The sequence below is a fragment of the Microbacterium sp. Be9 genome, assembly GCF_011754135.1.
GTDB lineage: Bacteria > Actinomycetota > Actinomycetes > Actinomycetales > Microbacteriaceae > Microbacterium > Microbacterium maritypicum_A.
This window is the reverse complement of sequence record NZ_WNWT01000006.1, coordinates 1,067,850-1,178,332: the sequence shown is the minus strand read 5'-3', so window position 1 is coordinate 1,178,332 and position 110,483 is coordinate 1,067,850. Positions and strand designations below refer to the sequence as shown.

At 68.0% G+C, this 110,483-nt stretch carries 116 protein-coding genes, 6 tRNA genes and 1 pseudogene (2 of these 123 cut by a window edge); 58 read left to right on the top strand and 65 right to left on the bottom strand.

Features of this window, described 5'->3' with window-relative positions:
* Window positions 1-990, top strand: partial view of an aspartate aminotransferase family protein gene (locus GLO27_RS16725; RefSeq protein ID WP_167255783.1) — the 3' portion only. 399 nt of this gene lie to the left of the window's left edge; only the last 990 of its 1,389 coding nucleotides appear in the window; its start codon lies off the left edge, out of view; the stop codon is at window positions 988-990.
* Between the two features lie 163 nt (window positions 991-1,153).
* On the opposite strand, the gene GLO27_RS16720 is transcribed toward GLO27_RS16725, so the two are convergent.
* From GLO27_RS16720 to GLO27_RS16665, 12 genes are all read right to left on the bottom strand, one after another.
* Window positions 1,154-1,387: a hypothetical protein gene (locus tag GLO27_RS16720; RefSeq protein WP_021199966.1), complete on the bottom strand. Its 234-nt coding sequence runs from the start codon at window positions 1,385-1,387 to the stop codon at window positions 1,154-1,156.
* 20 nt (window positions 1,388-1,407) lie between these two features.
* A complete protein-coding gene (locus GLO27_RS16715; protein WP_167255781.1) occupies window positions 1,408-2,094 on the bottom strand; it encodes a hypothetical protein in 687 nt (228 codons plus the stop codon).
* A 532-nt stretch (window positions 2,095-2,626) separates the two neighbouring features.
* Window positions 2,627-4,291, bottom strand: coding sequence for an amidohydrolase (locus tag GLO27_RS16710; protein ID WP_167255779.1), 1,665 nt, complete (start codon window positions 4,289-4,291; stop codon window positions 2,627-2,629).
* A 2-nt stretch (window positions 4,292-4,293) separates the two neighbouring features.
* Window positions 4,294-5,169 carry an ABC transporter permease gene (locus GLO27_RS16705; protein WP_021199969.1) on the bottom strand — a complete coding sequence of 292 codons (876 nt, stop codon included), beginning with the start codon at window positions 5,167-5,169 and terminating at the stop codon, window positions 4,294-4,296.
* On the bottom strand, window positions 5,166-6,050 hold the full coding sequence (locus GLO27_RS16700) for an ABC transporter permease (protein ID WP_167255777.1): 885 nt from the start codon (window positions 6,048-6,050) through the stop codon (window positions 5,166-5,168). The genes GLO27_RS16705 and GLO27_RS16700 overlap by 4 nt, the downstream gene beginning before the upstream one ends.
* Window positions 6,043-7,221, bottom strand: a complete 1,179-nt coding sequence (locus GLO27_RS16695; protein WP_021199971.1) for a spermidine/putrescine ABC transporter substrate-binding protein — start codon at window positions 7,219-7,221, stop codon at window positions 6,043-6,045. The genes GLO27_RS16700 and GLO27_RS16695 overlap by 8 nt, the downstream gene beginning before the upstream one ends.
* Window positions 7,218-8,378 (bottom strand): ABC transporter ATP-binding protein, encoded by a 1,161-nt coding sequence (locus GLO27_RS16690; RefSeq protein ID WP_021199972.1) that lies wholly within the window; start codon window positions 8,376-8,378, stop codon window positions 7,218-7,220. The genes GLO27_RS16695 and GLO27_RS16690 overlap by 4 nt, the downstream gene beginning before the upstream one ends.
* Window positions 8,379-8,515: 137 nt before the next feature.
* Window positions 8,516-9,244, bottom strand: a complete 729-nt coding sequence (locus tag GLO27_RS16685; RefSeq protein WP_167255775.1) for a GntR family transcriptional regulator — start codon at window positions 9,242-9,244, stop codon at window positions 8,516-8,518.
* 33 nt (window positions 9,245-9,277) lie between these two features.
* Complete coding sequence (locus tag GLO27_RS16680) at window positions 9,278-10,057, bottom strand: 3-oxoacyl-ACP reductase (RefSeq protein ID WP_021199974.1); 780 nt, start codon at window positions 10,055-10,057, stop codon at window positions 9,278-9,280.
* Between the two features lie 39 nt (window positions 10,058-10,096).
* Entirely contained in the window at window positions 10,097-11,458 is a 1,362-nt protein-coding gene (locus GLO27_RS16675; RefSeq protein ID WP_021199975.1) for an aldehyde dehydrogenase family protein, read from the bottom strand.
* Window positions 11,455-12,207: a gamma-glutamyl-gamma-aminobutyrate hydrolase family protein gene (locus tag GLO27_RS16670; protein ID WP_167255773.1), complete on the bottom strand. Its 753-nt coding sequence runs from the start codon at window positions 12,205-12,207 to the stop codon at window positions 11,455-11,457. The genes GLO27_RS16675 and GLO27_RS16670 overlap by 4 nt, the downstream gene beginning before the upstream one ends.
* Entirely contained in the window at window positions 12,188-13,543 is a 1,356-nt protein-coding gene (locus GLO27_RS16665) for a glutamine synthetase family protein (RefSeq protein WP_167255771.1), read from the bottom strand. Before GLO27_RS16665 ends, GLO27_RS16670 begins: the two co-directional genes overlap by 20 nt.
* 156 nt (window positions 13,544-13,699) lie before the next feature.
* On the opposite strand from GLO27_RS16665, the gene GLO27_RS16660 reads away from it, so the two are divergent.
* Window positions 13,700-15,250: an amino acid permease gene (locus tag GLO27_RS16660; RefSeq protein WP_021199978.1), complete on the top strand. Its 1,551-nt coding sequence runs from the start codon at window positions 13,700-13,702 to the stop codon at window positions 15,248-15,250.
* A 63-nt stretch (window positions 15,251-15,313) separates the two neighbouring features.
* Here GLO27_RS16660 and GLO27_RS16655 read toward each other — a convergent pair whose 3' ends face one another.
* Window positions 15,314-15,586, bottom strand: a complete 273-nt coding sequence (locus GLO27_RS16655; protein WP_021199979.1) for a metal-sensitive transcriptional regulator — start codon at window positions 15,584-15,586, stop codon at window positions 15,314-15,316.
* A gap of 105 nt (window positions 15,587-15,691) precedes the next feature.
* Between GLO27_RS16655 and GLO27_RS16650 the strand changes: the two genes are divergently transcribed.
* Entirely contained in the window at window positions 15,692-16,969 is a 1,278-nt protein-coding gene (locus tag GLO27_RS16650; RefSeq protein ID WP_029267154.1) for a DUF445 domain-containing protein, read from the top strand.
* A 2-nt stretch (window positions 16,970-16,971) separates the two neighbouring features.
* Window positions 16,972-17,904 (top strand): agmatinase family protein, encoded by a 933-nt coding sequence (locus GLO27_RS16645; RefSeq protein WP_167255769.1) that lies wholly within the window; start codon window positions 16,972-16,974, stop codon window positions 17,902-17,904.
* A 45-nt stretch (window positions 17,905-17,949) separates the two neighbouring features.
* Here the strand turns inward: GLO27_RS16645 and GLO27_RS16640 are convergent, their stop codons facing one another.
* The 7 genes from GLO27_RS16640 to galU form a co-directional block, all read right to left on the bottom strand.
* Window positions 17,950-19,347 (bottom strand): HupE/UreJ family protein, encoded by a 1,398-nt coding sequence (locus tag GLO27_RS16640; RefSeq protein ID WP_243844847.1) that lies wholly within the window; start codon window positions 19,345-19,347, stop codon window positions 17,950-17,952.
* On the bottom strand, window positions 19,344-22,463 hold the full coding sequence (locus tag GLO27_RS16635) for a LamG-like jellyroll fold domain-containing protein (RefSeq protein WP_208323809.1): 3,120 nt from the start codon (window positions 22,461-22,463) through the stop codon (window positions 19,344-19,346). Before GLO27_RS16635 ends, GLO27_RS16640 begins: the two co-directional genes overlap by 4 nt.
* A gap of 159 nt (window positions 22,464-22,622) precedes the next feature.
* Window positions 22,623-23,336 carry a GntR family transcriptional regulator gene (locus tag GLO27_RS16630; RefSeq protein WP_208323808.1) on the bottom strand — a complete coding sequence of 238 codons (714 nt, stop codon included), beginning with the start codon at window positions 23,334-23,336 and terminating at the stop codon, window positions 22,623-22,625.
* Between the two features lie 142 nt (window positions 23,337-23,478).
* Window positions 23,479-23,551: transfer RNA gene (locus GLO27_RS16625), tRNA-Ala, on the bottom strand.
* A gap of 52 nt (window positions 23,552-23,603) precedes the next feature.
* Window positions 23,604-24,449: a hypothetical protein gene (locus tag GLO27_RS16620; RefSeq protein ID WP_167255763.1), complete on the bottom strand. Its 846-nt coding sequence runs from the start codon at window positions 24,447-24,449 to the stop codon at window positions 23,604-23,606.
* 92 nt (window positions 24,450-24,541) lie between these two features.
* Window positions 24,542-25,153 carry a GNAT family protein gene (locus GLO27_RS16615; protein ID WP_021199986.1) on the bottom strand — a complete coding sequence of 204 codons (612 nt, stop codon included), beginning with the start codon at window positions 25,151-25,153 and terminating at the stop codon, window positions 24,542-24,544.
* A 43-nt stretch (window positions 25,154-25,196) separates the two neighbouring features.
* Window positions 25,197-26,084, bottom strand: coding sequence for a UTP--glucose-1-phosphate uridylyltransferase GalU (gene galU, locus GLO27_RS16610; RefSeq protein WP_021199987.1), 888 nt, complete (start codon window positions 26,082-26,084; stop codon window positions 25,197-25,199).
* A 41-nt stretch (window positions 26,085-26,125) separates the two neighbouring features.
* Here galU and GLO27_RS16605 point away from each other — a divergent pair, with 41 nt between their 5' ends.
* Genes GLO27_RS16605 through mscL form a run of 3 tightly spaced genes read left to right on the top strand, consistent with a single transcriptional unit; the run spans window position 26,126 to window position 27,456 of the window.
* The gene (locus tag GLO27_RS16605; protein WP_167255761.1) at window positions 26,126-26,722 is read left to right on the top strand and encodes a 5-formyltetrahydrofolate cyclo-ligase; all 597 of its coding nucleotides are present in this window, start codon (window positions 26,126-26,128) and stop codon (window positions 26,720-26,722) included.
* Between the two features lie 14 nt (window positions 26,723-26,736).
* On the top strand, window positions 26,737-27,009 hold the full coding sequence (locus GLO27_RS16600) for an FmdB family zinc ribbon protein (protein ID WP_021199989.1): 273 nt from the start codon (window positions 26,737-26,739) through the stop codon (window positions 27,007-27,009).
* 24 nt (window positions 27,010-27,033) lie between these two features.
* Window positions 27,034-27,456 (top strand): large conductance mechanosensitive channel protein MscL, encoded by a 423-nt coding sequence (gene mscL, locus GLO27_RS16595; protein WP_021199990.1) that lies wholly within the window; start codon window positions 27,034-27,036, stop codon window positions 27,454-27,456.
* Between the two features lie 136 nt (window positions 27,457-27,592).
* Here the strand turns inward: mscL and GLO27_RS16590 are convergent, their stop codons facing one another.
* Window positions 27,593-27,796 carry a hypothetical protein gene (locus tag GLO27_RS16590; protein ID WP_021199991.1) on the bottom strand — a complete coding sequence of 68 codons (204 nt, stop codon included), beginning with the start codon at window positions 27,794-27,796 and terminating at the stop codon, window positions 27,593-27,595.
* Window positions 27,789-31,457, bottom strand: coding sequence for an ATP-binding protein (locus GLO27_RS16585; protein WP_021199992.1), 3,669 nt, complete (start codon window positions 31,455-31,457; stop codon window positions 27,789-27,791). The genes GLO27_RS16590 and GLO27_RS16585 overlap by 8 nt, the downstream gene beginning before the upstream one ends.
* A gap of 239 nt (window positions 31,458-31,696) precedes the next feature.
* Between GLO27_RS16585 and GLO27_RS16580 the strand changes: the two genes are divergently transcribed.
* The 3 genes from GLO27_RS16580 to GLO27_RS16570 all read left to right on the top strand — a co-directional run bounded on the left by GLO27_RS16580 (window position 31,697) and on the right by GLO27_RS16570 (window position 33,677).
* Window positions 31,697-32,209 (top strand): methylated-DNA--[protein]-cysteine S-methyltransferase, encoded by a 513-nt coding sequence (locus GLO27_RS16580; protein ID WP_021199993.1) that lies wholly within the window; start codon window positions 31,697-31,699, stop codon window positions 32,207-32,209.
* A gap of 168 nt (window positions 32,210-32,377) precedes the next feature.
* On the top strand, window positions 32,378-33,235 hold the full coding sequence (locus GLO27_RS16575; protein WP_167255759.1) for a LuxR C-terminal-related transcriptional regulator: 858 nt from the start codon (window positions 32,378-32,380) through the stop codon (window positions 33,233-33,235).
* Between the two features lie 97 nt (window positions 33,236-33,332).
* Entirely contained in the window at window positions 33,333-33,677 is a 345-nt protein-coding gene (locus GLO27_RS16570) for an Lsr2 family protein (RefSeq protein WP_029267189.1), read from the top strand.
* 45 nt (window positions 33,678-33,722) lie between these two features.
* Here the strand turns inward: GLO27_RS16570 and GLO27_RS16565 are convergent, their stop codons facing one another.
* The gene (locus GLO27_RS16565; RefSeq protein WP_081860086.1) at window positions 33,723-34,370 is read right to left on the bottom strand and encodes a MarR family transcriptional regulator; all 648 of its coding nucleotides are present in this window, start codon (window positions 34,368-34,370) and stop codon (window positions 33,723-33,725) included.
* A gap of 88 nt (window positions 34,371-34,458) precedes the next feature.
* Here GLO27_RS16565 and idi point away from each other — a divergent pair, with 88 nt between their 5' ends.
* The 9 genes and pseudogenes from idi (at window position 34,459) to GLO27_RS16520 (ending at window position 42,471) form a co-directional block, all read left to right on the top strand.
* Entirely contained in the window at window positions 34,459-34,980 is a 522-nt protein-coding gene (gene idi, locus GLO27_RS16560; protein WP_029258655.1) for an isopentenyl-diphosphate Delta-isomerase, read from the top strand.
* Between the two features lie 3 nt (window positions 34,981-34,983).
* On the top strand, window positions 34,984-36,063 hold the full coding sequence (locus tag GLO27_RS16555; protein WP_029258656.1) for a polyprenyl synthetase family protein: 1,080 nt from the start codon (window positions 34,984-34,986) through the stop codon (window positions 36,061-36,063).
* Entirely contained in the window at window positions 36,060-36,968 is a 909-nt protein-coding gene (locus GLO27_RS16550) for a squalene/phytoene synthase family protein (protein ID WP_167255757.1), read from the top strand. Before GLO27_RS16555 ends, GLO27_RS16550 begins: the two co-directional genes overlap by 4 nt.
* Window positions 36,914-38,566, top strand: a pseudogene (crtI, locus tag GLO27_RS16545) (phytoene desaturase family protein); the annotation flags it as partial. The gene GLO27_RS16550 and the pseudogene crtI, both read left to right, overlap by 55 nt.
* A complete protein-coding gene (locus GLO27_RS16540) occupies window positions 38,566-38,913 on the top strand; it encodes a lycopene cyclase domain-containing protein (RefSeq protein ID WP_029258659.1) in 348 nt (115 codons plus the stop codon). The pseudogene crtI and the gene GLO27_RS16540, both read left to right, overlap by 1 nt.
* A complete protein-coding gene (locus tag GLO27_RS16535) occupies window positions 38,910-39,254 on the top strand; it encodes a lycopene cyclase domain-containing protein (protein WP_021200002.1) in 345 nt (114 codons plus the stop codon). Before GLO27_RS16540 ends, GLO27_RS16535 begins: the two co-directional genes overlap by 4 nt.
* Entirely contained in the window at window positions 39,251-40,144 is an 894-nt protein-coding gene (locus GLO27_RS16530) for a prenyltransferase (RefSeq protein ID WP_021200003.1), read from the top strand. Before GLO27_RS16535 ends, GLO27_RS16530 begins: the two co-directional genes overlap by 4 nt.
* A 27-nt stretch (window positions 40,145-40,171) precedes the next feature.
* Complete coding sequence (locus GLO27_RS16525; protein WP_167255755.1) at window positions 40,172-42,358, top strand: MMPL family transporter; 2,187 nt, start codon at window positions 40,172-40,174, stop codon at window positions 42,356-42,358.
* 40 nt (window positions 42,359-42,398) lie between these two features.
* A tRNA-Arg gene (locus GLO27_RS16520) sits at window positions 42,399-42,471 on the top strand.
* Window positions 42,472-42,517: 46 nt separating this feature from the next.
* Here GLO27_RS16520 and GLO27_RS16515 read toward each other — a convergent pair.
* The 3 genes from GLO27_RS16515 to GLO27_RS16505 form a co-directional block, all read right to left on the bottom strand.
* Window positions 42,518-43,015 carry an HNH endonuclease gene (locus GLO27_RS16515; protein WP_029258662.1) on the bottom strand — a complete coding sequence of 166 codons (498 nt, stop codon included), beginning with the start codon at window positions 43,013-43,015 and terminating at the stop codon, window positions 42,518-42,520.
* A 309-nt stretch (window positions 43,016-43,324) separates the two neighbouring features.
* Entirely contained in the window at window positions 43,325-44,071 is a 747-nt protein-coding gene (locus GLO27_RS16510) for a M23 family metallopeptidase (RefSeq protein ID WP_036271506.1), read from the bottom strand.
* Between the two features lie 361 nt (window positions 44,072-44,432).
* Window positions 44,433-45,134, bottom strand: coding sequence for a metal-dependent transcriptional regulator (locus GLO27_RS16505; RefSeq protein WP_021200007.1), 702 nt, complete (start codon window positions 45,132-45,134; stop codon window positions 44,433-44,435).
* Between the two features lie 100 nt (window positions 45,135-45,234).
* On the opposite strand from GLO27_RS16505, the gene serC reads away from it, so the two are divergent.
* The gene (gene serC / locus GLO27_RS16500; protein ID WP_029258663.1) at window positions 45,235-46,347 is read left to right on the top strand and encodes a phosphoserine transaminase; all 1,113 of its coding nucleotides are present in this window, start codon (window positions 45,235-45,237) and stop codon (window positions 46,345-46,347) included.
* 10 nt (window positions 46,348-46,357) lie between these two features.
* Here the strand turns inward: serC and GLO27_RS16495 are convergent, their stop codons facing one another.
* Complete coding sequence (locus GLO27_RS16495; RefSeq protein ID WP_167255753.1) at window positions 46,358-46,972, bottom strand: DUF3027 domain-containing protein; 615 nt, start codon at window positions 46,970-46,972, stop codon at window positions 46,358-46,360.
* Window positions 46,956-47,336, bottom strand: a complete 381-nt coding sequence (locus tag GLO27_RS16490; RefSeq protein WP_021200010.1) for a cold shock domain-containing protein — start codon at window positions 47,334-47,336, stop codon at window positions 46,956-46,958. Before GLO27_RS16490 ends, GLO27_RS16495 begins: the two co-directional genes overlap by 17 nt.
* A 117-nt stretch (window positions 47,337-47,453) precedes the next feature.
* Between GLO27_RS16490 and GLO27_RS16485 the strand changes: the two genes are divergently transcribed.
* Genes GLO27_RS16485 through GLO27_RS16475 form a run of 3 tightly spaced genes read left to right on the top strand, consistent with a single transcriptional unit; the run spans window position 47,454 to window position 51,126 of the window.
* Window positions 47,454-47,729, top strand: coding sequence for a hypothetical protein (locus GLO27_RS16485; RefSeq protein WP_021200011.1), 276 nt, complete (start codon window positions 47,454-47,456; stop codon window positions 47,727-47,729).
* A gap of 10 nt (window positions 47,730-47,739) precedes the next feature.
* On the top strand, window positions 47,740-49,449 hold the full coding sequence (locus GLO27_RS16480) for a helicase-associated domain-containing protein (protein WP_167255751.1): 1,710 nt from the start codon (window positions 47,740-47,742) through the stop codon (window positions 49,447-49,449).
* Window positions 49,450-49,485: 36 nt separating this feature from the next.
* Window positions 49,486-51,126: a DNA repair helicase XPB gene (locus GLO27_RS16475; protein ID WP_021199048.1), complete on the top strand. Its 1,641-nt coding sequence runs from the start codon at window positions 49,486-49,488 to the stop codon at window positions 51,124-51,126.
* 10 nt (window positions 51,127-51,136) lie between these two features.
* Here the strand turns inward: GLO27_RS16475 and GLO27_RS16470 are convergent, their stop codons facing one another.
* Window positions 51,137-52,204: a type II CAAX endopeptidase family protein gene (locus GLO27_RS16470; protein ID WP_167255749.1), complete on the bottom strand. Its 1,068-nt coding sequence runs from the start codon at window positions 52,202-52,204 to the stop codon at window positions 51,137-51,139.
* 175 nt (window positions 52,205-52,379) lie between these two features.
* Here GLO27_RS16470 and GLO27_RS16465 point away from each other — a divergent pair, with 175 nt between their 5' ends.
* The 3 genes from GLO27_RS16465 (at window position 52,380) to GLO27_RS16455 (ending at window position 55,257) form a co-directional block, all read left to right on the top strand.
* Window positions 52,380-53,072 (top strand): response regulator transcription factor, encoded by a 693-nt coding sequence (locus GLO27_RS16465; protein WP_021199050.1) that lies wholly within the window; start codon window positions 52,380-52,382, stop codon window positions 53,070-53,072.
* A 61-nt stretch (window positions 53,073-53,133) separates the two neighbouring features.
* A complete protein-coding gene (locus GLO27_RS16460; RefSeq protein WP_021199051.1) occupies window positions 53,134-54,828 on the top strand; it encodes an ATP-binding protein in 1,695 nt (564 codons plus the stop codon).
* 141 nt (window positions 54,829-54,969) lie between these two features.
* On the top strand, window positions 54,970-55,257 hold the full coding sequence (locus GLO27_RS16455) for a WXG100 family type VII secretion target (protein ID WP_021199052.1): 288 nt from the start codon (window positions 54,970-54,972) through the stop codon (window positions 55,255-55,257).
* Between the two features lie 66 nt (window positions 55,258-55,323).
* Here GLO27_RS16455 and groL read toward each other — a convergent pair whose 3' ends face one another.
* The 4 genes from groL to GLO27_RS16435 all read right to left on the bottom strand — a co-directional run bounded on the left by groL (window position 55,324) and on the right by GLO27_RS16435 (window position 58,987).
* Entirely contained in the window at window positions 55,324-56,943 is a 1,620-nt protein-coding gene (groL, locus tag GLO27_RS16450) for a chaperonin GroEL (protein WP_021199053.1), read from the bottom strand.
* Between the two features lie 124 nt (window positions 56,944-57,067).
* Window positions 57,068-57,646: a LytR C-terminal domain-containing protein gene (locus GLO27_RS16445; RefSeq protein WP_021199054.1), complete on the bottom strand. Its 579-nt coding sequence runs from the start codon at window positions 57,644-57,646 to the stop codon at window positions 57,068-57,070.
* Window positions 57,647-57,727: 81 nt separating this feature from the next.
* Window positions 57,728-57,985, bottom strand: a complete 258-nt coding sequence (locus GLO27_RS16440; protein ID WP_021199055.1) for a DUF3263 domain-containing protein — start codon at window positions 57,983-57,985, stop codon at window positions 57,728-57,730.
* 9 nt (window positions 57,986-57,994) lie between these two features.
* A complete protein-coding gene (locus GLO27_RS16435) occupies window positions 57,995-58,987 on the bottom strand; it encodes a DUF2332 domain-containing protein (protein ID WP_021199056.1) in 993 nt (330 codons plus the stop codon).
* Window positions 58,988-59,058: 71 nt separating this feature from the next.
* Here GLO27_RS16435 and msrB point away from each other — a divergent pair, with 71 nt between their 5' ends.
* Complete coding sequence (gene msrB / locus GLO27_RS16430) at window positions 59,059-59,463, top strand: peptide-methionine (R)-S-oxide reductase MsrB (protein ID WP_021199057.1); 405 nt, start codon at window positions 59,059-59,061, stop codon at window positions 59,461-59,463.
* Complete coding sequence (locus GLO27_RS16425; RefSeq protein ID WP_021199058.1) at window positions 59,460-60,107, top strand: nitroreductase family protein; 648 nt, start codon at window positions 59,460-59,462, stop codon at window positions 60,105-60,107. Before msrB ends, GLO27_RS16425 begins: the two co-directional genes overlap by 4 nt.
* Before the next feature lie 4 nt (window positions 60,108-60,111).
* Here the strand turns inward: GLO27_RS16425 and GLO27_RS16420 are convergent, their stop codons facing one another.
* Complete coding sequence (locus GLO27_RS16420) at window positions 60,112-61,023, bottom strand: DMT family transporter (RefSeq protein WP_031206933.1); 912 nt, start codon at window positions 61,021-61,023, stop codon at window positions 60,112-60,114.
* Window positions 61,024-61,125: 102 nt separating this feature from the next.
* On the opposite strand from GLO27_RS16420, the gene GLO27_RS16415 reads away from it, so the two are divergent.
* The 5 genes from GLO27_RS16415 (at window position 61,126) to GLO27_RS16395 (ending at window position 65,524) form a co-directional block, all read left to right on the top strand.
* On the top strand, window positions 61,126-61,752 hold the full coding sequence (locus tag GLO27_RS16415) for an SOS response-associated peptidase family protein (RefSeq protein ID WP_021199060.1): 627 nt from the start codon (window positions 61,126-61,128) through the stop codon (window positions 61,750-61,752).
* 93 nt (window positions 61,753-61,845) lie between these two features.
* Window positions 61,846-62,757: an ABC transporter ATP-binding protein gene (locus GLO27_RS16410; RefSeq protein ID WP_021199061.1), complete on the top strand. Its 912-nt coding sequence runs from the start codon at window positions 61,846-61,848 to the stop codon at window positions 62,755-62,757.
* The gene (locus GLO27_RS16405; protein WP_021199062.1) at window positions 62,754-63,569 is read left to right on the top strand and encodes an ABC transporter permease; all 816 of its coding nucleotides are present in this window, start codon (window positions 62,754-62,756) and stop codon (window positions 63,567-63,569) included. Before GLO27_RS16410 ends, GLO27_RS16405 begins: the two co-directional genes overlap by 4 nt.
* Before the next feature lie 9 nt (window positions 63,570-63,578).
* The gene (locus tag GLO27_RS16400) at window positions 63,579-64,853 is read left to right on the top strand and encodes a histidine kinase (RefSeq protein ID WP_021199063.1); all 1,275 of its coding nucleotides are present in this window, start codon (window positions 63,579-63,581) and stop codon (window positions 64,851-64,853) included.
* On the top strand, window positions 64,850-65,524 hold the full coding sequence (locus GLO27_RS16395) for a response regulator transcription factor (protein ID WP_021199064.1): 675 nt from the start codon (window positions 64,850-64,852) through the stop codon (window positions 65,522-65,524). The genes GLO27_RS16400 and GLO27_RS16395 overlap by 4 nt, the downstream gene beginning before the upstream one ends.
* 10 nt (window positions 65,525-65,534) lie before the next feature.
* Here GLO27_RS16395 and GLO27_RS16390 read toward each other — a convergent pair whose 3' ends face one another.
* Both GLO27_RS16390 and ppk2 read right to left on the bottom strand, forming a co-directional pair.
* Window positions 65,535-66,488 carry an aldo/keto reductase gene (locus tag GLO27_RS16390; RefSeq protein WP_021199065.1) on the bottom strand — a complete coding sequence of 318 codons (954 nt, stop codon included), beginning with the start codon at window positions 66,486-66,488 and terminating at the stop codon, window positions 65,535-65,537.
* On the bottom strand, window positions 66,466-67,344 hold the full coding sequence (gene ppk2, locus GLO27_RS16385; protein WP_167255747.1) for a polyphosphate kinase 2: 879 nt from the start codon (window positions 67,342-67,344) through the stop codon (window positions 66,466-66,468). Before ppk2 ends, GLO27_RS16390 begins: the two co-directional genes overlap by 23 nt.
* Window positions 67,345-67,582: 238 nt before the next feature.
* On the opposite strand from ppk2, the gene GLO27_RS16380 reads away from it, so the two are divergent.
* On the top strand, window positions 67,583-67,921 hold the full coding sequence (locus GLO27_RS16380) for a hypothetical protein (RefSeq protein WP_029267214.1): 339 nt from the start codon (window positions 67,583-67,585) through the stop codon (window positions 67,919-67,921).
* Between the two features lie 31 nt (window positions 67,922-67,952).
* Here GLO27_RS16380 and GLO27_RS16375 read toward each other — a convergent pair whose 3' ends face one another.
* Window positions 67,953-68,231 (bottom strand): hypothetical protein, encoded by a 279-nt coding sequence (locus GLO27_RS16375; RefSeq protein ID WP_021199068.1) that lies wholly within the window; start codon window positions 68,229-68,231, stop codon window positions 67,953-67,955.
* A gap of 116 nt (window positions 68,232-68,347) precedes the next feature.
* On the opposite strand from GLO27_RS16375, the gene GLO27_RS16370 reads away from it, so the two are divergent.
* The 4 genes from GLO27_RS16370 (at window position 68,348) to GLO27_RS19900 (ending at window position 70,788) form a co-directional block, all read left to right on the top strand.
* Window positions 68,348-68,986, top strand: coding sequence for a hypothetical protein (locus GLO27_RS16370; RefSeq protein ID WP_167255745.1), 639 nt, complete (start codon window positions 68,348-68,350; stop codon window positions 68,984-68,986).
* A 106-nt stretch (window positions 68,987-69,092) separates the two neighbouring features.
* Window positions 69,093-69,251 carry a hypothetical protein gene (locus tag GLO27_RS16365; protein WP_167255743.1) on the top strand — a complete coding sequence of 53 codons (159 nt, stop codon included), beginning with the start codon at window positions 69,093-69,095 and terminating at the stop codon, window positions 69,249-69,251.
* Between the two features lie 138 nt (window positions 69,252-69,389).
* Window positions 69,390-70,259 (top strand): M15 family metallopeptidase, encoded by an 870-nt coding sequence (locus tag GLO27_RS16360; protein ID WP_167255741.1) that lies wholly within the window; start codon window positions 69,390-69,392, stop codon window positions 70,257-70,259.
* 256 nt (window positions 70,260-70,515) lie between these two features.
* Window positions 70,516-70,788: a DUF2510 domain-containing protein gene (locus GLO27_RS19900; protein ID WP_243844846.1), complete on the top strand. Its 273-nt coding sequence runs from the start codon at window positions 70,516-70,518 to the stop codon at window positions 70,786-70,788.
* Between the two features lie 54 nt (window positions 70,789-70,842).
* Here the strand turns inward: GLO27_RS19900 and GLO27_RS16350 are convergent.
* Window positions 70,843-70,921: transfer RNA gene (locus tag GLO27_RS16350), tRNA-OTHER, on the bottom strand.
* Between the two features lie 144 nt (window positions 70,922-71,065).
* On the opposite strand from GLO27_RS16350, the gene GLO27_RS16345 reads away from it, so the two are divergent.
* The 3 genes from GLO27_RS16345 (at window position 71,066) to GLO27_RS16335 (ending at window position 72,620) form a co-directional block, all read left to right on the top strand.
* Window positions 71,066-71,395 carry a hypothetical protein gene (locus GLO27_RS16345; RefSeq protein WP_243844845.1) on the top strand — a complete coding sequence of 110 codons (330 nt, stop codon included), beginning with the start codon at window positions 71,066-71,068 and terminating at the stop codon, window positions 71,393-71,395.
* 158 nt (window positions 71,396-71,553) lie between these two features.
* Entirely contained in the window at window positions 71,554-71,679 is a 126-nt protein-coding gene (locus GLO27_RS20135; protein WP_279588005.1) for a hypothetical protein, read from the top strand.
* Window positions 71,680-71,807: 128 nt separating this feature from the next.
* Window positions 71,808-72,620 carry a M15 family metallopeptidase gene (locus tag GLO27_RS16335; protein ID WP_152525867.1) on the top strand — a complete coding sequence of 271 codons (813 nt, stop codon included), beginning with the start codon at window positions 71,808-71,810 and terminating at the stop codon, window positions 72,618-72,620.
* 58 nt (window positions 72,621-72,678) lie between these two features.
* Here GLO27_RS16335 and GLO27_RS16330 read toward each other — a convergent pair whose 3' ends face one another.
* Window positions 72,679-73,041 (bottom strand): hypothetical protein, encoded by a 363-nt coding sequence (locus tag GLO27_RS16330; protein WP_167255739.1) that lies wholly within the window; start codon window positions 73,039-73,041, stop codon window positions 72,679-72,681.
* Here GLO27_RS16330 and GLO27_RS16325 point away from each other — a divergent pair.
* Entirely contained in the window at window positions 73,036-73,515 is a 480-nt protein-coding gene (locus GLO27_RS16325) for a tyrosine-type recombinase/integrase (RefSeq protein ID WP_167255736.1), read from the top strand. The genes GLO27_RS16330 and GLO27_RS16325 overlap by 6 nt on opposite strands.
* 81 nt (window positions 73,516-73,596) lie before the next feature.
* Here GLO27_RS16325 and GLO27_RS16320 read toward each other — a convergent pair.
* Window positions 73,597-73,669: transfer RNA gene (locus GLO27_RS16320), tRNA-Thr, on the bottom strand.
* Between the two features lie 45 nt (window positions 73,670-73,714).
* On the bottom strand, window positions 73,715-74,659 hold the full coding sequence (locus GLO27_RS16315; RefSeq protein ID WP_167255734.1) for a thioredoxin domain-containing protein: 945 nt from the start codon (window positions 74,657-74,659) through the stop codon (window positions 73,715-73,717).
* A gap of 229 nt (window positions 74,660-74,888) precedes the next feature.
* Here GLO27_RS16315 and ugpC point away from each other — a divergent pair, with 229 nt between their 5' ends.
* On the top strand, window positions 74,889-75,992 hold the full coding sequence (ugpC, locus tag GLO27_RS16310) for a sn-glycerol-3-phosphate ABC transporter ATP-binding protein UgpC (protein WP_021199080.1): 1,104 nt from the start codon (window positions 74,889-74,891) through the stop codon (window positions 75,990-75,992).
* A gap of 83 nt (window positions 75,993-76,075) precedes the next feature.
* Window positions 76,076-77,380 (top strand): DUF4032 domain-containing protein, encoded by a 1,305-nt coding sequence (locus GLO27_RS16305; RefSeq protein WP_029258683.1) that lies wholly within the window; start codon window positions 76,076-76,078, stop codon window positions 77,378-77,380.
* Between the two features lie 177 nt (window positions 77,381-77,557).
* Here GLO27_RS16305 and GLO27_RS16300 read toward each other — a convergent pair whose 3' ends face one another.
* The 5 genes from GLO27_RS16300 to GLO27_RS16280 form a co-directional block, all read right to left on the bottom strand.
* A complete protein-coding gene (locus GLO27_RS16300; RefSeq protein WP_021199086.1) occupies window positions 77,558-78,199 on the bottom strand; it encodes an NAD(P)H-binding protein in 642 nt (213 codons plus the stop codon).
* Between the two features lie 21 nt (window positions 78,200-78,220).
* Window positions 78,221-79,234: a 23S rRNA (guanosine(2251)-2'-O)-methyltransferase RlmB gene (gene rlmB, locus GLO27_RS16295; protein ID WP_021199087.1), complete on the bottom strand. Its 1,014-nt coding sequence runs from the start codon at window positions 79,232-79,234 to the stop codon at window positions 78,221-78,223.
* Entirely contained in the window at window positions 79,227-80,627 is a 1,401-nt protein-coding gene (gene cysS / locus GLO27_RS16290) for a cysteine--tRNA ligase (protein WP_021199088.1), read from the bottom strand. The genes rlmB and cysS overlap by 8 nt, the downstream gene beginning before the upstream one ends.
* A gap of 103 nt (window positions 80,628-80,730) precedes the next feature.
* Entirely contained in the window at window positions 80,731-81,927 is a 1,197-nt protein-coding gene (locus tag GLO27_RS16285) for a bifunctional 2-C-methyl-D-erythritol 4-phosphate cytidylyltransferase/2-C-methyl-D-erythritol 2,4-cyclodiphosphate synthase (protein ID WP_021199089.1), read from the bottom strand.
* A 69-nt stretch (window positions 81,928-81,996) separates the two neighbouring features.
* Window positions 81,997-82,479 carry a CarD family transcriptional regulator gene (locus GLO27_RS16280; RefSeq protein ID WP_017201416.1) on the bottom strand — a complete coding sequence of 161 codons (483 nt, stop codon included), beginning with the start codon at window positions 82,477-82,479 and terminating at the stop codon, window positions 81,997-81,999.
* A 137-nt stretch (window positions 82,480-82,616) separates the two neighbouring features.
* On the opposite strand from GLO27_RS16280, the gene GLO27_RS16275 reads away from it, so the two are divergent.
* Complete coding sequence (locus GLO27_RS16275) at window positions 82,617-83,150, top strand: hypothetical protein (RefSeq protein WP_021199090.1); 534 nt, start codon at window positions 82,617-82,619, stop codon at window positions 83,148-83,150.
* A gap of 70 nt (window positions 83,151-83,220) precedes the next feature.
* On the opposite strand, the gene GLO27_RS16270 is transcribed toward GLO27_RS16275, so the two are convergent.
* Complete coding sequence (locus tag GLO27_RS16270; RefSeq protein WP_021199091.1) at window positions 83,221-83,904, bottom strand: response regulator transcription factor; 684 nt, start codon at window positions 83,902-83,904, stop codon at window positions 83,221-83,223.
* The gene (locus GLO27_RS16265; protein ID WP_167255732.1) at window positions 83,901-85,124 is read right to left on the bottom strand and encodes an ATP-binding protein; all 1,224 of its coding nucleotides are present in this window, start codon (window positions 85,122-85,124) and stop codon (window positions 83,901-83,903) included. The genes GLO27_RS16270 and GLO27_RS16265 overlap by 4 nt, the downstream gene beginning before the upstream one ends.
* 216 nt (window positions 85,125-85,340) lie before the next feature.
* Here GLO27_RS16265 and phoU point away from each other — a divergent pair, with 216 nt between their 5' ends.
* The gene (gene phoU / locus GLO27_RS16260; protein ID WP_021199093.1) at window positions 85,341-86,051 is read left to right on the top strand and encodes a phosphate signaling complex protein PhoU; all 711 of its coding nucleotides are present in this window, start codon (window positions 85,341-85,343) and stop codon (window positions 86,049-86,051) included.
* Between the two features lie 72 nt (window positions 86,052-86,123).
* Here phoU and GLO27_RS16255 read toward each other — a convergent pair whose 3' ends face one another.
* Entirely contained in the window at window positions 86,124-86,873 is a 750-nt protein-coding gene (locus tag GLO27_RS16255; RefSeq protein ID WP_021199094.1) for a phosphoglyceromutase, read from the bottom strand.
* Between the two features lie 59 nt (window positions 86,874-86,932).
* Between GLO27_RS16255 and GLO27_RS16250 the strand changes: the two genes are divergently transcribed.
* Window positions 86,933-87,760: a class I SAM-dependent methyltransferase gene (locus tag GLO27_RS16250; RefSeq protein WP_167255730.1), complete on the top strand. Its 828-nt coding sequence runs from the start codon at window positions 86,933-86,935 to the stop codon at window positions 87,758-87,760.
* A gap of 2 nt (window positions 87,761-87,762) precedes the next feature.
* Here the strand turns inward: GLO27_RS16250 and GLO27_RS16245 are convergent, their stop codons facing one another.
* The 3 genes from GLO27_RS16245 to GLO27_RS16235 form a co-directional block, all read right to left on the bottom strand.
* Window positions 87,763-88,899, bottom strand: coding sequence for a folate-binding protein YgfZ (locus GLO27_RS16245; protein WP_167255728.1), 1,137 nt, complete (start codon window positions 88,897-88,899; stop codon window positions 87,763-87,765).
* A gap of 1 nt (window position 88,900) precedes the next feature.
* Window positions 88,901-89,503: an FABP family protein gene (locus tag GLO27_RS16240; RefSeq protein WP_167255726.1), complete on the bottom strand. Its 603-nt coding sequence runs from the start codon at window positions 89,501-89,503 to the stop codon at window positions 88,901-88,903.
* A 150-nt stretch (window positions 89,504-89,653) separates the two neighbouring features.
* A complete protein-coding gene (locus GLO27_RS16235) occupies window positions 89,654-89,944 on the bottom strand; it encodes a hypothetical protein (protein ID WP_167255724.1) in 291 nt (96 codons plus the stop codon).
* A gap of 71 nt (window positions 89,945-90,015) precedes the next feature.
* Between GLO27_RS16235 and GLO27_RS16230 the strand changes: the two genes are divergently transcribed.
* From GLO27_RS16230 to pstB, 7 genes are all read left to right on the top strand, one after another.
* Complete coding sequence (locus GLO27_RS16230) at window positions 90,016-90,699, top strand: response regulator transcription factor (RefSeq protein WP_021199099.1); 684 nt, start codon at window positions 90,016-90,018, stop codon at window positions 90,697-90,699.
* Window positions 90,700-90,750: 51 nt separating this feature from the next.
* Entirely contained in the window at window positions 90,751-92,916 is a 2,166-nt protein-coding gene (locus tag GLO27_RS16225; RefSeq protein WP_029258690.1) for an RNA degradosome polyphosphate kinase, read from the top strand.
* Complete coding sequence (locus GLO27_RS16220) at window positions 92,913-93,902, top strand: NUDIX hydrolase (protein WP_021199101.1); 990 nt, start codon at window positions 92,913-92,915, stop codon at window positions 93,900-93,902. The genes GLO27_RS16225 and GLO27_RS16220 overlap by 4 nt, the downstream gene beginning before the upstream one ends.
* A 150-nt stretch (window positions 93,903-94,052) precedes the next feature.
* Window positions 94,053-95,159, top strand: coding sequence for a phosphate ABC transporter substrate-binding protein PstS (gene pstS, locus GLO27_RS16215; RefSeq protein WP_021199102.1), 1,107 nt, complete (start codon window positions 94,053-94,055; stop codon window positions 95,157-95,159).
* A gap of 92 nt (window positions 95,160-95,251) precedes the next feature.
* On the top strand, window positions 95,252-96,202 hold the full coding sequence (gene pstC / locus GLO27_RS16210; RefSeq protein WP_021199103.1) for a phosphate ABC transporter permease subunit PstC: 951 nt from the start codon (window positions 95,252-95,254) through the stop codon (window positions 96,200-96,202).
* A 1-nt stretch (window position 96,203) separates the two neighbouring features.
* Complete coding sequence (gene pstA, locus GLO27_RS16205; protein WP_029267231.1) at window positions 96,204-97,307, top strand: phosphate ABC transporter permease PstA; 1,104 nt, start codon at window positions 96,204-96,206, stop codon at window positions 97,305-97,307.
* Window positions 97,308-97,335: 28 nt separating this feature from the next.
* The gene (pstB, locus tag GLO27_RS16200; RefSeq protein ID WP_017828973.1) at window positions 97,336-98,115 is read left to right on the top strand and encodes a phosphate ABC transporter ATP-binding protein PstB; all 780 of its coding nucleotides are present in this window, start codon (window positions 97,336-97,338) and stop codon (window positions 98,113-98,115) included.
* 276 nt (window positions 98,116-98,391) lie between these two features.
* Here pstB and GLO27_RS16195 read toward each other — a convergent pair whose 3' ends face one another.
* From GLO27_RS16195 to sigK, 4 genes are all read right to left on the bottom strand, one after another.
* The gene (locus GLO27_RS16195; protein WP_021199105.1) at window positions 98,392-99,276 is read right to left on the bottom strand and encodes an aminodeoxychorismate lyase; all 885 of its coding nucleotides are present in this window, start codon (window positions 99,274-99,276) and stop codon (window positions 98,392-98,394) included.
* A gap of 197 nt (window positions 99,277-99,473) precedes the next feature.
* On the bottom strand, window positions 99,474-100,103 hold the full coding sequence (locus GLO27_RS16190) for a DNA-directed RNA polymerase subunit beta (RefSeq protein WP_167255722.1): 630 nt from the start codon (window positions 100,101-100,103) through the stop codon (window positions 99,474-99,476).
* A 29-nt stretch (window positions 100,104-100,132) separates the two neighbouring features.
* Window positions 100,133-100,924 (bottom strand): anti-sigma factor, encoded by a 792-nt coding sequence (locus GLO27_RS16185; protein WP_167255719.1) that lies wholly within the window; start codon window positions 100,922-100,924, stop codon window positions 100,133-100,135.
* On the bottom strand, window positions 100,921-101,520 hold the full coding sequence (sigK, locus tag GLO27_RS16180) for an ECF RNA polymerase sigma factor SigK (protein WP_029258697.1): 600 nt from the start codon (window positions 101,518-101,520) through the stop codon (window positions 100,921-100,923). The genes GLO27_RS16185 and sigK overlap by 4 nt, the downstream gene beginning before the upstream one ends.
* 196 nt (window positions 101,521-101,716) lie before the next feature.
* Between sigK and GLO27_RS16175 the strand changes: the two genes are divergently transcribed.
* Together GLO27_RS16175 and GLO27_RS16170 are read left to right on the top strand one after the other, a co-directional pair.
* Window positions 101,717-102,376, top strand: coding sequence for a fasciclin domain-containing protein (locus GLO27_RS16175; RefSeq protein WP_021199109.1), 660 nt, complete (start codon window positions 101,717-101,719; stop codon window positions 102,374-102,376).
* Window positions 102,377-102,513: 137 nt separating this feature from the next.
* A tRNA-Lys gene (locus GLO27_RS16170) sits at window positions 102,514-102,586 on the top strand.
* A gap of 25 nt (window positions 102,587-102,611) precedes the next feature.
* On the opposite strand, the gene GLO27_RS16165 is transcribed toward GLO27_RS16170, so the two are convergent.
* Window positions 102,612-103,067, bottom strand: a complete 456-nt coding sequence (locus GLO27_RS16165) for a hypothetical protein (protein WP_029267248.1) — start codon at window positions 103,065-103,067, stop codon at window positions 102,612-102,614.
* A gap of 170 nt (window positions 103,068-103,237) precedes the next feature.
* Here GLO27_RS16165 and GLO27_RS16160 point away from each other — a divergent pair, with 170 nt between their 5' ends.
* Window positions 103,238-103,783, top strand: a complete 546-nt coding sequence (locus GLO27_RS16160; protein WP_167255717.1) for a type 1 glutamine amidotransferase domain-containing protein — start codon at window positions 103,238-103,240, stop codon at window positions 103,781-103,783.
* 15 nt (window positions 103,784-103,798) lie between these two features.
* Here GLO27_RS16160 and GLO27_RS16155 read toward each other — a convergent pair whose 3' ends face one another.
* Complete coding sequence (locus GLO27_RS16155; RefSeq protein WP_029258700.1) at window positions 103,799-104,314, bottom strand: CGNR zinc finger domain-containing protein; 516 nt, start codon at window positions 104,312-104,314, stop codon at window positions 103,799-103,801.
* Window positions 104,315-104,339: 25 nt separating this feature from the next.
* Between GLO27_RS16155 and GLO27_RS16150 the strand changes: the two genes are divergently transcribed.
* Window positions 104,340-104,564, top strand: a complete 225-nt coding sequence (locus GLO27_RS16150; protein WP_167255715.1) for a hypothetical protein — start codon at window positions 104,340-104,342, stop codon at window positions 104,562-104,564.
* Here GLO27_RS16150 and GLO27_RS16145 read toward each other — a convergent pair.
* The 7 genes from GLO27_RS16145 to topA all read right to left on the bottom strand — a co-directional run.
* Window positions 104,545-105,078 carry a DUF1697 domain-containing protein gene (locus GLO27_RS16145; RefSeq protein ID WP_167255713.1) on the bottom strand — a complete coding sequence of 178 codons (534 nt, stop codon included), beginning with the start codon at window positions 105,076-105,078 and terminating at the stop codon, window positions 104,545-104,547. The two genes, GLO27_RS16150 and GLO27_RS16145, sit on opposite strands and share 20 nt — an antisense overlap.
* The gene (locus tag GLO27_RS16140; RefSeq protein WP_167255711.1) at window positions 105,075-105,656 is read right to left on the bottom strand and encodes an isochorismatase family protein; all 582 of its coding nucleotides are present in this window, start codon (window positions 105,654-105,656) and stop codon (window positions 105,075-105,077) included. The genes GLO27_RS16145 and GLO27_RS16140 overlap by 4 nt, the downstream gene beginning before the upstream one ends.
* Window positions 105,657-105,723: 67 nt before the next feature.
* Window positions 105,724-105,796, bottom strand: a tRNA-Thr gene (locus tag GLO27_RS16135).
* Window positions 105,797-105,866: 70 nt separating this feature from the next.
* A complete protein-coding gene (locus tag GLO27_RS16130; protein WP_136024973.1) occupies window positions 105,867-107,420 on the bottom strand; it encodes an alpha/beta hydrolase in 1,554 nt (517 codons plus the stop codon).
* Complete coding sequence (locus tag GLO27_RS16125; RefSeq protein ID WP_136024972.1) at window positions 107,417-108,574, bottom strand: DNA polymerase III subunit delta'; 1,158 nt, start codon at window positions 108,572-108,574, stop codon at window positions 107,417-107,419. The genes GLO27_RS16130 and GLO27_RS16125 overlap by 4 nt, the downstream gene beginning before the upstream one ends.
* A 71-nt stretch (window positions 108,575-108,645) precedes the next feature.
* Complete coding sequence (tmk, locus tag GLO27_RS16120) at window positions 108,646-109,275, bottom strand: dTMP kinase (protein ID WP_167255710.1); 630 nt, start codon at window positions 109,273-109,275, stop codon at window positions 108,646-108,648.
* Window positions 109,272-110,483 carry the end of a type I DNA topoisomerase gene (gene topA, locus GLO27_RS16115; RefSeq protein ID WP_167255708.1) on the bottom strand. The gene runs 1,662 nt beyond the window's last position, so the window shows 1,212 of its 2,874 coding nt (coding positions 1,663-2,874); the start codon falls outside the window, past its right edge — the gene reads right to left on this strand; the stop codon is at window positions 109,272-109,274. The genes tmk and topA overlap by 4 nt, the downstream gene beginning before the upstream one ends.

The window sequence follows — 110,483 nt, the reverse complement described above, 5'->3', positions numbered from 1 at the left end:
TATGCGGTGCGCATGGCCCGCCAGTTCACCGGCCGTCGCAAGGTGCTGTCGATGTACCGCAGCTACCACGGCTCCACATCGACCGCGATCTCGCTCACCGGCGACCCGCGGCGTTGGGCGAACGACACCGTCGACTCCGGCGCCGTGCGCTTCTTCGGACCGTACCTGTACCGCTCGCCGTTCCACGCCGAGACCCCGGAGCAGGAGTCCGAACGAGCACTCGCGCATCTCGAGCAGACGATCCAGCTCGAGGGACCGCAGACGATCGCGGCGATCATCATCGAGACGGTCGTCGGCACCAACGGCGTGCTGGTGCCGCCGCCCGGATATCTGCAGGGCGTGCGCGCGCTGTGCGACCGCTACGGCATCGTCTACATCGCCGACGAGGTCATGGTGGGATTCGGGCGACTGGGCGAATGGTTCGGCATCGACGCGTTCGACGCCAGCCCCGACCTGATCACCTTCGCGAAGGGCGTGAACTCGGGCTACGTGCCCCTCGGCGGCGTGGTGATCTCCGACCGCATCGCCAGCGCCTTCGACACGATGCCCTTCGCCGGCGGGCTGACCTACTCGGGGCACCCGTTGGCCTGTGCGGCGGGCGTCGCGACGTTCGAGGTGTTCCGTCGCGACGGCATCCTCGAGCGCGTGCGCGACCTCGGCGAACGCGTGGTCGGTCCGACCGTGCGCTCCTGGGCCGAGAAGCACCCGAGCGTCGGGGATGTGCGCGGTCTCGGACTGTTCTGGGCGGTCGAGCTGGTCCGTGACCAGGCGACGCGCGAGCCCCTCGTGCCGTTCAACGCCTCCGGCGCGGATGCCGCTCCGATGGGCGCCTTCGCCGCTGCCGCCAAGAAGGCCGGTGTCTGGCCGTTCACGCATTTCAACCGCATGCACGTGGCCCCGCCGCTGGTGATCAGCGAAGAAGACCTGGTGCGCGGACTCACCGTGCTCGACGAAGCGCTCTCCGTGGCCGACGAGGCCGCCGCAGGCTGACGCGAGAACACGGGTTTTCAGATGACGACCTTCGACCCTCGTACTACGAGCCCGACTACAGCCCTCGCTACGACCCACGCGAACCTCAACGAGGGCACTAGCCGCTAGTCCGGAACAGCGGAGGGGTGAGCGCAGCCGCTCTCACCCCTTCTCGTTCGTCACTTCATGTTTGTTGACGCCTCAGAGCCGCGATAAGGGCTCTGGAGAATCTTCTTTCTACAAGATAGAGCGCCGTCATCATGAGCAGCAAGATCGCTGCAGCGATCGCGCTCAGCATTGGAGGGTCATTCCAGAAAACGATAGCTGCGACCAGCGCGAGGACAGGCGCCACCCAGCTGATGATGAGAAGACTGCGCTTCCGTTTCGCCATAGGGCCAAGTTCATTGAGAGAGACCATGGTTGAAGCTCCTTATCTCCTTACGGTCCTGTACACCAGATGTGACCCGCCCAGGTCCAGTACACCCAGATGCCCTTACCGGCCTGGTTGCAAAGCCCCAGCCCCACGTTGTAGAGAGCTACCGGGCCAACAAATCCTGGAATCAGTGCGTACAGGATGGACGCAGTTTGACTGATCGAGACCTTGTTCGCGGGGATCCACGTTTTCCCTCCCCACCAATAGGTCGGATCGGCGACGACCGGATAGGCCACATCGCGGGCAGTGTGTTCAACGACCTGCACGAGCTGAGTGCCATCAACTTCGTATCGAGTCGGAACTGCAGCGCCGTTCGCATCGACCGCCCATGGCACATTCGTTGTGAGCACCGTGATGCCATCTCGATCCGCAACCACCGCTGATCCGTCCTCGACCAACATCACCGAACCGCCGACAGGAACGTCGATTCCGTAGGCGAAGCGCTCGGGAGCTTTCGATGAAGCGATCGTGGTGAGCATCTGCACACCATCTGAAAATGGCACGACCGTGTTAGCCACACCGTTATCCGAGGGGTATGCGACAGCCCCCGATTCCAATGAGACGCCCGCTTCACCCCCTTCCGCAGCAGGAAGGCTGATGCCCACCGCAGCATCCCCGACGGCGAGCTTCACTCCCTCGGACGCATCCCGCGGCACGGTAACCGTGCTTCCTCCGACATCGAGCACCGCCACCGCATCATCTGTACGCGAAGACGCCGCCGCATCCTCAACCAAACCTGCCCTCACTCCGGCAAGAGCCCGCTCAACGTCTGCCACCGAAACCGTGTCAACATCCTCGGACGCATATGCCGGACCCACCCACGTACAGATCAGAGCCACGGAGGCCACCACCGCCCCAGCCGAAACCTTTGTTCGATATCTCACTGTGTTTCTCCGATCACTCGACCCGCCGCGCGCACAAGCATCCCGCACTCCAGCAGAACCTGTCTGTCCACCATTCGGGGGACGGACCAGCGAAACCCGCACCACATCGCGAAGAGCGACCGATATACGATTAGGCGGCAAACTCCACTCTCACGTCGATGTGTTCGACTGGTGGCTTCCCGAGGTCTACGCCGGCCCCACCTTTCGCACGCAGATCGTTGTGCGTCCGGCGGCCGCCGAGGAGATCGCAACGCACCAGGTCTGGGGGGCGGTTAGCGACCGAGGGGCCCTGAGCTACTCCCCCCGATTCCCCTCGGCGTAATTGTCGGTGTGGTGTCATTCAGTCGCCCACGGAGTCGAACACCCGCTCTCCCCCGACCCAGGTGCCGCGCACCTCGGTCAGGCCGATCTCCTCCGCGGGATGCTCGAACGGATCCCGGTCGAGCAGGGCGAGGTCGGCCCGCATCCCCACCGCGATCGTCCCGGTGTCGTCGAGGTGGTTCACCCGCGCCGATCCCGCCGTGTAGGCGACGAGGGCCGTGGCGAGGTCGATCGCCTGCTCCGGGAGGAACGGTTCGTAGTCGCCCTCCCACTCGGTCGGCGCGGAACGGCGGTTGACGGCCACGTGGATCGCCGCCATCGGGTTCGGCGTGCTCACCGACCAGTCGCTGCCCGCCGCGAGCGCGGCGCCGGAACGCAACAGGTCGCCGAACGGGTACTGCCACGCGCTGCGCTGCGCCCCGAGGAACGGGATGGTGAGGTCGACCATCTGCGGCTCGAGCGTCGCCCACAGCATCTGCATGTTGGCGGTGACGTCGAGGGCCCGGAACCGTGGGATGTCGTCAGGGTGCACGACCTGGATGTGGGAGATGTGGTGCCGGTTGCCGCGCGGACCGTTCTGCACGAGCGCGGCCTCGACCGCATCGAGGCACTCGCGCACGGCGCGGTCGCCGATCGCGTGGAAGTGCAGCGTGAAGCCGAGGGCGTCGAGCCGGGTCGCGGCTTCTTTGAGCAGCTCCGGTTCGACGAAGGAGATCCCCGAATCCTCGCGCGGGTGCCCGTGGCCGTCGCAGTACGGTTCCAGCATCGCGGCGGTGAAGTTCTCGGCGACGCCGTCCTGCATGATCTTCACGCTGCGCGCCCGGAAGCGGCCGACCGTGCTCTCGTCCCGACGGCGCACGATGTCGTCGATCTGCTCCAGGCCCCGTGATCGATCCCACCACAGGGAGCCGACGACGCGACCGGTGAGCATCCCGGATGCGGCGGCGGTCCGATAGGCCGGGAGCGGATCGCCCGCATCGCCGTACTCGGTGCCGACGATCGCATCCTGCCAGGCCGTCACCCCGTAGGAGTGCAGGTGGCGCTGCCCCTGCAGGAGCGCCTCGACGAGCCGCTCGGGCGCCTCGGTCGGCAGGAGCCGGTTGACCAGGCCCATCGCGCCCTCGTGCAGCGTGCCGCTGGGGGCACCGGTCGCATCGCGCTCGATCCGCCCGTCCGCGGGGTCGGCCGTCTCGCGGGTGATGCCGGCGAGCGCGAGCGCACGGGAGTTGACCCAGGCACCGTGTCCGTCACGGTTCGGCAGGAACGCCGGGCGATCGGGCACGACGGAGTCGAGGTCCTCTGCCGTCGGTGTGCCTCCGGGGAACGCCGACATCTGCCATCCGCCCCCGAGGATCCACTCGTCGTCCGGGTGCGCGGCCGCATACCGGGCGATCCGGTCGAGGTACTCCTCGCGGGTGGCCAGAGCGGACAGATCGCAGCGGAGCATGTCCAACCCGCCCCACACCGGGTGCACGTGCGCGTCCTGGAAACCGGGCACCAGCAGTCCGCCGGCGAGGTCGATCACCTCGGTCTCCGGCCCGATCAGCGCCGCGACGTCGTGCCCCACCGCGCTGATGAACCCGTCCGTCACGGCGACCGCGTGCGCCGTGGTGCGCGCGGCATCGGCGAGGAACACCCGCCCTCCGCGCACGCCACCCGTGAAGACCAGATCTGCGTATCCCACCCTCAACCCCCTGCCATCGTGCGGGCGATCTCGGTCGCCGAGTCCCCCGCCCTCTTCAGAACCACGGCCACCAGCGCGAGCGCCAACAGCGTGAGCACGAGCATGATCGTCGACACCGCGGCGATCTCCGGACGCAAGCCGCTGCGCAGCGCGCTGAGCACGTAGACGGGCCACGGCGTCGTTCCCGACACCTGCACGAACGCCGACACGACCGTGTTGTCGAGGCTCAGCGTGAACGAGAGCAGGAACCCGGCGAGCACGGCCGGCATCGCGAGCGGCAGCGTGATCTTGAGGAACGTGCGCACGGGCGGCGCGTAGAGGTCGGCCGATGCCTCCTCCAGGCGGGCGTCGAGCCCGACCAGCCGCGCCCGCACGATGTACGACACGATGGCGATCGAGAACAGCGACTGCCCCACCACGAGTCTCATCGTGCCGTCGTTGAAGATGCCTATCCCGGCATCCTGCCCGAGGAACACCAGCCACGGCAGCAGCGCGACCGCGTCGACGATCTCGGGCGTGACCGACACGAGCAGCAGAAGCCCGAGGAACCACCACACCCACCTGCCGGGATTGCGTGCCATCGCGATGCCCGCCAGCGTGCCCAGCGCGGTGGCGAGCAGAGCCGCGAGCAGACCGGTGCGCACCGACACGAGCACGGCATCGCGGATCGCGGGCTTGTTCACGATCGCGAGGAACGAGTCGAAGCCGAAGTGGTCCCAGGACACCAGCAGGCGCCCGACGTTGAACGAGTACGCGATGATCACGAGAATCGGCAGGAACAGGAACAGGAACACCAGCGCCGCCCAGATCGGCAGCACGAAGCGTCCTGCGCCGCGGCGCACGCGCGGTGCCGTCATGGCGGTCTTCGTATCGGTCATGATCCCTCCCCCAGGACGAGTCGGTTGCGTTGTCTGAGCGGCAGGGTCAGGAGCCAGAGGAGTCCGGCCGCGACCGCGATCGAGAGCATGATGACGATGATCAGCAGCACGGCCATCGCCGAGCCCAATGCCCAGTTCTGCGCGGTCTGGAACTGGCTCGCCACCACCTGCCCGATCATGTTGCCCTTCGCTCCGCCCAGCACGGTGGCGGTGATGTAGTCGCCCATCAGCGGGATGTACACCAGGAGCACGCCGGCGATGATGCCGGGTCGGGCCAGCGGCACCGTCACCCGCAGGAAGGTCGTGATGCTGTTCGCGCCCAGGTCCTTGCTCGCCTCGCGCAGCGGTCCCGACACCCGGTCGAAGGCGACGAACAGCGGCAGGATCATCAGCGGCAGGTAGTTGTAGACGACGCCGAGGAGCACGGCGCCGCGCGAGTACAGCAGGTCGAGCGGACCGGGGATGACCCCGACCCCCTGCAGCAGCTGCGAGAGCCAGCCCTCGGGCGCGAGGATCACCTGCCAGCCGATGGTACGCACCAGGAAGTTGGTCCAGAACGGCACCATCACCAGCGCGAGAAGCAACCCCCGCTTCGAGGGCGGTGCCTTCACCGCGATCCAGTACGCGACCGGCCCGCCGATCACGAGGCACAGGGCCGTGCCCAGGATGCCGATCCACAGCGTGTTCAGGAACGTGCTGAAGAAGGTCGGCGAGAGCGCCTCGAGGTAGCGGTCGAACGAGAGGTGGTCGAGCGCATGCGTGGCGAAGATGCTCGGCTTGTATCCGAAGCTGAACACGATCACCATGAAGATCGGGGCGACGAAGAAGACGAGCAACCACACCCAGGCCGGGATGGCGAGACCGAACTTGAGCTTAGGCACCGGCAGCCGCCTTCATCGAGTTCCAGATCGAGACGACGCGGTCCTGTGCGTCCGTCAGCTTGCCCTCGTGCATCGTGGCCACCTGCTCCTCGTCGAAGAACACCATGTCGAGCCGTTCCAGCCCCGCGGCCTCCGCCTCCTCCCGGATCCCCGAGATGCCGGTGTCGTAGCCGATGTAGTCGACCTGTGCGAGCTGCACGTCGGGCTGCAGCACGAAGTCGATGAACGCGTGTGCCGCCTCCGGGTGCGGGGCACCGGCGGCGATCGCCCAGTTGTCCATCCACAGCTCGGTCGCGGGGCTCCCCAGCACCCACTGCCACCGATCGGGGTCGTCGGACTCGAAGATGCCGAGCCTCGCGTCGCCGTTGTAGGACTGCAGCAGCGCGTGCGAGGCCTGCGGGATCGACGAACCTCCCGGGTACGAGTCGAACGCCGAGATGTGCGGCGCGAGGTCCTTCACCAGGAACTTCTCGACGGCGTCGAGGTCGTCCGGGTCCGTGGTGGTCCAGTCGATACCGTTCGCCCAGAAGTAGATGCCGAGCAGCGGCGCCGGATCGTCGAGCACCGAGGTCGAACCGGAGGCCTCGTTCTGTGCGGCGTCGATGAAGTCGTTCCAGGTCGTGAGCTCTCGGGAGATCACCCTCTTGTCGTACACGAAACCGGTCGTCCCCCATGCCTTGCACACGGAGTACTCGTTGCCCGGATCCCACGAGCGCCCGCGGAACTCCGGCGCCACGTGCTTCATGTTCGGCAACAGGTCGAGGTTGAACTTCTGCAGGAGGCCGTTCTCGGCCATCGGTCCGACGAAGACGCCGGTCGGCACCACGATGTCGTAGCCCGAGGTGCCCCGCGCCGCGACGAGCTTGGCGATCAGCTCTTCGTTCGAGTTGAAGGCGTCGAGCACGATGCGCGGGCCGCTCTCGGCTGTGAACTGCTCGAGCACTTCCGGCGCGTCGTAGTCGCCCCAGCTGTAGATCGAGAGCTTGTCCTCGAGCGGTCCCCCCTTGGCGTGCACGGCCGCGGCGTTCTGGCCCGGTGCGCACGCGCTGAGCACGACCGCGCCGCCCGCCATGATGGCGGTGGCGAGGAAGCCGCGCCTGGTCAGCTCGGTGCGGATCACCCGCGCGGCGCTCCGGTGCGCGAGCACCCGCACCGGAGGCGTACCGGTCACCGGCCGCCGTCCTTGGGCAGGGTGATCACGTGCGTCGCCGTCGTGGGGATGCCGTCCGCGGCGAACAGCCGTGCATCCGCGGGATTCCAGACGCAACGGACCTCGTCGTCGACTCCGACCTCCGGCGCGGTGGGCGCCGGCATGCGCGAGAGGAACGTGGCATCCTCGCCGATGCGCACAGCGACCTGCAGTGTCTCGCCGAGATGCGAGACCCCGAGCACACGACCGCGGACCCCTGCACCCTCGCCCTGTTCCAGGCGGACGTACTCGGGCCGGATCGCAGCGACCGCCGGCTGACCGGCGGCGACCCGCTCGCCACCCCAGCGACCGGCGATCACGCCGATCGCCGTGTCGACGGCCTCACCGTCGGCACGCACCGTGCCATGCACGAAGTTCTGCTGCCCGATGAACGAGGCGACGTAGGCCGACGCGGGCTCCGCATAGATGGCCGCGGGCGCATCGAGCTGCTCGATCCGTCCCGCGCGCATCACCGCGATCCGATCGCTCATCGACAGCGCCTCGGCCTGATCGTGCGTGACGAACACGAAAGTCGTACCGAGGCGGGCCTGCAGAAGCTTGAGCTCGAGCTGCATCTCCTCGCGCAGCTGACGGTCCAGCGCCGCGAGCGGCTCATCCAGCAGGAGCACGCTCGGCCGGTTGATGAGCGCCCGCGACAGCGCGATCCGCTGCTGCTGGCCGCCGGAGAGCTGCGTCGGCTTGCGATCGGCGAACGCCCGCAGCTGCACCATGTCGAGCGCTTCACTCACCCGCTCCCGCTGCTCGGCTTTGGGAACGCGCCGTTGCTGCAGACCGTAGGCGACGTTCTCGGCGACCGTGAGGTGCGGGAACAGGGCGTAGGCCTGGAAGACGGTGTTGACCTCGCGCCGATAGGGCGGCAGGTTCAGGACACTGCGGCCGGAGATGAGGATGTCCCCGGCATCCGGATACTCGAAGCCCGCGATCATACGCAGCGTGGTCGTCTTCCCACAGCCCGACGGACCGAGGAGCGAGAGGAACTCGCCCGGTTGCACGTCGAGACTCAGGTCGTCGACCGCGATGGCGGTGCCGTACCGCTTGGTCACGCCATCGATGCGGACCGCACCGGTGACGGTGGGTGCGTCGAGTGTCGCCGTCGACGTTCGGGTGGTGTCGGGCATGGAGCCTCCCCATTGAGATTCGCTTGCCGCGAGTCTGACACAGGAAAGTCGCCAGGTATAGCGAAATCGGAAGTCTCTTGATCGATTCGCAACGATATCCGTTGCGAATCGTCGAAGTCGCGACCGATTAGCGCTGATCAGATGAGGAAGCCGCGCAACAACGCCTCGGATCCGGCGAGGTGATCGCGCATTGCGGCCTCGGCCGCATCCGGGCGTCCGGCGAGGATCGCCGAGACGATGCCCTCGTGCTGCGCGCCCGAGTGCTGGATATTGCGCGGCATCAGCGGGAAGGTGTCGAGCCAGGCGTTCACATCCGCCCTGTTCTCGGCGACCAGAGCGACGAGCGAGGGGATGCCCGCGGCCTCGGCGATCGACAGGTGCAGCAAAGTGTCCAGGCGCCGGTATTCATCCGGCCCGGCCGGCAGAGCCGCCTCGTGCCGCGCCCAGAGGTCGGCGCGCGTCGCGGCGTCGAGCGAGCGGCTCGCCGCGGCACGCACGGCACCGGTCTCGAGCACCAGGCGCAGCCCGAGCACATCGTCGATCTCCTCCGCGGTCACGGTGCCCGACACGGTCGGGTGCGGCAGCGGATCGGCGACGAACGTCCCTCCGTACCGGCCGCGCCGTGGGAGCAGGTAGCCGGTGTCCGCGAGTTCGCGGATCGCCTCGCGCACGGTGTCGCGACTGACCCCGAACGATGACGCGAGCTCGCGCTCGGGCGGCAGCGATTCCCCCGGAGCGACGACGCCGAGACGGATCGTCTGCACGAGCCGGGCGACCGTGTCCTCCAGGGCGTTGCCGCGCCGCAACGGCCGGTAGACCGCTCTGCGCACCTCGACGAGGTCGCCGTCGTGGGGGTGCTCGCTCATGCCTTCACCCTGTCACAGCGAGGTGAGGGGCGCTCACAGCGGGGTGACGTAGGCGTTCGTGATCCCGCCGTCGACGACGAAGGCGCTCGCCGTGATGAACGACGAGTCGTCCGAGGCGAGGAAGGCGACCGCCGCTGCGAGTTCCGTCGGCTCGGCGAAGCGTCCCATCGGCACATGCACGAGGCGCCGCTGCGCCCGCTCCGGATCCTTCGCGAACAGCTCCTGCAGCAGCGGGGTGTTCACCGGTCCGGGGCACAGCGCGTTCACCCGCACTCCTTGGCGCGCGAACTGCACCCCCAGCTCGCGGGACATCGCCAGCACGCCGCCCTTCGACGCGGTGTAGCTGATCTGCGAGGTCGCCGAACCGAGCAGCGCGACGAAGGAGGCGGTGTTGATGATCGACCCGCGTCCCGCCGGCACCATGTGCCGCAGCGCGGCGCGGCTGCACAGGTACACGCTCTTGAGGTTCACGTCCTGCACCCGATCCCACGCCGGGAGCTCGGTCGTCTCGATCGAATCGTCGTCCGCCGGTGAGATGCCCGCGTTGTTGAAGGCGATGTCGATACGTCCGAACTCCTCGGCGACGCCGTCGAACAGCGCATTTACCAGGTCTTCGTCGGCGACGTCGACCCGGCGGAACACCCCACCCACCTCGGCAGCCGCCGTCTCGCCCGTGGCCGGATCGACGTCGGCGATCACGACGAACGCACCCTCCGCTGCGAAGCGCTGCGCGGTGGCGAACCCGATTCCGCTCGCGCCACCGGTGATGATGGCGACGCGGTCCTTCAGTCGCTGGGTCAGATCGATGCTCATGTGGGTTCTCCGTTCCGGATGGGGTGGGTTGCGCGACGATCAGGATTCATCGGTCGCGAAGAAGACGTTCTTGGTCTCGGTGAAGTGCTCCGCGGCGTCCGGCCCGAGCTCGCGCCCCAGCCCCGACGCCTTCATGCCGCCGAAGGGCGTGGAGTACCGCACCGAGGAGTGAGAGTTCACCGACAGCACGCCGCTGCGCACACCACGCGCGACACGCACCCCGCGCCCGAGGCTCTCGGTCCACACCGAGCCGGCGAGACCATAGGCCGTGTCGTTCGCCAGGCGGATCGCGTCGGCCTCGTCTTCGAAGGGCATCACCGCGAGGACGGGACCGAACACCTCCTGCTGGGCGATGCGGTCGGCGGGAGCCGCGAGCACGACGGCCGGCGCGAACCAGAAGCCGTCTCCCTCGGGCGCGCTCCCGCGGAACGCGATGTCGGCGCCGTCGAGGAACGAGGCGACGGTGTCGCGGTGCCCCGCCGAGATGAGCGGCCCCATGTCGGTGTCCTCACGCGCGGGGTCGCCCACGCGCCACGCGGTCACGGCCGGTTCGAGCAGCTCGAGGAAGCGGTCGTACACCGAGCGCTGCACCAGGAGCCGACTGCGTGCGCAGCAGTCCTGGCCGGCGTTGTCGAACACCGAGCCCGGGACTCCCGCCGCCGCGCGTTCGAGGTCGGCATCGGCGAAGACGATGTTCGCGCTCTTGCCGCCGAGCTCGAGCGTCACGGGCTTGAGCGCCCTGGCGCATCCGGCGGCGACCTCGATCCCGACCTCGGTCGAGCCCGTGAAGACCACCTTGCGCACATCCGGATGCTCGACCAGGCGCTGACCGACGACGGAGCCCGAGCCCGTGACGACCTGGAACAGCCCCTCGGGGAGCCCCGCCTCGAGCGCGAGCTCGCCCAGGCGGATCGCGGTGAGCGGTGTGAGCTCGGCCGGCTTCAGCACCACGGCATTGCCCGCGGCGAGCGCCGGCGCGAACGCCCAGGACGCGATCGTCATGGGGAAGTTCCACGGCACGATGACGCCGATCACGCCGTAGGGGTCGTGGAAGGTGACGTCGAGGCCACCGGCCACCGGGATCTGACGCCCGGACAGCCGCTCCGGGTCGGCGGAGTAGTAGTTGAGCACCTGGGCCACGTGGCCGGCTTCCCACCGGGCCGAGCCGATCGGATGCCCCGAGTTGAGCACCTCCAGCTGTGCCAGCTCCTCGACCGCGCCCTCGACCGCACGGGCGAACGACCGGAGGACATCGGCTCGCGCGACCGGGGCGAGCGCCGCCCATCGGCGCTGAGCAGCGACGGCGCGGGCGATCGCGGCATCGGTCTCGGCGGCATCGGCACGGGCGACGTCGCGGATCGCTTTCCCGGTCGACGGGTTGATGACTGTGAACGCGCTCATCGGGCGCCCTCCTTCCGCCGCGCGGCGAGCGCACGAGCCTGTGAGACGAGATCGGCGAAGAGGCGCCGGTCGTCGGCGTTCTCCTCCGGATGCCATTGGATGCCGACGATGTGGCCGGCCGAGGTATCGACGAACGCCTGCACGAGTCCGTCGTCGGAGTGCGCAGCCGCGACCAGCCCTTCCCCGAGGCGATCGATGCCCTGGTGGTGGTAGCTGTGCACGCGCACGTCGCCCGCACCGAGCACCTCGGCGAGCGCGGTGTCGTCCGAGACCTCGATGTCGTTCTCGGCGAAGATGCCACCGCCGAGGCGGTACCGCTCGGTGCCGAGCGATTCGGGCAGATGCTGCTGGAGTGTGCCTCCCCGTGCCACGTTGACGAGCTGCAGCCCTCGGCAGATCGCGAGCACCGGGATGCGTCGTCGCTCGGCCGCACGGAACAGCGCCAGCTCCCACGCGTCGCGGTCGACGCGTGCGGGATCGGTAAGCGGATGCCGCTCCTCGCCGTAGAGCTCGGGGGCGACATCCGCACCTCCGGAGAGGATCAGGCCGTCCATGCCGGCGATGGCGGCCTCCGCCGACGCCGGGTCCTGCGGCGGCAGCAGCAGCGCGATGCCGCCGGCATCCGTCACCCCGGTCAGATACTGCTCGGGCAGGAACGCCGCCCGCACATCCCACACCCCCTGCTGCGCCCGCTCGAGATAGGTCGTGACACCGATCAGCGGTGCCGGGTCAGAGCCGCTCGAAACCACGGATGCGCTCCCAGTCGGTGACGGCGGCGTCGTAGGCCTCGACCTCGATGCGCGCCTGGTTCAGGTAGTGGTCCACGACGTCGTCGCCGAACGCCGCGCGGGCGATGGATGATTCGCTGAACAGCTGCGCCGCCTCCCGGAGGGTGGTGGGTAGGTGCTCGACGCCGGCTTCGTAGGCGTTGCCTGTGAAGCGCTCGGGCAACGGCAGCTCGTTCTCGATGCCGTACAGGCCCCCGGCGATGATCGCCGAGATGCCGAGGTAGGGGTTCACGTCGCCGCCCGGCACCCGGTTCTCGACCCGGAGGCCGGAGCCGGAGCCGATCACGCGCAGCGCGCAGGTGCGATTGTCGATGCCCCAGGCGACGCCGGTCGGGGCGAAGCTGCCCTTCGCGAACCGCTTGTACGAGTTGATGTTGGGCGCGTAGAGCAGCGTGAATTCGCGCAGGGTCGCGAGGATGCCGGCGATCCAGTGCTCCATGATCGGGCTGAACCCATGCTCGGCGTCCCCCGCCATGACCGGGGTGCCGTCGGCGGCACGTAGGGAGAGATGGATGTGGCAGCTGTTGCCCTCGCGCTCGTTGAACTTGGCCATGAAGGTGAGTGCCTGTCCGTGCTGCTCCGCGATCTCCTTCGCGCCGTTCTTGTAGAGCGCATGCTGGTCGGCGGTCTCGCGCACCTCGGCGTAGCGGAACGCGATCTCCTGCTGCCCCAGGTTGCACTCCCCCTTCACGCCCTCGCAGTACAGTCCCGCGCCGTCCATGCTGTTGCGGATGTCGCGCAGCAGGGGTTCGAGGCGCGTGGAGGCGAGCAGGTTGTAGTCGACGTTGTAATCGGTCGACGGTGTGAGCCCCTCGTACTTGCGGGCCCAGGCTTCGCGATAGGTGTCGTCGAAGACGATGAACTCGAGCTCGGTGCCCGAGAACGCTGTCCAGCCCCGCTCGGCGAGACGGTCGCGCTGCCGATCGAGGATGGCTCTCGGTGAGGGCCCCACCGGTTCACCGTTCCCCCACACCAGATCGGCGATCACGAGCGCGGTTCCATCGAGCCACGGGATGCGGCGGAGGGTCGCGACGTCGGGCCGCAGCACCATGTCGCCGTACCCGCGATCCCATCCCGACATCGCGTAGCCGTCGACCGTGTTCATGTCGACATCGACCGACAGCAGGTAGTCGCAGGCTTCGGCGCCGTGATGCAGGATGTCCTCCTGGAACAGCCTCGCGGAGACCCGTTTGCCGACCAGCCGTCCCTGCGCATCGGCGAAGGCGACGATCACCGTGTCGATCTCGCCGGCGGCGATGCCGGCATCCAGCTGCTCGATGCTCAGGTTTCCCGACATCTTCTCGCTCCCGTCGTCGTGGTGAAGCGATCGGCCGACCGGCTTCGCCCTCAGAGTAGATCACCTCGGCGTCTAAAGGTAGACGAAACCACCATTGACTGCCACAATCATCCGCAAGGTGCACCCGGCGCCTGTGTGCATGCGAACGGAGAGCGGATGTCTGAGCAGAGCAGTGAGTCCCGCAAGGTCGCTGGGGCGACCTATACACGTGCCGGAAGCGAGTACTTCGAGAAACGGACGCTGAAGAGATCCGCCGGCGTCTGGGGACTGTGGGGGCTCGCGGTCGCAGCCGTCATCTCCGGCGACTTCTCCGGATGGAACTTCGGTATCGACTTCGCGGGCTTCGGCGGGATGCTGATCGCCTTCGTGATCCTCGTCCTCATGTACTACGGCATGATCTTCGCGATCGGCGAGATGGCCGCGATGATGCCGCACACCGGCGGCGCCTACTCGTTCGCCCGTTCCGCGATGGGCCCGTGGGGCGGCCTGGTGACCGGCGCCGCCGAGACCATCGAGTACGTGGCGACCACGGCGGTGATCGTCTACTTCTCGGCGTCGTATGCGAACGGCATCACGAGCGAGCTGCTGGGGCTGGAACTGCCGGGGTGGCTCTGGTACCTGATCCTCTACGTCGTCTTCATCGCGCTGAACTCCGCGGGCGCGGCGATCTCCTTCCGCTTCGCGATCGTCGTGTCGATCATCTCGATCGGCATCATCCTGGTCTTCTCCCTGATGGCCATCTTCTCCGGCGCCTTCAGCTGGGACGCTCTCTGGAACATCGCGCCCGACCCGGGCCAGACCGAGTTCCTGCCACACGGAGTGCTGCCGATCCTGTTCGCTCTCCCGTTCGCGATGTGGTTCTTCCTCGGCATCGAAGAACTGCCCCTGGCCGCGGAGGAATCGCACAATCCCACCCGCGACATCCCCAAGGCCGGATTCTGGGCTCGCGGTACCCTCATCGTCACGGGTCTGCTCGTGCTGTTCCTGAACACGGGCGTGATCGGGGCCGAGGCCACGGGCACCGCCGGCGAGCCCCTGCTCGACGGCTTCCGCGCGATCGTCGGCGACCAGCTCGCCGCGGTGCTCGCCCTCTTCGCCCTGATCGGACTGCTCGCGTCCCTGCAGGGCATCATGTTCGCCTACGGCCGCAACATGTACTCACTGTCCCGTGCGGGCTACTACCCGCGGTTCCTGTCCCTCACCGGCAAACGACAGACCCCCTGGGTGGCTCTCGTCGTGGGTGCGGCGATCGGCTTCGTCGCCCTCATCGTGCTCGATGTGCTCGCGGCCGTCGACGCCGAGGGCGCGGGTTCGGTCGCCGGTGCGATCGTGCTGAACATCGCGGTCTGGGGTGCCGTGCTCGCCTACGGCCTGCAGCTGGTGTCGTTCATGATCCTGCGGAAGAAGTATCCGAACGTCGACCGCCCGTACCGCAGCCCGTGGGGCATCCCCGGTGCGGCCGTCGCGCTGGTGATCGCCGCGCTCATCTTCGTCGGATTCCTGCTGAATCCGACGTTCGGACCGGCGATCATCGCGATCGCGATCGTGTACGTCGTGATCCTGCTCGGGTTCGGGCTCTTCTTCCGCCACCGTCTGGTGCTCTCCCCGGAGGAGGAGTACGCGATCTCGGGCGGCTCGCACGGCGATCCGCAGACCGAGGGCTATGACGCCATGGAGGGTGAGGTGTTCGACGACAGCGGCCGGTGAGTCCGCGCACAGCGCCTCGACGAGTCGGTCGGGGCGCTGTGTCGTGCCCGACCCCGGAGCGCTCTACTTGCGGTCGAAGTCGAAGGCCTTGAGCAGCTCGACGACGGCCTTGTCGCGCTCCTCGCCGCCCTCGTCGAACATGTGCGTCACGTGCGTACGGAGGTGGTTTTCCAGCAGCAGCCGGTTCAGCGACTCCAACGAGCGCTGGATCGCACGGGACTGCGTGATGATGTCCATGCAGTAGTCCTCGTTCTCGATCATCCGCGCGACGCCGCGCATCTGCCCCTCGAGGATGCTGGTGCGGTGCAGCGCACGCTTCTTGATGTCTTCGATCACCCCTTGAGGGTACTCGTCTCTCCGGGTGTGCGGCTGTCTGCGCACCGAGACACCGCACCGTCGCCGGTCGGGACCGTCGGGGCAGCACCGTGAAAGGATGACGTCATGCCGCGAACACCGATGACGCAGCTCTCGCCCGCCGACCAGGAGCGCCTTCGCGCGCTCCGACGCATGAAGGCCGTCGCCCTCGGGGCTCTGGTGTTCATGGCCGTCGTGTTCGTGTTCGCCTTCGCGTTCCAGCAGCGGTTCGACGGGCTCGCCTATGTACGCGCCGCCGCGGAGGGCGGCATGGTGGGTGCCCTCGCAGACTGGTTCGCGGTGACCGCGCTCTTCCGCCGTCCGCTCGGGCTGCCCATCCCCCACACCGCGATCATCCCGAACCGCAAGGACGAGATCGGCCGCTCCCTCGGGGAGTTCGTGGAGACGAACTTCCTCGCAGCCGACGTGGTGCGCACCAAGCTGTCGAGCACGCGGATCGCGCTCCGCGCCGGTGAATGGCTGCGCGAGGCCCCGCACGCCGAGCGGGTGGGCACCGAGGGGGCGACGATCGCCACGGCCGTGCTCAATGCGCTGAGCGACGACGACGTACGCGACCTGATCACCGATCTCGCCCGCGAGCACCTCGTCGATCCCGAGTGGGGTCCGCCCGCCGGAGCGTGGCTGGAGAAGATCGTCGAGGCGGATGCCCATCATGGCGCTGTCGACCTCGCCGCCGACAGCATCGCCCGCTGGCTCGATGCGAATGCCGATTCGTTCACCGGCCTCGTCTCGCGACGGCTTCCCGGGTGGGTGCCGAAGCTCGCGCACCGGTTCGTCGACGACACCGTCTATCACGAGGCCGTCAAGTTCGTGCACGCCGTGCAGGCCGACCCGCGCCATCCGGCTCGTCTCGCCGTCGACGGCTACCTGGCGCGTCTGGCGGACAGCCTGCAGAACGATCCGGCCACGCGCGCGAAGCTCGAGAACGCCAAGGCCTCGCTGTTCGACAGCCCCCGTGTCGGCGCCCTGGCCGCCGAGGCCTGGAACACCGCGAAGAACGGCCTGCTCACGGCCCTCGCCGATCCGCAGAGCGGTCTGCGCCGCCGCGCCGTGCAGGCGCTGCAGGAGGTCGGCGAGCGCCTCACGACCGATACCGCGCTGCAGAATCGGGTCGACACGTGGGTATCCGACGCCGCGGTCTTCCTCGTCGACCGCTACCGGCACGACATCGCCTCGATCATCACCGACACCGTCGAGCGCTGGGATCCGGCCGAGACCACCGAGAAGATCGAGCTCATGGTCGGCCGCGACCTGCAGTACATCCGCCTGAACGGCACGTTCGTCGGCGCCCTGGCCGGTCTCGCCATCTTCTCCATCGCCCACGCCCTGATCCCCGGAGTCTGACCATGTCCCCCTCCTCCCGACAGCTGAGTCACGACCCGCTCTGGCCGCGTGCCGGAAACTGGCCCGCCTTCGACACCGCCGCCGACGCCGTGCTGCTCGGAGTACCCACCTGGCGCACCTCGCTCTCACCGACCGGAGCCCACGCGACTCCGGCCGCCATCCGCGACGCCCTCCCCCGCTACGGGACGACGCTCATGGGCCCACCCGCGGTCGAACTCGACGAGGTGCTGCGCATCGCCGATGCGGGCGACGTGGCCGACCCCGACGGCTCCGCCGGTGAGGCGAGGGTCATCTCGCGGGTGCGCGATCTCGCCGCGACCTCGAAGCTCGTGATCGCGCTCGGTGGCGACAACTCGCTCACATATCCCGTGGCACTCGGCGCCGAGGCGACGGGACTGATCACCTTCGACGCGCACTTCGACCTGCGCGACGGCGTCTCCAACGGCACGCCCGTGCGGCGCCTGGTGGAGGACGTCCCCGGCTCATCCTCGCTGCACACGTCTCGGATCGACCCGACGAGGATCGTGCAGATCGGGATCGCCGACTTCGCGAACTCGGCCGCCTACGCCCGGCGCGCCGCCGACTGGGGCATCCGCGTCATCACACTCGACGAACTGCGCCGCCGCGGCATCGACGACGTGGTCGCGGAGGCGGTGGAGGTCGCCGGCGCCGGAGCCGATCCGCGCGTCCATCTCGACATCGATGTGGACGTGTGCGACCGCTCCGTCGCGCCCGGGTGCCCCGCGAGCGTTCCCGGCGGCCTGCAGGCATGGGAGCTTCGGGCCCTCACACGTGCCGTGGCTGCGGACGCCCGCGTCGTGAGTGCCGACCTCGCGGAGGTCGATGCGACCGCCGACGCCGACGATGCCCGCACCGTGCGGCTCGCGGCGCTGTGCGTGCTGGAACTGCTCACCGGGCTCGCCGCTCGCGGCTGAGACCACCGTGCGCCCACCCCTGTGTCGGAGGCGGGCGCACGCGGATCAGACTCCGGCGATCAGCCTCTCGGCGAACCAGAACAGCCCGATCGCGGCGACCACAGCCGCGATCCAGAAGCCCGCCGACGGCAGCCGACGGCGCAGCAGCACGAACAGCGGGAACACCACCGCGATCACCAGGAGCTGCGCCAGCTCGATACCCACGTTGAAGACGAGGAGCGCCCCGAGCAGATCCCACGAGAACGGCTCGTCGATTCCCAGCGCTCCGGCGAAGCCCACGCCGTGCATCAGCCCGAAGGCGAAGACCACCCCGATGCGCAGCAGATCCCCTCGGGTGAAGCCGTCGACCTTCGGCCCAGGGGACGGCGTCGCGAGGATCCGCTCACGCAGAGCGACAGCGCTCCCGCCGCCTCCGACGAGCGGCTGCTCGTCGAGAGGACCCTGGGCCTTCCCGGACAAGGGCCGAAGCGTCCCGCCCACCCCTATCGCATCCGCCTGTCCGGCACGCCGGAACCGTCGCATCTCCCAGAGCGCGACGACGGCGATCGACAGGGCGATGGCCGGCTCCACGATCCACGCGGGAATGCTCACCACCCCGAGGGCGGCGAGGATGAAAGTCGCCGAGTGCGCGACCGTGAACGCCGTCGCCGCCAGCACGATGTCCCTGAGCCGGCGAGATCCGATGATCAGCGCCAGCAGGAACAGCAGGTGGTCGGGGCCGAGCAGCAGATGCTCCGCCCCCAGCACGAGGAACTCACCCATCCGAGAGCCCCAGTCGGTCGTGGTGACCATCGAGGGGTTCGTGTCGGTGTCGAGGCTGGCCACACCCGCCCCCGAACGCACGTCGTAGTCGACGATCGTCGTCGTCATGCCCCCGGGAGCCGTTCCGGGAAACAGCTCGGTCGTGATCCGATACGGCACGGGCATCGCCTCTACCTGCGCCGTGCAGTCGGCTTCGATCACCAGGCGCGCATGCGGTACGCCGTCCCGGATGACGATCTCGTAGGGCGCCACCACGGCGTTGGGGCACGCCTGCGACGGTTCCCCGTCCTGCGCCACGCTCACCGAGAACCGAGGCAGCACGTATCCCTCGACGGAGTCGGCATGATCGTCGAGCACCGCGGGCGTGAGCTTCTCCGGATCCCGGCCGCTCGCCTGCACGTCGGCGTAGGCCTCCTGCTCCAAGCCCGTGTCGCCCATCGCCCGCGCTCCGTCGGTCGCGAGCAGGACGTACTCGATGTCGAGCACGGTGCGCACGACGCCGCGCTCGGGTTCGGACACATCGGCGAAGACCGTCGCCGCATAGCTGTGCGCCGCGGCCGGGGCCGCCGTCAGCATCACGCTGACGGCGACCCCGGTGAGGGCGACGACTCCGGCGACCAGGGTGCGGATCGCCAGTCGGGGGCGCTGACGCGCACCCGGATGCCGACGCCGGTTCCTCATTCCTGTCCCTCCGGGTGGCGCAGCATCCGTCGGCGGAGCAGAACGCCGCCTCCGGCGAGCAGCAGCAGTCCGGCGAAGGCGAGCATCGTCGGGGCCGGGCCACCGGTCGCCGCCAGTGGATCGGACTGTCCGCCGGCGGAACCGCCGCCCTGGTTCGCGCCGCCACCGGGGGTGCCACCGGGGGTGCCACCGGGGGTGCCGCCGGGGTTGCCGCCGTCGGAGCCGGCTGTCGAGGTCACGGTGAACGTGACCTGGTTCTGCCGGGCGGCCGCGTCGGTCGCGATGTACTTCAGGGTGTAGGTGCCGGTCGCGGTCGGGGTGAACGTGTATCCGTCTCCGGCAGCCGCGGCGAGCGCCCGCAGGCCGGACGCCGGGTCGTCGACCGCCACGGGGGCACCCGACGGGTCGGTCACCTCGAGCATCGTGCTCACGCGTCCCGAGTTGTCCACGGCCTCGGCGCGCGGGGCGGTGTAGGCGGTTCCGACCGTGGCCTCACCCGCAGGTTCCGGGGCGACGCGCACGAGCGGCGGCATGGTGTCGAGTGCGGTGAGCTCCCGCGTCGCCACCCGGTACACGTCCTTGTCGGAGAGCGGAGCGCTGTAGACCTCGACTCCGGCGATCCGTCCGTCCATGGTGGCGTCGTCGAGCGCGCCCGACGTGTTCGCGTCGCCGCCGATCACCATGTAGCGCGCGTCGGCCGCGCTGGGCTTGACGGAGAACGACACTCCTTCGGACTCGGCCTTTCGGACACCGTCGACGTACAGCCGTGCATCCTGGCCGTCATACCAGGCGGTCACGTGGTACCACTGGCCGTACTTCAGGCTGACCGCCGGACGAGGCGAGGCGTACCAGAACTGCAGCTCGTACGTCGTCGCGCTGGTGCCGACGGCCTCGAGACCGATGCCCCCGCTCTGCATGCCGCCGAACACGTCGACGTATCCGCCGGCGATCGCGTCGAGACGGAAGGTCGCATCGAGGGTGAAACCATCCTGCAGCGCTGCATACTCCGCGTCCGTCCACTTCGGAGTGCGGATGCCGGTGGCAGCTCCCTCCGCGCCGATCACGACATCGGATCCCACGCCGGGATCGTTCTCGATCCGGGCATCGGCGCCTGCGGTGAGCGGACGCGCGGCCGGAGAGGAGTCGCTCACCGTGCCGCCCGCGAAGCCGACATCCAGGAGATCAGCCGTGGGCAGGGCGGCGCGGAGGTCGTCGAAGGTCAGACTGCTGGGGTCGAAGGGCCCCTCACCGCCGCTGCCTTCGGTGCTGGTGAACCGCGTCGTCAGCGCGGCACCCTCCTTGCCCCAGGCGTTGATCGGGGTGACCCGCACCTCGTACTCCTTCCCGGGGAGCAGGTTCCACACCTCGTGGCTGCGGTCGGCAGGCATCGGCAGGTTGTAGAAGCCCGACCACTGCAGGAACGAGTTCACCTCCTCGCCGGTGGCGACGTCGACCGTGGAGTAACGGTACTTGTGCACGATGTCGCCGACGGAGTTCGGCGCGGGCACGGCCTGCGGGAAGGAGGCCATCGCCTTCGTGCTCGCGATGTCGCCGACGGTCACGGCCGCACCCTCCGGCCAGATCGGGCCGGCGGACTGCGCGGCGCGGTGAGAGTTGTTGAACGGGAAACGCTCGTCATAGGACTTGGTCTCATCGACCGAGTCGGCCACGTCCCAGGTCCAGGTCTGGTCGATCCACTGATCGGCGAGCAGGTCGTAGTTCTTGATCGTGACGGTGGTGCCGGTGATCTCGACGATGGCCGTCTGGCGGTTGTTGCCCGCGTCATCCGGCGTGGTGTCGTTGCCGCGGCTGGTCGGGCTCGAGTTCACGACACCCGACTCGAACTCGTAGTACGCCAGCGGCGGCGCGTTCACGGTGGTGAATCCCTGAGTCGACCGCTCGCCGCTCCGGTTCTCCTGGCCCTGCCAGATCGAGGTCGGGATGTTCTGCGGCGTGTGGATGTGACCGCCCCAGACGACAGCCTGCGGGAAGTCGTCGAACACGGACTGGAAGCCGTCGCCGCAGCCGCTGGAGAGACCGGTGCCGTACCACTCGTTCGAGACGTAATGGGTGCACTGGAGCGGGTGGTGCACCAGCACCATGACGGGCTTGTTCGGGTCTTCAGCCGTGGCGGCTGCCAGCCTCTGCTGCAACCAGGACTGGGCGTAGGCGTAGTTGCCGCCGCTCGCTCCCGAGGGCTTGCCCGTGTCGGGGTCGATGGTGCCACTGCCCGGCGACACCGTGATGACGTGGTAGCCGTTCACGGTGTAGTCGGCGTTCGGCTTCTGGCCGCCCGTCGCCTGCGTGAACAGGTCGTACGAGGAGATACCCGAGACGTCGTGGTTTCCGAGCGACGCGATCGCCGGGATACCGAGGCCTGCCTTGGAATCCATCGTCTGCTTGAGTCCGGCGAATTCGCCCGGCGTCGCACTGTTGGTGAGGTCGCCGACGAACAGGGCGGTGTGGACGTTTTCCTGTGCCCAGAAGTCGTAGGCCTCGGCGAGCTCGTCCCAGTTGACGTGGATGTCACCGATCGCCGCGAAGCGCACGTCCGGTCCTCCGGCCTCGACCGCCGGCGCCGCTGCGACGCTCGGAGCCGCAGCCACGGCCGCATCCGGCGCACCGGCCACGGTGATCGTGCGGGTCTCCTCGCTCACACCGCCCGCGGCATCGCTGATCGAGTAGGCGACGACGTACTCGCCGGGGATGGTCGGGGTGAATCGATATCCGCCCGATTCCTCCGGCATCACCATCGTGACGACACCGGAAGGGTCTTCCACCGTGACGACGAGCTCGCTCGCGGAGCCGTCGACATCGGCCGCGGAGGCCGAAGGAAGCAGCACAGCACTCCCGACCCGACCGCTGGTCGGTGCCTCGCGCTCGAGGCGGATGATGGTGCCGCCCGTCTCGGTGGCGGGCGACACGTCTTCGGGATCGGTCACGGCGAGGCTCGCGTTCGACGTGGTGACGACCGGTGCGGCCACGGACGCAGCAGCCGGGAGCACAGGCCCCGCGATACAGGCGGCGACGGCGACGAGCGATGCGGGGCGGAGGAGCCGCGCGAATCCGCGGCGGGAAAGGGACGGATCGGGGGCGGGCGGTTTACGACGAGACACGGAGCATCCTCTGTGAGACGAGAAGAAATCGGACTCCCCCAATCGACCGCCGCAAGATGACGCCGGGGTGAACACCGGCCGACGCAGACGTGTCATCGGCCGCCCGCGCGGTGATCCGGGCGACCCGGTGCGCACAGTGGGCGCGGTCGCGCGACCCGTTCAGTCCTCGCCGGGGAGCGCGGCCGCTCCGAAGGCCTGCGCTTCGAAGGAGATCGTGTGCGGAACGTAGCGATCCTCGGCGCATTCGACGGGTCGGCCGTTCGAGGCGAAAGTCTCGCGTCGCACCTGCAGGAGCGGACTGGATCTGCGCACTCCGAGCAGACGCGCATCCTCAGTCGCCGCAGCCACCGCTTCGATCCGATGGTTTCCCGACGAGACCACGATCCCGGCGTCTGCGAGCACCCGCGTCGTGGAGACCACGTCATCCGGAAGACCTGCGACGTGCGGAACCACCCAGGGCGCCCATGTCGAGCGCTCCACCATCACGGGGCGCTGGTCGAGTGTCCGCACACGGGTGAAGGTCAGGACGTCTGCGTCCGTGCGGATCCCGAGCAGTCGCGCTTCTCGCGCCGTGGCCTTCCGCGTCGTGCGGGCCACGATGCGTCCACCGGGGGTGCGCCCGCGGCCACGCGCCCACTGGGTGAACGAGCGCATCCGGTCGAACCCCTGCGGCTGGCTGGGTTGCACGAACCACCCGGAGCCCCGGTGCGACTCGACCAGGCCCTGGCGCGCCAGGGTGGCGAGCACGGTGCGGATCGTCCGTCGAGAGACCCCGTGGAGGGCGGCCAGCTCCATCTCGCTGGGAAGCCCTGCACCCCCGGCGTAGGTGCCGTCGAGGATCTGCGCGCGAAGGAGCGCGAGCACCTCACTCATCGGCCGCATGCGATCGCATCACGGTGTTGTCGAGCGGAGCGCTCCCGGGTTGCGACGGCACAGCTCACTCTAACGCCCATGCGCCGGCACCCCGGAGATGACTGAAGCCCCCGGGCATGTGCCTGGGGGCTTCAGTGTTCGGTGGACCTAAGGGGATTCGAACCCCTGACCTCCTCGATGCGAACGAGGCGCGCTACCAACTGCGCCATAGGCCCGTGAACGACATCTACGCTATCACGACGGAGAAGCTGTTCGCGCCGCGGACGGTCATCCGGCGGCGCGGCGCGAGAGCAACTCGCGCACGTGCGCTTCGATCTCGGCGTCGTCGACGAAGCCCATCCGCGCATACGGCGACGAGGCCGCAGGAAGGGGCACCGGCGCCTCGGGCGCCATCTGCTCGGCGCGTTCGCGCAGGGCGGCGACGCGCGCGGCCTTGCGACGCTGTTCCTGCGCCTCCAGCTGAGCTTGCGCGGCCTGCGCCCGAGATCCGGCCACCGATACCAGGGGCTCCGGCAGCGGACGCGGTGTCCAGGTCGCCCGACCCTGATCGTGCAGCTCGGGGGCGACGCGCGGGGCGGCCGGCGTGGCCACCACGTGCGTGGCGCGTGCGACACGGCCGGCGACCGCGGCCATGCGCTGCAGGGCGATGCCGGCGACGACGACGGCGGCGCCACCGATCCACAGCAGCGCCGAGCTCCCGGCAGCCAGGAGCTGCCAGACGCCGAGCCCGGCGATGACGAGTCCAACGAGGAGGGTGCTGGTCGCGGCGACACGGACACGTCGACGTGCCCGTGCCCGTCGGATCACGGGATCGGCCCTGGTCGCCGCGAGTTGCTCACGAAGGGACTCGAGTTCGGCAGCCTCACGTTCGGACTGCACCCGCTTGGCCAGCTTCTGCTGGGCCAGCGCGGTGCGCGCGTTCAACTCGAAGCGCACTTCACCGGGAGTCTCGCTCGTCTCGGCGAGCACACGCAGGGCCTGGTTCAGCCGCACCGCGTTGCGTTCAGCGGCGTTGTATTGGAATCGCCCCCGCCAGGATGGCAGCAGATAGAGCATCCAGAGCAGCACGGCGACGAGCACGATCACTCCCCCGCTCAGCACCGGCCCGTCCATACCGACAACGCTAAGGGCTGGAAGCTGGCTGGGCCGTACAGTAAGGCGCGTGTCGCGGCGTGTCCGTCCGGATCAGGACCAGATGACCCTTTTCACTGCGAAATGCGGTCGGAGGGGGGCACCGTTGCGGCGTCGGGCGGCACCTGACCGCTGAGCCAGCGTGCGAGCACCCCTTGCGGCACATCTTCCTTCGTCAGGGCGAACGCATAGTGGTCGCGCCAGTCGCCGTCGATATGGATGTAACGACGACGCAGCCCCTCGTACCGGAACCCCAGCTTCTGCACGATGCGCAGACTCGCCGCGTTCTCCGGCCGGATGCAGATCTCCATGCGGTGCAGTCCGTACTCCGTGAAGCACGCGTCCGTGGCCATCGCCACCGCAGTCGGAGTGATCCCCCGGCCGGCGAACCGCTCGCTCACCCAGTACCCGATCGTGGCCGAGCATAGCGAGCCGCGGGACACTCCCCACACGTTGAGCTGTCCCGCGACCTCGCCGTCGTACTCCATGACGAACGGATAGCCCGAGCCGTCACGATACTGCTGGAGCAGGCGTCGGATGCTGAGCCTCATGTCGAACGACACCGAGCCGTAGGGGACGGTCGCCTCCCACGGCTGGAGCCACGACCTGTTGGCGAGCAGTTCATGCTGCAGCGGTCGCGCATCCTTCGCACGGACGAGCCGCAGTTCTATGGGTCCGTGTCGCATTCCCGTCGCCAGATCCATGCCGCACCGACGCCCGCAGAGTCGCCTAGAGGCGTTCCGCGAACTCCTTGAGCCAGGGACGCAGCTCGGGCCCGAGGTCATCGCGGTCCGCGGCGAGCTGCACGATCGCCTTGATGTAGTCGACGCGGTCGCCGGTGTCGTAACGGCGTCCACCGAAGACGACGCCGACCACGCCGGGGCCGTCGGGATCGGTCGCGAGCACCTGTAGCGCGTCGGTGAGCTGGATCTCTCCGCCCTTGCCCGGCTCGGTGTGCTCGAGGATGTCGAAAACCGACGCCGGGAGCACGTAGCGGCCGATGATGGCCAGGTTGGACGGCGCGTCTTCCTGCGCGGGCTTCTCGACGAGACCGGTCACCTGGACGGCGTCGGACCCCTCGAGCGGCTCGACGGCGGCCGCACCGTACATGTGGATGTTCGCGGGGTCGACCTCCATAAGCGCGATCACGGCCGCGCCCGAACGCTCGTGCTCGGCGATCATGTCGGTGAGGAGCGGGTCGCGCTCGTCGATGAGGTCGTCTCCGAGGAGCACGGCGAAAGAGCTGTCGCCGACGTGGGTGCGCGCACGCAGGACCGCGTGACCGAGCCCCTTCGGCTCGCCCTGGCGGACGAAGTGGATGTCGGCGAGATCGCTCGACTTCATCACGCGCTCGAGACGACCGGTATCGCCCTTCTCCATGAGCTTCACCTCGAGCTCCGGCACGGAGTCGAAGTGGTTGGAGATGGCGTTCTTGTTGCGGCCGATGATGACGAGGATGTCGTCGATGCCGGCGTTCGCCGCCTCTTCGACGACGTATTGGATCGCCGGCTTGTCGACGACGGGCAGCATCTCTTTGGGCATCGCCTTCGTCGCAGGGAGGAATCGCGTCCCCAGGCCTGCGGCGGGAATGACGGCTTTGATCTTGTGGTCAGCCATCTTGCCAGCCTAGTGGTGAGCGCCGACGTAGACTCGGAGCCATGTCGAACGACGTCGAACATGCGAAGCGTGCACTCCGCGCCGAACTCCGCGAACGACGCCAGCTCCTCTCCGACACGCAGCGCGACGCCGCGGCCACGGCAATCGGCGAACGCCTCGACGCCCTGATCGACGAGCTTGGCGCCCGCTCCATCTCGTGCTTCCTGTCCACCACCACCGAGCCGGGCACCCGTGAATTCGTGACCAGGGCCGTGCGTCGCGGCATCCGCGTGCTCCTCCCCGTCACTCGCGCCGATGGGCTGCTGGACTGGGCCGTGGCGACCGACGACGACGAGGTCAGCGAGGGGCTGTTCGGTCTACCCGAGCCCACGGGCGAGGTGCTGGGCCCGATCGCCGTCAACGACGTCGACCTCATGATCGTCCCCGCTGCCGCTGTCGATCGCACCGGGATGCGCATGGGCTGGGGACGCGGCTACTTCGACAAGACCATCGGCTCGATGGAGAAGTGCCCGCCCGTCTATGCCGTGATCTATGATTCCGAGGTACTCGACGAACTTCCGCGCGAGGTGCACGACCAGCCCGTGAATGGCGTCGTGACCCCGTCGCAGACCCTCACCCTGTCGCCGCGGCGACGCTGATCGCAAGGACCCCCATGCCCACCTACGCCTATGCCTGCACCTCGTGCGGACACAAGTTCGACGCCGTGCAGAGCTTCGCCGACGACGCTCTCACCGTGTGCCCCGAATGCGGTGGCGCGTTGCGCAAGCAGTACGGCTCGATCGGCGTGACCTTCAACGGCTCCGGCTTCTATCGCACGGACTCGCGCGCCAAATCCGGTGGATCGAAGGATGGTTCGGCATCATCGAAGACGGAATCGACGACGAGCGCCAAACCGGCGGCTGCGTCGACTCCGGCCTCTTCCTGAGGCCCCGATCTGTTGGGGGATCCCATGCTCAAAGGTTTCAAGGACTTCCTGCTCCGCGGCAACGTCATCGACCTGGCCGTCGCTGTCGTCATCGGTACGGCTTTCACCGCGATCGTCACGGCCGTCGTGAACAGCATCATCAACCCGCTCATCGCGCTCTTCCTGAAGGCGGATGCCGCCGGTCAGTTCGGCATCCCCGTGACGAACATCTACGGCGAGACGGTCACGTTCCCCATCGGCGAGCTGATCTCGGCGATCATCAGCTTCCTCGCCGTCGCCGCCGTCGTCTACTTCGTCTTCGTGCTGCCGATGAACACGTTCAAGGCCCGCGTCGAGGCCCGCAAGGGCACTCCGGCCGAGGAGCCCGAGGAGGAGCCGGCCGCCTCGACCGAGTCCGAGCTGCTCGTCGAGATCCGCGACCTGCTCAAGGCACAACGCGGAGCCTGACCGCCTCCGCTCGCACCCGAGACGCACGGTCCTCTTCGGAGGGCCGTGCGTTTCTGGTTCCGTTGCCCGGACGACCGGACACGGCGTTCAGCGACAGCACTGCCCCGTCATCCGGCGACTCCGTTCTTCCGGCGCCTCAGTAGTGCGGCGGCACATCCTGGATCAGCTGGTCGTCGTTCGGCCCCTTGGCGCCCTTCGGCCGCGACCGCGGAGGCACTTCGGCGGGGCCGGACTCCGGTGCCGGGTCGCTCCCCGGCACCGGGGTCAGGCGGGCACGCCGTGAACCGGTGACCCGCACCACGCGCTGGCGCGGCGTCGGGGTGTCGGACTGGTCAGTCATCGCGGGTGTCGACGATGTCGATCGGCTGCGTGTCGTTCTCCGCGCGCGGCGTCGACTCCGAGATGCCGAGAACCGCGGCGATCCGCGTCGCGGCGGTCACGGGGTCGCTGTAGAGATCGAAGGCGTGCACGCGCACATAGTGCCAGCCCAGACGACGCAGCACGTGCGGTCGCAGCCGCAGCGTCTCCCGCAGAGACTCGCCCCGCGTCTCCGGATCGGACTCGATCACGACCGCCTTGCCGCCGTGCTGGGCCACCAGGGGCAGCAATCCGCGATAGTCGACGTCCACCGAGGCGCCCAGACGCCGCAACTCCCGCGCGAGGGCGAGGGTGAGAGGATCGGCAAGGTCTTCCAGGCGCGCGTCTCGGCTGCGGGCGGCCAGTCCGCCGAGGATCGACATCAGCGTCGCCGCTCCATGCTCCAGGCGTCCGTCGTCGAAGGAGGAGGGACGGATCGAGGAGACGAGCACCATCGAGCGGCGCGCGCGCGTCATCCCGACAGTGAGGAGTCGCTCTCCGTCGGGAGTGGAGAGATCGCCGAAGTCGCTCAGCACCCGACCGTGCTTGGTGAGTCCGAAGCCGAGCGAGAAGATGACGCGGTCACGGCTCTCGGCGACCGACTCCTCGAGCGTCAGCACCGCGAACGGCTCGACCGTGTCGCGTCCGACGAAGTCCGCGACGTCGGAGCGCCCGGCGAACGCCGAGGTGACGGCGGCGCGTACGCGCTCGGCATGGCGCGCGCTCGCGGTCACGACCATGAGCGATTCGGCAGGACGATGCACGGCGTGCTCGACCACGAGCGTCACGACCCTCGCCACTTCGGCGTCCGGACTCTCGACGGCGCCGGAGATCGGATCCGGTGTTCCCGTGCCGCCCTCCACGTAGTCGACCGTGAGGCTGCCGCGACCGAGATACGAGCCCGCCCAGGGAAGCGACACGATCTCGCCGCCGTAGAACGCGTCGTTGATGAGCTCCGCGAGGTCTTCGCCGCCCGCACGGTAGCTGCGGGTGAGCGTCATCACCGGCAGGAGCTCGGAGAGCCGCTCGAAGGCCGAGACGTCGTCGAACGGTACCTCGGCCTCCCACGACTCCTCCGGGTCCACCGCGATGCGGAACGGCGTAGGACGCTGCGTCACCGGGTCGCCGAACGCGACGATCTGGCGCGCGCGCCGGATCGCCGGGGCGGCCTCTGCGAGGTTGATCGCTGCGGCATCGACCAGGATCACCGTGTCGAACTCCACCGAGTCGGGAATCTCCGGCACCAGGTACGGCGACGAGATCCAGACCGGGGCGAGCACGTCGACGAGGGTGGGCGCGGCGCTGACGACCTGCGCGGTCGTGGTCGCCGACTGCGTCAGCGCACGGCGCAGGTGCTGCGACTGCTGCGGCTCGTCGACGATCGCGATCCGCCACTGGTTGGCCAGCTGCCAGGCGAGCAGCGGTCCGGCCATGGCGGCATGCGCCTCATCGACCAGCCGGAAGTCGCGTTCGAGCCGATCGACGACTGCGGTGTTCGCGCCGAGGAGGGCGCGGTTGTCCTGCAACGCGCGCTCGAGGAGGGACTGCCACCACGCGAACTCGAGTTCTTCCCCCACCTGGGACTCGGAGACATGGCGCACGGAGAGCTCGGCGAGCAGCGGCTCCAGCCCGAGCAGAGCGAGTCGGTCGCGCAACTGGGCGCGTTCGACGAGGTTCTCGAAGACATCGGACTTGGCGGCCAGCCCCGCGAGCGTGCGCACGAGTCGCGCCACCGGGAGCGACGCCAATGGCTCGCGTCGTCCGAGTGCGGCGTCGAGCTCGGCGAGCTCGGCCTCCACCCGCTGCCAGGCCACGTACACGTCGGCGAGACCGAGGGGGATCTCGGGCGCGACACCCGCCTCGACGCACCGCTGCCACTGCGTGCGCTGCGCCTGGATGCGCAGCAGCGCCTCGTGCATCTCGGTGACGTGCACGCCCGGACGGACGTACTCCTTCGCGAGACGCCGCAGCCGACGTCTGTTCGCCCCGGACAACCCGGGAGCGTCGCGGCGTGAACCGTGGGCCTGGATGAGCTCGCCCAGCGGACGCTCGAACACCGTCGGGCTGAACCGGTCCAGCGAGTCGCGGATCCCCTGCAGCAGACGCAGGTACTCACCCAGTTCGTCGATGGTCGAGAACGGCCGCATGTGGGTCTGAGCGATCAGCTCGTAGCCGCGCTCGAGAAGGGCGGGAACACTGTTCGCGTGCAGTCGACCGGCGAGCTCATGGGCGGCACGAGCGGCCTCGGTGCTGGAGAAGGTGACGCCGTACCACGGCGAGTCGTTCGGGCCGAAGCGGAACTCCCCGAGACGGGCCGCCTGGGCGAGCGCCTCGGCGGCCTCGGTGCGATCGGCGGCGAGTCGACGCAGGGCATCGGGGCCGAGTCGAGCAGTGGTCGACGGCGGCACGGGAAGCGACGCCAGCCGTGTCAGCTGACGGGTAGCGTCGAGCACCGAGGCGTCCAGGCCGGCGACGGGTGCGCTGAGCGCCTGACGGTAGTCGCGCAGGACGGTCCGCAGACGCACGAGTGCATCGTCGACCTCGCTGACCTTGGGCGCCGTGGCCTTCTCATTGCGTCCGATGGCCCTGACCAGATCGCGCCGCACGCTCGCCGGCGAGATCGCCAGGCTGTCGAGGCCGATCCCGGCGAGTCGGTGACGCACCCCGTCCAAGGTGGAGCGCCGCGCGGAGACGACGAGCACGCGCTTGCCGCCGCGCACCAGTTCACCCAGCGCGTTGATCACGGTCTGGGTCCCCCCGGTTCCGGGAAGGGTCGCGACGGTGAGGGAATGCCCTGCCGCGATACGGGCCAGCACTGCTTCCTGCTCCGCGTCCGCATCCAGGAGGAGGTTGTCCGAGGCCGGTGCGCGATCATCCGGGCCGATGTGATGCGGGATGGCTCGCGGAGCGGTGACGCGCTCGCGGTCTCCCACGTGACCGGCCAGGGCGTTCAGCACCGGATGATCGAGGCTGCCCCCGTCGCGGGACATCAGTCCTGACACATCGGCGAACGTCGAGACCACCAGACGCGGTTCGACCGAGAACGTGTCGATCGAACGCGTCATCGCGCGCAGACTGTCGATCACGGGTTGCGGCTTGAAGATGCCGCCGTCGTAGGCCAACGAGGCGAGCGCGGTGGCATCGATCGTGAGGCCGAAGTGGTCGCGAGCGATCCGCACGAGTTCGGGATTCACCTCGAAGGTGCCCTGCAGCTTCAACTCGAAATCGGAGTGGTGGCGGCGGATCGCCAGCGGACGCAGCAGCACGGGGGCCGCGAAACCCGCTCCCCCGATGCGCCACCGGGCGACTCCGACGGCGAGGTGCACGGCTTCGATGCCGCGGACGGTACGGAGCTCGGTGTTCTTCGCGGTGATGCGCTCCGCGGCGAGCCGAGCTGTCCGCAGCCCGACCTCGTCGCGGAAGAGATTCGAGAGGAGAGTCGACTTGCCGGTGATGAACTGCGGCAAGCTCCCCGGGTGCGCCTTGGAGATATCGATGCCCGACTCCGGGCTGTCACGGAAGCTCACGAGCGGCGAAGGGCCACCGAGATCGGCTGCCTCGGCCCTCAGACGCGTCCGCTCGGCCTCTGCGGCGTGTGCGATGTCGAGGCCTGTCGTGGTTCCGTGCAGATCGCTGATCGACACAGCAGCATCCACCGCTGTGTCGTCCGCAGACTTGTCTTCACGTCGCCACACACTGACACCCTAGGCGTGCGACCTGCGGAGACGGGGTATCCCAGGCGGGTTTCCGCCGAATTTCCGGCGATTCTGCGCTGCGTAGGGGGTGGCGCACTTCTCCTGCCCGATGTGAACCCGGGTCGCGTTCTCCACTCGGAACGTCAAGCATGCGGTTCCGCGTCGAGCCGAGCGGACAGGATGGGGGCATGACGTTCCGCTACGACTTCGCCCCGACGCCGTTCGGGGATGCTCTCGCGGTGTTCTCCGACGAGGGCATCGTGCGATTCGACCTCTCCGAGTCCGAGGACCCGCGCGTGCCCTGGCTGCTCGAAGGCGTGTCCCATCAGTTGAGAGCAGTGCCAGAGCCCGACCCCGGAGCCGCCGACGAACTCGCTCATCTCCTGTCCGACTACTTCGACGGCGAGCCGGTGCGTTTCGACAGGCACATCCGCCTCGACTGGCGGCTCGTCGACGGGTTCGCCCTCGCCGCGCTGCAGACCATCTGCAGCATCGAGTGGGGCCAGACCATGAGCTACGGGGAGGTGGCGATCCTCGCGGGTCACCCCGGGGCTGCGCGCGCCGTCGGCACCGCGTGCCGCATCACCCCCTTCTCGATCATCGTGCCGGTGCATCGGGTGGTGCGCTCCGACGGCAGCGCAGGGCAGTACGGAGCGCACCCCGAGCGCAAGCGGTTCCTGCTCGACCTCGAGGCGCACTGAGGTCGGCAGGCCACGTCGTGGACCCGGCGAGTAGGCCGCCGGGTCCACACGCTTCCCCTGGGAGCCGATGGATCCGACGCCGTCCGCGACGACGACGGTGACGATGACACGGGTGATATCGTCGACGCTACGAAACGGGGAACAGCGTCACCCCGGAAGTAGGTAGTCGTGTCCTCACCCGTCACCCGCGAATCCGAGGCGGATCTCGTCGCGAACGCCGTGCGCGAGCTCGCCAGGCGGACGCGCTTCCCCGTCGCGTTCGGCGGTCTCATCGAAGAAGGCGTCGTGAGCGTCACGAGCATCGTCGGTGCGCGCACGCGGTCGCTGGACGGGCTCCGGGTGCGACCCGAGCGCGGGCTCGGCGGGCGGGCCATGATGGAGCTCCGCCCCCGGATGACGAGCGACTACGGGTCGTCACAGCAGATCACGCACGACTACGACGTGTTCGTCCTCGGCGAGGGCCTGCGCACCCTCCTCGCGCTGCCGATCGTGGTCCACGGCCGTTCCCGCGGAGTGCTGTACGCCGGCGGATGGGATGAGGAGCGGGTAGGCGGTGTGACCACGGCACCCGCCATGCAGGTCGCGCAGGCCGTCGCCGATGAGCTGCGCATCCGCGACGAGGTGCAGCGCCGTCTGCAGGAGACCACGCGCGGCGACGAGGTCGTGGCGCCGGCACAGCGCGAGGAGCTGAGGCAGAGCTTCGCAGAGCTGCGGAGCATCGCCGCCTCCGTGGAAGACGCGGATGTCCGCGACCGGATCACGCAGGTCGAACGACGACTCATGACCCTCGCCGGTGACGTCGCATCACCCGCGACGAGCCCCATCCCCACCGTCCACCTGTCTCCGCGAGAGACCGATGTGCTCGCATGCGCGGCTCTCGGTTCGACGAATGCCGAGATCGCCGCGCAGCTCGGTCTGCGCGAGGGGACCGTCAAGGCCTACCTCGGCACGGCGATGTCGAAACTCGACGCCTCGACTCGCCATGCCGCCGTGGCGAGGGCTCGCCGCGCCGGACTTCTCCCCTGACCACACAGAATTGATTTATTGCGTATAGCGCGTCACATTACCGCGGCTCGCTATTCGCAACTTGTCGCATTTCCTCGGAGCGAGTAAAGTCGCGATCATGGCGAGAAGAATTGTGCATCAGCTGGTCGACGACATCGATGGCAGCGTCCTGGAAGTGGGCGAAGGCGAGACGGTGCATTTCTCGCTCAACGGCACGGCATACGAGATCGATCTGAATGCCGCGCATGCGGAAGAATTGCGTTCGGCGTTGGCGCCTTATGTGACAGCAGGCCGAAAGGCCGGCTCGTCGAATTCTCCGCGCGCGACATCGACTCGCAAGCGACCTGCACGAAACCCTGAGGTCGCGGCCATCCGCGCGTGGGCGAACGAGAACGGACACAAGCTCTCCGAGCGTGGCCGCATTCCCGCGCAGATCGTCGACGCGTACAACGCGGCGCACTGATCGCAGACCGATATCGTCGAGTTCCCCTGCTGAAGCAGGGGAACTTTACGCCCCTTCCTGCACCCAGGCTTCGTCGCGGAGCGTGATCTCCTCCGTCATGTCCGTGAGGAATCGGATCACGGTTTCCCTTTCAGCGGGAGTGAGACGGGCGGCAGAATAGAAGCGCTTCGCCTGCTGACGACCGACCGTCTCCATGGCTGCATGTCGCGTCTCCGCGGTGATGGTGATCTCCAGTGCCCTGCGGTCGGTGGGGTGAGGGGCACGCGTGATGTGGCCTCCCTGCTCCAGACGATCGAGGAGCTTCGTGGTCGCCGCGGTCGAGACACCGAGGTGGTGCGCGATTCCCCCCGGCGTCGCCACCAGGTTCCGGTTCGCGCACACGATCAGATAGTGCAACGCACGCATGTCCGTCTCATTCAGACGCATGTATCGACGTGACGCCTGGGACAGCGCCTGCTCGGCTTCGCGCAGTCCGGCGAGCGACTCCATCACCCGGGCGATCTGCTTCAACTCCTCCGGCGGAACACCGCTGCGATCGATCAGGACGCTGCGGGGATCACTTGCCTCGACGTCGTAGATCGCCGAATGGACGAGCCCGTCAGGCGTATCCGCGGACGTTCGCGATCCGCCGTCGCCGACGGGGAGCGAATCCTGCGCGCCCGCGTGCGGGCTGGTGCCGGGCTCCGTGGTCATGCGATCATGTTACACACCAACAGTTTCATGCTAAGTTGACTACTCACCAAGTTAGATAAATATGAACGCTCGAGATCTGGGAGATGCCATGGACGACGTGACCCTCCTCGCCGAAGACGGGACAGCTCTCGGCACGCTCCCGAAGAGCGAAGTCCACACGAGAGACACTCCCCTGCATCTCGCCTTCTCCTGCTATGTCCTCGACAGGGAGGGGCGGCTGCTCCTCACTCGTCGAGCGCTCGCGAAGAAGACGTGGCCGGGCGTCTGGACGAACAGCTTCTGCGGTCATCCACGACCGGACGAGACGATGGACGAGGCCGTGCGCCGACATGGCGTCGGCGAGCTCGGCATCCACCTCACCGAGATCCGCATGGCACTCCCCGACTACCGCTATCGCGCGGTGGATGCGAGTGGCATCGTCGAGAACGAGATCTGCCCCGTGCACGTCACGATCCTCGACGGCGACCCGGCCGCCAATCCCGATGAGGTGTCGGAATGGATCTGGGTCGAAGTCGATTCGCTGATCGAGGCTGTCACGCATGCACCCTTCGCGTTCAGCCCCTGGCTCGTGGAGCAGCTGCCGCAGCTGCGACAACTCGGCGAGGTGTGACGCATGAGCGTGACGACGACCGAGGAATCGCTCGCGACGCGGATCGAGGAGGCGCTGCGTCATCGATTCTCCGAGAGGAGCGCCGCCGCAGAGCGGTACGGGAACGAGTTCGTGGGGCTGTGGCGGGCCGCGGAGGAGCACGCCCTCGGCGGAAAGCTCATCCGCCCCCGGCTCCTCCTGGATCTGACGCACGCGTTGGCCCCCGCTCCCCTGACCGCCGATGAGACGCGCACGGCCATCGATGTCGCGGCCCATGTCGAACTTCTCCACTTCGCCTTCCTGCTGCACGACGATGTCATCGACGGCGATCTGATGCGACGACGGCGTCCCAATCTGATCGGTGCGCTCGTCGCCGAGCACGCGGCGCGACCGACCGAAGCCGCCCTGCACTGGGCCCGATCGAGCGCGATCCTGCTCGGAGACCTGCTCCTGTCTTCGGCGGTGCTGGGCTTCGCCCGAGCGGACGTGATGCCCGAAGCCCGCGATCGTCTGCTCGGCCTGCTCGAACAGACCATCTTCGAGACGGTGGCCGGCGAGCACGCCGACGTCGCCCTCAGCGACGGCATCATCGCCCCCGATCTGCGCACGATCCTCTCCACGAGCGCATACAAGACGTCGACATACTCCTTCGTGCTCCCGCTGCGCGCTGCGGCGGTGCTCGCCGCCTCGTCGGCTGCGACCGAGGAGTATCTCGCCATGATCGGGTTGCACCTCGGCCTCGCCTATCAGCTGCAGGATGACCTGCTCTCCGTGTTCGGAGACCCGGAAGAGCACGGCAAGGACCCGTTCTCGGATCTACGCGAAGGCAAGGAGACCGCGATCATCGCCTACGCCCGCATGACGAGCCAGTGGGACGACATCGAACTGCACTTCGGAAGACCGGATCTCAGCCCGACCGACGGTGCCGCTGCCCGTGATCGACTGCGCGAATGCGGCTCGGAGACCTTCGTCCGAGGCTTGGTGCAGGAGCACCTCGATGCCACGGACGCCGCACTCCTCGAAGCGGAAGCCGATGGTCTGCCCCCGGCGGCCGGACAGGTACTGCGCACCCTCGCCTCCCGAGTCGGAAGTCGCAGTCGATGAACGCGGACGCGGCTGATCGTCGGGACAGCACCGCCCTCCGGCGCTTCAACCGCACGGCGGAGATCGCGACGACCGATGTCATCCGCAGCTATTCGACGTCGTTCGGACTCGCGACCCGTCTTCTCGGACGCCGTCATCGCCAGCACGTCCGCAACATCTACGCGATGGTGCGCATCGCCGATGAGATCGTCGACGGCGTCGCCGCCGAAGCTGGTCTGGACGTGACCGCGCAATCCGCCGCGCTCGACTCCTACATCGCGGAGACGCATCGTTCGATGCGCAGCGGCTACAGCAGCGATCTCATCCTGCATGCGTTCGCGCGGACCGCGCGCGAGTGCGGGATCGGCGAGGACCTGACGCAGCCGTTCTTCGACTCGATGCGCGCAGACATCGACGAAGACGCCGGCTTCGCCGCCTATGACGTCGAAGCCCACGCGGCGTACGTCTACGGCTCCGCCGAAGTCGTCGGTCTCATGTGCCTGCGGGTGTTCCTCCGGGATACCGAACGTGCGCCCGAAGACCTCGCGACGCTGCGGCACGGCGCCCGTCAGCTCGGTGCGGCCTTCCAGAACGTGAACTTCCTGCGCGACCTCGCCGATGACACCGACCGCCTGCACCGCGGCTACCTCGGCGGCGCTGCGCGTCTGACCGATGCCGACCGGGACGCATGGGTGCAGACCGTGTTCCGGCAACTGGCCGACGCGCGTGACGCTATCCCCCTGCTGCCGAAGGACGCCCGCGCGGCGGTGCGCAGCGCCCTGGCTCTGTTCGCCGCTCTGACCCGCCGTGTGGCGCAGACCCCCGCCGACGTCCTCTACCGACGCCGGGTACGCGTTCCGGATCCGATCAAAGCCGCTCTCGCCGCGCGGTCCGTGTTCGTCACAGCGATGGAGCGGGACCGATGAGCCGGGTTGTGGTGATCGGTGCCGGAGTCGCCGGTCTCGCGACCGCGGGACTGCTCGCCCGGGACGGGCACGAGGTCGTGATCCTCGAGAAGAACGATCGCGTCGGCGGCCGCGCCGGGACGATCGAACGCGACGGCTTCCGTTTCGACTCCGGGCCGTCCTGGTATCTGATGCCCGAGGTCTTCGACCACTTCTTCGAGATGATGGGCACGACGACCGATGCGCAGCTCGATCTCATCCCCCTCGATCCGGGATACCGGGTGTTCCGCGACCCGGATGCGGTCGGTGGCGGATCCGGTCCCGTGACCGTCCCCGCAGGACGCGATCAGGTCACCGGACTCTTCGAAGCGCTGGAGCCCGGCTCCACGGCGACGCTGGACGCCTACCTCGACTCCGCGCAGCATGCCGGAGCGATGGCGCAGAAGTACTTCCTCTACAACCCCTTCACACGCATGCGTTCGCTCCTCGCCCCCGAGGTCCTCCGAGCACTGCCGCGCCTCTCCGCCCTGCTCGGAACACGCCTGCAGTCCTTCGCGGCCCGGCGCTTCACGCACCCCGTGGTCCGACAGATCCTGGGCTATCCCGCGGTGTTCCTCGGCACCGACCCGCGAAGCGCGCCGGCGATGTACCACCTGATGAGCGCCCTCGATCTCGACCAGGGAGTCAGCTATCCGCAGGGCGGCTTCTGGCGGGTGATCGAGCGGATCGAGGCGCTGGCGCGCGACGCGGGGGTCCGCATCGAGACCGGGGCGGAGGTCACCGGAATCCGCACCCAGGACGGCGGCGACGGTACCCACGTGACCGGCGTGGGCTGGGTCGACGCCTCCGGCTCCACGCACACGGAGAGCGCCGATGTGGTGGTCTCGGCGGCCGATCTGCACCACACCGAGACGGCGCTGCTTCCACCCTCGCTGCAGACCTACCCCGAGTCGTGGTGGGCACGGCGCACCAGCGGACCGGGCGGCATCCTCGTGATGCTCGGGGTTCGCGGCACACTCCCCGAGCTGCCGCACCACTCCCTGTTCTTCACCGACGACTGGGACGCGAACTTCGACGCGATCTTCGGTGCCACGCCGACCGTTCCCGAGCCGGCATCGATCTACGTGTGCCGGCCGAGCGCAACGGATCCCGACGTGGCCCCTGCCGGCAGCGAGAACCTGTTCGTGCTGATCCCGGTCCCGGCGGACGTCGATCTCGGACACGGCGGACCCGACGGAGCGGGATCGCCCGAGATCGAGCGCGCCGCGGATGCGGCGATCGATCAGATCTCGGCGTGGGCGGGGATCCCCGACCTCCGCGAACGCATCGTCGTGCGCGAGACGACCGGTCCCGCAGACTTCCGCGACGACTATCACTCCTGGCGCGGAGGAATGCTGGGGCCGGCGCACATCCTCTCGCAGAGCGCGATGTTCCGCGCGCAGAACACTTCTCGGCGCGTGCAGGGCCTCTTCTACGCCGGGGCCACCACCGCGCCCGGCGTCGGTGTCCCGATGTGCCTGATCAGTGCGGAGATCGTCCTCAAGCGCGTCCGCGGCGACCACTCCCCCGGCCCGCTCCCCGTTCCCGGCTCTTCCGCTGCCATGACGGAGGCGCCCTGATGGGCGTCGTGTATCTGGCGGCCCTCCTCCTGTCGCTGAGCTGCATGCTGCTGCTGGATTGGCGGTTCCGCCTCTTCTTCTGGCGCGACGCGGTGTCGGCCGCGGTCGTCACGGCCGTCGGCCTCGTCTTCTTCGTGCTCTGGGACGTGGCGGGCATCGCCAACGGGATCTTCTTCCGGGGCGAGGGCGCGATCGCGTCGGGTCTGCTCCTGGCCCCCGAGCTTCCCATCGAGGAACCCGTGTTCCTGGTGTTCCTCGTGGTGTGCACCATGGTGATCTACACCGGATCCGCCCGGGTCATCTCCCGACGCCGAGCGCGGCGGCGCGACGAGGCGGAGGCATCATGACCTACCTCCAGCTCTCCGCCTGCTTCGTGGCTGTCGCCACGTTGGGCGGAATCGGGCTCGCGCTCGCCTCCCGCACGCGCGGCCCGCGCCCGCTCGCCGTGCTGCTGACCGTGGTCGTGCTGTTCGTGCTCACCGCGGCGTTTGATACCGCGATGATCGCGAGCGGCCTGTTCCACTATGCGCAGGACCCGCTGCTCGGCGTGCACGTCGGCCTGGCTCCGATCGAGGACTTCGCCTATCCGCTCGCGGGGGCGCTGCTCCTCCCGGCCCTGTGGACCGCGATGCGTGCCCGGCGGCGGGCGCACGATCGTCGACCGATCGATGAGGAGACTTCACGATGAGCACCGCCGCAGCTCCGCCGAGCAGCATCGGACGAGACATCGCCCAGATCATCCTGTCGTCGCGTCCGATCAGCTGGATCAACACCGCCTTCCCCTTCGCCGCCGCCTACCTCCTCAGCACCCGCGAGATCGATCTGACATTCGTGATCGGCACGCTGTACTTCCTGATCCCCTACAACCTCGCGATGTACGGGATCAACGATGTCTTCGACTACGCCTCCGATCTGGCGAACCCGCGCAAGGGCGGCATCGAAGGGGCTCTCCTCGCCCCTCGCATCCATCGAGCGACGCTGTGGACGGCCGCGGCGACCAACATCCCTTTCCTGGTCTACCTCGTCGTGGTGGGAAACCCGGCGTCGTGGCTCTGGCTGACGGTCAGCGTGTTCGCGGTCATCGCCTACTCCGCGCCTGTCCTCCGATTCAAGGAGCGCCCGTTCCTGGATTCCGTCACCTCCAGTACGCACTTCGTGAGCCCCGCCATCGTCGGGCTCGCCCTGGCCGAGGCGCCCGTGACCGTCGGCGCGGCGATCACGCTCGGCGCCTTCTTCCTGTGGGGCATGGCCGCCCACGCCTTCGGAGCTGTGCAGGACATCGGCCCTGACCGGGAAGCCGGGATCTCGTCTATCGCGACGGTCATCGGCGCACGCGCGACGGTGCGACTGTCGGTGTCGCTGTGGGTGATCGCGGGGGCGGCGATGCTGCTGACCCCCTGGCCGGGCACGCTCGCCGCCGCCCTCGCGCTGCCCTACATCGTCAACGCGGCGCCGTGGTGGAACGTGACCGACGAGACCTCCGCCTCCACGAACCGCGCCTGGCGACGTTTCATCGCCCTGAACTACTTCGCCGGCTTCCTCGCGACGATGATCCTCATCCTCGCCTGGATCTCCTGACCCCCAGCTCCGCCCGAAAGGAACCCGATGTCCCGCCCCGATGCCACGCCGACCCCGCCCGCGAGGGAGCGTTCACGACGACACTCCTGGGTGCGGATCTTCCTCCCCGTGGCGCTGATCCTCGTCTGGCTGGTGGGTGCCTCACTCGGAGGGCCCCTGTTCGGCAAGGTCGACGAGGTGTCCTCCAACGAGCAGACGACCTACCTCCCCGAATCGGCGGATGCCACCCAGGTGCAGAAGCTTCTCGGGGAGTTCAACGACAGCGACTCCATCCCGGCGATCGCCGTGTTCACGTCCGACGACGCGCTCACGGCGTCGGAGATCGACGCGATCTCCGACGCCGTCGCGAATGCGCCGAAGGTGGAAGGCGTCGGCGACGAGGTCTCTCCGGCGCTCCCCTCCGATGACGGGCAGGCGGTGCAGGCGTTCATCCCGATCGACGCCGATGCCGAGCTCGCGGACGTGACGACGGCTCTCGGCGAGGAACTGCGCGACGCGGTCCCCGACGGGGTCACCGTGTACATCACAGGACCCGCCGGCTTCAGCGCCGACCTGGTGGCCGGTTTCGCCGGCATCGACGGGCTGCTCCTCGGCGTCGCCCTCCTCGCGGTCCTCGTCATCCTGGTGCTGGTCTACCGATCGTTCCTCCTGCCACTCGTCGTGCTGTCGACGAGCCTGTTCGCCCTCTGCGTCGCTCTGCTCGTGGTGTGGTGGCTGGCGAAGTTCGAGGTGCTGCTGCTCAGCGGTCAGACACAGGGGATCCTCTTCATCCTCGTGATCGGCGCCGCCACCGATTACGCGCTGCTGTTCGTCGCGCGTTTCCGCGAGGAACTGCGCATCGCGCAGGACAAGGGAACGGCGGTCATGGCGGCATGGAAGGGCTCGGTCGAACCGATCGTCGCGTCGGGCGGCACCGTGATCGCCGGACTCCTCTGTCTGCTGCTCAGCGATCTGAAGTCGAACAGCACCCTGGGGCCGGTCGCGGCGATCGGCATCGTGTTCGCGATGCTCTCGGCTCTCACCCTGTTGCCGTCGCTGCTGCTGCTCTTCGGCCGCGCGGTGTTCTGGCCGCGACGCCCCCGCTTCGAACCGGAGGTCGTCGCGGCCGAGCACGGTATGCGCACGACGGGCCTGTGGGCACGTCTCGCCGGCCTCATCAAGCGCCGTCCACGGGTGATCTGGATCGTGACGACGCTCGTGCTCCTGGCTGGGGCGGCGGGCATCACCCAGCTCGACGCCGATGGCGTGCCACAGTCCGACCTGGTGCTCGGCGCGTCGGAGGCCCGCGACGGACAGGTCGCGCTCGGCGAGCACTTCCCCGGTGGATCCGGAAGCCCCGTATACGTGGTGGTGAAGGAGGATCGGCTGCAGGATGCGGCTGACGTCCTGCTCGCGAACGACGGTGTCGACGGGGTCTCCGTGACGGCCGCCGACTCGCCCAGCGGCAGCGCCCCCGTCACCGAGGACGGCATCTCGGCGATCGGAGCACCCGGCACGCCCGCACCCGAGCCGACGACGGTCGACGGAGAGGTGCTCCTGCAGGGCACCCTGACCGATGCCGCCGACTCCGCCGCCGCCGCGTCGACCGTGCGCGAGCTGCGTGGCGAACTCGACGGCATGGGCGCGCTCGTAGGCGGTGTCACGGCCACGTCGATCGACACGAACGATGCATCGATCCACGACCGGAACCTCATCATCCCGGTGATCCTCGTGGTGATCATGTTCATCCTGATGCTGCTGCTGCGGTCGATCCTCGCGCCGGTGCTGCTGATCCTCACGACGGTGCTTTCCTTCGGCACGGCGATGGGGGTCTCCGCCCTCGTCTTCAACGGGATCTTCGCGTTCCCTGGCGCCGACCCCGCGGTTCCGCTCTTCGGGTTCGTGTTCCTCGTCGCGCTCGGCATCGACTACAACATCTTCCTCATGACGCGCGTCCGTGAGGAATCGAAGGCGCACGGGACTCGGGAGGGCATCCTGCGTGGGCTCTCGATCACGGGCGGGGTGATCACCTCGGCGGGTCTCGTCCTCGCCGCGACCTTCGCCGCACTGTCGGTGATCCCGATCCTCTTCCTCGTGCAGCTGGCCTTCATCGTGGCCTTCGGCGTGCTCCTCGACACCTTCGTCGTCCGCTCGCTGCTGGTTCCCGCCCTGACCTACGACATCGGCAAAGCCATCTGGTGGCCGTCGAAGCTGTGGCGGCGCGGAGAGGACTGAGACGTGGCGGCGTGCATCCGGTCGCTTAGACTGGGTGCACGCCCTCGTAGCTCAGGGGATAGAGCAGCCCTCTCCTAAAGGGCAGGTCGCAGGTTCGAATCCTGTCGCGGGCACGACGTCGAAGAGGGGCCATCCGAAGGGTGGCCCCTCTTCGACGTCTCAGGCGGCGAGCGCCAGGTAGGGCTCCCACCGTGGATCGCTGCGTTCGGTCCCCCGCACCGTCCAGGCGGTGCCGTGCGGAGGACGCGGAGTGAAGCGCAACTGCCAGCGCATCTCCTGCGGTGTGCGATCGCTCTTGACGTTGTTGCAGCGGAGGCAGCAGGCGACGAGGTTCTCCCAGGAGTCCGCTCCCCCGCGCGAACGCGGCAGCACGTGATCGATCGTCGACGCCGCCTTGCCGCAGTAACCGCAGCGGTGGTTATCGCGGCGCAGCACACCGCGACGCGTGACCGGCACGCGCCTGCTCGTCGGAACCCGCACATAACGCGCCAGGATGATGACCGCCGGGCGATCGTAGACGCCGTGGGTGCCCCAGACGGGGTCTTCCTCCACGCGTTCGATCACGGTCGCCTTGTCGTTCATCACCAGCACCAGGGCTCGTTTGAACGACACGATCGCGAGCGGTTCGTATCCGGCATTCAGGACCAGTGTGCGCATTCGTCATCCTCTCGATCCGCCGGGACCGCTTCCCGGCACTCTCGACTCACACGAGGTCGTGCAGGAGGCAGATCGAACGCGGGGACGAAAAAAGGCGCCGTCTAAAGACAGCGCCTTTCGCGCACGGCAACGCCGTGGCATCCCTGCGGGCTATGCAGAAGGACGTGACGACCGAGGGCATCCATGGTTCGGATGGTCGGTATTCGCTCCATCAGCCTCTCCCACCTGTACGACAACGGGATCAGGCTAACCCATCCCCCTGGGTGCAGGGCGAAACGGCGGATGAATGGAAGGAGGCGTGTCCGGAAATCAGCCGGCGTTGACGGAGAGCCAGGACATCGGCTCGACGAGTCCGCCGTTGATCCAGACCTCGAAGTGGAGGTGGTTCGCGGTCGAGCGACCGGTGCTGCCGACGTAGCCGATCAGCTGTCCGGCGGAGACCGTCTGGCCGACCTGTACCTGACGCGAACCATAGAGCATGTGGCCGTACGTGGTCTGCAGACGCTGACCACCCACGACGCTGTCGAGCATCACGGCCACGCCGTAGCCGCCGATGCTCTCGGCGGAGGCGCGGACCACACCGGCGGCAGCCGCGTAGATCGGGGTGCCGGCCGGGGCGAGCATGTCGGCACCGTTGTGCCCACCGCCCACGGTACGGCTGACGTTCCACGATCCCATCGGAAGCGGATAGCGCACCTCACCCGATCCCGGCGACGTGAGCGCGTAGCCCGCGGTGTTGAAGCGGGAGGAAGTCGATGCGGTGGAAGCGGCAGCGGCAGCGGCACGGGCGGCAGCAGCCTCTTCTGCCTTCTTCTTCGCGATCTCCTCGGGAGTCGTCGCACTGAACGTGCCGCGAGCGAGCGGCGCCGCGGTGGCCTGGGAGGCGACGACGAGCGACTGTGCGTCGACGGCAGCAAGCTGCTGCACGGTCGTCGGCGCAGCCTCGCTCGGCTTCGACGAGGCGAAAGCGGGCAGGGCGATGCCGGCGACGAGTGCGCCGACGGCCCCGAAGATGGCGATGGATCGGAGTGGCTTGACGGCCTTGCGAGCACTCACCCTCGCGCCGGTGCGGCGGGCGGGTACGCGGTCTTCAGATGTCTTCTTCGCGGGCGGTTCGATGTCTGCGGCCAAAACTTGGTCCTCCTGGGCCCTCACGCTGTTCGGGTCAGCGCTGGCTCGTCGGCACTCTGCTCTCGTGGCACGAATGTAGCTCGGGTACTTTGTGCGTTCCTGCCGTGAAGACGACGAGCCTGGAAGGCGATCTTCGCGGGTTCATCTCCAGCGGGCTTCTTCGCTGGCGACTTGACCGAGGTTACCGGAAGATAACGATCATGTCACCCTGGGAAACTGGCAATCCTCGCAGAAGCCCGCGACCCCCCGTCTGCGTGGCGGTGTCGCACCCGGATTCCTCGCGGGATCAGGCCGGTTCGCCCACCAGGAAGATGTGCGATGCCAGCTCCACCGGGAGCTCGAGGCCGTCTTCCTTGCCGTCCATCTGGATGAGCACGTAACCCTCGCTGAAGCGGAAGTCGCCGTGCGCTCCGGGAACGACTCCCGCATCGCGCAGCTGCTCGAGAAGCTCGGGATCGACCTGCGCGGGCTCGGCGAGACGACGGACCGTGCCCTCGACCGGTTCCCCCGCCGCATTGAGACGCTGGACGAGACCGATGACCCCCTCGTCGAAGGTGCGCGCCGGCACGTCGCCGAGCTGGTCGAGACCGGGGATCGGGTTGCCGTACGGCGATTCCGTCGGGTGTCCGAGCAGCTCTACCAGGCGACGTTCCACCTGCTCGCTCATCACGTGCTCCCACCGGCAGGCCTCTTCATGCACGAACGCCCAGTCGAGTCCGATCACATCGGAGAGCAGACGCTCGGCGAGACGGTGCTTGCGCATCACGTCGACCGCCTTGCGACGGCCGGCGTCGGTGAGCTCGAGCGTGCGGTCTTCCGAGACGATGACGAGCCCGTCGCGCTCCATCCGACCGACGGTCTGCGACACGGTCGGCCCCGAGTGGCCGAGGCGCTCGGAGATGCGCGCGCGCAGCGGCACGATGTTCTCCTCCTCGAGTTCGAGGATGGTGCGGAGGTACATCTCCGTGGTGTCGATCAGGTCGGTCATGTGCAGGCCCTCCGAGGTTCTTAGGCAAGCCTACATTCCCGGACCGACATCGGACTCGCTGCGGTCCGGAGACATGCCGGGCGCCCCCTAGAATCGACGCATGGCGATCGAGATTCCCCGTGACCTCCTGCCCATCGACGGCCGCTTCGGCTGCGGTCCCTCGAAGGTGCGCCCTGCGCAGCTCGAGGCGCTGGTCACGTCGGGAGCCTCGATCCTGGGGACATCCCATCGACAGGCGCCCGTGAAGAACCTCGTCGGCAGCATCCGCGAGCAGCTCGCCGCTCTGTTCCGCATTCCCGAGGGATACGAGATCATCCTGGGCAACGGCGGATCGACGGCCTTCTGGGACGCTGCGGCCTTCGGCCTCATCGAGCAGCGCAGCCAGAACCTCGTCTTCGGCGAGTTCGGCGGGAAGTTCGCCGCTTCCGCAGGCGCCCCCTGGCTCGAGGCGCCCGATGTGCGCAAGGCCGAGCCCGGTTCGCTCACCGTCGCCGAGGTCGTGGAGGGCGTGGATGTGTACGCCTGGCCGCACAACGAGACCTCGACCGGCGTCGCCGCTCCGATCCAGCGCATAGCCGCCGACGGCGCCCTGACCGTCATCGATGCGACGAGTGCCGCGGGAGGCATCGACTTCGACGCCGCTCAGGCCGACGTGTACTACTTCGCGCCGCAGAAGAACCTCGGCTCCGACGGCGGCCTGTGGTTCGCCGCGGTCTCGCCGGCTGCCGTCGAGCGCATCGAGCGCATCGCGGCATCGGGTCGCTACATCCCGGAGTTCCTGAGCCTGAAGAACGCGGTCGACAACTCGCGCCTCAACCAGACGCTGAACACCCCCGCGCTCACGACCCTGCACCTCCTCGACAACCAGCTCCGCTGGATCCTCGACAACGGCGGGCTCGGCTGGGCGGCCGCACGCACCTCCGAGTCGTCTTCGGTGCTGTACGACTGGGCCGAGGCGTCTTCGGTCGCCACGCCCTTCGTCACGGACGCGTCGCACCGCTCCCCCGTGGTCGCGACGATCGACTTCGACGACAGCATCGACGCCGCGGCGATCGCCAAGGCCCTCCGCGCCAACGGCATCGTCGACACGGAGCCGTATCGGAAGCTCGGGCGCAACCAGCTGCGGGTGGCGACGTTCGTCTCGATCGAGCCGGATGACGTGCGCCAACTGACCCGATCGATCGAGTATGTCCTGGAGAACCTGGGCGCCTGAGCGCCCGGCGTCACTCCTCCTCGTCGACCTCGCCGGCGTCCTCATCGAGGGCGTCGGCGTCGTCGTCGGACTCTTCGTCTTCCGACTCTTCGTCGTCGGACTCCTCGTCGTCGGCGGCGCCCTCATCGAGTTCGTCGATGTCGACGCCGTCCAGGTCGCCGGCGTGCAGGATGTCGGCCTCACCGTCGTCATCGTCATCGTCATCGTCGAGGTCGTCGTCCTCGAGGACACCGTCCTCGTCGGCGTCGAGCGCTTCCTCGCCGGCTGCGTCGTCCCCGGCGGCGGCGGCCGCCTCGGCGAGTTCGACCTGATGCGCGCGGTACTCGGCGAGACGCTCGGCCCACGGCACCCACTCCGGGGCCAGGAGAGCGCCGTCACCGGGAAGGAGCTCGACCTCGAGTACCGTCGGTTCCTCGCCTTCGACGCGAGCGACGGTCACCGTCCAGTACCACCCCGGGTAGCCGGCGAGCCGGTTCTCGAAGCGCAGCGACACCGACCCGTCGTCCTCGGCGAGATATCCGGCGGCGGGGCCGACGGTGGACGCCGGAGTGATCTCGGCCAGCGCGGCCAGCGCGAGATCATGGGCGTCGAGGAGACGCGCGTCGGCGTCAGGCTTCGAGGTCATCAGCGACCTTGCGCAGGACGGCCGCGATCTTGCGACCCTGAGCGGAGGAGGGGTAGCGTCCACGGCGCAGATCCCCGCCGATGCCGTCGAGGAGCTTCACGAGGTCCTCGACGATGATGGCCATGTCGTCAGCCGGCTTGCGCTTGGCCTTCGAGAGGCTGGGCGGCGCTTCGAGCACACGTACCGACAGCGCCTGCAGCCCGCGCTTGCCGTCGGCCACGCCGAACTCCACGCGCGCACCGGCCTTCACCGCGGTGCCGGCAGGCATCGCGGAGGCGTGCAGGAAGACGTCCTGGCCGTCATCGCTGGCGATGAAGCCGAAACCCTTGTCTTCGTCGTAGAACCTGACCTTGCCGGTGGGCATGGGAGAACCTCGCTGAGATCGATATGCAGAACAGTGGACGCGCTCGTGCGCGTGTCCCCAGCCTACCGGTCGCGGCGCGCGCAGAGCAGAAGCCTCAGTGCGAGTAGGCTGATGCGGATGAGCACGCAGAACTCGGAACCGGAGGTTCCCATCCGCCGGCTGGATCGCATCCTGGCGTTCACCGCGCTCGGAATCGCCGCCGCGTCAGTGGTGTGCTTCTTCGCGATCATCATCGGCACGGCGCTCGGGATGGGGCAGGCCGCATTCGGCGAGGGTATCTGGCCCGTGATCGCCGCGATCCCCTATTGGGGACTGCCGGTGGCGTTCCTCATGATCATCACGCTCCTGACGATGAGCTTCATCCGGAAGGGCCGCGCGTCGTCGCGTTCCTGAGGCCACGCCCATGAGCACTCACGCGCGACCGCTGGCCGATTGGCTGGCGGCGGCGCGCGACGAAGACCTCCTCCGCCTCTTCGCGGCACGGGCCGTGCGCGCCGACGCCCCGTGGCACGACTTCTTCGACGCCGCCGAGGCACTGCTCGATCCGGCGTCGCTGTCGCGTGTCCTGCCCGCGCTCACGGCATCCGAAGCGCGCGCGTTGCTCGACGCCGCGTCCGGCGGCGAAGCCGGGCGGGACCGGGAACAGCTAACGGCGCTCGCACTGCTCCGCCCGGACGGCACCCCCTATCCACCGGTCGTGACCGCGATCGCCGGGCGCTCGATCCCCCTCCCGCCCGCCGCGGCACCGGCGTCTCCGTCCTCGGAGACCGCCGCGGCGCACGCGGCGGAGCGGGCCTTCACGACAGTGGCCGTCCTCGCCGACCTGCTCCTGATCGCGAGGGAGAGCCCCTTCGCCCTCCTCACCGGCGGCGGCGTCAGCGCGGGTGAGAAGCGCCAGCTGGCGGAGGCCGGCGTCCCCACCGAGATCGTCGACACCCTCGCCGCGATCGCCCTCCAGGCCGGGCTCGCCGTGTCCGCGGACCGGCGGCTGCGATCGAGCCAGTCCGCAGAGGAATGGCTGCGTTCGTCGGCAGCGGACCGATGGGCTGTCTTGGTCACCGCATTCCGGGACGCCCTTCCCCGTGGTGTCCGTTCCGCAGGCGGCGGATGGGTTCCTCCGGAGGCCTGGCCGTTCGCCCACCCCTGGGATCCCACCTGGGCCGAGCGTGCGCACGTCCTGCAGGATGCGGCCGCGCTCCTCGGCCTGATCGCCGAAGACGGCACCGAACCCGCATGGGCGGTGAGCCTGCGACGCGGAGGCGACGCGGAGGCCGAGGCTCTCGCGCGACTGCTGCCGGCCGAGGTCGATCGCATCTTCCTGCAGAACGACCTGACCGCGATCGCACCGGGTCCGCTGCAGCCGGCGCTGGATGTGCGGCTGCGCACGATCGCCGCCCGTGAGTCCGCGGCCCAGGCGTCGTCGTACCGTTTCACCTCCGAGTCCGTGGCGCACGCGTTCGTCGCCGGCGAGACCGAGGCGTCGATCCTCGATTTCCTCACCTCCGTCTCCCTCACGGGAATCCCGCAGCCCCTCGGCTACCTGATCGCGCAGACAGCGCAGCGTCACGGACTCGTCCGCGTCTCGACGGACGACGAGACCGGCCGCACGCGGATCGAGAGCTCCGACGCTCACCTCATCCAGGCGATGGCGGTGGACCAGTCGCTGCGTCCGCTGGCTCTGTCGGCGCATCTCGATTCCCTGACCACACGCGTCGGACGCGACACGGTGTACTGGGCTCTCACGGACGCGCGGTACCCCGCGACGCTCGTCGGCCCCGACGGATCCCTCCTGGTGCGGGAGCGCCACCCCGCTCCCCCTGCCCCCGCTCCGAGCGGAGACTCCACAGACCTCATGCCGCTGATCACGCGGCTCCGGTCCCACCAGGGGCCCGATGCCGACGCCGCGTGGCTCGACCGCGAGCTCGAAGCCGCCGTGCGGGCGAAGTCGGTCCTCGAAGTCACGGTGGGGATGCCGGACGGGTCCACCCGACAGCTCCTCCTGGAAGCGACCGGGATGGGCGGTGGCCGACTCCGCGGGCGCGACCGTGCAGCCGATGTCGAACGGACACTTCCCGTGTCGAGCATCCTCACAGCGACGATCGTCGCGTCATAGGCCTCGCACCCCGCACGACCGCTAAACTGGTGAGCTATGTCTGATGGCCCCCTGATCGTCCAGAGCGATCGCACCGTGCTGCTCGAAGTCGCCCATGCCGATGCCGAGAGCGCCCGGCATGAACTGGCGATCTTCGCCGAACTGGAACGGGCTCCCGAGCACATCCACACGTACCGGATCACGCGTCTGGGTCTGTGGAACGCCCGCGCCGCAGGGCACACCGCCGAGGACATGCTCGAGACGCTGGACCGCTGGTCGCGCTTCCCGGTGCCACCCTCGGTTTCCGTCGATCTGCGCGAGACCGTCAACCGTTACGGGCGTCTGGTCATCGAACGCGATGAGGAGGGAACGCTCATCCTGCGCTCCTCCGACCCCGCGGTGCTGGCGCAGGTCGCGAACAACAAGCGCATCCAGCCGCTGCTCATCGGGCACCCGACACCGGAGACGTTCGTCGTCGATGCCTGGGCGCGCGGGCAGATCAAACAGGAGCTGTTGAAGATCGGCTGGCCCGCCGAAGACCTCGCCGGGTACACCCCGGGCACCCCGCACGACATCGACCTCGCCGAGGACGGCTGGCACATCCGTCCCTACCAGCAGGATGCCGTCGACGCCTTCGCGAAGGACGGATCGGGCGTGGTCGTGCTGCCCTGCGGTGCCGGCAAGACGATCGTGGGCGCCGGCGCGATGGCCGCGACCAAGACGACGACGCTGATCCTCGTCACGAACACGGTGTCGGCGCGGCAGTGGCGCGACGAACTGCTCAAGCGCACCAGTCTGACCCCCGAGGAGATCGGCGAGTACTCGGGCCAGGCGAAAGAGGTCAAGCCCGTCACCATCGCGACCTACCAGATCCTCACCGCGAAGCGCAAAGGCGAGTACGCCCACCTGGCGTTGCTCGACGCGCTCGACTGGGGGCTCATCGTGTACGACGAGGTCCACCTGCTCCCCGCGCCGGTTTTCAAGCTGACCGCCGACTTGCAGGCGCGCCGCCGCATCGGCCTCACCGCCACCCTCGTGCGCGAGGACGGTCGCGAGGGCGACGTCTTCAGCCTGATCGGCCCGAAGCGCTTCGACGCCCCCTGGAAGCAGATCGAAGCGCAGGGCTTCATCTCCCCCGCCGCCTGCTACGAGGTGCGCGTCGATCTGCCGCCGGACGACCGGCTCGAGTACGCCGCGGCGACCGACGATGAGCGGTATCGTCTCGCGGCGTCCGCCCCGGCGAAGGTCCAGGCCGTGCGCGAGCTCATCGCGAAGCACGAGGGCGAACGCATCCTCGTGATCGGGCAGTACCTCGATCAGCTCGAGTCGCTCTCCGAGGCCCTGAACGCCCCGCAGATCACCGGCGCGACCCCGGTCGACGAGCGCGAAGAGCTCTACCGTGCGTTCCGTGAAGGCGACATCTCGCTGCTCGTGGTGTCGAAAGTGGCGAACTTCTCGATCGACCTTCCCGAGGCTTCCGTCGCGATCCAGGTGTCCGGGTCGTTCGGATCGCGTCAGGAGGAAGCCCAGCGTCTGGGCCGCCTGCTGCGCCCGAAGCAGTCGGGCCACACCGCGAGCTTCTACACCCTCGTGGCCCGCGACACCATCGACCAGGACTACGCCCAGAACCGTCAGCGCTTCCTGGCCGAGCAGGGCTACAGCTACACGATCATGGACTCGGACGCGATCGCTGCCTGACCTCGGGAGATCATGCTCCGGTGGTGCGGCCGTGCAGTACGCCGCCCAGTCGATGGGTTCCGAGCACTCCGGCCGGCGCTGATGCGGCCCGGGCCGTGCGTGCGATCCCGAGCCTTGCAGCCCAGCGGTCGGCGAGCAGGGCGTAGACGACCATGGCCAGTGCCGAGGCGAGCAGGTCGACGGCGGTCCCCGAAGTCGCGTTGGCATCGACCAGCGTGACGGATCCGAGCAGGAAGATGAGCACGTTGTTGACGATGTGCAGAGAGATCGCGGCTTCGAGTCCCCCCGTACGCCAGGTCAGCCAGGCGGCGACGATCGCGAACATGCCCACGCTCGCCGCACCCCAGATGTCGTAGCCGTGACCGAGCACGAACAGCGGCACGGGCAGCAGGATCGCGAAGGCGGGATGACGGAGCCAGCTCCCGACCAACTGCATCAGGTATCCGCGGAACACATACTCCTCCGCGGCGGCTTGAAAAGGGATGAGCAGCAGCACGAGCAGCACCATCGTCCAGAGCCCGGGGTGGGAGAAGTCCGCGACGACCGCATCGCCGCTCAGGGCCGCCCCGCCCAGCAACACAGCGAAGTAGACGGCGAACACGGCGAGCGCCAGCAGCAGGCTCTTTCCGAGCCACCCCATCCGCAGCCGTCCGGTGACCGACGACAGCAGCCCCACACCGCGACCCTCCACCATGCGCGAGGCCAGCAGCAGTGCGGGGATCATCAGGATCAGCGGCAGCACCAGTGCGACGAGCAGCCACGGCCGGTCGAGGTCGAAGAACTGCGAGGTGGTGAGGAGCGTCTGCGATTCGACACCCCACCCGGGGACGAACATCGACACGATGGCCAACGGCACGATCACGATCACGAGGATCGCGACGTAGAGGGCGATGCCGACGAGTCCGGTCAGCAGCATGCGCCACCAGCGATACCGCGGACGCAGATGCGCCAGCCGATGATAGGCGACCTGATCGAAATCAGGCGCGTCCGGCAGGGTGACGGTGCTTCCGGGGGCTTCAGGGCTTCCGGGGGCTTCAGGGCTTCCGGGGGCACCGGTGACGTCCTCGTTCCAGCTCATGCATCGATCCTCCCCCGTGCACCTGTGCGGCGCATCCACCCCCGGGACGATCTCGCTCCTCCGGACTGTGCACGCAGCATCGGAGGATGCGTGCGCACGCTTCCCGAAGGGGCGACTCCACGCCGTTCCGCACAATAGTCAGCATCCCCATGGCCGAAGTCACCATAATGGGGACATGACTGCTCCGCGCATCCTGGTCGTCGACGACGAACCCAACATCCGCGACCTGCTCTCCACGGGTCTCAGCTTCGCCGGATTCCAGGTGAAGACGGTCGCCAACGGCGCCGCCACGATCTCGGCCGTCCTCGAAGAGGAACCCGACCTCATCATCCTGGACGTCATGCTGCCCGACATGAACGGGTTCAGCGTGACCAAGCGCCTCCGCGGTGCGGGATTCACGGCGCCCATCCTGTTCCTCACGGCGAAGGACGGCACCGAGGACAAGATCGAGGGACTCAACGCGGGTGGCGACGACTACGTCACCAAGCCCTTCAGCCTCGACGAGATCGTCGCCAGGGCTCAGGCCATCCTCCGCCGTACGATGCAGGCCGACGAGGAGTCGATCATCCGCGCCGGCGAGCTGTCCATGGACCAGGACACGCACGACGTTCATGTCGGCAAGGAACCGATCGAGCTGAGCCCGACCGAGTTCAAGCTGCTGCGCTACCTGATGCTCAACCCCAACCGCGTGCTGTCGAAGGCGCAGATCCTCGACCACGTGTGGGAGTACGACTTCAACGGTGACGCCGGCATCGTCGAGAGTTACATCTCCTACCTGCGTCGCAAGATCGACCCGCACACCGAGGAGTCGCTCATCCAGACCAAGCGCGGCTTCGGCTACATGCTGAAGGTCGGCAAGACGGTCTGACGACCACCGCACCACCAACGACGCCGCCTCGCGGCGCAGCCGCCGCACCGGGGAGGACCGCATGGCGCACAAGCCCGATGCGGTCACCGGCTGGTGGCGGCGCATCAGCCTTCGGGCCAAGGTCACCGGCGTCACGGTGGCGGTGCTGGCGCTCGGGCTGCTCGTCGCGGGTATCGGCACGGTGCCGATCCTGCGCAACGCCCTGGTCGCGAACATCGATGCCCAGTTGCCCGCCCTGGTCTCGAGCGATCTCGTCGACCGCTACTTCGACACGGTGACGGTCGACGGCGTCACCACCTACAGCCCGCGCGATGAGCAGCCTCGAGACTTCTCCTTCGCGATCTACGATGCGACGGGTGAACTCCGCGCCACGGCACGAGGCACTTCAGGCCAGGCGCCTCTCTTCCCCTCTCAGTACTCGCTCGCGAAGGCGACCGCCAACACGGATCAGATCCCGCTCGAGATGACGGGAGCCGAAGGCGAGCTGTTCCACGCGGCGGTCGCCGTCGTCCCCTCGGAAGGCGGTGTCCTGCGCATCCAGTTGGTCGCTCTTCCTCTCGCACCCGCCGATCGCATCATCAGCCAGTACTTCGGCATCTACATCTCGATCGCCCTGATCACGATCCTGATCGCCGCACTGCTCACGCGCGGGCTCGTGACACTCACGTTCCGCAGGCTCGGTCAGGTCGAGGCCACCGCCATGTCGATCGCGGCCGGCGACTTCCGGCAGCGGCTGACCGACCTCGAGCCGACCACCGAGGTCGGCCGGCTGAACACCGCCATCAACACGATGCTCGACCGGGTCGATCGCTCGCTCGCACAGCGGGACCGCACCGTGCAGCACATGCGGCGCTTCATCGGCGATGCGAGCCACGAGCTGCGCACCCCCCTGGTGAGCGTGCGCGGCTACGCGGAGCTCTACCGCATGGGCGCGATCAAGGGCGAGGAGGACACGGCGCGGGCCATGGAGCGCATCGAGAAGGAAGCGATCAGGATGGGGGTCCTGGTGGAGGACCTCCTCGCTCTCGCCCGGCTCGACGAGGAGCGCGAACCGGAGATCGTCCCCCTCGACCTACGGCCGATCGCGCGGGATGCAGCGCTCGATCTGCGTGCCGCGGCCCCCGGCCGGACCGTGACGGTGATCGACCGCACCGCGGACAGCAAGACCGCGGTACCTTTGCACGAGATCCCACCGCTCCAACCGCCGCAGCCGCCGACGCCGCGAGGCCTCTCCCGAGCCACGCTCTCGCGTCTTCGCCGACGCCCACGGCAGCCGGACCAGACTCCCGCGATCGACTTCACCGAAGTTCCCGATCTGCCCGTGCGCACCCCGCCGATCGTGCTCGGCGAAGAGAACAAGGTCCGCCAGGTCGTCACGAATCTCCTGGGCAATGCGCGCCGCTTCTCCCCCGAGGACGGGCCGATCGAGATCGTGGTCGACTCCGACCGGGCGGCCGGCACCGCGAGCATCGCGATCGTCGATCACGGCGAGGGCATCCCACCGCAGATCCGGGAGCAGATCTTCGAACGCTTCTGGCGTGCCGACACCTCCCGCGCGCGGGAGACCGGAGGCTCCGGCCTCGGACTCGCGATCGTCGCGTCGATCCTGAAAGCGCTCCACGGCGGCGTCGATGTATCGGAGACTCCGGGTGGGGGTGCGACGTTCACTGTGACTCTCCCGCTCGCACCGGCGCGCGCCACGCCTGCGCATCTCCTCGAAGACACGCAGCCTCTGGATCGACTCGACCTGCCGTAGCGGCCGTTCCGACGCCGGGCGCTTTCTGCACCGCCTGCCCGGCTGCCCCGTTGCTCACAGCGCACGGGATGACAGCGACCCGGAGAGGATACGGACGCCGACGCTCGCTTAGCCTCGGAACCCCTACGAGAAGGAGTTCCCATGTCTGTCTTCACCGTCGACACCGAGGCCGTCTACGCGGCCCACGGCGCCACCCGCGCAACGATCGAGCGCTTGCAGGGCGAGTCCGCGACTCTGATGGCGCAGCTCCGACAGCTGCAGTCGACGTGGTCCGGCACGGCATCCCATGCTTTCCAGACGTGCGCCGAGCAGTGGCAGGGCGCGCAGCTCCATGTGGAGCAGGTGCTCGAATCGATCGGAACGTCGCTCGGCGCGGTCGCGACCCAGTACGCAGACGCCGATCAGTACTCGGCCAGCCTGTTCCGCTGACGCACACGCGTATCGACGCAGAACGCCCCCGGCCGAAGCCGGGGGCGTTCTGTCATGAGAGCAGGATCAGAAGTCCATGCCACCCGACGGGTCACCCATGGGAGCAGCGGCCTTCTCCGGCTTGTCAGCGACGACGACCTCGGTGGTGAGGAACAGCGCCGCGATCGAGGCTGCGTTCTGCAGCGCCGAGCGGGTCACCTTCGCGGGGTCGATGATGCCGGCGCCGAACATGTCGACGTACTCGCCCGTAGCCGCGTTCAGGCCCTGGCCCGCGGGGAGCTCGGCGACCTTGTTCGCGACGACACCGGCCTCGAGACCGGCGTTCAGCGCGATCTGCTTCAGCGGAGCCTGGATCGCGACGCGGACGATGTTCGCGCCGGTCGCCTCGTCACCCGTGAGCGAGAGCGCGTCGAGCGCCTTCGTTCCGGACTGGATGAGCGCGACGCCACCACCGGGGACGATGCCCTCCTCGACGGCCGCCTTCGCGTTGCGGACAGCGTCCTCGATGCGGTGCTTGCGCTCCTTGAGCTCGACCTCGGTCGCGGCTCCGGCCTTGATGACGGCCACACCACCGGCGAGCTTCGCCAGGCGCTCCTGCAGCTTCTCGCGGTCGTAGTCGCTGTCGGTGTTCTCGATCTCGCGACGGATCTGCGTGACGCGACCCTCGATCTGGTCTGCCTCACCGGCACCCTCGACGATCGTGGTCTCGTCCTTGGTGACGATGACCTTGCGCGCACGACCCAGCAGGTCGAGCGTGGCGTTCTCGAGCTTGAGGCCGACCTCTTCGGTGATGACCTGTCCACCGGTGAGGATCGCGATGTCCTGCAGCTGCGCCTTGCGGCGGTCGCCGAAGCCGGGAGCCTTGACGGCGACCGACTTGAAGATGCCCTTGAGCTTGTTCAGGACGAGCGTCGCGAGAGCCTCGCCCTCGACGTCCTCGGCGATGATGACGAGTTCCTTGCCGTCCTGGATCACCTTGTCGACGATGGGCAGGAGGTCCTTGATGTTGGAGACCTTCTGGTTCGCGATGAGGATGTACGGGTCCTCGAAGACAGCCTCCTGGCGCTCCGGGTCCGTGACGAAGTACGGGTTCAGGTAGCCCTTGTCGAAGCGCATGCCCTCGGTGAGCTCGAGCTCGGTACCGAACGTCTGCGACTCCTCGACGGTGACGACGCCTTCCTTGCCGACCTTGTCGATCGCCTCGGCGATGAGCTCGCCGATCGCGGGGTCAGCAGCGGAGATGGAAGCCGTGGCAGCGATCTGCTCCTTCGAGTCGATCTCCTTGGCGCTGGCGAGCAGCTCCTCGGTGATCGCGGCGACGGCCTTCTCGATGCCGCGCTTGAGCGAGATGGGGTCGGCGCCGGCTGCGACGTTGCGCAGACCCTCGCGGACCAGAGCCTGAGCGAGGACCGTGGCGGTCGTGGTGCCATCACCTGCGACGTCGTCGGTCTTCTTGGCGACCTCCTTGACGAGCTCCGCGCCGATCTTCTCGTACGGGTCGTCCAGCTCGATCTCCTTGGCGATGGAGACACCGTCGTTCGTGATCGTGGGGGCTCCCCACTTCTTCTCGAGAACGACGTTGCGGCCACGCGGGCCGAGGGTGACCTTGACCGCGTCGGCGAGGATGTTCAGGCCGCGCTCGAGGCCGCGGCGGGCCTCCTCATCGAAAGCAATGATCTTTGCCATGAGTTTTTTCGTCCCTCCTGGACGTAGACGTTGGGTTTAGCACTCAGAGTAAGAGAGTGCTAACGCCATTCTGGCACTCGACACCTTCGAGTGCAAGCCGCCGGAGGAGTGGCGCACGCGGAGGTCAGGGGGCCGGGGTCTCCCCGGGCGTCTCGGGCGCGGAACTCGATCGATCGAGGCCGATCACCACCGTGAACTGCTTCAGACCGTCCTCCGTCTGACCGGAGTAATAGTCGCTCTGCTGCACGGCAGCGCCACCGAGGAGGTTCGCCAATCCGATCGCGGCGAGCTCATCCTCATCGTTGACGTAGAAGACGGTGGTGGTGGCGAAGTCCTGACTCGAGCTGTCTCCGGCGAAGACGATGTCCGGCGCCCATCCATTGTTGACGAGGACGTCCCGCATCTGCGTGTCGAGCCCCTCGTCCGGCGTGCCGTTGAGGATCATCACGGAGACCGAGGTGTCCACCACACCCGTCTCGACCGGAGTGGGGACCGGCGTGGACGCCGCCTCGGGAAAGAGCGAGATGCGCCCCATCACCACGAGGGAACCGAAGATCCCGGCGATGATGAGGACGAGGGCGGCGACGAAGGACCAGAGCAGCACGACCCAGCCGTTCATCCCCGGAGCTTCGGCGCGATGCGCTCCCACACGTCCGGAGGAACGGGGAACGTCATCGAAGCGATCGCGGGAGGGCTTGGACACCCCTCGATGCTAGCGTCACCTTCCTGGCATTCCGATCCGCGGCGCGGAACACCCGATTCGGGAAGCCGCCGACGGCTCTTCTCAGCCGACGAAACCCGGTGTGCGAGCCGAGCGCTGCCTGGCGCGTGAATCCCGGATGCGGCGCAGCCGCCGCACCAGCATCGGATCGTACTCCAGAGCGGCTTCCGACTCGATGAGCCGCCCGAGGAGCTGGTAATAGCGGGCCGAACTCATGCCCAGCTGGGCGCGGATGACTTCTTCCTTGGCTGAGCCGTGCCGCGGCCAGGCGACCTCGATGGCGAGGATCGCGCGATCGCGCTCCGTCAGGTCTCCGAGCATGAGTCCAGGTTAGGACGCGACGGTCGAGGGAGACGTTCGCCACTCCCACCAGCCTCCGAGGGGATCAGCGGCGGCGCGCACCCTCCCGTCGATGGCGACGACGAAGCCCGGCCAGCCGTCCGCATCCACCGACGGCACCCAGACGTCGAGCGCGCCCGGCGGATCGATCGTGATCCAGCGGGCGTCCAGCGCTGCTATGCGGGCGACCAGCGCGTTCCGCTGCGCTCGCGGGATGTGCACCAGCACTCCGGGCGTGGTGATGACGAGCGTGGCATTCCCAGGCGCGGCAGCCGCCAGGGCATCGATGCGTTCCAGAGCGTCTCCGACGAGGAGCAGTGCGGGATCGGAGGCCGCGATCTCGAGCGCAGCATCGATCCGCTGCTCCCGTCCCTCCTCACCCGGCCACACGAGTCCCCGCAGCCATCCCCGGTCACGTGGGTCGGCCGCGTCGAGCGGCGCCAGATCGATGCCCGCCCGCCACGCCACCTGCGGCATCCGCAGCGGGGGCATCGCGCCGGTCACCCGGCTCTCCAGCACGACGGTCGACGGTCCCTCCACGGGATCAAGGCCGACGCGGAGCGCACCCTCTTCATCGACGAAGCGGTACGAGTACCTGTCGGGATAGAGACACAGCCCGGCGGAGGCTCCGATCTCGAGCAACGCGATCGGACCCTCGATCTCGGACAGCACGGGAAGCAGCGCGGCGAGGCGCAGCGGTTCGTTCGTCTGCAGGCTGCGACGGGCGCATTCCGCCACGACCTCGTCGGCGTTGCGCAGCACGAAGTCCCGCCACTGCGGATAACCGGCGAGCTCGGCCCCAAGCAGACGGGTGACGGCGAACACGAGGGGCGGCTGCCTCCGGGTCTCGGGAATCCGCAGCAGGATGCGCCTCACCTCGACATCGGCCGCCACGCCGGCCGCCCATTCCGCGTACAGCGCGCTGCGGCCGGGGGCCTCGTCACGGGCGAATCGTGCGTATCGTTCCTGCACGGCATCCGTCATGCGTCCATTCTGACCCGGAGCACCCGATACCCCGTCGCACGGGGGAGAATGGACGGGACTCAGGAGGACACATGTCGTACAGCGTGGACAAGACCGAAGAAGAATGGCGCGAGGAGCTCGGCGAAGAGCAGTACGCGGTGCTGCGCCAGGCCGCGACCGAGCGGGCCTGGACCGGCGAGCTGCTCGATGAGGAGCGGGCGGGCCTGTACACCTGTGGCGCATGCGATGCCGAACTCTTCAAGAGCGGCACGAAGTTCGACTCCGGATGCGGATGGCCGAGCTTCTACGAGTCGATCCGCCCCGATGCGGTCGAACTCATCGAGGACGACAGCCTCGGGATGGTGCGCACCGAGGTGCGCTGCGCCAACTGCGGATCGCACCTCGGCCATGTCTTCCCCGACGGATTCGGCACGCCGACCGGCGACCGCTACTGCATGAACTCGATCGCACTGAACTTCACTCCCGAAGCCTCGTGAGCGCCCTCGACGCTGTCCTGGCACGGCAGTCCTGGTCGAAGGTCGAAGACACCGCCCCGACTCGCGACGAACTTCTCACGTTCATCTCGGCGGCCGGCCGTGTGGCCGATCATTCTTCTCTGCGCCCCTGGCGGCTGATCGAACTCCGCGGCGCGGATCGCGAGGTGCTGGGCGCGGCGATCGCCGAAGCCCAGGGCGACTCCTCGCCCTCGTCGAAGCCGCTTCGTGCCCCTCTGCTCATCGCCGTCGTCGCCAGTTACCGGAAGAGCGAGAAGGTACCACGTTGGGAACAGGAGGCCGTCGCCTCCGGTGTCGCCCACATGCTGAGCCTGCTCCTCGACGAAGCGGGGTGGGGCGTCATCTGGCGCACCGGCCACTACACGCGCGCGAAGGCGGTCGCCAGAGCTCACGGCCTCGCCGAGAACGAGGAGCTCCTCGGCTGGCTGTATGTGGGAGGCAAGCCCGAAGACAAGAAGCCCGGTCGGCGCAAGTCCGTCGATGCACGCACACTCGTCACGCGCATGCCGCACGCGAATACCGAGAATGCCCCGAAGACGGCGACGAACACCGAGAAGGTGAAGAAGGTGAAGAAGGCCAAGAAGGCCAAGAAAGCGGAGAAGGCGAAGAAGGCCGAGAAGAAGTAACCCCTCAGCGGCGACGCGGCCACGGAACCGCGACCACCACCGACGCGACGGCCACGACGACCATCGCGAGCACCTGCCAGAGCGCTGGTCCGGCCGCGGGCGGCCACATGAGGTCGATCACGACCGACGTGACCAATTGCCCGAGCACCGACCCCAGGCCCATGAGCAGCACCCCGGTCTGCGCCACAATGAACGTGCCGAGGAGGATGTAGGAGGCACCAAGGAACCCTCCGAGGTACAGCCAGGGCTCGGTGGGAAGCCCCGCCGGTGCGCCGCGGAACGCGATGCTCACCCCGGATGCCAGGGCGAGCACCACGGTGCCGGCGATGAAGCTCATCAGAGTGGCGGCGAGGGGCGAACGCGCCCGCTGGGCCAGGCGCCCGTTGGTCGCTGCCTGCCAGGCGATCCCGACACCCGCGGCGAACGGGAGCAGCAGCATCCACAGCGGCGCGGTGGCCAGCACGTCGCCGGAGAGCGAGATGCCGACCGCGGCGAGCGCGAGCAGCCCCCCGAGCACCCGCCCTGGCGTGACCGCCACGACTCCTGCGGGCCCGAATCCGATCCGATCGAGCACGAGGCCGTGAACGGTCTGCCCCGCCACCACACCGACGGTGAACAGGGAGACGCCGAGCACACCGGCGGTGAGACCTTGCGTCGAGACGGTGAGTGCGCCACACGCTCCCCCGAGCAGCATCCAGACGGGGATCGTCTGGTGTCGGATGCCGCTCCACAGGCGTGCGACGCCTCGCCGAGCCGACGGGAGGGCGGAGATCACGACGGCGAGCGCCACGAGTCCCACGGAGAACGAGAGGAAGCCGGCGACGATCCCATCGTCGACGCGCACACCGAGCACCCCGTTGATCCGCGCCTGGATCGCCGTCATGACACCGATCGCGACCGCTCCTCCGAGGGCCAGCGGAGCGGGAAGTCGACGGGTCTCTGGCACCTGTCGACCCTACCCGAGCCGCCGCCCGCTCCTCTCTCCGCGAATGTCGGAGGCCGGGACTACGCTGGCGGCATGTGCGCGAGCTACGGACTCGATCCCCGATTCACCGATGCCGAACTCCTCGCCGCCGCCGACGATGCGGTGCTCGAGGGCCTCCGCGTGTGGGCGCAGGAGAACGCGGGCGAGACGGTCCGCCCGACGGGCAAGAACCTGCGCAACCTCAACCCGTTGATCGTGCAGCCAGACACCGCCCCGACCCTCGAAGCCGCGTGGTGGGGGTTCCTCATCGACGGCGAGCCGGCGAAGTTCCCGTCGATCAACACCCGCTCGGAGCGGCTGCAGGAGCGTCCGGGCGGGGCGAAGTCGAGAGCGATCGTCCCCGCGACGAGCTGGTACGAGATGCAGAAGCCGTCTCGGCAGTGGAACGAGTTCATCGTCGACGACGGCACTCTGTTCGGCATGGCTGCGGTCACGCAGCGCGGCCGCACGGCCGACGGCGAGTGGTTCACGTGCTATTCCATCGTGATGCGTCCCGCTCCCCCTCACCTCGTCGACCTGCACGACCGGATGCCCCTCCTCGTCCCGTCCACCCTGAGCCATGACTGGCTGACCGCACCGGCGTCGCGGGAGATCATCGACGAGGCCGTCATCGCTTCAGACGAGATGGCCGCGCGGGTGCAGGCTCGCCCTCGCGCCTGACCGCTGATGTCCCACGCGGGTCGGACACTTCGCCGTCAGATGTGTACCTGAGGGGGACGCGCGACACCCGGGGCGCTCCGTAACGTTGTGCCCATGATCACAGCAGAAGGCCTCACGAAGAGGTTCGGAGACAAGACCGCCGTCGACGACGTGTCGTTCACGGTCAAGCCGGGCAGCGTCACCGGCTTCCTCGGCCCGAACGGCGCCGGGAAGTCGACCACCATGCGGATGATCGTCGGCCTCGACCGCCCGACGTCGGGGCGTGCCACCATCGCCGGACGCGAGTACCGCAAGCTCCGCGCACCTCTCACCGAAGTCGGTGTCCTCCTCGACGCCAAGGCGGTGCACACCGGTCGCACCGCTCGCAACCACCTCCGCGCCATGGCCGCGACACACGGCATCCCCTCCTCCCGAGTCGATGAGGTCATCGACCTTGCGGGCATCGGGTCGGTGGCACGTAAACGCGCGGGCGGATTCTCGCTCGGAATGGGGCAGCGCCTCGGCATCGCTTCGGCACTGCTCGGCGACCCGCACACGCTGATCCTCGACGAGCCGGTGAACGGCCTCGACCCCGAGGGGGTGCGCTGGGTGCGCCAGTTCGTCCGTCACGTGGCATCAGAGGGGCGCACCGTGCTGCTCTCGAGCCACCTGATGAGTGAGATGGCGCAGACCGCCGACCACGTCATCGTGATGGGCCGCGGTCGGGTGCTCGCGGATGCCCCGCTCGCGGAGCTCGTGCGCTCCTGGACTCGGAACACGGTGCGGGTCCGCACACCGAGACCAGCCGACCTGGCTGCCGCCGTCGGAGGGCCGGAGGTGGAGATCGTGAGCTCGGCTCCCGATCTGCTCGACATCGTGGGGCTGCCCGCCGCGCGGATCGGCGATCTGGCCGCCGACCGCGGCATCCCGCTCCACGAACTCACCCCGACCACCGGATCACTCGAAGACGCCTATCTCGCCCTCACCGGCGACTCCGTCGAGTACCGCACCAAGGAGATCTCATGACCACGACACAGGCTCCCGCTCCCACGCGGACACGCGTCGACACCGGTCGTCGGCTGACGTTCATGCGCGCACTGCGCGGCGAGTGGATCAAGCTCGCCACCCTGCGCTCGACGTGGTGGTCGATCGGCATCACCGCCGCCCTCACGGTCGGCATCGCCGTGCTCATCGCCCTCGCTGTCGATGTGCCGGACTTCAGCCCGATCCAGGCCGTGGTCATGCCGATCCAGTTCACGATGCTGCTCGCCGGCATCATCGGCGCGATCTCGGTCACCGGTGAGTACTCGACGGGGATGATCCGTTCGACGCTCACTGCGAACCCGATTCGCGGTTCGGTGCTGGCCGCGAAGTCGACGGTGCTGGCACTGTTCCTGTTCGTCTCGTCGCTGGTGATCTTCGTCGTCTCCGCGCTGGCCGTCTCCCTCATCGTCGCCCCGCGTGACCAGGGCATCGACTGGTCGGACCCGACAGCATCGGTGCTTCCGATCGTGGTGGCTTCCTTGTCGATGGCCGTCTTCGCGCTCATCGGCGTCGCGTTCGGATTCGTCCTGCGCTCCGGTGCGGGCGCCATCGCCGCAACCGTCGGTGTGCTGTTCGTCCTGCCGATCGTGGCGAACTTCTTCTCCTTCGCCGGAGAGACGTGGGCATGGGTCCTGCAGGCCGCCGCCTACCTTCCGGACGCCGCCGCACGGAGTGCGATCATGCCCGGAGCCGGTGCCGCACTCGACGCTCCGGTTGCGTTCCTGACGCTGGCCTGCTGGGTCGTGGGCGGTGCTGCCGTCGCGTGGGGCGTGCTGCGCACCCGCGACGCGTAAAGTCGGCCTGTGAGCAGAACGCGAAGCCGCAGCGACTCGGTCCGCGAGGACGAGGAGCTGCGGCTTCCGCGCGCCCCGGGCCTGTTCCGACGGTTCTGGGCCCGCCATCCGCTGTTCGCCGACATCCTGCTCGCGCTGATCTGCCTGTTCCTGTCCCTCGCCCCCGCCGCGCCGTACCCCAACACCTCGCTCCCGGAGGGCACATACATCGCCATCAACATCGCGACGTTGGTGATGGTCGCGATCGGATGCAGCACTCTCCTCTGGCGTCGACGGGCACCCCTGGGTCCCTTCGTCGCTGCGGTGATCCTGGGGACCGTCGGACTGTTCACAGGCATGTCCGGAGGCATCGTCCTCCTGCTCGTCGCCTGCTACGGCGTGGCGGTCTACAGATCGGCGCGTCTGGCCTGGATCTGTTACGGGATCGGTGCCGCTTGGTTCCTCGGACTCACCACGATCCTCATGCTGACCGGCACGACCCTGCTCCAGGTCGGCATCGATACCGCCCTCGGCTACGTCGCGCTCGGGCTCATCGGCACGCTCGTCGGGGTCAATGTGGGCGGCCGCAAGCGCTATCTCCTCGCCATCATCGACCGATCCCGTCAACTCCTGATCGAGCGCGATCAGCAGGCGCAACTCGCCGCCGCATCGGAACGCGCCCGCATCGCACGGGAGATGCACGATATCGTCTCCCACTCCCTCACCGTGATCGTCGCACTGTCCGAAGGGGCGGCCGCCACCCCCGATCGAGAACAGGCCCGGAGGGCTGCGGTATCCGTCGCGGACACCGCCAGAGGCGCTCTCACCGAGATGCGTTCGATGCTCGGTGTGCTGCGCGACGACGAATCGCCGCTGCCCCTGGCGCCGATGCAACCCGTACCCGCGCGTGACACCGTGGAGACGGCTCAGCGCGCGGGCTACCCGGCGACGCTCACCGTCATCGGGCAGGCCGATGTCTCCCCCGCCGTCGCGCATGCGATCGGCAGGATCGTGCAGGAGGGCGTGACCAACGCCATGCGCCACGCCCCGACCGCGAAGAGCATCACCGTGCGGCTGGAGTACACGGCCGACACGGTCGTGATCGAGATCGTCAACGACGGCGTCTCGGGTGAGATCGGCTCAGACGGATTCGGTGTGCGCGGGCTCTCTGAGCGTGCCGCCCATGTGCATGGGACGGTGCGATCCGCACCTGCGGATGGAGGACGATGGATTCTGCGGGCGGTGCTTCCCACATCGGGAAGCAGGCCCGCCGCACCGCGACAGACGATGGAGGACGACGCATGACGCAGGCGATCAGAGTGCTGCTGGTGGATGACCAGGAGCTGATCCGTCTCGGCTTCCGCATGGTGCTGGAGTCTGAGGAGGACATCGTCGTCATCGGCGAAGCCGGCGACGGGAAAGCGGCGATCACGCAGAGCGCGCTGCTCGCTCCCGACCTGGTGCTGATGGACATCCGGATGCCGGAGCTGGACGGCATCGCCGCCACCGAGGCCATCGTCCGAGAACGTCCGCAGACCAAGGTGCTCGTTCTGACCACCTTCGATCTCGACGAATACGCGTTCGGAGCCATTCGCGCGGGCGCGAGCGGATTCCTGTTGAAGGATGCCCAGCGCCACGAGATGATCTCCGCGGTGCGCGCCGTCCACCGCGGGGATGCGGTGCTGTCCCCGCGTGTGACGAGAGCGCTGCTGGAGCACGTGACGCCTCGGCTCGGCGGAGCGCCCGCGACTCCGGCCGCAGAGGAGAGCGCTGCTCTCGAATCGCTCACGGAACGTGAGCGGGACGTCTTCCTCGCGATCGGCCGCGGACTCACCAACGCAGAGATCGCTCAGAGTCTGTACGTCGGCGAGTCCACGGTCAAGACCCACGTCGGTCGTGTGCTGGCGAAGCTCAGCGCGCGGGACAGGATCCACGCGGTCATCCTGGCGCATCGGCTCGGGCTCGTCGGCGACTAGCCCGATCTCATCAGGCTCGCGACGGCGCCCATTCCGAGACGCGGTCGAGCCGCTGCACCTCATCGTCCGAGAGCTCCAGACGCGCCCCGGCGAGCAGGTCGGGAACCTGTTCCACGGTTCGCGCGCTCGCGATCGGTGCGACCACGGTCGGTTGCGCGCGAAGCCACGCGAGCGAGGTCGCGGCGATCGAAACGCCGTGCACATCGCCGATCTCCTCGAGCGCGTCGATGATCCGCAGGCCCGCTTCGGTGGCGTATTTCGCGGCGCCCTGCGCCCGGGGCGAAGTCTGACCCGCGGCGTCCGTCGAGCGGTACTTGCCGGTGAGGAAGCCACTGGCCAGGGAGTAGTACGGGATGAGTCCGAGGTCGAACTCCTCGGCGACCGGGATGATCGTGTCCTCGACCTCGTTGCGGTGCACGAGGTTGTAGTGCGGCTGCACCGCGACCGGCAGCGCGACTCCGAGGTGACGGGCGATCTCGACCCACTCGCGGATACGCTCGGCGGAGTAGTTCGACACGGCGATGTGCCGGACCAGGCCGTCTTCGACCAGTCGCCCGAATGCGCTGACGGTCTCCTCCAGCGGAACGGTCTCGTCATCGAAATGCGCGTAGTACAGGTCGATCTCATCGATGCCCAGGCGCTTCAGCGAGGCCTCGGCGGCCTTGCGGACATTCGCGGCGGAGAGGCCGCGGAACTGCGGGTGCTGACTGACCTTGGTCGCGACGACCACACCCGCAGGTTTGCGCGAGGCCAACCACTCGCCGACGATCGTCTCACTCTCTCCTCCTTCGTTTCCCGGCACCCAGGCGCTGTACGAGTCGGCGGTGTCGATGAAGTCTCCGCCTCCGTCCACGAAGGTGTCGAGGACGGCGAAGGACGTGTCGCGGTCGGCTGTCCAGCCGAACACGTTGCCGCCGAGCGAGAGCGGAAGGACGTCAAGATCACTGGTACCGATGCGGGTCATGATGAGAGCAACCGGTGATCCCGCCTCCCGCATTCCCGGACGACGCCGTGTTGCGCTCCATGAACGTCACGGTGGCGATGCCTCCCCCCGCGTCGTGGATCTGCGAGGGGCGGCCCACGATCCGCGGATCCGGAGCGTGGGCGACCATCGGGTCCTTGCCCGGATAGTCGAACCGTGCGAGAACACATCTCATCGCTTCCAGCCGCGCGCGCCTCTTGTCGTTCGACGAGATGACGACCCACGGGAGGGCCGGGGTGTCCGTGTGGAAGAACATGGCCGCCGCTGCCTCGGTGTAGTCCTCCCATCTGTCGACGCTCGTGAGGTCGGTGGGGCTGAGCTTCCACTGCTTGAGCGGATCCTCGCCGCGACGGGTGAACCGGCGCCGTTGTTCCGCCTCGCCGATCGAGAACCACAGCTTGATGAGGCGGATGCCCGAACCGACGAGCATGCGCTCGAACTCCGGCGCGGTCTGGATGAACTCCTCGTACTCCGCCGACGAGCAGTACCCCATCACGCGTTCGACGCCCGCTCGGTTGTACCAGGAGCGATCCATCAGCACGATCTCACCGCCCGACGGCAGATGCGCGACGTAGCGCTGGAAATACCACTGCGTCCGCTCGACATCACTGGGTTTGTCGAGCGCGACGACACGAGCGCCGCGGGGGTTCAGGTGCTCCATGAAGCGTGCGATCGCACCGCCCGCGCCCGCCGCATCCCGCCCCTCGAACAAGATGAGGACCCGTCCCGACGAGCGCGTGATGTGCGCCTGGAGTTTGAGGAGTTCGATCTGCAGCAGTCGTTTCTCGCGCGCGTATGCCGCCCGTGTGACCGTCGGGAGTTCGGACGAGCTGCCCATCGCCTCCCCCTCCCCTGGCGCTTCTCGATCGCGCGACGCATGAGGCAAAGCGCAGGTGGCCGCGGCGGGGAGTCGGCCACCTGCGCCGTCATCGACCCGGCGTGATCTCGTTGAATCCACCAGGAAACTCAACGCTTAGTAACATATCACCTCGTAGCGCGATACTCCGGAATGTACTTCTCGCACCCAGCCGTCACCGGAGACGCGACGAGGTCGAAGTCACGGCTATCGTTCACTCATGGGAACGATCCAGTACGGCAGCGGTGACGAGATCCACATCGAGGACCGCGCACTCGCACATCTCAAAGTGGTCATCGCCACGAAATTGCGACGCAATGAGAGCTTCACGCTGTCGTGGCGGCACCCCGACGGCGACGCCCCCGGCCGTTCGACCATCTGGCTGCACCCATCGATCCCGCTGCGCTTCACCTTCGACGAGCCAGAGGCCCCTCAGCTCAACCCGAAATGGATTCAGGACCTCATGCAGTCGGCGAGCTCCACGGGCGGGATCAGCCTCATCGAGGAAGTGGTCGAAGCGCCGCCGACCGGCGACGCGGACTCACCTCACCTGGACTGAACTCTCCGAATGAGCGACGTGCGGACGCGCGTCAGCTCGCCCGCCACACGGAGAGCAGCTGCCATCCTTCCGGCACCTGGGACTCGAGCGCGGCCATGTCGTCACCCTCGATCTCGCGGATGCCGTCGCGACGCAGGAACTTGCCCTCGACGGATCGCATCGATCCGGCCTTCTCCATCGTCGCCATGGCCGACACCAGGTCCCATCCCGCAGGCGCCTGGGCGGTGAGCTGTGCACGGACCTCGGCGAGATCTTCGCCTTTGAGGGTGACGCTGTGGGCTTCGAGCGGGCGGATCAGTCCGTGGAGCATCAGACCAGCCTACGACCCTCCACCCGCGATCCCGTCGGGGCGTGATCGAGCACGAGATCGGCCGGCACGAGCGTAACCACCGTTCGTCGCGCTGCACGACCTCCTTTGTTCTGCACATGCGCACACTTCCTCACCTGCTCGGGATCACGCTGATCGCGGGCATGTCGATCACCCTCGTCGCGTGCTCGTCGCCTGAATCCGAGTCCAGGCCGTCGTCGACAGTCACGAAGAGCCCGGCCCCGTCGGCGGCCTCGAGTCCGAGCCCGACCTCGAGCCCGAGATTCTATGTGGCGGACACCTCGACCTGGCTCATCAGCGCGGGCGGAATCGGCCAGGCCGACCTCGGCGCGGAATCGATAGCCGACGCATTGAGTCCCATGTTCACTCTGACCGACCGATGCGAAGGCCTGGAATACTTCGAGGCCTCGGAATCGACGCCGGTCGGCTTCGGAGTGATCAGCCACCCCGGTGAAGCCGGTGTGAGCGGCGTCAGCATCCGCGTTCCGGGCGAGCTGGCCCTGTCGGGCTGTGTGGCGACTTCGCCTCTCACCAAGAGCGGTATCGGGTTGGGATCGACGCTGGACGAGCTGACCGCCGCGGAACCGACCGGGACGTTCGATACGGCGACGGAGACGCCCGACTACGTCGTCGTCGCCGGAACGCGCTGGATCGTGTTCGAGGTCCCCGAAGCCGAGCCGTTCGTTCGAGGCATCACCGTCACGGACACGCTGCCGGCAACCGGATTCTGCAGCTGATCCGTTTCCGCGCGCAGAACGTGGTGGGCACGCCGCGCTTCTCGCGCACGTGTACAGACAGCTCTCTATCCAGACGTCAGATGCCCCGACATAGAATCGAGACCTCTTGGCCGGAGGAAGGAATCACCGGCGATGGGGAACCCTGGGGCGACGCTCGCTCGGCGCGACCGACGTCATGGCGCTCGCTGAGCTGTCGAAGGTTCCCGGCGTCGCGTGGGACACGTTCTCGTTCCTCGCCGGCTACATCGGCGCCCCCACGTCCTGACCCCCTAGGGACGACGAAAGACCCCCACCCGGCCGAAGCCGGGTGGGGGTCTCTCAACATATCGACGTCTGAGCTCGCGCGTCTGTAGGCCGAAAAGGGGACAGCGCGGGCCGGACGGTGAACCCTAGGTTTGGTTCCATGCACAACACCCTCGAGGCGCCGCCGCCGGGAATCATTGCAGCCGATAACCCCGGCACAGCACCACCGCCCGCTAGCCGTCCACCCGTATCACGACGGATCTTCCTATCCGCAGCTGCCATCGCAGCCCTTGTGGCTGCCGCGGGCCCAGTCGTGGGGCAGGCGACTTCTGCCCGTGCCGACTGGGGGCCATATCGGAATGGTGAGATCCCACTGGATGCGCTCACCCCTATCCCATGGAAGCCGTCTCTCTACCTGCGGTCCGACGCAGTAGCAGCGCTCGTTGCTCTGAACGCCTCGTTTCGGAAACAGTTCGGACGCGACCTGCCACTGTCAGATGCCTACAGAGACCTCCCCAACCAAGTCAAAGCCCGCCAAGACTGGTGCGCCCGGGGCCATTGCGAGAACGCTGCAATACCAGGGCAATCGAACCACGGCTGGGCTGTCGCCATCGACATTGGTATCCCTATCGATGGATGGACCAATCCGATCTACCTCTGGATGAAATCGAACGCCCCCCAGTGGGGGTGGATCCATCCGAACTGGGCAGAGCCCGGTGGGCAGAAACCAGACGAAGCCTGGCACTGGGAGTACACAGGCGTCTACAAGCCGACCCCCGAGACATCAGCAACGGAGAACAACGTGGAAGCAATCGTCAAGGCCCCGAACGGAATCGTCGTGCACCTCCGGCCTGGAGGAAAGACGAACTTCGGGACACCGCAGGAGTACAACCTCTTCCGTGATCAGATCGCTTTCCTTCGCAACGCCGGTGCGACCGATGTGATGGCGCTTCCTGAGCTGTCCACAGTGCCCGGCGTGACGTGGGACACCTTCATCTACCTCTCGCGCTACATCGGCGCCCCCGAGTAGGTACGCAGCGTCAACAGCGTGACACGCTGAAACGACAGAAGATCCCCGCCAAGCTAGGCGGGGATCTTTTTGCGATCAAGTGCACTCGAGCCGTGAGGGGCTGTCCTGGGCTGGCCTGATGTTCATCGGTCTCATCTGCTCTCCTTCCGCGCTATCCGACCTGATTCCTCCGCTGAATGTCCGAACTGCCGACAGCATTCGGATCATTCGGCCTGTGAGTCTTCTGGGTGGCCGATCGCAGCCGAGAGGAACCCTCATGTCAGACGCCACGCCCGCCGCCGGTTGGTACCCGGCACCGCACGCCGACAACGAGCTGCGCTACTGGGACGGTATGCACTGGCTCGAGCCGGAGCCCGCCCCTGCCAACGTGACCAGCGATGCACTCCCGACGGCGGCAGATGTTCCCGGTGAGGCCGCAACGCCGACCGAGGCGGAACCCAGCGCGAAGGCGAAGATGCCCGCGAAGAAAAAGTGGATCATCGGCGGATTGATTGCCGCCGGGTGGAGTGTCGAGATGCTCCTCGCCTAGACAGGACAAAGGCCCGCATCCCGACTGTTTCCATGGGATGCGGGCCTTCGTGTGTGGAGCCGACTACGGGACTCGAACCCGTAACCCCCGTTTGAAAGATCCCCTGTTCATAGGTGTACTTGCGTGCACCGGCCGCAGGCTTTCGCGGGATCGGTACAACCATGTACACGCATGTACAGATCCAAAACCACGACTACCATGGATCTGCCTCCTCTCCGACGTCGGAGGTTGCGACGTAGAATCGAACCCTCTCGGCCGGAGGAAGGATTCACCGGCTATGGGGAACCCTGGGGCGACGCTCTCCGCGTACCGGGACATGCAGTCGCAGGCACGATCGATCCTCGAGGCCGCGAAGCACGACCCACTCCAGTCGCTCAGCGACCGCGAGCTCCCGCTCCGCGATCACCCGCTCACGATCTACCCTCACGCGCTCCAACGCCGGGTGCGGGCGTGGGTGCGATTCGGCCCCGAAGCGGTGCGCGTCGATGCGAAGGTCGTGCGCTCTACGCGCCTCGCCGCTGGCGTCGAGTTCCGTGCGGAGGAGAAGACATTCCGATGCTGGGTGTGGAGTAACGCCGTGGCCCTCGCCGATGACGAACTCTCCTAGGCTGGTCTGATGCTCATCGGACTCATCCGCCCTGTCGAAGCCCACTCTGTGACGCTCAAGGGTGAAGATCTCGCCGACGTGCGCGCGTAGCTCACCGCTCAGGCACCCGCCGGATGGGACCTGGTGTCGGCCATGGCGACGATGGAGAAAGCCGATCGATGCGCTCCGTTGAGGAAAAGTTCCAGCGACGCGACGGCCTCCGGGAGATCGAAGCGGAGAACATGGACGCGCTCATCGCGTTGGTCCCCGAGGGCTGGCAGCTGCTGTCCGTGCGCACGGCCTGAAACGACAGAAGACCCCCACCCGGCCGAAGCAAGGTGGGGGTCTCTCAACCTATCGAGGTCAGTCCTGACGTGTCTGTAGGCCAAAGAGGGGACAGCGCTTTCGTCATGAGGTTCAATACGTTGTACCCGTGAGTCCACCACTGATACGCGATTTCAGGAATCCTTCGGAACTAGAGGGAGGCGGTCGAACGATTACTCGACGCTCGCTTCTCCTCGCAGCTGGCGGCGTCGCCGCGACGGCTTTCGTCGGGGCGTCCGTCCTCGACCCCGAGCCCGCCTCCGCGTGGGGAGGGTACGCCAACGGCCAGATCCCTTTAGACCAGCTCACCTCGGTCGACGGCCATCGCTTCCGAAACGATGCTGCTGTCGCAATGGTTGCCCTTCGCGCAGCCTATCGGGGCGCATTGGGAAGGACGCTGATCCTCAACGACGGCTATCGCGATCTCGCCGGTCAATGGCGAGCATGGAACGACTACCTGAATGGCGGCAACCTCGCCGTATACCCCGGCACCTCGAACCATGGTTGGGCGATCGCAGCCGACTTCGGAGGCGAGGTGTACAGCAGCTCCGCGAGCGCTGGTCACCGATGGCTCCAAGCCAACGCGCTCGCGTTCGGCTGGTCATGGACCGGCCGGTATTTCAGCCGGATCGAGAACTGGCATTGGGAGTACAACGGCAGCTACACCGGGACAACTCCCACACCCGAAGACAACCCCGATTTTGACATCCATCGAAGGAACAACAACATGGCTTCTCTGTACTACACGACCGTCAACGGCGTCACCACCTTCGCGCTCGCTGGTGACGGAGTCGGCAACGCGGCTTGGCTCGAGACCACTGACCAGGCCCTGGCGAACCAGCTCGCCGGCCAACACGGAAACGCGGCGTTCCTCACGCAAGGATCCTTCAATCAGTGGAAGAGCTGGTACCTAGGCCAGTAACCGACCGTCCTCGAACCACAGAGACCCCACCCGGCCGAAGCCAGGTGGGGTCTCTCATTTAGAGCCCGAGGCGATCGTTGTGGTCAGAGATCGCGGAGCGGAGGTGCGCCTTATCGTCGGTGCCGTCGTGCATCGCGCGCCGCTGCCGGCGGGTTAGGCCAGTGGAGTTGCCGTCTTGGCCGCGGTACGCGACTGCGCCGGCCGGCGCGGAGCCTGCACCGAACTTGCGCAGCCACTCGTCGACAGCGGGGATCGCCATCACGCGCACGATTGCAGCGCTGACCGCGGCGAGGGCCGCGATCGCGGCGGTCGCCCAGGCGATGGTGGGGCCGGGCACGACGTCGGCGACGGCGTCGATGATCTGTGGCGCGACGATCACGATCGTCGCGAGGACGGCTGCGGCGCCGACGATGACTTGCACCGCCGTCCTGATGGCCCGCTGCAGTGGGATCAGCTCGGCCTCGATGCGAAGCGCGTCACGGTCCGCCGTACGATCGCGCAGGACCGCGATGGCAAGTTCTTCGTGCAGGAGTTCACGAAGTCGGATGCCGGCTATCGCGAGCTGGAGCTGCCCGACCATGTCGTCGACATGCTGCTGCGCCGTCGCGTCGCGTCGTACTCGGCGTTCGTGTTCGCATCGAGCGTCGGCACATTCCGCCACCCGAACAACTACCGCACCTCCTGGCGCGAGGCGCTGCGCGATACGCCTTGGAAGGGCACGACGCCGAAGAGCTTCCGGAAGACCGTCGCGACGGTGATGCGTGACGAGCTCGGCATTCAGGCAGCGAAGGAGCAACTCGGCCACGAGGACGAGCGCACCACGCGCCTGCACTACGCCGGCGAGGTGCACCGCGGCCCCGCGGCCGGACTTGTTCTGTCCAAGCTGTTCACCTGAAAACCATGGATAAACAACGAATCGCCCCGACTCCACGAAGGAGCCGGGGCGATTTTCTTTGTTTTGAACTGGTATTTCTTGAGCCGACTACGGGACTCGAACCCGTAACCCCCGTATTACAAGTACGGTGCGCTACCAATTGCGCCAAGTCGGCGGATGCCATCCATCAGCTTAGCGATGGCATCGACCCCGGTTCGAACTACGGGGCGGGCGTGGTGGTCGACGTGGGCGTCGGAGACGGCGTCTCACGGGAGGCATCGCTCGCGACGCTCAGCACGAACTGCGAGAACTCGGCCGGGTCGTCGAACGCACCGACGTACGCCTCGCCGTTCGCGACGATCATGGGCGCGGTGTTGAGCATCAGGTCTTTCGATCCGGCGAGCGGTCCGTCGAGCGCGCGCGTGGTCGCCTCCTTCGCCCAACCGACGAAGTCACCGTTCTCGATGCACGACCGGACGGCCTTGGTGTTGTCGGTGCCGACGGCGGCTGCCAGATTCGCCAGGTCCTCGTCTGACATCCCGTCACTGCCGACCTCGGGCTGGTCGTCGAGCAGGTCGTGATTGAAGGCGTAGAACTGCGCAGGCGAGTGCGTGGCGACGCACGCGGCGGCCGCGGCGGAACGCAACGAGTACTTGGTGCCGTTCGAGCTCGCGGTGAGCAAGGCGACCGGGTGGTAGCTGACGGTGACCGCCCCCTCCTCGATCCAACCGGCGAGCTGACGCGCATTTGCCCGCTCGAACTTTCCGGCGTCCGGCGAGAGGTAGTCGACGTAGACGTGGATGTCGACCTTGTCGGAGGAGGTCGCGCTGGGGGTCGGCTCAGTCGAAGCGCCCGCATCGGTCGGCTCTGCCGAGGGCGTCGCGGGGACCTCATCGGATCCGGCAACGGCGGTGATGTCGGTGACGACGACGCCATCCGACTCCATCCCCGTCGGGGTGAGCTTCGGCTTCGACACCTGAGCGGACACCGCAAGGGTCACGGCGGTGCCGATCGCCCCCACCGCGACGACGGCGACGGCGCCGATGATGATCCGTCGCATGAGGCGCGCCCTCGACTGCTGGGCGTGCACTTTCTGAGCCTTCTCCCGCACGGCCTCGCGAGAATTGCGAGGTGTGGGGACGTTCGGCGTTTCGTCGCTCGACATCGTTCCTCTTGTGAGTCTGCGGGGGTCCGGGTTGGCCCCGACCGCCGCTGAGCGACGATCGCCGCTGGGCGCGGCCGAGATCGATGCTAACCAGTGAGGCTGAGAAATACCCAGGTACAGCCGTTCATGTCATACTGATCTCGACCCAAAGACGGGTCACGGTGGCTCACCCCACCGCTTCATCACTACGGATCGTCCGGCACGTACCTGCCGGTGAAGGAGAAACACAATGGCATCTGTGACTTTCGACGAAGCCACCCGCCTGTACCCCGGTGGAACCCGTCCGGCCGTCGACAAGCTGAACCTCGAGGTCGGTGACGGAGAGTTCCTCGTCCTCGTCGGTCCTTCCGGTTGCGGTAAGTCCACATCTCTGCGCATGCTCGCCGGCCTCGAAGAGGTCAACGCTGGCCGCATCCTCATCGGCGACCGCGACGTGACCGACGTCCCGCCGAAGGACCGCGACATCGCGATGGTCTTCCAGAACTACGCCCTGTACCCGCACATGACCGTCGCCGAGAACATGGGCTTCGCGCTCAAGATCGCCGGCGTCGGCAAGGAAGAGCGCGCCGCACGCGTGCTCGAGGCCGCGAAGCTCCTCGACCTCGAGCCCTACCTGACCCGCAAGCCGAAGGCCCTCTCCGGTGGTCAGCGTCAGCGTGTCGCCATGGGCCGTGCGATCGTGCGTCAGCCGCAGGTGTTCCTCATGGACGAGCCGCTGTCGAACCTCGACGCCAAGCTCCGCGTCCAGACCCGTACCCAGATCGCATCGCTGCAGCGTCGTCTCGGCGTCACCACGGTCTACGTCACCCACGACCAGACCGAGGCGCTGACCATGGGCGACCGCATCGCGGTCCTCAAGGACGGTCTGCTCCAGCAGGTCGGCTCGCCCCGCGACCTGTACGAGAAGCCGAACAACGTCTTCGTCGCCGGCTTCATCGGCTCGCCCGCGATGAACCTGTTCTCGGCCGACCTCGCCGAGGGCGGCATCCGCTTCGGCACCGAGGTCGTCCCGCTCGACCGCGACACCGTCGGTCGCGCCAACGGTTCGCAGGTGACGGTCGGCGTGCGTCCGGAGGACATCGTCGTCGGCCCCGCCGACGGCAAGGGCCTCTCGGTCACGGTCGACCTCGTCGAAGAGCTCGGCGCCGACGGCTACCTCTACGGTCACACCGAGATCAACGGCAAGCGCGCCGACCTCGTCGCTCGCGTCGACGGTCGCAACCACCCGAACGCCGGCGAGACCGTCACGCTCGCCGCCTCGGCCGGCCACGTGCACGCGTTCGACATCGAGTCGGGTGACCGTCTGAACGACAAGCCGGTCGTCTCCGCCTGATCGGATCCACAGACGCGGCGCAGGCTGACCTCGGTCGCCTGCGCCGCGTCTCTTTTTCCTCTTCGTACGCCACCAGGAGCATCATGCAGGATTCGCTGCGGATCACCGCCAGCAAGGTCGATCCGGGACTGCTCGCCCTCCCCTGGTCCACCACGCTCGCCAAGTGGCCGTCCGAGCACATCGTCTCGCTCCCCAAGGGGCTCTCCCGCCACCTCGTCCGGTTCGCCGACCTCTCGGGTCGCGTCGTCGCCGTCAAGGAGACCACTGCCGAGATGGCACAGCGCGAGTACGACATGCTGGGCAACCTCGCCCGGCTCGACGTACCGTGCGTCGACCGGGTCGCTGTGATCGCGGGGCGCACCGATGCCCATGGCGATCCCCTCCCCGCGGCACTGGTCACCTCGCACCTGCGCTTCTCGATGCCGTACCGTGCGCTGTTCACGCGCGTCCTGCGCCCGGACACCGCCAACCGTCTGGTCGACGCGCTCGCGCTGCTGCTCGTGCGCCTCCACAACGTGGGCTTCTACTGGGGCGACGTCTCCCTGTCGAACACCCTCTTCCGTCGTGATGCCGGGGCCTTCGCCGCCTATCTCGTCGACGCGGAGACCGGAGAGCTCCATGAGGAGGGTCTGACCGATGGGCAGCGCGCCTACGACCTCGACCTCGCTCGAACGAACATCGCCGGCGAGATCATGGACCTCGCCGCCGGCGGACGCCTCGAGCACGGGGTGGATGCGGTCGCGATCGCCGACGGCATCGTGTCGTCCTACCGCTCGCTCTGGGCCGAGCTCACCGCACAGGAGTCCTTCTCCGCCGCCGAGACGTGGCGCATCACCGAGCGCGTGGAACGGCTCAACGCCCTCGGATTCGACATCGATGAGATGTCGATGTCGACCACCGCGGACGGCACCGTCGTCGAGATCCAGCCGAAGGTCGTGGACGCCGGGCATCATCAGCGGCGCCTCATCCGTCTCACGGGGCTCGACGTGGAGGAGAACCAGGCACGACGGCTGCTCAACGACCTCGACGAGTTCCGCGCGCGCTCGACCAAGCAATGGGCGGACGAAGAGATGTACGCGCACGAGTGGCTCACCCGCGTGTTCGAGCCCGTCGTTCGCGCGATCCCCTACGAGCTGCGCGCCAAGCTCGAGCCGGCTGAGGTGTTCCACCAGGTGCTTGAACACCGCTGGTACCTGTCTCAGGCGGAAGGACGCTCGATCCCACTCGCCGAGGTGCTCACCAGCTACATCAACGAGGTGCTGCGCCACCGGCGCGACGAAGCCACCATCATGGGGCCGCCCACCGAGACGATGAGCCTTCCGGTCATCACCGGCGTGACCCCGGTGGCCGACGAGGATGAGGACGTCGACTGGCGCGACCTGGTCTGACCGCCCCTCCGCTCCCCGCGCACGGGTTGTCGGCGAGTGCGGGGGTAGTCGAGTGCACGGGTTGTCTTCGAGTGCACCGCCTGTTGACGCCAGCAAGCCGTGCGCTCGGCGAGCTCACGTGATCTCGACGCGGCCCGGCGGGCGTGGGGGGGGGAGAGAGTGGGCGGAGCGTGGGGGTCAGTAGCCGACGGTGAAACGCTCGCGGTGGTGGTTGCCCTGCTCGATCTCGTCGACCACGGCGACGGCGAAATCGGCCCCGGAGATGTACGACTTGCCTTCGGCATCGCGGACGATCACATCGCCCCCGTCGCGATAGCGGCCGGTACGCTCGCCCTCCGCCCAAGGACCGAACACCTCAGCCGGATGGATGAAGAACCAGTCCAGTCCCGCGTCGGTCGCCTCGAGGAGCGCGAGCGAGTCGATCCCGACCTGCGCCTCGTGCTTGTACTCCTCGGGGAAGTCCTGATCGAACAGACGCGGGCCTCCGGGCGCCACCAGGCTTCCTCCGGCACCGCCGACCACGCCGAGACGGGTCGCCGTACCGGCGATCTGCTCGACGACGTTCGACAGCGCCTCGAGCGCACGGTCTTCCATGTCGCCGCGTGGAGAGAGCGCCGACACCACGGCATCCGCACCGACGAACGCGTCCGCGAGGGGCGCCAGGTCGAGCGCGGAGCCCTGCAGGTAGGCGGCTCCGGCCACCGGATCGGTCGGTTCCGAACGCGAGATCGCGATGACGGCGTGGCCACGACTCACCGCCTCCGTGACGATGTGGCGACCGGCGTACCCGGTCCCTCCGATCACGATGATGCGAGCCATGGTCAGCCTTCCCTCGGACGTCTAGTTCTTCTTCGCGGCGCGGAGCGACGCGACCTGGTACAGGGCGACGGATGTCGCGATACCGGCGTTCAGCGACTCGGTGGCCGCGGAGATCGGAATCGAGACGATCTGGTCACAGGTCTCGGACACCAGGCGCGACAGTCCCTTGCCCTCCGAGCCGACCACGATCACGACGGGACGATCGGCGAGCTGCAGCTCGGGGAGCGACACGTCGCCGTCACCGTCGAGACCGAGCACGAACACGCCCTGCTTCTTGAACTCCTTGAGCTGCGTGGTGAGGTTGGTCGCCAGCGCCACGGGGGTTCGGGCGACGGCTCCGGCGCTGGTCTTCCAAGCCGCCGAGTTGACGCCGGCCGAGCGACGCTGGGGAAGGATGACGCCCTGCCCGCCGAACGCCGCGGTGGAACGGATGATGGCGCCCAGGTTGCGGGGGTCGGTGATGCCGTCGAGGGCGACGAACAGGGGGACCTCTCCGCGGTCGATGACCTGCTCGAGCAGATCCTGCGGGTGCGCGTACTCGTACGGCGGCACCTTGATCGCGACACCCTGGTGCACGCCGTCGAACCCGGCCATACGGTCGAGCTCCGGACGCGTGACCTCCATCACGGGGATGCCCCGATGCGTGGCGATCGAGAGCATCTCCTTCACGCGGTCGTCCATCTCGACGCGCTGCGCGATGTAGAACGCCGTCGCCGGAATCTTCGCCCGCAGTGCCTCGAGGACCGAGTTGCGACCCGTGACATTCTCGGTGTCGTCGCCCGCCTTGGCCTTCGGCGCACGGTTCCCCCCGCCACCGGAGCCCGGCCGACTGCCGCCGGGGCGTCCCTTGCCGCCCGTGGCGGCCGCGTAGCGCTCGGCTGCGGCCTTGCGCTTGCCCGCCGGGTGCCAGGCGCGGTCCTCTGCCTTCGGCGTCGGTCCCCGCCCCTCGAGCGCCTTGCGCCCGAGTCCGCCGGTGCCCTTGGTCGGGCCCTTCTTGTTTCCCTTGCTCGCGCCGGGGCGCCCTGGCTTAGCCATCGATACTCCAATGAGTTCCGGCCGGAGTGTCCTCCAGCGTGATTCCTGCGGCGGCGATCGCATCTCGGATGCGATCCGCCGCCGCCCAGTCCTTGTCAGCGCGTGCCTGAGCGCGCTGGGTGATCATCGTCTGGACGAGGGCGTCCAGAGCGGATTGCGAGGCGTCGGCCTTCGCCCCGGTTGTCCGTGTGAGGCCGAGGACGGAAGTCATCGCCAGCACGGCACGCAGCGCGTCGAGCGCGGCGGTGTCCTCCCCCGCGTCCAGCGCTGCGTTTCCCGCACGCACCGTCTCGTGCAGCACCGCGAGCGCCTGGGGCACGCCGAGGTCATCATCCATCGCCTCTGCGAACGCGGCGGGGAGGCTCTGCGACAGGAGGAACCCGATGCCCCCTCCGGCAACACGTGCGGCACGTTGCTGGAACGTGCCGATCCGGTTGAGAGCCGCCTCGGCCTCGGCCCACGACGAGTCGCCGAGGTCGAGGCTCGACCGGTAGTGGGCGGCGGCGAGTGCGTACCGCACCACCAGTGGATCGTGCGCGGCCAGCACATCGGCCGCCAACGTGAAGTTCCCCAACGACTTCGACATCTTCTGGCCGTCGACGGTCACGAGCCCGTTGTGCACCCAGTAGCGCGCGAAGCCGTCACCTGCTGCCGTCGACTGCGCGAGCTCGTTCTCGTGGTGCGGGAAGCGCAGGTCGAGCCCTCCCCCATGGATGTCGAACTCGGCGCCGAGATAGCGCTTCGACATCGCGGAGCATTCGATGTGCCATCCGGGCCGCCCGGATCCCCACGGCGACGCCCAGGTCGCATCGGCCGGCTCTTCGGGCTTGCTGCCCTTCCAGAGCGCGAAGTCCTGCGGGTTGCGCTTGCCCCGAGGGTCCGCATCCTCTGCGGCCTCCATGGCGTCGAGGGACTGATGGGTGAGCGATCCGTACTCCGCCCAGGAGCGCACGTCGAAGTACACGTCGCCGGAGCTGTCGGGCGCCGGGTAGGCGTGGCCGCGTTCGATCAGCACCGCGATGAGTTCCTGCATCTGCGGCACGGACGCCGTGGCCCGAGGCTCGTAGGTCGGCGGCAGGATGCCGACACCCGCATACGCCGCGGTGAACTCCTGCTCCATCCGGTACGCCAATGCCCACCACGGCTCGGAGTCCGTCGCGTTGGCGAGCACCTTGTCGTCGATGTCGGTGACGTTGCGCACGAACGTGACCCGACCGTGGCGGTACTCCAGCCAGCGGCGCAGCAGATCGAAGCTCAGAGCGGCCCGGACGTGCCCGATGTGGGGCCCCGACTGCACCGTGGGTCCACACACGTACATCGTGATGTTCTCGGGATCGAGAGGCACGAAGTCGCGCAGCTGCTGCGCGCGGGTGTCGTAGAGGCGGACTGTCACCGCTCAAGCCTACTCGGCGACCGCTGAGCGCCAGCCCCCGCAGCGTTATTCGCCGTCCGATATGACGTTCGGCGACCGACCGGGAGGCCTCCTCCCCTGATCGTCAGCCTTCTCTGGGACCGGTGGGGATCACCGACGCGATGGCCGTCACCGCGATGCCCTCGCCCCGCCCGGGGAATCCGAGCCCGTCCGTCGTCGTCGCGGTCACCGTCACCGGGGCACCGAGGACAGCGGACAGAACGCCCTCGGCCTCTGCCCGTCGAGGGCTGAAACGCGGCCGATTGCCCTGGAACTGCACCGAGACGTTGCCGATGTCGAATCCGGCTCCAGCAAGGAGCTCGCGGGTGCGGGCGAGGAAGACGTCGGCGTGCGCGCCGGCGTACTCGGGGTGCGAGGTGCCGAAGTGCTCCCCGATGTCGCCGAGACCCGCGGCCCCGAGGAGCGCGTCGACCATCGCGTGAGCGACGGCGTCTCCGTCCGAATGACCGGACAGCGGCTGCTCCCCCTCCCATTCGAGCCCGGCGAGCCACAGGTTCCCTTCGCCGCCGAAAGCGTGGACATCCGTCCCGATGCCCACGCGGGGGATGCCGGATGCCGCGGCTCTCGTGCCGAGCAGATGCCGGGCACGCTCGAGGTCGGCCGGCGTGGTGATCTTGAAAGCCCGCTCGGAGCCCCCGATGTAGCGCACGGGATGACCCGCCGCAGCGAACAGCGCCGCATCGTCGGTGTACTCGGTGCCACCGTCGCGTGCCGCGGCGTACGCGGACTCGAGCAGCGTCCTCGGGAACCCCTGCGGCGTCTGCGCCGCGGCGAGTTCGGAACGGTCGACGGCGGCGACGACGACACCGTCCACGACCTTCTTGAGGGTGTCGACGACGGGCAGCGCCGGGATCACGCCGACATCTGCCGTCACCGACGCGGCGACCGCATCGATCTGCGTCGGAGGGGTGAGAGCGCGCGCCGCATCGTGCACCAGCACCGTCTCGACGTCACCCCAGAGCGCGGCGAGACCCGCCGCGACCGACTGCTGTCTGGTCGCACCGCCCACGACCACACGCCCGAGGTCGGCCCGTTCGCCGGCGGCCTCTCGAAGCTCTGTCTCGGCGTCGCCCTCCCACCCTTCCGGGGCGACCACGATGACCTGGGCCGGGGCCGCGGCGAAGACGCCGTCGAGCGCATGGCGAAGGATGGGACGGGCATCGATACCGACGAAGGCCTTCGGGGCGCGTGCGCCCAGACGCGTGCCTGAGCCGGCGGCGACGACGATGATCGCGGTACGCGGGACGGGGAGGATGGTCACAGCATCACGTTACCGGCGAAGACGACGAAAGGCGGATGCCGAAGCACCCGCCTTTCGTCGTGGAACAGCTCAGGACGCGAGGACCTCGTCGAGCAGTGCGCCCGCCTTGTCCTCGTCGGTCTTCTCGGCGAGCGCCAGCTCGGAGATGAGGATCTGACGAGCCTTCGCCAGCATCCGCTTCTCACCCGCGGAGAGTCCGCGGTCCTGGTCACGACGCCACAGGTCGCGAACGACTTCGCTCACCTTGATCACATCGCCGGAGGCGAGCTTCTCGAGGTTCGCCTTGTACCGACGCGACCAGTTCGTGGGCTCTTCTGTGAAGGGTGCTCGCAGCACCTCGAAAACATGATCGAGGCCTTCCTTGCCGATGACGTCACGAACGCCGACCAGGTCGACATTCTCCGCGGGGACCTCAATGATGAGATCGCCCTGGGTGACGTTGAGCTTCAGGTATTTCTTCGCCTCACCCTTGATGATGCGCTCTTTGACCTCGATGATGGTCGCAGCGCCATGGTGGGGATAGACGACGGTCTCGCCAACCTCAAAAAGCATAAAAACGTGTCCTTTCGGCAACCTCAAGGATACCACAGGGGTCATGCGCTAAGGTTCGCGCCTCCGGTGCCGCAGGAGCCCTCACGACTTACGCATAGAATGGATGCGGATATCCCCGCCGGACCTCAGGAGGACCCGTGAAATCGCGCCTTGTTGCGTCTGCAGCCCTCAGCGCCCTCGTTCTGCTCGGTGCGACCGGGTGCACGTTCATCACCCCGCAGTCCACCAAGACCGAGTACGCCGCGTCCGACGGAGTGAACGTGTCCGACGCCGACGGCCCGATCGACGTGCGCAACGCCCTCGTGGTTGCCACCGAAGACGGGTCGACCGGAAACTTCGTCGCCGCCATCGTGAACCCCTCCGAGGAGAAGGCGACCCTGACGATCACCGTCGAGGGCCTGGATCCGCTCGTCGTCACCGTCCCCGCAGGGGGCACGGTGAGCCTGGGCGCGGATGAGGAGCCGCTGCGCATCGTCGGCCTCGACACCAAGCCCGGCGCCACGGTGGAGATGCACTTCCAGTCCGGAGACTCCACCGGCGTCAAGACCGAGGTGCCCGTACTCGACGGCACTCTCCCGTACTACGCAGACCTGGTCCCCTCCGAGAAGGAGTCGACCCCTCGCCCGACACCCCTGCCGACCGACACGGCAGCTCCGGCGCCCGCGAACTGACGCGTCACCGCATCGAGAAGAGGCCGGCACCCCCGCAGGGTGCCGGCCTCTTCTCCGTTCCGCCTGAGGATCAGCCTTCGAAGCGATACCCCAGACCTCGCACGGTGACGAGCATGACCGGCTCGCTCGGGTTCTCCTCGATGCGCGAGCGGATGCGCTTGATGTGCACGTCGAGGGTCTTGGTGTCGCCGAAGTAGTCACTCCCCCAGACCCGGTCGATGAGCTGTCCGCGGGTCAGGACGCGTCCGGAGTTGCGCATCAGGACCTCGAGCAGCTCGAACTCCTTCAACGGCATGTTGATCTGCGCGCCGGCGACGGAGACGGTGTGCCGGTCGATGTCGAGCGAGACCCGCCCGCCGTCGAGCACGCGCTCGTCGAGCTCACCCTCGGCCTGCACGACCCGACGCAGCACGGCACGCATGCGTGCGAGCAGCTCGCGGGACGAGTAGGGCTTCGTGATGTAGTCGTCGGCGCCGAGCTCGAGGCCCACGACGATGTCCACCTCGGAGTCCTTCGCTGTGAGCATGATGATGGGCACGGCCGAGGTGGACCGGATCTGTCGGCACACCTCGGTGCCCGGCATCCCCGGAAGCATGAGGTCGAGCAGCACGATGTCGGCACCGCGCTCCCGGAAAGCCGCGAGAGCGCCGGGGCCGTCCTCGGCGATCTCCACCTCGTAACCCTCACGCCGGAGCAGGTACGCGAGCGGGTCGGCGAGGTCGGGCTCGTCTTCGACGAGAAGGATTCGGGTCATGCTCTCTCTCCGTTTCGAACGCGCGCGGACGACGCGGCCTTGGCCGCCTTGCGCGCACGCTTCTTCTTGCTCTTCTTGCCCGCGTCGAGGTTGTCGAGGGCCTCGATCCGGGGAAGACGGATCGTGAACGTGGAGCCCCGGCCCGGACGGGACCACAGCCGCACCTCTCCGCCGTGCCGCTGCGTCGCGTGCTTGACGATGGAGAGCCCGAGACCGGTACCCCCGGTGCGCCGGGAGCGGGCTTCATCCGCACGGTAGAACCGTTCGAAGATGCGCTCGCGATCGGCTTCGGCGATACCGATGCCCTGGTCGGACACGGCGATCTCGACCACGCCCGCCTCCGCCCGCACGCCGACTCCGACGCGGGAGCCGCGGGGCGAGTACACGATCGCGTTGGCGATCAGGTTGCCGACCGCCTCGATCAGGATCTGCGCGTCGCCGCGCACGAACACGCCGCGGTCCCCGCCTCTGGCGAGCTCGACGCCGGCGGAATCCGCCTGCACGACATGGGCCTCGATCGAGGAGGCGATCACCTCGTCGATCGCGACGGGACCGACCTTCGTCAGGCCGTCCTCGGCCTGCAGCCGGGACAGGCTCATGATGCGCCCGGTGAGCTGCCCGAGTCTTCCGGCCTCGGCGGAGATGCGTGCGGCGAAGATGCGCACCTGCGCGGGATCGTCGGCCGCCGACTCGATGGCCTCGGCGAGAAGGCTCACGGCGCCCACGGGGGTCTTCAGCTCGTGACTGGTGTTCGCCACGAAGTCGCGGCGCATCTGGTCGAGTCGTTCCTGCTCGGTGACGTCGCGGATGATCAGCAGCACCAGGCGGGTGCCGATCACGCTGGCACGGGCCGAGACCAGACGGGGGTCGAGACTCAGTCCCCCACGTGTGATGCGCATCGACTCGGTGACGGAGCCGCCCGCTTCCCGGACGCCGCGCACCAGTTGGCGGAGCTCCGGGTGGTCGAGCGTCGAGCCGACCTCGATGCCGAAACGCGTCGCGGCCTGCGAGGAAGCCAGCACGAGGCCGGAGGTGTCGACGATCGCCGCGGCATCGTCCATGCTGTGCAGGACGTCGGTGATGCCGGCCGGGATCGCCAGCGACGTCTCCTCCTGCACCCGCGCCCGTGCACGGTATGCCCACACCACGAGGAGGGAGAGGCCGACGCCGATCACCAGCCCGATGGCGAGCGAAGACAGCGCGAGCTGCGGCAAGGTCATGACACAAGCGTAGAGTGCGTTCACCGTCCGTCCGGCGGGTTTCCGCGCCCTGGCGGGAACAGGAGAAGTACTATTCACGTGCTGGGCACCGTTCGTTAACCTTCGAAGCAGACAATCGCTTCGGGCTTGTGCGGGAGCACAGACCTGCTCTCGTGCGGACGACCCGCCGTCTCGCGCTGACACAGCCGAGATCCGAATGAAAGGTTGCGCCCCAACATGCGCGAAGTCTTCCACCAGTCCCTCGAGGACCTTCAGAATCGTCTCGTCGAGATCGCCGACCTCGTCACGGTCTCGATCGACAAGGCCACCAGGGCGTTCGCGACGAGCGACGTGGCCCTGGCCGAGGAGGTCATCGCCGACGACGCGAAGATCGACGAGCTGGCCGTCGCCCTCGACGAGCAGGCCATCGAGATCCTCGCCCGCCAGCAGCCGGTCGCCCGCGACCTGCGCATCGTGGTCACGGCTCTGCGCGTGAGCGCCTCGCTCGAGCGCATGGGCGACATGTCGGAGCACATCGCCCAGCTCGCCCGTCTCCGCTTCCCCGAGCGCGCCATCCCGAAGGGCCTCAAGGGCACCTTCGTGAAGATGGGCGAGCTCGACGTCGAGGTCGCCCGCACGCTCTCCGAGCTGCTGCGCACCCAGGACCTGCGCTTCGCCGACGCCATCCGCAACGCGGACGACGACGTCGACGAGCTGCACGCCACCGTCTTCGAGAAGGTTCTCAGCGACAACTGGAAGGGCGAGGCCACGGCGACCGTCGATGCCACGCTCGCCAGCCGCTACCACGAGCGCTTCGCGGACCACGCGGTGGCCGTCGCGAAGAAGGTCGTCTACCTCGCCACGGGCGATTGGGCCGTCGAGGAGGAGGACATCCCCCTCGCCGTCGAGCAGCAGGAGCTGGGCCAGCAGGAGTTCGGCCACGCCTGACCCGCACATCGAGAAACGCCGAAGCCCCCGATGCGTGCGCATCGGGGGCTTCGGCGTTCCGAGCGGAAGCTCTTACTTCTTGCCCTGCGCCGCGACGGCGGCGGCGCCGGCGGCGGCGGCCTCGGGGTCGAGGTAACGGCCGGGTCCGGTGGGGACGTTGTTCTCGTCCAGCTCGTAGACCAGCGGGATGCCGGTCGGGATGTTCAGCTCGGCGATGTCGTCGTCGCTGATGCCCTCGAGGTGCTTCACGAGACCACGCAGCGAGTTGCCGTGCGCTGTGACGAGCACGGTCTTGCCGGCTTCGAGGTCGGGGACGATCGCGCTCTCCCAGTACGGCAGCAGACGGTCGATGACGAGCTTGAGCGACTCGGTGCGCGGCACTTCGCCATCGATCCCCGCGTAGCGGACGTCGTTCACCTGGCTGAACTCGCTCTCGTCGTCGAGCACGGGCGGCGGCACGTCGAACGAGCGGCGCCACAGCTGGAACTGCTCGGGACCGAACTCCTCGAGCGTCTGCGCCTTGTCCTTGCCCTGGAGCGCACCGTAGTGGCGCTCGTTGAGGCGCCACGAGCGGGTCACCGGGATCCACAGCCGGTCGGCGGCATCGAGCGCGATGTTCGCGGTCTGGATGGCGCGGCTCAGCAGCGAGGTGTGCAGCACGTCGGGGAGGATGCCGGACTCGGCCAGCAGCTCACCACCGCGGCGGGCCTCCTTCTCGCCCTGCGCGTTGAGGCGGACGTCCACCCAACCGGTGAACAGGTTCAGTTCGTTCCACTCGCTCCGGCCGTGGCGGAGCAGGATGAGGGTGCGCGTCGCAGTCATGCCGTCAGTTTATCCGCCCGGGGCACGGCACCCGATTCGGATGCTGGGAGGATGGAGACATGGCGTCATCTCCCCTCGGTCGGCCGACCCGCGGCACCACGGGGACCAACCGACTGCGACGCAACGATCGCTGGATCGCGGCGAGCGCCGCGTTGCGGCGGGCATCCGATCCGCTGGTCGTCGACCTCGGCTACGGCGCCAGCGGCGTCACCGCCTTCGAGCTCGCGACCCGCCTGGTCCGGGCGCGCGACGACGTCGAGGTGCGCGGCCTGGAGATCGACCCCGCGCGCGTCGCGACCGCCGACTCCCAGTTCGCCGAGGTGCGTGCGGGGCGAACGCCGTTCGCTCCCGATCTGCCCGTCTCCTTCGCGCGCGGCGGCTTCGAGGTTCCGCTCCCCGAGGGACGCACGGCCGCGGTGATCCGCGCCATGAACGTGCTGCGGCAGTACGACGAGCAGGACGTCGCGGATGCCTGGTCCCTGATGGCTTCCCGCCTGGCCCCTGACGGCCTGCTGTTCGAGGGGACCTGTGACGAGATCGGCCGGGTGTCGAGCTGGATCGACGTGGATGCGCACGCTGCGCCGCTACGCTTCACGATCTCCCTGCGTCTCGCCGATCTGGAGCGCCCGAGCATCGTCGCCGAGCGTCTGCCGAAGGCGCTGATCCACCGCAACGTCCCGGGCGAGCGCATCCATTCCCTGCTCGGCGATCTCGATCGGGGGTGGGACCGTGCGGCTCCGCTTTCGACGTTCGGCGCCACGCAGCGCTTCCTCGCCGCCGTGGGCGCACTCCGGGACCAGGGATGGCCTGTGCTCGGCGGACGCACTCGGTGGCGCCTGGGCGAGCTCACGCTGCCCTGGTCCGCGGTCGCTCCGCTCCCCGCCTGAGTTCAGCTTCCGGCGCCGGAGACGGAATCGCGCGGGTCCGGTGCCGTGGGTCGGCGAGACAGACGGGTGAGGCGCGGGATGTCTGCGGTGGCCCCCGCATCGGCCGGCACGATCACCTGCTGGGAGGCGGCGATGTCGATGCCCTCCGCGCGCACCACCAGATCCCCGACTGGCGCGCGCCGCGACAGGATCGCGAGAGCGATGGGACCGTCTTCGTGGTGACGCGCGACCGAGGTCAGGTGCCCGACCTCGTCGTCGCCGGCGTACACCGGCGCGCCCGGCTCGGGAAGCACCGCATCGCTGCCATCGAGGTGGAGGGCGGCCAGACGGCGGGGCGGGTGACCGAGATTGTGCACCTTCGCGACCGTCTCCTGTCCGCGGTAGCAGCCCTTGTTCAGGTGCACCGCGCTGCGGATCCAGTCGGACTCGTGCGGCAACGAACGCTCGTCGACCTCTGTCGTCCAGCGCGGGCGCCAGGCAGCCACGCGCAGTGCCTCGGCAGCGAGGAGACCGGCGAGCGCCTCCCGATCGAGGGACGCGGCGAGGGCCTCAGCCCCGTCCGCGGACAGGATCGCCACCCGCCACGCATAGTCGGCCGCCGGATGCTCGATGACCTCGGAGTACTGGTGTCCGCCGACGCTGATCCGCTGCCACGGGTCGGCCCAGACGAGAGCGATGCCGTGCGGCGAGGCTGCGGCGGCGGTGGCCGCCGCAGCGACGACACCGCCGTCGATGAACCCGACCGGCACGAGGTCGGCGCGGATGTCGACGGTGGCCTGGGTGCGGAACTTCATGCGCGTCAGCCAGCCGGCGAGCGCCTCGGCGTCTCCCGCATCCGCGATGAGCCATGTGGATGCACCGTCGTCGATGACGCCGGCCGCGTGTTCCACCCGGCCCTGCGGGTCGAGAACCAGAAGCTCGGTGCTTTCTCCGGGGGCGAGCCGTCCGACGGCCTGCGAGGTGATCGAATCGAGCCAGCTCAGCCGTTCGGGACCCGCGACCTCGATCACGGTGCGGTCGCCGAGGGGCGCGAGGGCCGCGCCGTCGGCGAGACGCCGCTGCTCACGGAACGCATCGCCGAAGTGCGCGATCAGATCGCCGTCGGCGACGGCACCGTCGATCCCGCCGAAGACGGACATCTCAGACCTTGGCCAGTCGAGCCGACGCATGGGAGCGCAGCGGGGTGCCGAGGGCGGCGATGTCCCAGGCCCACAGCAGGTGACCGTCGACGAGGCCGTACATGCGCGAAGACGCCGTGTGCACCTTCGCACCGGCACTGCGCACGACGGCGTCCGAGCCGATGTCGATGCGCGGACCGTTGATCTCGCCGATGTACAACTCGAGGGCGCCGTCGGCGTGCGCGAGCGAGACCTCGATGGGGAATCCGCCGCTCGGCGCGCGCAGCTCCTCCACGTCGTCGACCGTGCGTGCGACGGCGGGCGCGGTCGGAGGCAGCAGCGCGGGACCGGGATCCGCGGCCGTGGCCGGGCGCGCCAGACGCCAGAAGCCTGTCTCGGCCAGCAACGCCGCGGCGGGGGCGCCCTCTTCCGTGAGGAACGTGGCCGTGCCGGAGTAGTTCAGGAACGGACCCCCGTCATGGCTGAAGCTGACCCGGTGCGTGAACTCGCCCTGCAGGCGATCTTCGCCCACCGGGTAGTCGATGACACCTGTTCCCTCCCAGACGCCGATCAGCCACGCGAACGGGACGAGATCGGCCGGAAGGTCGACGGGCAGTTCGAGCATCGTCGCGTCAGCGCTGGCCGCGGAAGAGGTTGCGCAGCACCACTGCCGAGACGAAGACGATAGCGAGGCTCGCGAGGCCCAGCAGGCCGATGAAGAAGATTTCGAGCGCCATGAGGTCCATGTGCTCCACCTTACCGCGCCGCGCCGGTGTCAGGACGGGATCAGCGCTGCGAGACCGAATCCGACCGAGATGATGCCCATCAGCAGCAGACCGCCGATCACGCTCCCCGCCACCCGGAAGATGAAACCCTGCGTGCGCCCGTACCAGAGCTGCACGGCGAAGGACTGGAGCACGACGCCGCCGAACCCGACCAGCAGCCAGGACACGCGCCATTCCTCCGGCACGAAGATGCCGATGGCGACGGTGGCGAGGAACGCGGTGGCCCAGACGACGAGCACACCGACGAACGCGTTGCGCGGTGCGAGTGCGGGATCCGTCATGTCTCCATTGTTGCGCATCGCTCCCGGTATCATGGCGGCACGACGTCGATCCGCGTCTGTGAGGAGTGCGCGTGGCCCAGGTGCTGGTTCTGACCAACGCTCCGCTCTCCGAGCAGGTGCTCCCCGCGCTCGAGCTGCTGAGCCACCGCGCGCGCCAGATACCCGCAGAGCCCTCGCAACTGGTCAACGCCCCCGAGTACGACGTCGTGATCGTCGATGGCCGTCACGACCTGGTCGCCGCGAAGTCGCTGTGCCGCCTGCTGCGAACCGCCGGGCAGGATGCGCCGCTGCTCCTCGTCGTCACGGAAGGCGGGATGAGCGCGCTGTCGGGAGACTGGGGCATCGACGATGTCCTGCTCTCCACGGCGGGGCCCGCGGAGATCGACGCCCGACTCCGTCTCGCCCTCGCCCGACGCGACGAGGTCGCCGAGCCCGCGCGCGTGCAGGCATCCGGCGTCACGATCGATGAGCAGTCCTACTCCGCCAAACTGCGCGGCAGGCCTCTGGATCTCACCTACAAGGAGTTCCAGCTTCTGCACTTCCTGGCGACGCACCCCGCTCGCGTGTTCACCCGCGAGCAGTTGCTCAGCGAGGTCTGGGGGTACGACTATTTCGGGGGCACCCGCACGGTCGACGTGCATGTGCGACGGCTCAGGGCGAAGCTCGGCGACCAGGAGCAGATCATCGGCACCGTGCGCAACGTCGGCTACCGCTTCAACGTCAACGAGGATGAGGGCCTCGCCAGCGCGGGCTGACGATCGACTCCGTTCACACGGGCGTCACCTCTCGGTGCTTAGATGTACCCCATGATCGATCCCGCACTCGCCGACGCCGGGCTGGGTGACGCCGAAGACGACGACTTCGACGCCATCGAGTCCTACGACTCCCAGCTCCCGGACCACCGCTACCTGGATCGCGAGCTCAGCTGGCTCGCCTTCAACCAGCGCGTGCTCGAGCTCGCCGAGGATCCCTCGCTTCCCGAACTCGAACGTGCCAACTTCCTGGCGATCTTCGCGAGCAACCTCGACGAGTTCTTCATGGTGCGCGTCGCGGGCCTCAAGCGCCGCATCATGACCGGTCTCGCGGTGCCCACGAACATCGGCCGCTCCCCCGTCGACGCGCTCGCCGACATCTCGCGCGAGGCGCATGCCCTGCAGCTGCGGCACGCGGATGCCTGGACCTCGCTCGTGCGTCCGGCTCTGGCCGAATCCGGCGTGGAGATCACCGAGTGGTCCGAGCTCACGGACGGCGAGCGCTCCGCGCTGTCGGAGTACTTCGGAGCCCAGGTCTTCCCTGTGCTGATGCCGCTCGCCGTGGATCCGGCGCATCCGTTCCCCTACATCTCGGGGCTGTCGCTGAACCTCGCGATCCGCATCCGCAACGCCCGCACCGGACGGCAGGAGTTCGCTCGGCTCAAGGTGCCCCCCATGCTCCCGCGCTTCGTCGAGGTTCCGGGAGGCGGCGAGATCAAGCGCTTCCTGCGCTTGGAGGAGCTCATCGCCAATCATCTGGGCGATCTGTTCCCCGGCATGGAGGTGCTCGACCACCACGCGTTCCGTCTGACGCGCAACGAGGACGTGGAGATCGAGGAGGACGAGAGCGAGAACCTCATCCAGGCACTCGAGGCCGAGCTGCTGCGTCGACGTTTCGGTCCGCCGATCCGTCTCGAGATCACCGACGACATGGATGATGTCACGATGGACCTGCTGGTCCGCGAACTCGACATCACCGACCTCGAGGTCTACCGGCTTCCCGGGCCGCTCGACCTGCGCGGTCTGTTCGACCTGTCCCGCATCGATCGCCCCGACCTGCGGTATCCGCCGCACCTGCCGACCACCGCCGTGGCCTTCCAGCCCGCGGGATCGAGCAACCGGGCGGACATCTTCAAGGCGATCCGCAAGTCGGACGTGCTGGTGCACCACCCGTACGAGTCGTTCACCACGAGCGTGCAGGCGTTCCTCGAGCAGGCGGCCCGTGACCCGCACGTGCTCGCCATCAAGCAGACCCTCTACCGCACCTCCGGCGACAGCCCCATCGTGCAGGCGCTCATCGACGCGGCGGAGGCGGGCAAGCAGGTGCTGGCCCTCGTCGAGGTGAAGGCCCGCTTCGACGAGGCGAACAACATCGTCTGGGCGCGCAAGCTCGAGAAGGCCGGCGTGCACGTGGTCTACGGCCTCGTCGGGCTCAAGACCCACTGCAAACTCGCGCTCGTCATCCGCGAGGAAGACGGCAAGCTGCAGCACTACTCCCATGTCGGCACCGGAAACTACAACCCGAAGACCAGCCGTATCTACGAGGACTTCGGGTTGTTCACCGCCGACGCGCAGGTCGGCAAGGACCTGACACGACTCTTCAACGAGCTCAGCGGCTACGCGATCGAGAAGAAGTTCAAGCGCCTCCTGGTCGCGCCCCTGCACCTGCGCAAGGGCCTGGTCCGCCAGATCGATGCCGAGCGGAAGAACGCCGAGGCGGGGATTCCCGCGCACATCCGCATCAAGGTGAACTCGATGGTGGACGAGGAGATCATCGACGCGCTCTACCGTGCGAGCGCGGCGGGTGTGAAGGTCGACGTCTGGGTGCGCGGTATCTGCAGTCTCCGCACCGACCTCGACGGGATCAGCGACAACATCACGGTGCGCAGCATCCTCGGTCGATACCTGGAGCACTCGCGCATCTTCGCCTTCGAGAACGGCGGCGATCCTCAGGTGTACATCGGCAGTGCCGACATGATGCACCGCAACCTCGACCGCCGCGTGGAGGCCCTGGTGCGCGTCACCGACCCCGCCCACCTCAAGGAACTCGGAACGTTCTTCGACCTGGCGATGGATGCCGGCACGACCTCGTGGCATCTCGGTGCAGGAGGGGTCTGGGAGCGCCACGCCGTCGACGCGGAGGGCAAGCCCCTGATCGACCTGCAGGATAAGACCATGGGCTTGATCCAGCGGCGCCGTCGCGCGCGGGCGGTCCGATGAACACGCGGCAACTGCAGCTCCCGGTCGGCACCACGACGAACTCGAAGTGGACGGACAAGGCCGTGTACGCGGCGGGAGCCGTGGTGTGGCGCCTCGTCGAGGGCAAGCTGCGCATCCTGCTGATCCACCGCACCAAGTACCGCGACATCACGCTTCCCAAGGGCAAGGTCGATCCTGGGGAGATGCTCGCCGAGACAGCCGTGCGCGAGGTGCAGGAGGAGACCGGCATCCGGGTCTCGCTCGGGGTCTCGGTCGGTGTGAGCCGCTATCACCTGGCGTCGCAGAAGCAGAAGGTCGTGCACTACTGGGCCGCAGAGGCGACCGACGCCGCGATCCGGGAGTCGACGTTCGTTCCCAACCGGGAGATCGCTGCGCTCGAGTGGGTGAGCGTGAAGAAGGCGAGAGCGCGCCTGAGCTACCCCGTCGACCTCGAGATCCTCGACTTCTTCTCCAACCTCGTCGACGACGGTGTGCTGCGCACCTTCCCGGTGATCGCCCTGCGGCATGCGAAGGCGACGCCCCGCTCGGAGTGGGACGGGTCGGATGCCTCACGGCCACTCACCGACCGCGGACGGAAGCAGGCGAAGTCGATCGTGGGACCGCTGCGCGCTTTCGGCGTGCGCAGGATCGTGACGAGCGACGCGGTGCGGTGCGTGGAGACGATCACTCCTCTCGCTCGCGCACTCGATCGCAAGCCCGTGAAGACGGAGAAGATCAGCCAGGACGCTTGGGAGGACGGCGAGTCCGATCTGCGCGCGGTCATCGGTCGCCGCATCCGCGCCGGCAAGCCTGCAGTGCTGTGCAGCCACGGGCCGGTGCTTCCGGGTCTGCTCTCCGAGATCGCCCTGGCCACAGGCACCATCCAGGGGTCGTATCTCAGCAGTGCCGCAGACCTCGAGCCGGCCGCGTTCTCGGTCGTGCATCTGTCGGCCACGAACCCCGGATCCGGGATCATCGCGATCGAGACGCACATCCCCAAGGTCTGACGTCCCCTGATTTCTCGCGGGAGCACCCCAGAGAGTCGCCCGTCGTTCACCTGCCGTTCACCTGCTCGGGAGAGTCTCGTTAACCGTCGCCCATAGCGTCACTGTGTGCCCTGCACCGGGCCCCACCCATTCCAGATCGAAGGATCCACAGTGAAGATCTCCCGAATCGCACGAATCGGCGCCATCGGCGCCGTCGCCGCCCTCGCACTCGCCGGCTGTGCCGCGAACGAAGCAGGCACCGGTTCCACCGACGAGCCCACCTCCAGCACCGCCGCCGTCAGCGGTTCCCTGGTCGGCGCGGGCGCCTCCTCGCAGCAGGTCGCCATCCAGGCATGGACCGCCGAGTTCCAGAAGACCAACCCCGACGCCCAGGTCGAGTACGACCCGCAGGGCTCGGGCGGTGGCCGCGAGTCCTTCCAGCAGGGCGCGGTCAACTTCGCCGGCTCGGACCGCGCGTTCAAGACCGACGAGATCTCGGCCGGCGGCTTCGGCGCGTGCGTCGACGGCTCCGACCTCATCGAGATCCCCGCATACATCTCGCCGATCGCCATCGTCTTCTCGCTCGACGGCGTGGACGAGCTGAACCTCGACCCCGAGACCATCGCGTCGATCTTCGCCGGCAAGATCACCAACTGGAACGACCCGGCGATCGCCAAGGACAACCCCGACGCCAAGCTCCCCGATCTCGCCATCACGCCCGTCCACCGCTCCGACAAGTCGGGCACCACGGGCAACTTCACCGACTACCTGGCGCAGACCGCCGGCGACGTGTGGACCGCGGGCAGCGTCGAGGAGTGGCCGGCCGACCTCGCCGGAGAGTCCGCCGAGAAGACCTCGGGCGTCGCCAACGCCGTCAAGGGTGGACAGGGCCTCATCGGCTACATCGACTCCTCGCAGGCCGCCGACTTCGCGTCGGTCAACGTCAAGGTCGGCGACAAGTTCGTGCCGCACTCGGCCGAAGGTGCCGCCGCCACGCTCGACGCCTCGAAGATCGAGGAAGGCCGCACCGACGGCGACCTCGCCTTCGCGATCGACCGCACCACCACCGCCGACGGCGCGTACCCCGTGCTCCTCGTCAGCTACCTCATCGGCTGCGCCGAGTACGAGGACGAGAACGTCGCCGCGCTGACCAAGGCGTTCTTCACCACCGCGATCAGCGCCGAGGGCCAGGACGCCGCCGCGACCAACGCCGGCAGCGCCCCGATCTCGGACGACCTGCGCACGCAGGCTCAGGCTGCGATCGACCTCATCAAGTGAGCCAGTGACGGTCTCCGGGATGCCGCGCGGCATCCCGGAGACCGTCTGCTCGCGTCAGACACCCGATCTCCACTGAGCAGGAAGCAGCTCCCATGACAGCCACGACCTCGCCGGCGTCGACGCGCATCGTCGCGAAGAAGCGCGCCGGTGACCTCTGGTTCTCCGGAACGGCGGTCGCCGCCGGATCCATGATCATGATCACGCTGGCCGCGGTCGCGATCTTCCTCATCGTGCAGTCCATTCCGGCCTTCACCGCGACAGCCGAGGATGCCTCGCTCCTCAAGACGAACTTCTGGGACTACGTCGGCCCACTCCTGTTCGGCACGGTCTGGGCCGCCTTCCTGGCCCTCCTGCTCGCCGTGCCGCTCTCGCTCGGCGTCGCCCTGTTCATCACGCACTACGCACCGCGGCGGCTCGCTCAGGGCCTGGGCTACGTGGTCGACCTGCTGGCCGCCGTCCCCTCGGTCGTGTTCGGCCTCTGGGGAATCCTCGTCCTGGCTCCCGCTGTGCAGCCCATCTACGTCTGGCTGAACACGAACGCCTCCTGGATCCCGTTCTTCGACGGCGTCGTCTCCCCCACCGGACGGACGATCCTGACCGCCGCGATGGTGCTCGCCGTCATGGTCGTCCCGATCATCACGGCCATCTGCCGCGAGATCTTCCTGCAGACCCCTCGCCTTCACGAGGAGGCCGCCCTCGCCCTCGGCGCCACCCGCTGGGAGATGGTGCGGATGGCCGTTCTTCCCTTCGGCCGTTCCGGCATCGTCTCCGCCTCCATGCTCGGCCTCGGCCGTGCGCTCGGCGAGACCATGGCCGTCGCGATGGTGCTCTCGGTGAGCAAGGCCGTCACCTTCGAACTGCTCACCTCCACGAACCCCTCCACGATCGCAGCGAACATCGCGCTGACGTTCCCCGAGGCGTACCAGGTCAACATCAACATCCTCATCGCGACCGGTCTGATCCTGTTCGTCGTGACGTTCGCGGTGAACGCTCTCGCACGCTGGTTCGTGAACCGCCGCAAGGAATTCTCGGGAGCGAACTGACATGACCGTTACCGCCCCTGAATCGTCTCGCACGGCGAGCGCGGCCCCCACCCAGCTGTCGCTCAGCTCGGGACACCTCCCCCGCTGGTCGCCGTGGGCGCTCCTCGCCCTCTCCCTCCTCATCGGCTTCACGCCCTTCGCTCTCGAGGCCCTCGCCAGCGGATCCGACCTCAACATCGCCGGCTCCGTCGTTCTCGGCGCGGTCATCTACCTGGTGCTCATCTACGTGATGTCGCGCATCATCGAAGGCTCCAGGAAGGCGCTGGACCGCCTGATCACCGGAATCGTGACCTCGGCGTTCGCCATCGCGATGGTGCCGCTGGTGTCCGTCGCGATCACCGTGGTCGCCAACGGCGTCGCCCGTTTCGACGGACTGTTCTTCTCGTCATCGATGCGCGGAGTGCTCGGTGAAGGCGGCGGCGCCCTGCACGCCATCATCGGCACGCTCCTGGTCACCCTCGCCGCCGCGATCATCTCGATCCCGATCGGTCTGATGACGGCCGTCTACCTCGTCGAATACGGCAAGGGCGGCCGGATGGCCCGCACCATCACCTTCCTCGTCGATGTCATGACGGGAATCCCGTCGATCGTCGCCGGTCTGTTCGCCTACGCCGTCTTCGCGCTGATCTTCGGACCCGGCGTGCGCATGGGCATCGCGGGCTCGGTCGCGTTGGCCGTGCTCATGATCCCCGTCGTCGTGCGCTCCACCGAGGAGATGCTGCGACTGGTGCCGAACGAGCTGCGCGAAGCGTCGTACGCGCTCGGGGTGCCGAAATGGCTCACGATCGTCAAGGTGGTCCTCCCGACCTCGATCGCCGGCATCACCACGGGTGTCATGCTCGCCATCTCGCGCGTGATCGGAGAGACCGCGCCCCTGCTGCTGACGGCCGGCTTCACCGACGCGATGAACTACAACCTGTTCAGCGGACGCATGCAGACGCTCCCGGTGTTCACGTACTCGCAGTACGCGTACCAGGGCATCCCCGCTGAGGCATACGTGGAGCGGGCCTGGGCCGCAGCCCTGACGCTCATCATCATCGTCATGCTGCTCAACCTGATCGCGCGCCTCGTCGCGAAGATCTTCGCACCCAAGACCGGCCGCTGAGCCTCGACCCGACAAGCAAGGAACTGCAGTGTCCAAGAGCATTGAAGTCAACGACCTGAACGTCTACTACGGCGACTTCCTCGCCGTGGAGGGCGTCTCCCTCGACATCCAGCCGCGCAGCGTCACCGCGTTCATCGGCCCCTCCGGCTGCGGCAAGTCCACCTTCCTGCGCACGCTCAACCGCATGCACGAGGTCATCCCCGGTGCCCGCGTCGAGGGCGAGGTGCTGCTCGACGGCAAGGACCTCTACGGCCCCGGCATCGACCCGGTGCTCGTCCGGCGCCAGGTGGGCATGGTCTTCCAGCGTCCGAATCCGTTCCCCACGATGTCGATCAAGGAGAACGTCCTCGCCGGCGTGAAGCTCAACAACAGCCGCATGTCGAAGAGCGATCAGGATGCCCTGGTCGAGAAGTCGCTCACCGGTGCGAATCTGTGGAACGAGGTCAAGGACCGCCTCGACAAGCCCGGTTCCGGCCTCTCCGGCGGTCAGCAGCAGCGTCTGTGCATCGCCCGTGCGATCGCCGTCTCGCCGCAGGTGCTGCTGATGGACGAGCCCTGCTCGGCTCTCGACCCCATCTCGACGTACGCGATCGAGGAGCTGATCGGCGAGCTGAAGAACGAGTTCACGATCGTGATCGTGACGCACAACATGCAGCAGGCGAGCCGCGTGTCGGACAAGACCGCGTTCTTCAACATCGCGGGCACCGGCAAGCCCGGAAAGCTGATCGAATACGACGACACGACCTCGATCTTCACGACACCGTCGGTGCAGGCCACCGAGGACTACGTCTCCGGCCGCTTCGGTTGAGCGCTGGGTCCCTGCTGCTGCACCCCTGCTGCTTCTTCGCCAAAACCCAGATCACTTGAGTCGCCGACGGCGTGTCACCTGTTGACACGCCGTCGCGTCGTTCGTGCGGTGCGTTCCGGCGAAGCGCTGCGACCTCGCCAGGGCGTCTATGCGCTCCCCGACACCGCGGAGGCCTGGGTGCATGCGGCCTCTCACGGAGGCACGATCCGATGTGCGCGAGCCGCAGCGGAGCATGGGCTCGAGGCGGGCGTGCGTGGGAGGGCGGGTGAGGTGGGATCAGTCGCGCGGCGAGAGCAGGTAGCGGTTCAGCGCGGCCGTGAGCGTGCGGTCGACCGGAAGGGAGACGCCATCGACGGCGGTGATCGCCGCGGCGAGGCGCACGCTCGACACGAGCCACGCGGCGTCCGCCTGCGGAAGGTCGGTTGCCGGGATGCGGTCGTACCCGACGTCGAAACCCTGGGCGGCGAGGTGCTCGTACACGCTGAGCTGCGTCGTACCGTGCAGGATGCCACCCGTCGGAGCCGGCGTCACGAAACGGTCGCCGAAGCGGAGGATCAGGGAAGCCGTCGGAGCCTCCAGCACGAAGCCGTCGCTCGAGAGGAAGATCGCATCGTCCGCACCACGCCGGTGCGCCTCGCGCAGGGCCGCCATGTTCACGGCGTACGACAGCGTCTTCGCTCCCAGCAGCAGCCACGGAGCCCGCTCCGCTGCACCCAGGTCGTACCCGCGGTCGAGCGTCACGACGCGCACACCATGCTCTCGCACGGCGGAGAAATCGGAGGCCGGAGCCGCGGTCACCCATGCCGTCGGAGTGGGCCCGTGCTCGACTCCGCGGCTGAGGATGAGCTTGATGACGGACTCGCCCGCTCCGAGCTGTGCAGCCGCCTGATCGACCGCCTGCCGCCATTGCATGAGATTCGGGACCGGAAGGTCGCACAGCCGTGCCGAGTGGGCGAGGCGTTCCAGGTGCGGGACGACCTCCTGCGCGTGCCCGTCGATCACGCCGATCGACTCGAACACCCCGTCACCGCGCTGTGTGCTCAGCTCCCCCACACTGAGCGCGGGGGCGGCGGCGTCCACCTGCGTGAAGGTCTCGGAGAAGTCGCTGCGCTGTTCGTCGGCGGCGACGGGATCGATCATGAGTGCGAAGCGCCCGGTCATGATTCGAGCCTAGAGGGCGGGAATACCGTCCGCCGCATCGCGTTACAATGGAGTGGCCGGGCCGCATAACCCCGGGCTCCAATTTTTGCCGCTGCGAGCGGCCTTCCGCCGAGAGGCGTTCTTGCGGCCCGGTCTATTCTTGCCCGGAGCGGTTTCGCTCATCCGGATCGCCTTCCCATCGGGCCACCCGATGCTCGTCAGGCGAGCGCATCCATCCGCCACAGCACGGCGGCTGCGGCCAGATCCTGTCCGTAACTGCTCAGTCGCAACGCTCGCGTGGTCAGTTCGCTGGATCGTGCGGGCTCGGTCGGTTCGTAGTCGTCAGCCGTGTGCGTCGCCCCGGAGGCCTGCACTCGGCAGAAGGCCGCGGCGCGGTCGAGCGCCACGGCGAAGTCGCCACGGAATGCCCCCCGTAGGATCGTGTCGATCAGAGCGACCAGCTCGTCCGGACTCGCCGGCACCGGCGCACCGGCGATCGCCGCATCCGCCGACGGCAATTCAACGCGCCCGCGGTCGTACAGGAGGGCCGCGGTCTGCGGGTCGCCGTGGATCGCGAGCTGCAGCACGTAGAGGCGCCACAGGGCGCCGGGGAGAGTCCGTGAGGGTGCTTTCGACCACAGCTCCGCGATCTCGTCGATTCCGTGTTCGGCGGTGAAGGCGACGAGTCTTTCGGCGCTCGCTCCGCTCTCGTCGGCGCGGACGCGGGTCAGCAGAGCGGATGCCGTGGCATGCGCGATACGCGTCTCCTCGGCGGGGTCGTGTGCGCCGACGATGTTGTCGAAGGCGCTCGTCGGGCGGCGCACGGGGCGATGATACTGCTCGGGCATCCCTCCAGGGTACGCGCGATCAGTGCGGCTCACGCCGTGGGGATGACGATCACCGGATCGGTCGTCGGCTGGCCCGACGGAGATCCGCCGGCCTGCTCCACGGTCACCGCGATCGCGTCACCCGCCTGCATATCACCGGCGAGGAGGGCGGTGGCGTCACCACCGTCCACATCGAACACTCCGGCGGAGACGGGAGCGTCACCGCGCACGAACCACAGCTCATACGTCTGGCCTTCACCCGCACTCGGGAGACCGTCGGCCACGAGCACGGCCTTGCCGGTGGAAGCCGACCAGTGCGCTGTCGCGCTTCCTCCGTCGTCGAGCGTCACCGTCGCCTGCTGGGCGTCGTCGGCTGCTTCGATCTCCTGCAGCGCGATGACACTCGCGGGCGGGTTCAGCTGCTGATTGAGGGCGACCGCGCCGATGCCGACGCCCACCAGCACGGCGAGGCACGCCGCCAGGGCGAAGACGGTGCGGGTCCAGCGACGCTGCTTCTTCGGCTCGGGCTGAGGCTCGGTGTGTGACACGTCGACGACTGTGGGACGTTCCTCGTGCGATGACGAGACGTCGGTGTCGGTCCGCGATCCACCGTTCTGGGGCATGTCCGCGATCTGCGCGAGCAGCGCGGATCGGATGTGTGCGGGAGCGGCGACGGGCTCGACAGGGTCTGCGAGCGACGCGGCCGTCGCGATATCCGCATCCACCGTGTCCTCCCATTCCGGGTGCTCCGCGAGGGCTGAACGGTATCGACGCTCGTCGTCAGCGGAGAGCGAGTGCAGCGCGGCACCTGCCGCGAGTTGCTCGAAGTCCTTCTCGTTCATGCCGTCACCCCCATCGCCGTACGCAGACGGCTGAGTCCGTCTCGCATCCGTGTCTTGATTGTCCCCAGCGGCGCCCCCACGAGGGCCGCGATCTCGTTCTGACTGTAACCGCCGTAATACGCGAGGACGAGTGCTTCGCGCTGAGCTTCCGGAAGCCCCGAAAGCGCCTCGACGACCTTCCCTCCCTCGATCCCCAATTCGACCTGCTCCGCCACACTGTCGTGCGCGACGCCGATGTCCTTGAATCCTGCTCGTACGTCCCGGTCCGCGCTCGATTGCGATGCCCGCACTCGGTCGACGGCCCGGCGATGAGCGATCGTCATGACCCACGCTCGTCCCTGACCTCTGTTCGGAGCGAAGCGGGAAGCGGATTGCCAGATCTCGAGAAAAACCTCCTGGAGCACCTCTTCGCTCTGCGCGCGATTGATAAGGACGCGGAGGATGAGGCCGAACACGCGGGAGGACAGCGTGTCATAGAGCGTGGCGAAGGCAGCCTGATCACCGGAGGCGACGCGGACGAGGAGGTCGGCGACAGCATCCTGCGTCGCTCCGTCCTCGGGAACGTCGAACCCATCGATGACCATCCCCATAAGCATGCCGCATCTCCTCCCCGATCACGTGCAGACGTCACCCGAATGTGAAGGAATCGACCTCGCGAATCGTGCGCTCCGGCGCCGTCGTCGGAGCTGTTCCCAAGATTTCTGAGATTCTTCCCATCCGATCCCGAATGGGCTCCGAACAGCACTCGACGCCACGGAGAGGCCGTGGCTCAGTTTTCTGAAGGAGCTCGACATGTTCAGCACCAAGAAGAAGGTCACCGCGGCAATCACCCTCGGCCTGGCGAGCGCGTTCCTGCTCTCCGCCTGTTCCATGGGCAGCGGCAGCACCTCGGACTCGTCTTCCGAGCCGAAGGCACCGGAGACGTCGGAGTCGACGCCGATGGAGATGGACCCGGCAGCCAACCTGGTCGGCCCCGGCTGCGCGGCGTACGCCGACGCTGTGCCGGACGGCGCGGGTTCCGTCGAGGGAATGTCGCAGGACCCGGTCGCGGTCGCGGCCTCGAACAACCCGCTGCTGACCACGCTGGTCTCGGCGGTGAGCGGACAGCTCAACCCCGACGTCGACCTCGTCGACACCCTGAACGGCAGCGAGTTCACGGTCTTCGCACCGGTCGACGACGCGTTCGCGAAGATCGACCCGGCCACCATCGAGGCCCTCAAGACCGACAGCGCCACGCTGAGCTCGATCCTGACGTACCACGTGGTTCCCGGCCAGATCGACCCGGCCGACATCGACGGCATGCACAAGACCGTGCAGGGCGCCGAGCTCGAGGTCACGGGCAGCGGTGACGACCTGATGGTCAACGACGCCAAGGTGATCTGCGGTGGAGTCAAGACCGCGAACGCGACCGTGTACCTCATCGACACGGTTCTGATGCCCCCGGCTTCCTGAGCCAGGGATCGCCGGGTGGGAGGACGCCCGGCACACGCCCTCTCGGAAGCAGGGGGAGGATCCCGAGAGGGAAAAGGGGCCGTCGGCGGTGCTGTGTCGCCGACGGCCCCTCGTCGTGCGCACTAGACTTTGACGAGGGGCCTCTAGCTCAGTTGGCAGAGCATCGGACTTTTAATCCGCGGGTCGTGGGTTCGAGCCCCACGGGGCCCACCGCAGGTCGCCTCCCGGCGGCCTCTCAGGACTCGCCGCCGGGGGCGCCCGACAACAGCTCCGCTCGGATGTCGGCCACACCGTCCGGCAGCGACTCCCCTTCGAGAGCGAAGACCGGCGCTTCCTGGCTTCCCCCGATGCCGCACACCGCGACGCTGTCCGCACCGTCGAGCGACTTGGGGATGACCACGAACCAGAGCGACGACGACGCGAGCCATTCGGTGGTCGCCATGTCTCCGAAATACGTGGCATCCGGTGCGAGAGCTCGGGTCCTCTCGGTGCAGAGATCGACGAGCGCAGTCGTGGTGAACTCCGTTCCCGTCGCCGGCGGTTCCGTGGTCTCGATCGCCGAGGGGGTCGGGGTGGGCGTGGGTGAAGAGGTCCTCGATGCGGAGGGCGAAGGGCTCGACGCCGGCTCGGGGGCACACCCCGCGAGCAGGATGAGTACCGGGAGGAGGACGAGTGCAGGACGGACGCGCATATCTGGATCGTACTGCCGGGACTCGCGCACCTGTGACGAGCGCTCCGTGGAAGACCGTTCCCCCTTATCACCGGCTCATCACCTCGGCCACCCCCTTCCCTCCTCCCCCGATCCGGGAGATCGTCGAGTCGTCCCCGAATGGCGGACGACTCTCCAGGAAAGGACGGACGATGACTCTCAGCGGCAGCCGCGTGGCATTCCTCGCGACAGACGGATTCGAAGACAGTGAGCTCACGAGTCCCTGGGATGCCGTGACGGCAGAAGGCGCGAGCGCGACCTTGATCGCTCCGGACGGCGCTGCCATCACCGGCAAGAACGGCCATGAGCAAGCCGTCGATCTGCGCGCAACCGAGACCAGTGCGGACGATTTCGACGCGCTGGTACTCCCCGGCGGCGTCGTCAACGCCGATCACCTGCGCATGGACAAGGCTTCGATCGACCTGGCACGAGCATTCTTCGAGCAGCACAAGCCGGTAGGCGTGATCTGCCACGGTGCGTGGATCCTGATCGGAGCCGGTGTCGTCGACGGACGCACGCTCACCAGCTATCCGAGCCTGACCACCGATCTGCGCAACGCCGGAGCGACGTGGGTGGATGAGGAGGTGGTGGTCGATGAGGGCCTGGTCTCCAGCCGCACTCCCGACGACCTGCCGGCTTTCAACGCGAAGCTCGTCGAGGAGATCGGCGAAGGGAAGCACGCCGGACAGACCGCCTGACGGTCAGGCTCAGGCTCAGGCTCGCGCACGGTGCCGACGCACGGCCGCACGGTTCGCGCAGCGCACGGAGCAGAAGCGCTGGCGGCCGTTGCGGGTCACGTCCGCGACGACGTTCGTGCACGGCGTGGCCTGGCATCGGCCGAGCCGGCTCATTCCCCGGGTGACAAGGTGCAGCGACGTGCCGAGGCTGATGATCGCCCGGAGCACGTAGGGCAGGGACGGGACGTCGTCGCGGTAGTGCAGGTGCCACCCCTCGCCGTCGTGGTTGGTCAATCTCGGATAGGCGGCTGCGGCGGCGAGTTGTGCGTTGAGCAGCACCGCCCGCGCGTCGGGGTCGGGTTCATCCACGATCGCCAGCCAGTCGTCGATGACGGCTCTGACCTTCTCGTGGTCGTCGGCGGCGGGCGGGAACGTCTGCGTCATCCCGAGCTCCAGGGTGCGCTCCTCGATCCCTGCGCGGGTCTCCGGCCAGTCGTTGGCCAGCGACGCGGCGAGCAGCACCGCGTACTCGCCGTAAGGGTTGAGATGCATAAGACCATTACATCACGCTGGAAGCATGACCTCACTGAACACGCTTCCGATCCCCCGCGTCCGTCCCGCCGCCGAGACGCACGAGCATGCCTGGCTCGTGGAGTCCCGGCATCCGACGAGCGAGGGCGTCGTGCTCTACGTGCGGTGCACCGCCTGTGACACGCACCGGGTCGACGTGCAGGCGCATTCGCAGATGCCTCCGGCAGCGCTGAGCGGCGAGCTGAGCGGTGTCACGCCGTCAGTTCGATGAGCGTGCGCGTCGTCCGCAGGTTACGCGCCGTTCCGGCCACTCCGAGCGCGCGATCGAGCACCGTCCCGGTGAGCTTCGTGGAGTGCACGCCGCCCGCACCGTAATCGATCCACAGGTCGTCACCGATCAGCGCGATCCGCTCGGTGTCGCGGAGACGCTGCTGCAACGCCTCGATCGCGCCGCCCGAGGGCGCACCCTCCAGGAACATCGCGTGCACGGACTTCACCTCGCCTCCGGGGAACGGCTGTGCGGATTCCGAGGAGACCAGCTGCGCATGAGTGCGGTGGATGACCGGGGTGTCGACGCCGAACTCTTCGTGGATGGCCACGCGGACGGCCGCACACGTGGCAGCCGGATGCTCCGGTGTCCCGCAGATGATGTTGCCGCTCGCGATGTAGGTGGAGACGTCGTTCAGCTCGGTCTCTGCCGTGAGCAGCTCGCGGAGGCGCGCCATCGGCACCCTGTTGCGGCCGCTGACGTTGACCGCCCGCAGGAGCAGGACGCTGCGGCTCACGCGTCGGCGCTCTCGACCAGCTCCGCCCCCGCGTGGACGAGTTCGGCGAGTGCGGCATCACTGGTCTCCGCGGCGACACCGGCGACGAGGTCGGTGAGGATGCGGACCCGCACGCCGTGCGCGATGGCGTCGAGGGCGCTCGCCCTGACGCAGTGATCTGTCGCGAGGCCTACCACGTCCGCGCTGAGCACACCTGCTGCGGTCAGGATCGCACCGACCGTCTCCCCGGCCTCTGTCTGCCCCTCGAACATCGAGTACGCCGGTCTCCCCTGCCCTTTGAGGACGTGGTGCGTCACGGCATCGGTCGCGAGCAGCGGGTCGTACGCCGCCCCCGTGGTCCCCGCGACGCAATGCACAGGCCAGGAGTCGACGTAGTCGGGGGCGTCGGCGAAGTGTCCGCCGTTGTTGCCGTCGGCATCGTGCCAATCCCTCGAGGCGATGATCACCGCGTAGTCGCCCGTGTGGGCGGCGAGGAATGCCGTGACGGCTGCGGCCACCGCATCGCCGCCCGCGACGGCGAGGGCGCCGTCTTCGGTGAAGTCATTCTGCACATCGACGATGAGAAGCGCTCTGCTCATGCTTCGAGGGTACGCGGTGCGGAACGGGAAAGGCCCCGTGATGTTCTTCGCATCACGGGGCCTTCGGAGCCGCTTGTCAGAATCGAACTGACGACCTTTTCATTACGAGTGAAATGCTCTGCCGACTGAGCTAAAGCGGCGTGCGACGCGTGAGCGGCGCGATCACCGATATTACCCTGTCTCGCGCTCACTCGCGAATCGAGACCGCGATCACTCGCAGCGGAGACCGTCTTCCGGCACGACGTCGTCGAGCAGGAACGCCTCGACCGCATCATCGACGCAGGCGTTGCCCTTGTTGTAGCCGGTGTGGCCCTCGCCGACGCGCGTGATGAGGATGCCTTCTTCGAGCTGCTTCGCGAGCGACTCCGACCACTCGTAGGGGGTGGCCGGGTCGTTCGTGGTGCCGATCACGAGGATCGGACCGGCGCCTTCGGCCTTGATCTCACCCCGCGTGCCCGTGGGCGGGTAGGGCCAGACCGCGCAGGAGTCGGGGCCCGTCCAGTACGGCGCGATCGTCGGGGCGCCCTCGGCGATCTTCGCGTTCGTCGCCGCTTCCGCGGCCGGGTCGTCTTCCACCGGGTAGTCCATGCAGTTGTAGGCACGGAACGCCTCGGCGGAGTTGTCGGTGTAGGTGCCGTTCTCTCGGCCGTTGTAGAAGTCGGCGAGGAACAGTGCCGAGGTCGGGTCGCCCTGAAGAGCCTCGTCGAGCGCCTGCGTGAGGTAGCCCCAGCTGTCCTGCGAGTAGAGCGCGGCGATGATGGCCGTCATCAGCGAGTCGGCACCCAGCATGCGGCCGTCTCCGCTTTTCAGAGGCGTGCTGTCGACGCTCGCCAGCAGTGCGCCCAGATCGGCCATCGCCTCGTCCACGGTGCCGTTGAACGGGCATTCCCCCGAGTCGAGGCAGTCCTGCATGTAGGCGCGCAACGCGGATTCGAATCCGAGCGCCTGGGTCGCCCCGACCTCGAGCCCGGGGACGGCCGGATCGATGGCGCCGTCGAGCACCAGGCGGCCTGCCTTCTCGGGGTACAGCTTCGCGTAGGTCGCACCGAGGAACGTGCCGTACGAGTAGCCGAGGTAGTTCAGCTGCTTGTCGCCCAGCACCGCCCGGATCAGGTCCATGTCTCGGGCCGCGTTGACGGTCGTGATGTAGGGCAGGATGCCGTTGCTGTTCGCATCACACGCCTCGGCGAAGGCCTTGTGGGAGTCGAGCAGCTCGGCCTCCCACTCGGCCGTCCCACGGGCAGCGGAAGGAATGCCGTAGAGGTAGTCGTCCATCTGCGTGGCGTCGTAGCACTTCACCGCGGTCGAGTCACCGACTCCGCGCGGATCGAAGCCGATCACATCGAAGTTCTCGATGAGGTCGGCTCCGACCGCGAAGTCGAGGCTGTTGAGGATCAGGTCGACGCCGCTGGCCCCGGGGCCGCCCGGATTCGTCAGCAGCGAACCGACGGGAGTGCCCTCGGCACGGTGCCGGACCACCGAGAGGGTGATCTCACCCTTGCCCGGGTCCTCCCAGTCGAGAGGGGCCGTCACGTCGGTGCAGTCGAAGCCGACGCCGCACTCGGTCCAGGTGAGATCCTGCGAGTAGAAGGGCAGCAGATCCTCCGCGACGCCCTCGGTGTCGGGTTCGCTGGACGTCGCCGGCCGCGAGGACTGTTCGGGAATCATCGCGTACAGGCACCCCGAGAGTGCGACGGATGCGGCTGCGAGCCCTGCGATGATCGCGGCGGCTCGACGCCAGCGGGAAGTCGATCGATTGTTCACGGTTTCCTCCCGCTCGTGATCGTCACGAGCAAGCTTTCCAGGGCGAGCAGAGGAGCGACATTGCGCTCCAACGACTGCCGCGTCTCGGCAAGGTGGTCAAGTACGACAAGAGTACGGGTCTCGGACCAGGCGGAAGCGAGGTCGGACAGCTCGGTGCGCAACTCGCTGTTGATGAGGTCGTCGCCCTGTCCGAACTGCACCATCACGACATCGCGGAACAGCGACTGCAGATCGGTGAGAACACGGTCGATCCCGTCGCGGAGGCTCCGCGTGGCCCGCTTCTTCTGATCGTCTTCGAGTGCGGAGAGCTGCGTGCGCAGCGCCGGCGGCACCGCCTGCCCCTCGGCGATGCCGATGGTACGCAGCAGCGAAGCGCGCTCCTGAGCGTCGCGTTCGGCCGTGAGCGCCTTCGCATCCTCCGTCGCCGCCTGGATGATGCGCCCGGCGACCTCGACGGCATCGCCGACTCCCCTGACGCCGAGGACGGAGCGGAGGGTCTCGTCTCGCCGACGCCGAGCCGCATCGTCGGTGGCCAGTCGCTGAGCCATGCCGATGTGGCGCTGGGCGTGCCGTGCCGCCTGCTCTGCGACGCCCGCATCGACGCCCGTGCGAAGACCGATGAGCCGGGCGACATCGGCGACATCGGGTTCCCGCAACCGCAACGACCGCACGCGCGATCGGATCGTGGGGAGCAGATCGGCCTCGCTCGGCGCGCACAGGATCCACACCGTCTGTTCCGGCGGCTCTTCGAGCGCCTTCAGGAGCACGTTGGAGGTGCGCTCGACCATACGGTCGGCGTCTTCGACCACGATGACCCGATAGCGCCCCGCAGAGGGCGCGAAGTACGAGCGTTCGACCAGACTGCGCGCTTCGGCGATCGTGATGATGACCTTGTCGGTACGCAGTGCTGTGACGTCGGGGTGAGTACCGGCGAGCACCTGCCGCATCGCATTCTCGTCGTCAGGTCGGTCGGCGATCAACGCCGCGGCGAACGCGTACGCGAGGGTGGAGCGCCCAGACCCCGGCGGGCCCGTGATCAACCAGGCGTGCGAGAGCGCGGAAGGATCGGATGCCGCGGCGCGGAGAGTGTCGACGGCGGCATCCTGCCCCCACACATCCGCCCAGGGAAAAGGGGCGGGAACGGTCTGGGGCATGCACTCAGCCTAATCGCGACCACCGACGCCCACCGCACGAGATCGTGGTCGAGCCGACCGGCGAGATCGGCTCAGTCGAGAAGGGCGTCGACTCCCGCACGGATCCGTTCCGCGATGATCTCCGGCGCGGAGGAGGCATCGACGACGAGGAACCGCTCCTCTTCTTCCTCCGCGAGTGTGAGGAAGGCGTCGCGCACGCGTTCGTGGAACTCCGCCTTCTCGGCTTCGAGCCGGTCGAAGGGCTTGTCGGCGGAGTCCAGACGGGTGCGCGCCGCCGCAGGGTCGAGGTCGAGCAGGATCGTGAGGTCCGGAAGCGCGCCTTCCGCCGCCCAGAGCGACAGGTCTCGGATCTCGGCCGCGTCGAGCACGCGGCCGGCACCCTGATACGCCACGGACGAATCGAGGTAGCGGTCCTGCAGCACGATGTCGCCCCGCTCGAGCGCTGGTCGCACGACGGTGGCGACATGGTGAGCCCGATCCGCGGCGTACAGCAGTGCCTCCGCTCGGGGCGCGATGTCGCCCCGATGGTGCAGCACGATGTCTCGGATCAGCTGTCCCACCTCGGAACCCCCGGGTTCACGCGTGCGGACCACCGTGCGTCCGGCTCCTTCGAGCCACTCGGCGAGCAGATTCGACTGCGTGGTCTTCCCCGAGCCGTCGCCGCCCTCGAACGTGATCCATACCCCGTGCCCTGAGGTCACGAGTCCGCCTTCTCCGCCGCCTTCGCTGCCGCATTGGCCGCACGCGTCGCCGCGGCCTTCTTGGCCGCGGCCGAACGAGCGGCGGACGCGGCAGCGGTGGTCTTCTTCGCTGCCGGCTTCTTCGCAGGGGCCTTCTTGGCGGCGGTCGTCTTGGCAGCTGGCTTGGCGGCGGTCTTCTTGGCTGCAGGCTTCTTGGCAGGAGCCTTCTTGGCCGCTCCGCGCTTGGGGGCCGGGCCCTTGGCACGCTTGTCGGCGAGCATCTGGACCGCAACCTCGAAGGTGATGTCGTCGACGGTCTGACCGCGCGGGATCGTCACGTTCGTCTCGCCATCGGTCACATACGCGCCGAAACGGCCGTCGCGGATGCGGATCGGCTTCCCGCTGACAGGGTCGGCCTCGAATTCGGCGAGCGCGCTGGAGGCCCGACGGCCTGCGCCGTACTTCGGCTGCGCGTAGATCTCGAGTGCCTGTTCGAGCGTCACGTCGAAGATCTGCGACTCGGACTCGAGCGAACGCGAGTCGGTGCCCTTCTTCAGGTACGGCCCGAACCTGCCGTTCTGCGCCGTGATCTCGTCGCCGGATTCCGGGTCGACGCCCACGATGCGGGGAAGGCTGAGCAGCTTCAGCGCGGTGTCGAGATCGATCTCGTCGACCGACATCGAGCGGAAGAGCGATGCAGTGCGGGGCTTCGGGGCAGCCTCTTTCTTCGAACCGCGCTTCGGCTTCGGAGCCTCGACGACCTCGCCCGTGGTCTCGTCGACCGCCGCGTCTTCCGACACGGGGTCGTTCTCCTGCACGTACGGCCCGAACCGGCCGTCCTTCACCACGATGATCTTGCCGTTCTCGGGGTTCTCCCCCAGCACGCGGTCGCCGGCGACGGGAGCGTCGATGAGCTCCTGAGCCTTCTCAGCGGTCAGCTCGTCGGGTGCGAGGTCTTCCGGCACGTTGACGATGCGCGGCTTGGCCTCGGGGTTCGCGGGGTCGGCCACTTCGAGATACGGGCCGTACTTGCCGAAGCGAAGTGTGGCCGTGTCGGTGATGCGCGTGGAGTTCAGTGCACGAGCGTCGATCTCACCGAGGTTGTCGACGACCTGGCGCAGACCCACGTGGTTGTCGGATCCGAAGTAGAAGGACTTGAGCCACTCGACCCGGTTCTGCTCGCCGCGGGCGATCGTGTCGAGGTCGTCTTCGAGCGCAGCCGTGAAGTC

Bases quoted from the DNA above. Each gene is read 5' to 3' on its own strand.
- GLO27_RS16615 (WP_021199986.1), bottom strand. From the start codon at position 25,153: ATGCGACACGGACCCATAGAACTGCGGCTCGTCCGTGCGAAGGATGCG.
- GLO27_RS16640 (WP_243844847.1), bottom strand. From the start codon at position 19,347: ATGAGGAACCGGCGTCGGCATCCGGGTGCGCGTCAGCGCCCCCGACTG.
- GLO27_RS16550 (WP_167255757.1), top strand. From the start codon at position 36,060: ATGAACGCGGACGCGGCTGATCGTCGGGACAGCACCGCCCTCCGGCGC.
- GLO27_RS16580 (WP_021199993.1), top strand. From the start codon at position 31,697: ATGACGTTCCGCTACGACTTCGCCCCGACGCCGTTCGGGGATGCTCTC.
- GLO27_RS16475 (WP_021199048.1), top strand. From the start codon at position 49,486: ATGTCTGATGGCCCCCTGATCGTCCAGAGCGATCGCACCGTGCTGCTC.
- GLO27_RS16315 (WP_167255734.1), bottom strand. From the start codon at position 74,659: ATGTCGAGCGACGAAACGCCGAACGTCCCCACACCTCGCAATTCTCGC.
- GLO27_RS16390 (WP_021199065.1), bottom strand. From the start codon at position 66,488: ATGACCCGCATCGGTACCAGTGATCTTGACGTCCTTCCGCTCTCGCTC.
- GLO27_RS16345 (WP_243844845.1), top strand. From the start codon at position 71,066: ATGGGGAACCCTGGGGCGACGCTCTCCGCGTACCGGGACATGCAGTCG.
- GLO27_RS16490 (WP_021200010.1), bottom strand. From the start codon at position 47,336: ATGCCCACCGGCAAGGTCAGGTTCTACGACGAAGACAAGGGTTTCGGC.
- GLO27_RS16465 (WP_021199050.1), top strand. From the start codon at position 52,380: ATGACTGCTCCGCGCATCCTGGTCGTCGACGACGAACCCAACATCCGC.
- GLO27_RS16665 (WP_167255771.1), bottom strand. From the start codon at position 13,543: ATGTCGGGAAACCTGAGCATCGAGCAGCTGGATGCCGGCATCGCCGCC.
- GLO27_RS16480 (WP_167255751.1), top strand. From the start codon at position 47,740: ATGAGCACTCACGCGCGACCGCTGGCCGATTGGCTGGCGGCGGCGCGC.
- GLO27_RS16280 (WP_017201416.1), bottom strand. From the start codon at position 82,479: ATGCTTTTTGAGGTTGGCGAGACCGTCGTCTATCCCCACCATGGCGCT.
- GLO27_RS16460 (WP_021199051.1), top strand. From the start codon at position 53,134: ATGGCGCACAAGCCCGATGCGGTCACCGGCTGGTGGCGGCGCATCAGC.
- GLO27_RS16505 (WP_021200007.1), bottom strand. From the start codon at position 45,134: ATGACCGACCTGATCGACACCACGGAGATGTACCTCCGCACCATCCTC.
- msrB (WP_021199057.1), top strand. From the start codon at position 59,059: ATGTCGTACAGCGTGGACAAGACCGAAGAAGAATGGCGCGAGGAGCTC.
- GLO27_RS16155 (WP_029258700.1), bottom strand. From the start codon at position 104,314: ATGCATCTCAACCCTTACGGCGAGTACGCGGTGCTGCTCGCCGCGTCG.
- GLO27_RS16570 (WP_029267189.1), top strand. From the start codon at position 33,333: ATGGCGAGAAGAATTGTGCATCAGCTGGTCGACGACATCGATGGCAGC.
- groL (WP_021199053.1), bottom strand. From the start codon at position 56,943: ATGGCAAAGATCATTGCTTTCGATGAGGAGGCCCGCCGCGGCCTCGAG.
- GLO27_RS19900 (WP_243844846.1), top strand. From the start codon at position 70,516: ATGTCAGACGCCACGCCCGCCGCCGGTTGGTACCCGGCACCGCACGCC.
- GLO27_RS16245 (WP_167255728.1), bottom strand. From the start codon at position 88,899: ATGTCCGTCTTCGGCGGGATCGACGGTGCCGTCGCCGACGGCGATCTG.
- GLO27_RS16525 (WP_167255755.1), top strand. From the start codon at position 40,172: ATGTCCCGCCCCGATGCCACGCCGACCCCGCCCGCGAGGGAGCGTTCA.
- GLO27_RS16705 (WP_021199969.1), bottom strand. From the start codon at position 5,169: ATGACCGATACGAAGACCGCCATGACGGCACCGCGCGTGCGCCGCGGC.
- GLO27_RS16455 (WP_021199052.1), top strand. From the start codon at position 54,970: ATGTCTGTCTTCACCGTCGACACCGAGGCCGTCTACGCGGCCCACGGC.
- GLO27_RS16360 (WP_167255741.1), top strand. From the start codon at position 69,390: ATGCACAACACCCTCGAGGCGCCGCCGCCGGGAATCATTGCAGCCGAT.
- GLO27_RS16395 (WP_021199064.1), top strand. From the start codon at position 64,850: ATGACGCAGGCGATCAGAGTGCTGCTGGTGGATGACCAGGAGCTGATC.
- GLO27_RS16530 (WP_021200003.1), top strand. From the start codon at position 39,251: ATGAGCACCGCCGCAGCTCCGCCGAGCAGCATCGGACGAGACATCGCC.
- GLO27_RS16470 (WP_167255749.1), bottom strand. From the start codon at position 52,204: ATGAGCTGGAACGAGGACGTCACCGGTGCCCCCGGAAGCCCTGAAGCC.
- GLO27_RS16405 (WP_021199062.1), top strand. From the start codon at position 62,754: ATGACCACGACACAGGCTCCCGCTCCCACGCGGACACGCGTCGACACC.
- GLO27_RS16685 (WP_167255775.1), bottom strand. From the start codon at position 9,244: ATGAGCGAGCACCCCCACGACGGCGACCTCGTCGAGGTGCGCAGAGCG.
- GLO27_RS16225 (WP_029258690.1), top strand. From the start codon at position 90,751: ATGATCGATCCCGCACTCGCCGACGCCGGGCTGGGTGACGCCGAAGAC.
- GLO27_RS16540 (WP_029258659.1), top strand. From the start codon at position 38,566: ATGGGCGTCGTGTATCTGGCGGCCCTCCTCCTGTCGCTGAGCTGCATG.
- GLO27_RS16270 (WP_021199091.1), bottom strand. From the start codon at position 83,904: ATGACCCGAATCCTTCTCGTCGAAGACGAGCCCGACCTCGCCGACCCG.
- GLO27_RS16185 (WP_167255719.1), bottom strand. From the start codon at position 100,924: ATGAACGAGAAGGACTTCGAGCAACTCGCGGCAGGTGCCGCGCTGCAC.
- ppk2 (WP_167255747.1), bottom strand. From the start codon at position 67,344: ATGGGCAGCTCGTCCGAACTCCCGACGGTCACACGGGCGGCATACGCG.
- serC (WP_029258663.1), top strand. From the start codon at position 45,235: ATGGCGATCGAGATTCCCCGTGACCTCCTGCCCATCGACGGCCGCTTC.
- GLO27_RS16515 (WP_029258662.1), bottom strand. From the start codon at position 43,015: ATGCGCACACTGGTCCTGAATGCCGGATACGAACCGCTCGCGATCGTG.
- GLO27_RS16680 (WP_021199974.1), bottom strand. From the start codon at position 10,057: ATGAGCATCGATCTGACCCAGCGACTGAAGGACCGCGTCGCCATCATC.
- GLO27_RS16600 (WP_021199989.1), top strand. From the start codon at position 26,737: ATGCCCACCTACGCCTATGCCTGCACCTCGTGCGGACACAAGTTCGAC.
- phoU (WP_021199093.1), top strand. From the start codon at position 85,341: ATGCGCGAAGTCTTCCACCAGTCCCTCGAGGACCTTCAGAATCGTCTC.
- GLO27_RS16305 (WP_029258683.1), top strand. From the start codon at position 76,076: ATGCAGGATTCGCTGCGGATCACCGCCAGCAAGGTCGATCCGGGACTG.
- ugpC (WP_021199080.1), top strand. From the start codon at position 74,889: ATGGCATCTGTGACTTTCGACGAAGCCACCCGCCTGTACCCCGGTGGA.
- GLO27_RS16125 (WP_136024972.1), bottom strand. From the start codon at position 108,574: ATGCCCCAGACCGTTCCCGCCCCTTTTCCCTGGGCGGATGTGTGGGGG.
- mscL (WP_021199990.1), top strand. From the start codon at position 27,034: ATGCTCAAAGGTTTCAAGGACTTCCTGCTCCGCGGCAACGTCATCGAC.
- GLO27_RS16160 (WP_167255717.1), top strand. From the start codon at position 103,238: ATGACTCTCAGCGGCAGCCGCGTGGCATTCCTCGCGACAGACGGATTC.
- GLO27_RS16235 (WP_167255724.1), bottom strand. From the start codon at position 89,944: ATGACGGATCCCGCACTCGCACCGCGCAACGCGTTCGTCGGTGTGCTC.
- GLO27_RS16195 (WP_021199105.1), bottom strand. From the start codon at position 99,276: ATGACCGGGCGCTTCGCACTCATGATCGATCCCGTCGCCGCCGACGAA.
- GLO27_RS16675 (WP_021199975.1), bottom strand. From the start codon at position 11,458: ATGAGCGCGTTCACAGTCATCAACCCGTCGACCGGGAAAGCGATCCGC.
- GLO27_RS16165 (WP_029267248.1), bottom strand. From the start codon at position 103,067: ATGCGCGTCCGTCCTGCACTCGTCCTCCTCCCGGTACTCATCCTGCTC.
- GLO27_RS16410 (WP_021199061.1), top strand. From the start codon at position 61,846: ATGATCACAGCAGAAGGCCTCACGAAGAGGTTCGGAGACAAGACCGCC.
- rlmB (WP_021199087.1), bottom strand. From the start codon at position 79,234: ATGGCTAAGCCAGGGCGCCCCGGCGCGAGCAAGGGAAACAAGAAGGGC.
- GLO27_RS16620 (WP_167255763.1), bottom strand. From the start codon at position 24,449: ATGGACGGGCCGGTGCTGAGCGGGGGAGTGATCGTGCTCGTCGCCGTG.
- GLO27_RS16140 (WP_167255711.1), bottom strand. From the start codon at position 105,656: ATGAGCAGAGCGCTTCTCATCGTCGATGTGCAGAATGACTTCACCGAA.
- GLO27_RS16440 (WP_021199055.1), bottom strand. From the start codon at position 57,985: ATGCTCGGAGACCTGACGGAGCGCGATCGCGCGATCCTCGCCATCGAG.
- GLO27_RS16370 (WP_167255745.1), top strand. From the start codon at position 68,348: ATGCGCACACTTCCTCACCTGCTCGGGATCACGCTGATCGCGGGCATG.
- GLO27_RS16535 (WP_021200002.1), top strand. From the start codon at position 38,910: ATGACCTACCTCCAGCTCTCCGCCTGCTTCGTGGCTGTCGCCACGTTG.
- pstA (WP_029267231.1), top strand. From the start codon at position 96,204: ATGACCGTTACCGCCCCTGAATCGTCTCGCACGGCGAGCGCGGCCCCC.
- GLO27_RS16720 (WP_021199966.1), bottom strand. From the start codon at position 1,387: ATGGTCTCTCTCAATGAACTTGGCCCTATGGCGAAACGGAAGCGCAGT.
- GLO27_RS16495 (WP_167255753.1), bottom strand. From the start codon at position 46,972: ATGACCTCGAAGCCTGACGCCGACGCGCGTCTCCTCGACGCCCATGAT.
- GLO27_RS16415 (WP_021199060.1), top strand. From the start codon at position 61,126: ATGTGCGCGAGCTACGGACTCGATCCCCGATTCACCGATGCCGAACTC.
- GLO27_RS16645 (WP_167255769.1), top strand. From the start codon at position 16,972: ATGTCCCCCTCCTCCCGACAGCTGAGTCACGACCCGCTCTGGCCGCGT.
- GLO27_RS16555 (WP_029258656.1), top strand. From the start codon at position 34,984: ATGAGCGTGACGACGACCGAGGAATCGCTCGCGACGCGGATCGAGGAG.
- GLO27_RS16150 (WP_167255715.1), top strand. From the start codon at position 104,340: ATGACCTCACTGAACACGCTTCCGATCCCCCGCGTCCGTCCCGCCGCC.
- GLO27_RS16265 (WP_167255732.1), bottom strand. From the start codon at position 85,124: ATGACCTTGCCGCAGCTCGCGCTGTCTTCGCTCGCCATCGGGCTGGTG.
- GLO27_RS16485 (WP_021200011.1), top strand. From the start codon at position 47,454: ATGAGCACGCAGAACTCGGAACCGGAGGTTCCCATCCGCCGGCTGGAT.
- GLO27_RS16565 (WP_081860086.1), bottom strand. From the start codon at position 34,370: ATGACCACGGAGCCCGGCACCAGCCCGCACGCGGGCGCGCAGGATTCG.
- GLO27_RS16590 (WP_021199991.1), bottom strand. From the start codon at position 27,796: ATGACTGACCAGTCCGACACCCCGACGCCGCGCCAGCGCGTGGTGCGG.
- GLO27_RS16175 (WP_021199109.1), top strand. From the start codon at position 101,717: ATGTTCAGCACCAAGAAGAAGGTCACCGCGGCAATCACCCTCGGCCTG.
- GLO27_RS16220 (WP_021199101.1), top strand. From the start codon at position 92,913: ATGAACACGCGGCAACTGCAGCTCCCGGTCGGCACCACGACGAACTCG.
- sigK (WP_029258697.1), bottom strand. From the start codon at position 101,520: ATGCTTATGGGGATGGTCATCGATGGGTTCGACGTTCCCGAGGACGGA.
- GLO27_RS16375 (WP_021199068.1), bottom strand. From the start codon at position 68,231: ATGCTCCACGGACTGATCCGCCCGCTCGAAGCCCACAGCGTCACCCTC.
- GLO27_RS16380 (WP_029267214.1), top strand. From the start codon at position 67,583: ATGGGAACGATCCAGTACGGCAGCGGTGACGAGATCCACATCGAGGAC.
- GLO27_RS16435 (WP_021199056.1), bottom strand. From the start codon at position 58,987: ATGACGGATGCCGTGCAGGAACGATACGCACGATTCGCCCGTGACGAG.
- GLO27_RS20135 (WP_279588005.1), top strand. From the start codon at position 71,554: ATGCGCTCCGTTGAGGAAAAGTTCCAGCGACGCGACGGCCTCCGGGAG.
- GLO27_RS16605 (WP_167255761.1), top strand. From the start codon at position 26,126: ATGTCGAACGACGTCGAACATGCGAAGCGTGCACTCCGCGCCGAACTC.
- GLO27_RS16255 (WP_021199094.1), bottom strand. From the start codon at position 86,873: ATGACTGCGACGCGCACCCTCATCCTGCTCCGCCACGGCCGGAGCGAG.
- GLO27_RS16660 (WP_021199978.1), top strand. From the start codon at position 13,700: ATGTCTGAGCAGAGCAGTGAGTCCCGCAAGGTCGCTGGGGCGACCTAT.
- GLO27_RS16630 (WP_208323808.1), bottom strand. From the start codon at position 23,336: ATGAGTGAGGTGCTCGCGCTCCTTCGCGCGCAGATCCTCGACGGCACC.
- GLO27_RS16650 (WP_029267154.1), top strand. From the start codon at position 15,692: ATGCCGCGAACACCGATGACGCAGCTCTCGCCCGCCGACCAGGAGCGC.
- pstC (WP_021199103.1), top strand. From the start codon at position 95,252: ATGACAGCCACGACCTCGCCGGCGTCGACGCGCATCGTCGCGAAGAAG.
- idi (WP_029258655.1), top strand. From the start codon at position 34,459: ATGGACGACGTGACCCTCCTCGCCGAAGACGGGACAGCTCTCGGCACG.
- GLO27_RS16250 (WP_167255730.1), top strand. From the start codon at position 86,933: ATGGCGTCATCTCCCCTCGGTCGGCCGACCCGCGGCACCACGGGGACC.
- galU (WP_021199987.1), bottom strand. From the start codon at position 26,084: ATGGCTGACCACAAGATCAAAGCCGTCATTCCCGCCGCAGGCCTGGGG.
- GLO27_RS16300 (WP_021199086.1), bottom strand. From the start codon at position 78,199: ATGGCTCGCATCATCGTGATCGGAGGGACCGGGTACGCCGGTCGCCAC.
- GLO27_RS16690 (WP_021199972.1), bottom strand. From the start codon at position 8,378: ATGCCCGACACCACCCGAACGTCGACGGCGACACTCGACGCACCCACC.
- GLO27_RS16190 (WP_167255722.1), bottom strand. From the start codon at position 100,103: ATGCCCGAGCAGTATCATCGCCCCGTGCGCCGCCCGACGAGCGCCTTC.
- GLO27_RS16240 (WP_167255726.1), bottom strand. From the start codon at position 89,503: ATGCTCGAACTGCCCGTCGACCTTCCGGCCGATCTCGTCCCGTTCGCG.